Source organism: Dyella ginsengisoli (assembly GCF_044904665.1).
GTDB classification, from domain to species: domain Bacteria; phylum Pseudomonadota; class Gammaproteobacteria; order Xanthomonadales; family Rhodanobacteraceae; genus Dyella_A; species Dyella_A ginsengisoli.
Genome location: NZ_JADIKM010000003.1, coordinates 225,931 through 336,415, shown reverse-complemented (window position 1 = coordinate 336,415; position 110,485 = coordinate 225,931). Strand labels below are relative to the sequence as shown.

The window sequence follows — 110,485 nt, the reverse complement described above, 5'->3', positions numbered from 1 at the left end:
CATTCCTGCTCGGGCGCGATCGGCAGGCCTCCAAACCGCTGCTGCTGAAGTTCGAGCCCTCCGCGCGCATCGCCGCCCCGGTCAGCTTCCGCCTGCAGGGCTGGGCCAGCTACCTGGGCGAGGACGCACGCTGGCTGGTGTTCGCCACGGCCACCCTCGCCGTGATGCTGGCAATGGCGCTGATGGCACTGTGCTTCGCGATCATCCTGCGTGACGTCACTTTCGGCTGGTACGCCGGCTACATCCTCTGCTATGCGTTGATCCAGGGCATCCAGACGGGCTTTGTCTATCACCCGCTGGAGCTGTACTGGCTTGGCGGGCTGTCGATCACCGTGGGATCGGCCGCGGTGGCGCTGTCGGTGGCCTTTGCCTCGCTGTTCATGATCCGCTTCTGCGAGCTGCAGCGCTTCGCCCCGCTGCTGCGCATTCCCGTGCTGGCGCTGGCGGTCGGCATGGTGGCGGTGGTGCTGATGCGCTGCAGCCAGGTGGATGCGCTGGAGAACATCGGGCAGCTGCTGGTCAATCCGCTGCTCACCCTGGGCGCCGCGCTGCTGTTGCTGGCCTCGATCGTCGCCGCGCTGCGCGGCTCGCGCCACGCCTGGTTCTTCCTCGCCGGCTGGACCCCGCTGCTGGCGCTCACCGCGATGACCAGCGCGCAGGTCAACGGCGCTCTGCCGGGCCTGGCCTGGCTCAACGATGCGGGCCTGGCCGCCGGCGCTTTCGAGGCGGCAGTGCTGTCGTTCGGCCTGGCCGACCGCGCCCTGATGATCCGCCGCGACCGCGACGAAGTGCGCGTACTCGCCGACAAGGATTCGCTGACCCAGGCGCTCAACCGGCGCGCCTGGAACGAGGCGGCGATCCTGGCGATGAGCGATCCTTCGCCGCGCCCGCAATCGCTGCTGTTCCTGGACCTGGATCACTTCAAGATCCTCAACGACCGCCGCGGCCACGCGGCCGGCGACGAGGCGCTGGTGGCGGTCTCACACGCCCTGCGCGAGGAACTGCGACCGGCGGATCTGTTCGGCCGCTACGGTGGCGAGGAATTCGTCGTCCTGCTCGACGGCGCCGGCGAGGAGGAAGCCATGCAGGTCGCCACGCGGCTGTGCCGGCGTATCCATCGACTGGAGATTGCGGTGGACGAAGCCCATCCGCAGCTCACCGTGAGCATCGGCGTGGCCGTGCGTCGAGCGAACGATTCCATCGACAGCCTGGTCGCCCGCGCCGACCAGGCGATGTACGACGCCAAGCTCGCCGGCCGCAACCGGGCCAGCCTGCAGCGGTGGCACGAGGAATCGGCCGCGCAGCGCCGCGTATCGCGCACCGGGCGCGTGCCGCAGCACACGCCCTGAGCGCGCCATCCCCGATCAGCCCAGCTCGCGCGCCGCGGCCACCACGTCGGCCTCGCCCGGAAGCACCAGGAACGCCGCGCCGGCCAGCGGGGTGAAGGTATCTGCGCCCACCACGCGCTTGAGCGGCGTGGCGCCCAATCCGGCCTCGACGATCGCGGTGATCACGCCCTCGCCCACGCCCGCGCTCTTGCGGCCCTCGTCCAGCACCACGATGCGCTTGGCGTTCCTGGCCTGCGCCGCGATGAAGGCGTCGTTGAGCGGCGCCAGCCAGCGCAGATCGACCACGCGCACCTTCCACTTCAGCTCGGCCTCGATGGTGCGCGCGGCACGCAGCGCCATCGGTACGCCGTTGCCGAAGGTGAACACCACCAGGTCGTCGGCGTCCTCGTGGTACACGCGCCCCTCGCCCAGCGTCATCGCCTCGCCGGGCGCGGGATAGGCGAACTGCCACGCGCCGTCGCCGGCCTCGTACAGATCCTTGGTCATGTACAGCGCGATCGGTTCGAGGAAGGCGCAGACGCGCCCGTCGACCTTCGCCAGCGCCATCATCGTGCGCAGCATGGTGGCCGCGTCGTCGCCACGACTGGCGCAGCCGACCACGAGGCCCGGGATGTCGCGCAGCGCGGTGATCGAGTTGTCGTTGTGGAAATGCCCGCCGAAGCCGCGCTGGTAACCCAGCGAAGCGATGCGCATCACCATCGGGTTGCGGAACTGGTCGTTGGAGAAGAACTGCAGGCTCGACGCTTCGCCGCGGATCTGGTCGCCGGCGTTGTGGAAGTAGGCCAGATACTGGATTTCCGGGATCGGCAGCATGCCCATGTTGGCGTAGCCCTGGGCCAGGCCGAGGATGATCGTCTCGTCCAGCAGGGTGTTGAACACGCGGGTGTTCTTGAATGCCTTGTGCAGGCCCTTGGTGACGGTATACACGCCACCCTTCTGCGCCACGTCCTCGCCGAACAGCAGCGACTCGGGGTACTTGGCCATGAGGTCGTGCAGGGCCTGGCCGATCTGGATCGCCAGGTGCCGCGGCGGCTGGCTTTCCGGCAACTTCGCCTCGCTGCCGAACGCGGCAAGACGCTTGTCGCCGTAGTCCGCGCGCTCGGCCTCGGCCTTCACCTTGGCCGGCGAGTACGGCGCCAGCGGGGCCATCACGTCGTCGAGGCGCTCCAGCTTGGGCCGGCGGTCGGCTTCGTCGGCCGCAGCGAAGCAGCGCTTGCGGGTCGCTTCGTACAGGTTGAGCAGGTCGTCCTTCGAGTAAAGGCCCGACTCCAGCGCGATCGCCGCCGAGCGCAGCAGCGGATCGGTGGATTCCACTGCCACCAGCTCCTCGATCGAGCGCCACTCGATCTCGAAGTCGGTGCCGGCGTGGCCCATCACGCGGGTGGTCTTCAGGTGCAGGAAGGTCGGCCGACGCGTGCGGCGGCAGTGCTCCACCGCGCGCTGCACCTGGGCGTAGCCTTCGGCCAGGTCCAGGCCGTCGGCGAAGAAATAGTCGAGGTTGGAGCGCGACTGATAGTTGCTGGCCACCCAGCCGGTGGGCGTCTTCACCGAGATGCCGATGCCGTTGTCCTCGCACACGAACAGCACCGGCGCGGGCAGCTTCTGGTAGGCGGTCCAGCCGGCCGCGTTGAACGCGGTCTGCGCGGTGGCGTGGTTGCTGGACGCATCGCCGAACGAGCAGATCGCGATGGAGTCGTCGGGAATCGGCAAGGCATGACCGATGCGGCGCGCGTGATCGATGGCGACCGCGGTACCCAGCGCCTTGGGCAGGTGCGAGGCGATGGTCGAGGTCTGCGGCAGCACCCAGAGCGGCTTGCTGCCCCATACCTTGTGGCGACCGCCGGAGGCCGGATCGTCCTTGCTGGCGGCGAACGACAGCGCCGAATCCATCACCGGGTCCATGCCCGGCAGCTTGCGGAAGCGCTCGGCCATGAAGCCGCCGGAGCGGTAATGCAGGAACGCCGGATCGGTATGCCGGGTCAGCCGCGCCACCATCGCGTTGCCCTCATGGCCGGACGAACCGATCGTGTAGAACACCTTGTTCTGTACGCGCAGCACGCGCGCCATCAGGTCGAGGTGGCGGCTGATCAGCTGCGACTCGAACAGCTCGCGGAAGCCGCGCGCGTCGAGCGCGCTGCCCGGCAGCACCGCTTCGGCGTCGCCGGGGGCACGCCGCACCTCGCCGTGCCAAAGCTGCACGAACTCGGTGAAGTTCTGGTCGACGATCTCGGCGCGGTTGAAGCCCTTGTGGCGGGCGGTGATGGCGAACGGAATGGCGGTCATGGCGGGGTTCGTCCAGGAAGCGGAAGACGGTGGCGGAGCGCCGTCAGGAAGAGGAAACGATCGGCAGCACGGACCGCGGCTGGTGGAGCTTGCGCAACGCTGCGGCACGGGCCCGGTCCTTGTCGCGACCGAAGGATTCGAAGATGCGGATCTGGTCGTCCAGCGACGGCACCGGCACCGCCAGCCCCTGCAGGCCGACCAGCACCAGCTTGCCCGGCGACACCGGCTGCCAGCCGTCGCCGGCATCCAGTTCCAGGCCGCCCATCACCTCCACCGGCAGGCCGGGAAAACGGAAACGGGCGTAGTGCGAGCGGAAGCGGTCGCCGTCGGTGGGAACATGGGCGGTGTCGCGGCGCTCAGTCCAAAGTGCCGTCAGCGCCTCGGCGTCGCTGCGCGAAACCAGCACGTCGACATCGCCCACGCCCACGTCGGCACCGAGCAGCAGCGCCCCGGCGCTGCCGATCAGGCACCATGGATCGGCGCAGTGCACGTGCAGCTCGGGCACCAGCTCGGTGAGCGCGACGAACAGCGCGGGCGGGACGTGGCTCATGCGCGGCGGGAACGCCAGGCCTCGCGGCTCTGGCCCCAGACCTCGACGGGAAGATCCTGGAACGGCTCGGGCAAACGCCCTGGCCCCTGCAGGCTGGAGCCCAGCCGCCGGGCGACCTCCTGCGAGGCGAGATTGTCCGGCGCAATGGTGTGGATCACCTCGGTCCAGCCCAGCTGGTCGAATGCCCAGTCGATCGCGGCGGCCGAGCCTTCGGTGGCGTAGCCCTTCCCCCATGCCTCACGCAGCAGGCCCCAGCCCACTTCAGTGCCGGGCCAGCCTTCGGGCTGCCAAGGACCCAGCCGGCCGATCCACTGGCCGCTGGCTTTCTCGATCACCGAAAACATGCCGAAGCCCTGGATCGCCCACGCGCCGGCCATGGAGAGGAAGCCGCGCCAGGCCACGGCACGCGGCTGCGGGCCGCCGATGTGATGCGAGTTCTCACCGTCACCCATCAGCTGCGCCCAGCCTTCGAAATCCTCCGCCCGGGTCGGGCGCAGGATCAGGCGGTCGGTTTCGATGCGGATGTCTTGCCAGCTCATGCCGGGACACTCTGGCCCAGGTTTCTGTTCGCCCTCTGTGTCATTCCGGCGCAAGCCGGAGGCGCTTCATTAACAGCCGCAGAGCTGGTCATCCAGCGCCTGCAAACCCTGATGGGGAGGCACTGGATGACCGGCTGGCGCCGTTGAACATCGCTTCCGGCTTGCGCCGGGATGACGGTCATGAGGACGCTCGTCGCGCCATTACTTCAGAACGCGTTGATGCCGGTCAGCTCGCGACCCACCACCAGCTCGTGCACCGTCTCGGTGCCCTCGTAGGTGATCACCGATTCCAGGTTCAACGCGTGACGGATCGCGCCATGTTCGGTGGTGATGCCGGCGCCGCCGAGGATGTCGCGGCACTGGCGGGCGATGTCGATCGCCATGCGGCAGTTGTTCCACTTGGCCAGCGAGACCTGGGTCGGCTGCATTTTGCCGGCGTCCTTGAGGCGACCGAGCTGCAACGACAGCAGCTGCGCCGTGGTGATGCGGCGGGCCATGTCGGCCATCTTCAGCTGCACCGCCTGATTGGAGGCCAGCGGGCGACCGAACAGGATGCGCTCGGCGGTGTAGTCGAGCACTTCCTTCAGGCAGGCCTGCGCGGCGCCGATCGGCCCCCAGGTGATGCCGTAGCGGGCCTGGGTAAGGCAGCCCAGCGGACCCTTCAGGCCCTTCACGTTGGGCAGGCGGTTGGCGTCGGGCACGCGCACGCCGTCGAAGAACAGCGCGCTGGTGACCGAGGCGCGCAGGCTCATCTTCTTGTGGATTTCCTGCGCCTTGAAGCCGGCGGTATCGGTGGGGACGATGAAGCCCTGGATGCCGTCCTCGGTCATCGCCCACACGATGGCGATGTGCGCGAGGTTGCCGTTGGTGATCCACATCTTGGCGCCGTTGATCACCCAGTCGCCGCCGTCCTTGCGGGCGTGGGTCTTCATGTTCGCCGGATCGGAGCCGCCGTGCGGCTCGGTGAGGCCGAAGCAGCCGATGATCTCGCCAGCGGCCATGCCGGGCAGGTACTGGCGCTTCTGCTCCTCGCTGCCGTACGCGTAGATCGGATACATGCACAGCGAGCTCTGCACCGAGGCGAAGCTGCGCAGGCCCGAATCGCCGCGCTCCAGTTCCTGGCAGATCAGGCCGTAGCTGACGCCGTTCATGCCGGCACCGCCGTATTCCTCGGGGATGGTCGCGCCGAGCAGACCGAGGCCGGCGATCTCGGGAATCAGCTCTTTCGGGAAGCGGCCCTGATCGAAGCAGTCGCCGATGATCGGCAGCACCTTTTCGTCGACAAAGCGGCCGACGGAGTCCTGCACCATGCGCTCCTCGTCGGAGAGCAGCGAACGGACATCGTAAAGGTCGAGCGGATCAAGACGGACAGCCATGCAGCCTCCCACGGGTCGAATAATCCGCCCATTCTAGCGTGGGGTTCGGGCCGTCGGCGATGACGCGCCGCCGCAATGACCGCGGCGGAACGCCGCCCGCGCGACCGTGAAAGGTTCGCCTGCAGGGCCGGCTCAGGCGATCTCGTCCGAGCCCTCGTTGACGCCCTCGAACAGGTAGGTCGACAGGTAGCGCTCGCCGGTATCGGGCAGCATCGCCAGCAGCACGGTGCCGGCAGGCGCATCCTTGGCCACTTCCAGCGCGGCGGCCAGCGTGCCGCCGCAGGACAGCCCCACGAAGATGCCCTCCTGCGCGGCCAGCGCGCGGGCCACCTCGCGCGAGCGCTCGTCGGGGATCAGCTTGATCTCGTCGACCACCTCGCGGTTGAGCACCTTGGGGATGAAGTCCGGGTTCCAGCCCTGGATCTTGTGCGGCTGCCACTCGTTGCCGGCGAGCAGCGCGGCGCCGGCCGGTTCGGCACCGATCACCTTCACTTCCGGACGCGCCAGCTTGAGCATCTCGCCCACGCCGGTGAGCGTGCCGCCGGTACCCCAGCCGCTGACGAAGTAGTCCAGCCGCTTGCCGGCGAAATCCTTGAGGATCTCCGGGCCTGTGGTGCTGCGGTGGTAGGCCGGGTTGGCCGGGTTCTCGAACTGGCTGGCCCAGAACCAGCCGTGCTTTTCGGCCAGCTCCTTCGCCTTCTTCACCATGCCGGTGCCGCGCTCGGCCGCCGGGGTGAGCAGCACCCTGGCGCCGTAGGCGCGCATCAGCTTGCGCCGCTCGACCGAGAACGAGTCGCTCATCACCGCCACGAACGGATAGCCGCGCGCCGCGCAGACCATCGCCAGGCCCACGCCGGTGTTGCCGGAGGTGGCTTCCACCACGGTCTGGCCGGGCTTGAGCACGCCGCGTTTCTCCGCGTCGAGGATGATCGCCAGCGCCAGGCGATCCTTCACCGAACCGCCCGGGTTGAATGCCTCCACCTTGACGTAGATATCTACGCCCTTGGGCGCGAGGCGGTGCAGTTTCACGATCGGGGTGCCGCCGATGGTGTCGAGGATGCTGTCGTAGATCATGGGGAAGCTCCAGGGACCGGAAAGAAAAGGCGCCGCGCATGATGCGCCGACGCTGGGGAAAACGTGTTCAGGCGTGGTGAATGGCCGCCAGCGTGTCAACCGATGCGCCGAACGATACGGACGCGCGACGCGGCGGGATGCCCTGCCCCCGCTCGCCCACCGGCGGTGCACCGAACCAGGCCAGCGACTCGGCCAGCGCAGCCACCTCGCCCAGTATCAACAACGCCGGCGACTGCACCGCCTGCTCCACCGCGCGCCGCGCCAGCTGGCCCAGCGTGCCGGTGACCACCCGCTGCTCCGGCCGCGAGCCGTTCTCCACCAGGGCGAACGGCGTCGATGCGGCGCGACCGTGGGCCAGCAGGCGCTGCTGGAATGCCTCCAGTTGCGACACGCCCATGTACACCGCCAGCGTCTGCCGTTCGCGCGCCAGCGCGGGCCAGTCCAGCGTGTCGTGCGAGGCCTTGCAGTGCGCGGTGAGCAGCCGCACCGACTGCGCGCGATCGCGGTGGGTGAGCGGGATGCCGGCGTACGCAGCGCAGGCCACCGCCGCGGTGATCCCGGGCACCACTTCGTAGGGAATGTCGTGCGCGCGCAGGAACTCCAGCTCCTCGCCGCCGCGGCCGAACACGAACGGGTCGCCGCCCTTGAGCCGCACCACGCGCCGCCCGGCCCGCGCGTGTTCCAGCATCAGCGCGTGGATGCCGTCCTGCGTGGTGTGGTGATGGCCGGCCTCCTTGGCCACCTCGATGCGCTCGGCGTCGCGGCGCGCCAGCGCAAGCACCTCGTCGCTCACGAGGCGGTCGTGCAGGATCACGTCCGCCTCGTTCATGGCGCGCAGCGCGCGCAGGGTGAGCAGGCCCGGATCGCCGGGACCGGCGCCGACCAGCACCACGCTGCCGCGCGACGACGCATCGACCGAGGCCAGCAATCGCTCGGCCTCGGCCTGCGCCGCTTCGGGCCGGCCGCGACGCACCAGGTCGGCCACCGGGCCGGCGAACAGCTGCTCGTAAAACCGCCGCCGCGCCGCGGGCTCGGGATGGCGCAGGCGAATGCGCTTGCGTAGCCTCGCGGCCAGCGTCGCCAGCGCGCCGAGCGAGTGATCCAGCAGCGTCTCCAGCCGCTCGCGGAGCAAGCGCGCGAACATCGGCGCATCGCCACCGCTGGAGATGGCGATGGTGAGCGGCGCGCGGTCGATCACCGCCGGCACGTGGAAGCTGCAGCGCGCCGCGTCGTCCACCACATTGCAGAACAGCCGACGCGCGGCGGCCAGCTCGACGATACGTTGGTGCAGTGCTTCATCGTCGGTGGCGGCGATCACCAGCCACGCGTGGTCCAGCCAGTGCGCTTGGAAACTGCCGGCGATGTGCACGATCCGGCCGGCCTGCGCCCACTGCGCGAGCAGCGGCGACAAGGTCGGCGAACCCACGGTGACGCGCGCGCCCGCCTCCACCAGCGCGGCCGTCTTGCGCTCGGCCACCGCACCGCCGCCGACCACCAGCACGGCGCGGTCGGCGAGATCGGCGAACAGCGGATAGAGCTTCATTGGAGGCAGCACTCAAAGCGGCGCGCCGGCTGGCGCATCCGGCCAAGCTAGGCACGCAAGCCCGCGTCTGCAAATGATTTATGGGAAGGGCGATATGCCGTGCGGTTATGGAGCACCGCCCGCAACGCCGCGCTTGACGCACCGCACAAATCGGATGTATAGACGTCCAAATGAAAATGCATTCCTCCGCCGGCCTGTCGCCTGCGCCCGCCTTCCGCGCAGGCCACCACGGAGCGCCCGCATGACGCTGACCCAGCTGCGCTACCTCATCGCAATCGCCGACTCCGGGCTCAACATCACCCTGGCCGCCGAACGCGTGCACGCCACCCAGCCCGGCCTGAGCAAGCAGCTCAAGCAGCTGGAGGAAGAGCTGGGCTTCCAGCTGTTCAACCGCAGGGGCAAGAGCCTGGACGCGATCACCCACGCCGGCACCCACGTGCTGGAGCGCGCACGGGCGATCCTGGCCGAGGTGGGCAACATCCAGTCGGTGGCGGCCAACCTGCGCAACGAGGCGCGCGGCACGCTGCGCATCGCCACCACCCATACCCAGGCACGCTTCGCCCTGCCCGGCGCCATCGCCGCGCTCAGCCGCAGCTACCCGGAAGTGAGCGTGCACCTGCAGCCGGCTGCCGACGCCGAACTGCTGGGGCTGCTCGAAAGCGGCGGCGTCGACCTGGCGGTGGTCAGCACCGCCGGGGCGCCGCCGGCCGGCGTGATCGCGCTGCCCGCCTATCGCTGGCAGCGCCGGGTGGTGGTGCCCAAGGAGCATCCGCTGGCCGCGCTCGACCGCGCGCCGACGCTGGACGAACTGGCCGCACAGCCGCTGGTGAGCTACGACTCCTCACTCAAACCCGAATCCTCGCTGCGCCGCGCCTTCGAGTCCGCCGGCCTGCAGCCGCAGATCGCCATGACCGCCAGCGACGCCGACCTGATCAAGACCTACGTGCGCGCCGGCCTCGGCGTGGGCGTGCTGGCCGAGATGGCGCTGCTGCCCGCCGACAGCGCCGACCTGCGCATCCTCGCCGCCGACCAGCTGTTCGCGCCCTGCACCACCTGGATCGTGCTGCGCAAGGACAGCGTGCTGCGCGAATTCGCACTGGCCTTCATCACCGGCTTCGCCCCGCAGCTGGAGCGCAAGGCGGTGGCGCGGCACGTGTCCACCGGCGAGGCGGTGGAATGGCCGACCGCGCCGACGTGGCGGGAGCGGGCGGTGAAGGTGGCGATGAAACCGGTAGCGGTGCGGGCCTGAGGTAGCGGCGCGGTGGACGGCCGAGCTCTTGGCGATGGCTGGTCACATCCGCGGCCAACGCCGCGAATGATGGTCTTGGCCGGGCATCCGGAAAGACGCTGGATGACCGGCATTCGCCGTTGAAAAGCTTTTCCAGCGTCTCTTGCGCCTCGCCAAACCCGGAAACCGGGCCCAACCGCCCTACACCGCCTCGTGCAAGCCGCACTCCCGGTGCAGTCCGAAGAACCGCGTGTCCTCCGCGTCCATCCCCGGCTGCCACGGCCGAGTGGTGTGCACGTCACCGATCGACACGTAGCCCCGGTCCCACAGCGGGTGGTACGGCAGGCCGTGCTGGGCCAGGTACTGGCCCACATCGCGGTCGCGCCAGTCGGCGGCGGGATGGAATTTCCAGCGGCCGTTGCGACGTTGCACGAACGGAATCTGCTCGCGGCTGCGCGACTGCACGCGGCGCAGGCCGGAGAACCAGCCGGTGGCACCGAGCTCGGCCAGCGCGCGCTGCATCGGCTCCACCTTGCGCAGCTCGTTGTAGCGCTTGATGCCCGCCTCGCCCTGCTCCCACAGCCGGCCGTGACGGGCCTCCATCCACGCGGGGCTCATCGCGGGGCGGTAGACCTTGAGGTTGAGCTTGAGGCGGTCGACCAGCTGATCCACGAAGCGGTAGGTCTCGGGAAACAGGTAGCCCGTGTCGATCAGCACCACCGGGATGTCCGGCTGTTCGCGCGTCAGCAGGTGCAGCATCAGCGCCGACTGCGCGCCGAAGCTGGACGACAGCACCAGCGGGCCCGATACGTTGCGCAGCACCCAGCGCACGCGCTCCGGCGGGTCGAGCCGGCCCAGCCAGGCGTCGAGCCTGCCGAGCACGGCCGGATCGCGGGCCGCGGCGTCGAGGTAGGCCGGGTTCACGCGGTCACCTGCGCGGGAATCTTCTGCGGCATGCTCACCTCGCCGATGCGCACGAGGAAGTCGCCGAAGCCCTCGCCCGTGTCGCGCTCGGCGGCATAGCGGGCGAACAATGGATCGAGCGCGGCGAGGATCGCCGCTTCGTCGATGTTCTCGCGGTAGACGCGGTTCAGCCGCTGGCCGCGGAAGTCGGCGCCCAGGCGCAGGTCGTAGCGACCCGGTGCGCGACCAACCAGCGCGATCTCGCCGAGATAGGGCCGCGAGCAGCCATTGGGGCAGCCGGACAGGCGCAGCAGGATCGGCGCGTCGGCCAGGCCGTGGCGGTCGAGCTGCGCTTCCAGCTTCGGCAGCAGCTCCGGCAGGTAGCGCTCGCTCTCGGCCATCGCCAGGCCACAGGTGGGCAGCGCCACACAGGCCACCGCATGACGGCGGATCGGGGCGGCGCGGCGGTAGCCGTCCAGGCCGTATTCGGCCACCAGCGCGTCGACGCGCGCGCGGTCGGCCGCATCCACGTCGGCCACGATCACGTTCTGGTTGCAGGTCATGCGGAAACTGCCGGTGTGGACCTTCGCCAGTTCGCGCAAGCCGCTCAGCGAACGCACGGTGCCCGCATCGGCCAGCCGCCCGGCCTCGATGTGCAGGGTGAGGTGCCAGCGGCCGCCCTCGCCTTCCACCCAGCCGTAGCGATCGCCGTTGTGCTCGAACGCGTACGGCCGCGCCGACGCCAGCGCGAAGCCGAGGCGCGATTCCAGCTCGGCGACGAAGGCGTCCAGACCGCGATGGTCCAGCGTGTACTTCAGCCGGGCGTGCTTGCGCTCGCTACGGTTGCCCCAGTCACGCTGCACGCCAACCACGCCTTCGGCCACCGCGATCAACTGCTCTGGCGCGACGAAGCCGATCACGCTGGCCAGCCGCGGATACGTCGTCGGATCGCCTTGGGTGGCACCCATGCCGCCGCCGACGGCGACATTGAAGCCGAGCAGTTGGCCGTTCTCGATGATGGCGATCAGGCCCAGGTCCTGGGTGAACACGTCCACATCGTTGAGCGGCGGGATGGCCAGGCCGATCTTGAACTTGCGCGGCAGGTAGGTCGGGCCGTAAAGCGGCTCATGCTCGTCGCCGGCGACCTTTTCGCCGTCCAGCCAGATCTCGTGGTACGCCCGGGTCTGCGGCTCCAGGTGCTCGGAGAGCTTGGCAGCCCAGGCGTAAGCCAGCGCGTGCGTCTCGGGCACTTCCGGATTCGCGCTGCTGACCACGGTACGCACCACGTCGCCGCAGGCGGCGATGGTGGTCGCCAGCGCGTCGTGGATGGCGCGCAGGGTGGGCTTCAACCGGCGCTTGATCACGCCGTGCCACTGGAAGGTCTGCCGCGTGGTGATGCGCAGCGTGCCGTTGGCGTGTTCGGTGGCGATGCAGTCGAACGCCAGCCACTGCGCCGGCGTCACCACGCCGCCAGGCAGGCGAGCGCGGATCATGAAGGAATACGCCGGCTCCAGTTTCTGCCGGCGGCGCTCGTCGCGCAGGTCGCGGTCGTCCTGCTGGTAGCTGCCGTGGAATTTCAGCAGCTTGTTGTCGTCGTCACTTATCGCGCCGGTGATCGGGTCGGCCAGGCCTTCGGCGATGGTTCCGCGCAGCAGCCGGCTGGCCGCCTTGATGCGTTCCATCTCGGACACGGGCAAGGAAGCGGTTTCGCTCATCTTCAGTACACGTCGCGGGCATAGCGCCCGTCCTGCAGGAGTTCGGAAAGCCAGGCCTGGGCGGCCTCGGGGGTCTTGCCGCCGTGGGTGGCGACGATGTCGGCGAGCGCGGAGTGCACGTCCTTCGCCATCTGCGCGGCGTCGCCGCATACATAGATATGCGCGCCTCCGGCGAGCCAGTCGTAGAGCTCGGCGCCGCGTTCGCGCAGCACGTGCTGCACATAGCGTTTCTGGGCCTGGTCGCGTGAGAACGCCACGTCAAGGCGATGCAGTGCGCCGTCCTTGAGCGCCTGCTGCCACTCGACCTGGTAGAGGAAGTCGTCGGCGACGTGCCGGTTGCCGAACAACAGCCAGTTGCGGCCGGTCGCACCGGCCTGCTGGCGCTCCTGCACGAAGGCGCGGAACGGCGCCACGCCCGTGCCTGGACCGATCATGATTACGTCGCGTGCGCCGTCGGCGGGCAGGCGGAAGCGCTCGTTCGGCTCGATGAAGACATCCAGCGTGGCGTCCTCGTCGGCCGCGGCGATCCAGTGCGAGGCAGCGCCGAGGTGGGGTTCGCCGTACGCGTGGTAGCCGACCACGGCGACGGTGAGGTGCACTTCGTCGTCACCCACCGCACGCGGGCTGGAGGCGATCGAGTACAGGCGCGGTGTCAGCGGCCGCAGCGCGGCGACCAGTGCCGCGGCATCCCAGTCGGCGGGATGGGCACGCAGCAGGTCGATCGGCTGATGGCTGTCGAACAGCTCCCTCAGCGCATCGGGACTCTGCAGCGCGGCGCGCAGCCCGGCGCTGTCCGCGCGCCCGGCCACCGCCTGCACCAGCGGGCGGCTGAGCCGGGTCAACTCGCGTTCGCGCGTCAGCCATTCGCGCAGCGGCTGCGTCCTGCCGTCATGGGTCACCGCCGCGTCGCCATCCAGCGACAGCGCGGCAAGGAACGCCGTCACCAGCGATGCGGGATTGCGGTGCCACACTCCGAGCGCGTCGCCCGGCGCGTAGCGCAGGCCGGACCCTTCCAACGACAGCTCGACGTGGCGCACGTCGCGATCGCTGGCGCGCGACACGATGCGCTGGTTCGCCAGCACCGGCGCCGGGAACGGGCGGTCGCGATGGAACTGGGGGCGCGTCGCGGCCACCCGCAGCGGGGTCACCGAGGCGATCGGTGCGTCGTGTGCGAGCCGCTCGCGCAGCAGTGCCAGCGCGCCCTCGCTCCACGGTGCGGCCACCGGCTCGATATCGATGTCGGCCTCGGCCAGCGGTGCCAGCCGCTGCGCGCCCAGCTCGGCCAGGCGGGCGTCGAGCGCGCGGCCCATCGCGTTGAACTGCGGGTAGCTAGAGTCGCCCAGACCCAGCACCGTGTACTGCAGCTTCGGCAGCTTCGGCGCGCGGCGCGAGGCGAGGAATTCGACGAAGCCGCGCGCGTCGTCCGGCGGCTCGCCCTCGCCCTGGGTGCTGACCACCACGGCGAGGTAGCGCTCGTCGGCCAGCTCGCGGGTGGCGTAGGCGCCGGCGCGCACCAGTCGCACCGGCAGGCCGGACGCTTCCGCCTCCGCGGCAAAGCGTTCGGCGACGCGACGCGCGTTGCCGGTCTGGCTGCCGTACAGCACGGTGAGCCGGGTCGCGTTCGCCGGGGCGACCGCACCCTGGCGTGCTGTCGGATGCGCCGCCTGGTTGGCCACCCAGGCGGCGATCCAGTACAACTGCGCCGGATCGAGTCCGTCGACCAGCTGGCGCAGCAGCGCCTGACGGTCGTCGGCCAGGCCGGGCGAACTGGCGAGGTGGGCCTGCAGTGCGTTCACGTCGACAACCTTTGGACGTCCAAACGGGATCGCTGCAGCTTGCCCCCGCGCGGGCGCATCGCCCAAAGGATGATTGGCGATGTGCTTATGCACGCGCGTCATGCCCGGGCGCCGTGGCTACAATGCGCGCATGGCCATCTCCTCCCCCTCCCGCAAGCCGCTGCCGATCGAGGTGCGCGGCTCCGCGCGCCAGCCGCTCGGCATGTCCACCGCCCAGTTCCTGCGCGATTACTGGCAGAAGCATCCGCTGCTGGTGCGCAACGCCTTCCCCGATTTCGTGCCGCCGATCGCGCCGGAGGATCTCGCCGGCCTGGCCTGCGAGGAAGGCGCGCTGTCGCGGCTGATCCGCCACGACGAAAAGCGCGACCGCTGGCAGGTGAAGACCGGCCCGCTGGCCGAGGCCGACTTCGCCACCACCGGCGACGCCAACTGGACCTTGCTGGTGCAGGACGTGGACAAGTGGGACGCCGACGTCGCCGCGCTGCTGGAGCCGTTTTCGTTCCTGCCGAGCTGGCGCGTGGACGACATCATGGTTTCCTACGCCGAGCCAGGCGGCGGCGTGGGCGCGCACGTCGACCAGTACGACGTGTTCCTGCTGCAGGGCCTCGGCCAGCGTCACTGGGCGATCAGCACCGACCCGGACGCGCCGAAGGATTTCCGCCTGGACGTGGAGCTCAAGCAGCTCGCGCATTTCGAGCCCACCCACGAGTGGCTGCTCGAACCGGGCGACATGCTCTATCTGCCGCCCGGCGTGCCGCACGACGGCGTGGCCTTCGGCGCAGCGTGCATGACGTTCTCCATCGGCATGCGCGCGCCGTCGCAGGCCGAGCTGATCGGCGACCTCGCCGACTACCTCGCCGAACGCCTGCCGGAGGAAGCGCGCTACACCGACCCGGATCTCGCTGCCGCCCGCAACGCCGGCGAGATCGACCGCAGTGCGCTCGAACGCCTGCGCAGCGCCCTGCCGTTTGCCACCGCCTACAACGACGCGACCCTGCTCGACTGGTTCGGCCAGTTCATCACCCGCTACCGGCTGGCGCAGAATCCCGCGCCGGCGGACCGGCCGACCACGCCGGCCGCGCTGGACAAGTTGCTGGCGTCGGGCAGTGTGTTCCTGCGCCACCCGTGGTCGCGCATGGCCTGGGCGCGCACCCGCGCCGGCTGCACGCTGTTCGCCAACGGCCACGCGTATCCGGCCAGTGCGGGGCTGGCACAACTGCTGTGCGCCGAGCGCGAGTTCGTGCTGGAGGGCGCACTGGATGCCACCGAGCGCAGCCTGCTCATCGCCCTGCTCGACGACGGCCACCTGGTTCCACGCAAGCCGCGACGCCGATGAAGCTCGAACCCTTCCACATCGTCAGCGCTGACTGGGCGCGCGCCAGCGACCGCGAGACCATCCGGCCGCTGCGCCGCGCGGTGTTCGTGGAAGAGTTCGGCCTGCCGGGGACGTGCGAGGCGGACGAGCTCGATCCCGGTGCGCTGCACCTGATCGCCCGCGACGACGCCGACCGTGCGATCGGCGTCGCCCGGCTCACCGCCGACCACCACATCAGCCGCGTCGCGGTGCTGCCGGCCGCGCGATGCCAGGGTGTCGGCACCGCCCTGCTGCGCCAGCTGGTCGACCGCGCGCGCAGCTTCGGCTGGCCGCACGTGCAGTTGGATGCACAGGTGGATGCGGTCGACTTCTACACGCGCGAGGGCTTCGCGGCCGTCGGCGAGCTGTTCGAGCACGCCGGCCTGCTGCATCAGGCGATGCGCAAGGCGCTGTCGCTGGAGGAACCGGCTGCGCCCGCGCCGCGCGACGTGGGTGTGCTGCCCGCCGAGGATCGTCCGGGGGTGGAGGCCGCGCGTCTGCAGTTGCTGGTCGACGCGCGCCACGTGCTGGCGATCCACCTTCCAGCGCTCGACAGCGAGCACTTCGCCAACCCGGCGGAGCTGGAGCAGATCCGCCGCATCGCCACTTCCGGCCGCGGCGCGCGCATCCGCCTGCTGCTGCACGATCCGGGCGCCGCGCTGCGCGACGGCCATCGGCTGCTCGCCCTGGTGCAGCGACTGTCCAGCGTGATCCAGGTGCGCCGCCCGGTGGACGAGATCGACCTGGCCCAGCGCGCCGGCTGGCTGTTGAATGATGCCGGTGGCTACCTGTTCCTGCCCGAGTACGACCGCCCGCAGGGGCGCGCCGCCCGTCACGACCGCGCCGGCCAGGCACCGCTGGCCCAGCAGTTCGACGAGATCTGGGAGCGCTCGGTGCCGGCCACCGAACTGCAGACGCTGGGTCTGTAGCCGGCAGCTGAACGGGCGACGGCGTACCGCGTCGTCGCACCGATCGTCCGCAAACCGCATCCGCCTTCGCTTGATCCGGCGCTGCGCCCCTTGATTTGGCCAAACGCGGGCACATTCGATGCCCGGTACGGGTTGTCGCGTCGCAGCAGCCCGGGGCTATAATTAACAAGATTTTTGCCAGCCTTCTGCTGCGCCAAGGGCAGCGCGGGCGGCCTCCCTTCCCCGACCGGTGGTGACGTGAGTACAAACCTGATTCGCGAGTTCTTCGAATCCTCCCAACTCGCAGGCGGAAACGCCGACTATGTCGAAGCGCTGTACGACGCCTGGCTGAGCGACCCCGGCTCCGTCCCCGCCGAATGGAACAGCTATTTCCAGAACTTCAATGGCCGCGCGTCGGGAGATGTCTCCCACACCGCGGCCATTGCGCGTATTGAAGCAGCGCAGAAGCAGCGCCGCGGCGTCGTTGCCGCCGCCGGCCCGGTCGACGATGCGCACGCGCGCAAGCAGGCCGGCGTGCTGCGCCTGCTCACCGCCTATCGCTCGCGCGGCCACCTTGCCGCCGACCTCGACCCGCTCGGCCTCGCGCAGAAGATGGACGCGCCGGACCTGGGCCTGCCCTTCCACGGCCTGGCCGAGTCCGACCTGGACACCGAATTCGACTGCGGCACCTACGCCGGCGGCGGCCAGCGCATGAAGCTGCGCGAGCTGCTGGCGCGACTGAAGAAGATCTACACCGGCACCGTCGGTGCCGAGTTCATGTACATCTCCGACCACGCCCAGCGGAACTGGATCTACAGCCGGCTGGAGCAGGCCAACGGCAATGCGGGACTGGGCGGCGACGAGAAGCGCCATCTGCTCGACGTGCTCACCGCCACCGAGGGTCTGGAGCGCTACCTGCACACCAAGTATGTGGGCCAGAAGCGCTTCTCGCTGGAAGGCGGCGACAGCCTGATCCCGCTGGTCGACGACGTGGTGCGCATGGCCGGCGACAACGGCATCAAGGAGCTGGTGATCGGCATGGCCCACCGCGGCCGCCTCAACGTGCTGGTCAACATCCTGGGCAAACCGCCGAAGACCCTGTTCGACGAGTTCGAGGGCAAGTTCGAGCACATCGACGACCCGTCCTATTCCGGCGACGTGAAGTACCACATGGGCTTCTCGTCCGACCTGAAGACGCCCAAGGGCGGCGTGCACGTGGCACTGGCGTTCAACCCATCGCACCTGGAGATCGTCAACCCGGTGGTCGCCGGCTCCGTGCATGCGCGCCAGCTGCGCCGCCGCGACACCGAGCACCAGCAGTCGATGGCCGTGCTGATCCACGGCGACGCGGCGCTGGCCGGCCAGGGCGTGAACATGGAACTGTTCAACATGTCGCAGGCCCGCGGCTTCAAGATCGGCGGCACCCTGCACGTGGTGGTGAACAACCAGGTGGGCTTCACCACCTCCAACCCGCAGGACGCCCGCTCCACGATGTACTGCACCGATCTGGCCAAGATGGTCAACGCGCCGGTGTTCCACGTGAATGGCGACGACCCGGAAGCGGTGATCGAGGTCACCCGCCTGGCCTACGAGTTCCGCAAGACCTTCCGCAAGGACGTGGTGATCGACCTGGTCTGCTATCGCCGACACGGCCACAACGAAGCCGACGAGCCGGCGGCCACGCAGCCGCTGATGTACCAGATCATCCGCAAGCGCCCGACCACCCGCGACCTGTACGCCCAACGGCTGCAGAAGGACGGCGTGGTCGCCGACGGTGACGGCCAGAAGCGACTGGACGCCTATCGCGAGCGGCTGGAAGCCGGCGCACCGCTGGCCGAGTTCAACCCGACCCCGGTGCGCGACCTGGAGATCGACTGGAGCCGCTTTTACAACAACGCCCTGTCGATGGCCGTGGACACCACGGTGCCGAAGCAGAAGCTGGTGGAACTGGCCAATCGCATCCTCGAGCTGCCGGGCGATCTCACGCTGCAGTCGCGCGTGGGCAAGATCTACGACGACCGTCGCAAGATGGCCGCCGGCGAACAGCTGGCCGACTGGGGCTTTGCCGAGAACCTGGCCTACGCCACCCTGGTCGACGGCGGCAGCAACCTGCGTCTGGTCGGCCAGGATTCGGGCCGCGGCACCTTCTTCCACCGCCACGCGGTGCTGCACGACCAGAAGGACGGCCACACCTATCTGCCGCTGGGCACGATCCGCGACGACGCCAACGTCGAGGTGATCGACTCGCTGCTCAGCGAGGAGGCGGTGATGGCGTTCGAGTACGGCCACTCGACCACCGATCCGGACACGCTGCACATCTGGGAAGGCCAGTTCGGCGATTTCGCCAACGGCGCGCAGGTGGTGATCGACCAGTTCATCAGCTCCGGCGAGTCGAAGTGGAACCGCCTGTGCGGACTGGCGCTGTACCTGCCGCACGGCTATGAGGGCCAGGGCCCGGAGCACTCCTCAGCCCGCCTTGAGCGCTTCCTGCAGCTGTGCGCGATGAACAACATGCAGGTCTGTGTGCCGACCACCCCGGCGCAGGATTTCCACATGATCCGCCGGCAGATGCTGCGCCCGGTGCGCAAGCCGCTGATCGTGATGACGCCCAAGTCGCTGCTGCGCCACAAGCTGGCCGTGTCGAGCCTGGACGAGCTGGCCAACGGCAGCTTCCAGCTGGTGATCGGCGAGCACCGCGAGCTGCCGGCGAAGAAAGTCAAGCGCGTGGTGCTGTGCGCGGGCAAGGTCTACTACGACCTGCTGGAGGAAGCGGACAAGCGCGGACTGACCGACGTCGCGATCGTGCGTGTCGAGCAGCTCTATCCGTTCCCGCGCCCGGAAGTCACCGCCGAACTGGACAAGTACCCTTCCGCCAAGGAAGTGATCTGGTGCCAGGAAGAGCCGATGAACCAGGGCGCCTGGTTCCAGATCCGCCACCATCTGCAGGCCTGCATCGGCGCCAGGCACACGCTGTCGTACGCCGGTCGCGCCCGCTCCGCGGCGCCGGCTGCCGGTCACCTCAACGAGCACAACGCCGAACAGGCGGCGCTGGTCGAGCAGGCGCTGGTCGCCCCGATCGGCACCGACCATTCGGCCGAGTAAGATTTTCGAATAGCGCGGCCGGGACGGCCGCTTTGCTCCCGCGCCCACGGATGGGCGCCCACCCAAGCAAGGACCCTGTATGTCCATCGAAGTCAAAGTCCCCGTCCTCCCCGAGTCCGTCTCCGACGCCACCATCGCCACCTGGCACAAGAAGGTCGGTGATGCGGTCAAGCGCGACGAGAACCTGGTCGATCTCGAGACCGACAAGGTCGTGCTCGAAGTGCCCTCCACGGTCGACGGCGTGCTGAAGGAAATCCGTCACCAGGAAGGCGACACGGTGAACAGCGAGCAGGTCATCGCGATCATCGAGGAAGGCGCCGCTGCCGCCGCGCCGGCCCCGGCGAAGGACGAGGCCAAGGCCGCCGCTGCCCCTGCGCCTGCCAAGGCCGAGGCGCCCAAGGCCGCCGGCAAGGCCACCGAGGAGCTGTCCCCGGCCGGCCGCCGCGTCGCCGCGGAAGAGCACATCGACCCGTCCAAGGTCGCCGGCACCGGCCGCGACGGCCGCGTGACCAAGGAAGACCTGGTCAACTACGGCAAGGGTGGCAGCGCCCCGGCCGCCTCGCCCGCCGCCAAGCCGACGCCGGGCGCCCGTCCGGAAGAGCGCGTGCCGATGACCCGTATCCGCGCCCGCATCGCCGAGCGCCTGATGCAGTCGAAGAACTCGATCGCCATGCTGACCTCGTTCAACGAGGTGAACCTGGCCGAGGTGGTGAAGATGCGCAAGACGCTGGGCGAGTCGTTCGAGAAGGCGAACGGCATCAAGCTCGGCTTCATGAGCTTCTTCGTCAAGGCCGCGGCCGAGGCGCTCAAGCGCCATCCGGTGATCAACGCCTCGGTGGACGGCAACGACATCATCTACCACGGCTACCAGGACATCTCGATCGCCGTGTCCACCGACAAGGGCCTGGTCACGCCGGTGCTGCGCGACGTGCAGGACATGAGCTTCGCCGACGTCGAGCAGGGCATCGCCGGCTACGCCAAGAAGGCGCGTGACGGCAAGCTCGGCCTGGACGACCTGCAGGGCGGCACCTTCACCATCACCAACGGCGGCACCTTCGGCTCGCTGCTGTCCACGCCGATCGTCAACCCGCCGCAAAGCGCGATCCTGGGCATGCACACCATCAAGGAGCGTGCCATCGTCGAGAACGGCCAGGTGATCGCCGCGCCGATGATGTACCTGGCGCTGTCCTACGACCACCGCATCATCGACGGCAAGGACGCGGTGCTGTTCCTGGTCGACATCAAGAACCAGCTCGAGAACCCGCAGCGCATGCTTCTTGGTCTCTGACCAAGAAGCAAAGTCAGGCATGAAGCTCTGATGGCGAGTCGTGGTGTAACAACCACACTCGCCCTGTCTTCACCGCTCTCTTTCTCGATGCAGCTCGAAGCGCATCGCCAAGCTTTCAAGGAACAATCATGAGCGATCAACAATTCGACGTCATCGTCATCGGTGCCGGCCCCGCCGGCTACGTGGCGGCGATCCGCGCCGCGCAGCTGGGCCTGAAGGTGGCCTGCGTCGACGCCTTCGTGGGCAAGGACGGCAAGCAAGCCCTCGGCGGCACCTGCCTCAACGTCGGCTGCATCCCGTCCAAGGCTTTGCTCGATTCGTCCAAGCAGTTCTACAACTTGGCGCACAACCTGCCCACGCACGGCATCAGCGTGGAGAACGCCAAGGTGGACATGGCCACCTTCATCGGCCGCAAGGACAAGATCGTCAAGCAGTTCACCGGCGGCATTGGCCAGCTGTTCAAGGCCAACAAGGTCACGGCGTTCTTCGGCAAGGGCAAGCTGCTCAAGGGCAACCAGGTCCAGATCACCGGCAACGACGGCGCCGTGCAGACGCTCAGCGCCACCAACGTGATCCTCGCCTCCGGCTCGGTACCGATCGAGCTGCCGTTCGCCAAGTTCGACGGCAAGCACATCATCGACAACACCGGCGCGCTGGACATCAGCGAAGTGCCCAAGCGCCTGGGCGTGATCGGCGCCGGCGTGATCGGCCTGGAGCTGGGCAGCGTGTGGCGCCGGCTGGGTGCGGAAGTGACCGTGCTCGAAGCCTTGCCCGACTTCCTCGGCGCGGCCGATCCGGATATCGCCAAGATCGCCTTCAAGGAATTCACCAAGCTGGGCCTCAACATCAAGATGGGCGCCAAGCTGGGCAAGGCCGAAGTCAAGAAGGACGGCGTGCACTTGGTCTACACCGACAAGGACGGCGAGCAGACGCTGGTGGTGGACAAGCTACTGGTGGCCGTGGGTCGCCGCGCCTACACCGAAGGCCTGCTGGCCGAGGATTGCGGCGTGAAGCTGGACGAACGCGGCCGCATCGTGGTCGACGAGCACAACCACACCGGCGTGGACGGCGTGTGGGCGATCGGTGACGCCGTGCGCGGCCCGATGCTGGCGCACAAGGGTTCCGAGGAAGGTGTGGCGGTGGCCGAATGGATCGCCGGCAAGGCCGGTCACGTCAACTTCGACACCATTCCGTGGGTGATCTACACCGAGCCGGAAATCGCCTGGGCCGGCAAGACCGAGAAGGAGCTGAAGGAAGCGGGCATCCCGTACAAGGTCGGCACCTTCCCGTTCGCCGCCATCGGCCGCGCCGTGGCGATGAACGAGGCGATCGGCCAGGTGAAGATGCTTGCCCACGCCGAAACCGATCGCATCCTCGGCGTGCACATGGTCGGCCCCGGCGTGTCCGAGCTGATCGCCGAGTGCGTGGTGGCGATGGAGTTCAAGGGCTCGTCGGAAGACCTGGCCCGCATCGTCCACGCGCACCCGACGTTGTCCGAAGCTGTGCACGAAGCCGCCCTGTCGGTCGACAAGCGCGCCATTCACAAGGGCAATTGAGGCCAGGATGGCCTCATCCCGGACAGCCCATGGACGGGCGATGATCCGGGATCCAGCGCATTCGGCCCGCTCGTGGCGACATGGGCGGGCCGCTTGCTTTCAGGAGTGAGTAAAGAGGAGTGAGAAGTGAGCGAAGAGCCACGGCTGTCTCACTCCAAGGTCTCCTCAACATCTCACACTGATCGCGGCAATCCACCCGACCCGGCTTGCCCCACTCATCTCACTTCTCACTCCTCTCCACTCACTCATCGCCCTTATGCCCCAACCCACCTCCCTCTGCGTCTACTGCGGCTCCGCCAATGGCAACGATCCGGCCTACCTTGCGCTGGCGCGCGACTTCGGCAGCGAGCTGGCGCGTCGCGGCATCGCGCTGGTGTACGGCGGCGGCAAGGTGGGGTTGATGGGAACGGTGGCCGACGCGGTGCTCGCCGGCGGCGGCAAGGTGATCGGTGTGATTCCCCGCCAGCTGGTGGAGCTTGAGGTGGCGCACCCCGGGCTCACCGAACTGGTGGTGGTGGAAACCATGCATCAACGCAAGACCCGCATGTACGAGTTGTCCGACGCCTTCGTGGCCCTGCCCGGCGGCTTCGGCACCATGGACGAGATGTTCGAGATGCTGACCTGGGCCCAGCTCGGGCTGCACCGCTACCCGTGCGCCTTCCTCGACGTGCGCGGCTACTACGCCGGCCTGCGCGGCCTGATGGACCACATGGTAGACGAAGGTTTTGTACAGGCCGGTCAGCGCGACAGTGTATGGTTTGGCGCTTCCATGACCGCCCTGTTCGACTGGATGGCCGGCTATGACGGCGGCAATGCTGCCCGCGTGATCGGACCGGCCAGCATCAAGGCCTGACGCCAGGAGATTCCCGCATGACCACGTTCCGCGCCTTCCGCATTCACCAGGACGAGGCTGGCTACCGCGCCGGCACGGAAACGATGGACACGGACGCGCTCTCGCCGGGCGAAGTGCTGGTCAAGGCCGCGTACTCCTCGGTGAACTTCAAGGACGCACTGGCCGGCACCGGCAAGGGCAAGATCCTGCGACAGTTCCCGCTCAATGGCGGCATCGACGTTGCCGGTCATGTGGTGGCCTCCACCAGTCCGGCGTTCAAGGAAGGCGATGCGGTGCTGTGCACCGGCGCTGGCCTGTCCGAGACACGCGACGGTGGCTACGGCGAGTACGCGCGCCTCGACGCGCGCTGGACCATTCCCCTGCCCGCCGGCCTGAGCCTGCGCGAGAGCATGATCCTGGGTACCGCCGGCTTCACCGCCGCGCTGGGCCTGCTGCAGATGCAGGACAACCGCCAGACGCCGTCGCTGGGACCGATCGCCGTCACCGGCGCCAGCGGTGGCGTGGGCATGCTGGCCATCGACATGTATGCGCGCGCGGGCTATGAGGTGCATGCGATCAGCGGCAAGGCGGATCATTTCGACTTCCTCGCCGGGCTGGGCGCCGCGCAGTGCATCGATCGCCACCAGCTCGCCTTCAGCGGCAAGCCGATGGATTCGGCGCGTTTCGGCGGTGCGCTGGACAACGTCGGCGGCACGATGCTGGCCGGCCTGCTGCCGCTGATCGCGCCGTACGGCAACGTGGCCATCTGCGGCAACGCCGGCGGCATCGCCTTCGACAGCACGGTGATGCCCTTCATCATCCGCGGCGTGAACCTGCTGGGCGTGGCCAGCGCCGGCACCGCACGCGACCTGCGCGACCGGGTATGGCAGCATCTGGCGAGCGACTGGAAGCCGCGGCACCTCGATCGCATCGCCACCCGCGAAGTCACGCTCGACGAACTGCCCGACGTGTTTCCCGCCATGCTGGCCGGCCAGTCGTTCGGTCGCACCGTGGTGCGCCACGCCGGCGCCTGATCGCGTCGACTTGGAAGCCGGTCGGGCGCAGCTTAGAATTCATTCACTTTCGCACAAGGGATCCCCACCTTATGGCCCGTATCCTCATCGTCGACGATTCCCCGTCGCAGCTGCTCGGTCTCAAACGTGTCGTGGAGAAGCTCGGCCACGAGGCGCTGACCGCCGAGGATGGCGCGGCCGGCGTCGAGGCGGCCAAGCGCGAGCTGCCGGATCTGATCCTTATGGACGTGGTGATGCCCAACCTCAACGGTTTCCAGGCCACCCGCACGATCAGCAAGGACCCCACCACCGCGCACATCCCCGTGGTGCTGGTCACCACCAAGGACCAGGAGACCGACAAGGTCTGGGGCATGCGCCAGGGCGCCAAGGCCTACGTCACCAAGCCGATCAAGGAAGAGGAGCTGGTCGCCACGCTGGCCGAACTGCTGCCCACCTGATCGAAGCAAGTCGATCGACGGACACGAAAACGGCGCCCGAGGGCGCCGTTTTCATTGGATGCATCCGGACCCGGCAATGACTCAACCGCGCGGGTTGTAGTCCGCAAAGTGCTTGTGCAGCGACTCGTAGGCCTTGCGCTGCTTGTCGTCGTCGGCCGGTGGCGTGCGGATGGACAGTTCCACCAGCTGGTCGCCGGGCTGCGCGCCGGGCATGCCGCGCCCCTTCAGGCGCAGCTTCTTGCCCGACTGCGAACCGGCCGGAATGCGCAGGTCCACCGTGCCAGCCAGCGTCGGCACCGGCACCGTGGCGCCCAGCGCCGCTTCCCATGGCGCGATCGGCAGCACGTGCAGCACGTTGAGTCCGTCCAGCTTGAAGCGGGCGTCGTCGCGGATCGCCACTTCCAGCAGCAGGTCGCCGCTCGGGCCACCCGCCGCACCGGCATGGCCCTGGCCGGACAGCCGAATCACCTGCCCCGGCTGGATGCCGGCCGGGATCTTCACTTCCAGCACGCGCTCGTTGCCGTGGCTGTCGTGCAGCGCCACGCGGGTGCGGCCACCGTCGAACGCGGTCTGCAGATCGATCTGCACCTGCGCCTGCACGTCGCGACCGCGCCGCGCGCGCGGCTGGCCGCGATGGCCGCCCGCACCGCGACCGAACAGGCTTTCGAAGAAGTCGCTGAAGTCGCCCTCACCGGCGCCGCCGTCACCAAAGTCGTAGCCCTGGCCGAAGCCCGGCGGCGGACGGAACTGCTCGCCGCCGCGGTAGCCGCCGGCGCGCACCTGATCGTAGGCGCGGCGCTTTTCCTTGTCGCGCAGCACTTCGTTGGCCTCGTTGATGGCCTTGAACTTGTCCTCGGCGCCGGCTTCCTTGTTCTTGTCCGGATGGTATTGCCGCGCCAGCTTGCGGTAGGCGGCCTTGATCTCCGCCTCGCTGGCATCGGGCTTCACGCCCAGGATGTCGTAATAATCTTTGAACTCCACTCACCTCTCCCCGGCGACGGATCATGCAGGTTCCGCGGCGGGCATGTGCCCGCCGCGGACTCAATCATCCCAGCTTACTCGGCCGCGTTGATGGTGATGCGACGCGGCGTGGCCAGCGGCTTCTTCGGAATCACGATCTCCAGCACGCCGAACTTGCCGGTGGCGGTGATGCCTTCGGCGTCGGCGCTGTCCGGCAGCGTGAAGCGGCGATGGAAGACGCCGTGGGCCCGCTCCACCCGGGTGTACTTGCCGTTGTCGCCGTTGGGCGCCTGGCGTTCGCCCTTGATGGTCAGTATGCCCTTCTCCATGCTCACCTCGATCTGTGCCGGATCCACCCCCGGAACATCGGCAAGGATCACGAACCGCTGCTCGTCCTCGCGGATGTCCACCCGTGGCGCCCACTGGCTGGTGACCACGTTGGAGGCATCGCTTTCCTCGGCCTGGAAGAAGCGGTCGAAGGCCTGGCGGACCTCCTCCGGGAACATGCGGGTGGCATTCCACTGCATCGGGTTGCGGTTGCTCATGGCTGACTCCTCGAAAAGGTTACGGCGTGCGCGCCGCTTGCCTGTCAAGTAGGTGCGGCCGGCCGCGATTCAAGGCGACAGCAGCGGCCGGCGCGGTTTAGGATCCCGCGGTTGCCCCACTTTCAGCCCACCATTCAGCATGGAAACGCCATGACCATCCAAACCGGCCAGCCCCTGCCCGACCTGCCGCTTGCCGTGATCGACAGCGGCGAAAAGCAGAACACCACCACTGGCGCACTGTTTGCCGGCCGCAAGGTGGTGCTGTTCGCCGTGCCCGGTGCCTTCACGCCCACCTGCTCCGAGCGCCACCTGCCCGGCTATGTGGCGATGTACGACGCGTTCCGCGAGCGCGGGATCGAGGTCTACTGCCTGTCGGTGAACGACGCCTTCGTGATGCAGGCGTGGGCCCAGGCCCAGTTCGTGCCGCCCGGCCTGAAGATGCTCGCCGACGGCAACGCGGACTTCACCCGCGCGCTGGGGCTGGAACTGGACGGCAGCGCCTACGGACTGGGCCTGCGCGCCCGCCGCTTTGCGCTCTACGCCGAGGACGGCGTGGTGAAGTCGCTGGCCATCGAAGCTCCAGGCGAATTCCGCGTCAGCAGCGCCGAAGCCATGCTGGCCGTGATCGGCGGCTGAAACACCTCTCCCTCTCGCCATAAGGAGCGCAGGATGCGCCTTGCCGATGGTCTGCTCGAACCGCTGCTCGGCCCCCTCGTACCGTGGCTCTATCGCGACTCAATGATCTGGACCGGGCTGGGACTGGCCGGCGCGGCGCTTTTCAGCTCGCGCTTCCTGATCCAGTGGCTGCATTCGGAAAAGGCCAGGCAGCTGGTGGTGCCGCCGATCTTCTGGCATCTGAGTTTCTGGGGCAGCGTGCTGCAACTGCTGTACGCGCTGCATATCGACAAGCTGCCCGTGATGCTCAGCTACGCCTTCCTGCCGTTTCTCTATGCACGCAATCTCTGGCTGCTCAAGCGCACCGCGTTGCGTTGAGGCCGTTCCGGCGTTGAAACGAAAAACCCCGGCCTGCGCCGGGGTTTTTCGTGGTGCCATCAATGGCTCGGGTCAGGTCTCGTCGCCCGCCTGCGCGGTGTCGGCATCGCCCTGCGGCGGCTGACCGTCAAGTACGGCCGCCTCGGCCTCCTCGCCGTTGTCTTCCTCGGCCTCCAGCCGTACCACGCTGACCAGGGCCTCGTCGGCCGGCAGCTTGATCAGGGTGACGCCCTGGGTATTGCGGCTGAGCTGCGAGACCTCGGCGACGCGGGTGCGTACCAGGGTGCCTTGGTTGGAGATCAGCATCAGCTCGTGCGCCTCGGTGACCTGCACCGCGGCGACCAGCGGCCCGTTGCGCTCGGAACACTGGATGCCGATCACGCCCTGTGTGCCGCGCCCCTTCTTCGGGAACTCGTCGAGCGCGGTACGCTTGCCGTAGCCGCGGGCGGTGGCGGTGAGGATGTCGCCCTCGGCCGCCACGATCATCGAAACCACCTCGACGTCGTCCGCCAGGCGCATGCCGCGCACGCCGGTGGCGGTGCGGCCCATCGAGCGCACGGTGTTTTCGTCGAAGCGGTTGACCTTGCCGTTGGAGGCGAACAGCAGCACGTCGCTGTTGCCGTCGGTGAGCGCCACGTTCACCAGCGCATCGCCGTCGGCCAGGTTGATCGCCTGCTTGCCCTTCTGCAGCTGGAAGGCGAACTCCGGCAGCGGGGTCTTCTTCACCGTGCCGTTGCGGGTGGCGAAGAACACGAAGCGGTCTTGCGCGTACTCGCGCACCGGCAGCACCGCCTGCACCTTCTCGCCCTCGGCCAGCGGCAGCAGGTTGACGATCGGCTTGCCGCGCGCGTTCGGGCCGGCCTCCGGCATCTGATAGACCTTCAGCCAGTAGACGCGACCGATGCTGGAGAACGCCAGCAGCGTGTCGTGCGTGTTGACCACCCACAGCTGCTCGACGACATCCTCGTCCTTCAGCGCGGATGCCGAACGGCCCTTGCCGCCGCGACGCTGCGCACGATACGTGCTGGCCGGCTGACGCTTGATGTAGCCGGTGTGCGACAGCGTGACCACCACGTCTTCCGGAGCAATCAGGTCGAGCACGTTGAGATCTTCCTGCGAGGCCTGGATCTCGGTGCGGCGCGCGTCGCCGAACTCGGTCTTGATCGCCTCCAGCTCCTCGCGGATCACGTTGAGCAGCACCTCGGGGTTTTCCAGGATCTCGATCAGGCCGCGGATGGTCTCGAGGATCTGGCGGTACTCGTCGGACAGCTTCTCCTGCTCCAGCCCGGTCAGGCGGTGCAGGCGCATGGCGAGGATTTCCTGTGCCTGCACGTCGGAGAGCTGGTAGCCCTCGGCCTTGAGGCCGTCGCGCGGATCCATGTCCTCCGGACGCGACGCATCGGCGCCGGCGGCGGAGAGCAGCGCCCCCACCATGCCCGGCTGCCACTTGCGCGCCAGCATGCGCTCGCGAGCCTCGGCCGGCGAGGCAGACGTCTTGATCAGCTCGATCATCTCGTCGATGTTGGCCAGCGCGACGGTGAGGCCCTCGAGGATGTGCGCGCGGGCGCGGGCCTTGCGCAGATCGAAGATGGTGCGGCGAGTGACGACCTCGCGGCGATGGCGGATGAAGGCCTCGAGGATGTCCTTCAGGTTCAGCAGCTTCGGCTGGCCATCGAGCAGCGCCACCATGTTGATGCCGAAGGTCACCTGCAGCTGGGTCTGCTGGAACAGGTTGTTGAGCACCACGTCGGCCATCGCGTCGCGACGGATCTCGATGACCACGCGCATGCCGTCCTTGTCGGACTCGTCGCGCAGCTCGCTGATGCCTTCGAGCTTCTTTTCCTTCACCAGCTCGGCGATCTTCTCGATCAACCGCGCCTTGTTCACCTGGTACGGCAGCTCGTGGATGAGGATCGTCTCGCGGCCGTTCGGCTCGGTCTCGATCTCGGCGCGTGCGCGCACCAGGATGCGGCCGCGGCCGGTGCGATACGCCTCGACGATGCCGGCTGAGCCGTTGATGATGCCGTGGGTCGGGAAGTCCGGGCCCGGGATGTAGGTCATCAGCTCGTCGATGCCCAGCGACGGGTCATCGATCAGCGCGATGGTCGCGCCGATCACCTCGGTGAGGTTGTGCGGCGGGATGTTGGTCGCCATGCCCACGGCGATACCGGCCGAGCCATTGATCAGCAGTGCCGGAACCTTGGTGGGCAATACCAGCGGCTCGTGCTCGCTCTCGTCGTAGTTGGGCCCGAAGTCGACGGTTTCCTTGTCGATGTCCGCCAGCAACTCGTGGGTGAGGCGCGACATGCGCACTTCGGTGTAACGCATAGCCGCCGCGTTGTCGCCGTCGACCGAACCGAAGTTGCCCTGGCCGTCGACCAGCATGTAGCGCAGCGAGAACGGCTGCGCCATGCGCACGATGGCGTCGTAGACCGACGCGTCGCCGTGCGGATGGTATTTACCGATGACGTCACCGACCACGCGGGCCGACTTCTTGTAGGGCTTGTTCCAGGCGTTGCCCAGCTCGCTCATCGCAAAAAGCACGCGGCGATGGACCGGCTTGAGGCCGTCGCGCACGTCCGGGAGGGCGCGTCCCACGATCACGCTCATGGCGTAGTCGAGGTAGCTCTGGCGCATCTCGTCTTCGATGTTGACGCGGATGACTTCTTTGGCGAGTTCTGCCATCAATCGGCTTCCCAGTGAACGAAAAAAGGCCGCATTGCCAGCGCCTCAGGCGCGTGCGTGAGCGACCCGAAATTCAACCCGCGGAGTGTACCACGAAAGCACTTTGCATGACAGTATTTAGTGCTTTCTTATCAATTACTTAGCGCGGTGTTTTGGGGTGACGGAAAAGCACCACGCGTGCTGCTGAAAAATTGACCAGCGCAGCGACCGCCGAACCCGCTGCCGCGGCCACCGCCGGCCACCGGTGCAGGGCCGGAAACAGCTGCAGGCACAGCGCGTACACACCGTAATTCACCACGGCACCGGCGCTCATCAGCGCAAGCCAGTGCAGCCATTCGGCATGCGCGCGACGTCCGCTGGAACGGCCCGCGAAAGTGTGCCGCCGGTTCCACCACCAGGTGAACGTGGCGGCGAGCAGGAACGACACCACGCGGGCGATATAGGCGTTCCAGTGCTGCAGGCCCACCAGCGCCTGCACCACCGTCGCATCGATGACCAGCCCGAGCACGCCGCCGATCGCGAACAGCGAGATGTCGCGCGGCAACCTCACCCGCCGAAGACCGCCTGCATCACGGCCGCGTTGGGCCGCTCGATCACGCCGCGCTCGGTGACGATGGCGTCGATCAGCTCGGCCGGGGTGACGTCGAACACCGGGTTCCACGCCTCGGCACCCTCGACCACGGTGCGCTGCCCGCCGGTGGAGAGGAGCTCGGTGGCGTCGCGCAGCTCGATCTCGATCGCCTCGCCGTCGGGCGTGGCCATGTCCACCGTCGAGGACGGCGCCACCACCATGAACTTCACACCGTGATGGCGCGCGGCGATGGCGAGTTGGTAGGTGCCGATCTTGTTGGCTGTGTCGCCGTTGGCCGCAATGCGATCGGCGCCGACGATCACCCACTGCACGGCGCCGGATTTCATGAGATGGGCCGCGGCCGAGTCGGCGATCAGTCTGGCCGAGATACCGTCGCGCACCAGCTCGTACATGGTCAGCCGCGCGCCCTGCTGCCACGGGCGCGTCTCGCCGGCGTAGACTTGGCCGATGCGTCCGCTGGCAACGCCAGCGCGGATCACGCCGAGCGCCGTACCGAACCCGGCGGTGGCCAGCGAGCCGGTGTTGCAGTGGGTCAGCACGCCCGAGCCCGGCGCGATCAGCGCCGCACCCAGCTCGCCCATGTGCCGATTGGCGGCGAGATCCTCGTCCTGGATCGCCTGGGCTTCGCCGGCCAGCATGGCGGCATCGGCGCCGGCGGCGATGCGCTTCTTCATGCGGTCCAGTGCCCACATCAGATTCACCGCCGTCGGCCGCGCCGCGCGCAGCATGACCAACGCCGCGTCGAGCGGCTCGCCCTGCTGCGCTGCGAGCACCACGCCCCAGGCGGCGGCAATGCCGATCGCCGGCGCACCGCGCACAACGAGGTCGCGAATGGCCTGGGTCACTTCGGCGGCGGTTCGGCAATCCATCCAGCGCTCTTCGCGCGGAAGCAGGCGCTGGTCGAGCAGTCGCAGGTGATCGCTCTGCCATTGCACGGCACGGACGCGGTCGTAACGGTCGTAATCCATCGGGAGTCTTCGTACGTCGGAAAAAGTCGGCCGCGGCGGCGCGCGCGGCATGGTGTTGCGCGGAAGGGCTGGCCCGGCTCAGTCGGCCTTGGGCATCACCAGCCACATCACCAGATAGAGCAGTATGCCGGAGCCGCCCAGCAGGGTCAGCACGATCCACCCCACGCGCACCAGGGTGGGATCCCAGCCGTAGTAGTCGGCGATGCCGCCACACACGCCGGCAATGCTGCGGTTGGTGCTGGAGCGCTGGAGCCGCTTGCCTTCGGTCATGGTTCGATGTCCTCCGGAATCAGCCGCGTGCGCGCAGCCACTGGTGGATCGCCGGCGGCACCTCGCGTTGGGCGCGGCCGGAGACGTAGATGCCGATGTGCCCACCCTTGAACGCCACCTCGGTGTAGTCGCGCGTGCCGATGTGCTGGCGCAGCGCGCGCGAAGCGTCGGGCGGCACCAGATGGTCCTGTTCGGCGTAGATGTTCAGCACCGGCTGCTGGATCAGCCCCAGGTCGACCGGACGCCCGCCGATCTCCAGCGAGTGCTTGACCAGCTTGTTGCCCTGGTAGAAGTCCTTGATGAACTGGCGGAACGCTTCGCCGGCCTGGTCGGGCGAATCGAAGATCCACTTCTCCATGCGCAGGAAGTTCTCCAGCTCGGCCGGGTTGTCGAGGATGTCGACCAGGCCCACGTATTTCTGCTGGTTCAGCCGCAGCGGCTTGAGCGTGAGGTAGACCCAGTTCATCAGCCCTGCGGGGATGTTGCCCATCACGTCGACGAAGCGGTCGACGTCGAGGTTCTGCACCCAGTGCGAGAGCATGTTGTCCGGCGTGTGGAAATCCACCGGGGTGACCATGGTGATCAGGTTCTTCACCTTGTCCGGGTGCATCGCCGTGTAGCACAGCGAGAACGCGCCTCCCTGGCAGATGCCAAGCAGGTTGATCGCATCGAGCCCGTGGCGATGGCGCACTGCGTCGACGCAGCGGTCGAGGTAGCCGTTGAGGTAGTCGTCCAGCGTGAGCCAGCGATCGGCGCCGTCGGGGTAGCCCCAGTCGATCAGGTAGACGTCCTCGCCCTGTTCGAGAAGGTTGCGGACCAACGAGCGGTCGGGCTGCAGGTCAGTCATCCATACCGTGTTGACCAGGGCATAGACGATCAGCACCGGCGTCTTCGCGGTGGGGCGGCTGCCGGTGAAGTGCCACACCTTGAGCTTGTCTTCGCTGTAGACCAGTTCGCGCGGCGTGTTGGCGTACTGAGGTTCGCCGAGCTTGGGCAGGTTCTGCATGCCGGCCGCCAGCTTGTGCTGGAAGCGGTTGATCTCTGCCAGCGCCTGGGCCGGGTCGATGCGCAGCGGTGTGTACATGGCCATTCCTTACTTGCGCTTGGCGCGACGCGGCGCCGGGATGCCGGGGCGAATGGAGGTGCCGGCCTTGCTCGCCGACGCGGTGGCCGCGGCCGCCTTCATCTTGACCCTCGATCCGGCCTTGCCGGACGATTTCGCCACCAGCCGGGAAGCTTTCGCTGGCGCCCGCTTGCGCGCGGCGGGGACCGCAGCGGGCGTCGCTTTCTTCGCAGCGGCTTTCTTTGCAGCGACTTTTTTTGCAGCGACTTTCTTTGCAGTGGTTTTCTTCGCCGCAAGCTTGGGCCCCGCCGATTTCGCGACGGCAGTGACCGAACGTGGCGCCGTATCGGGTACCGCCGGTCGGGCGGAAATGCCGGCCCCGGCCAGCTGCTTCTTCAGCGCCGCCAGTTCGGCACGCAGCGCAGCGAATTCCTCGTCCGCGCCCGCTCGGCCGGCCGCGCGTTGCTCGCGCCGCACTTCCTGCAGGCGTCTGCCCAGGCTGTCGACCTCGCTGCGCGTGGGCAAGCCGAGCTGGCGGCACAGCTCCTCCAGCTGCTGCTGCATGAGCTGGCGCTCAAGCATCTGCGCATTGACCATGGCGCCGTAGACCTCGCGGAACTCGTCGCTCAGCGCGATCTCCGCGTAGGCTTCCTCGGCCGAGTCGATCCACAGGTCGTACAGCGCTTTCAGCGATTCGATCTGCCGGCCGGGCTCGGAGTGCTCGGCCAGCTTGTTCTGCAGGCGCTCGAGCCCCTGCGCGTTCGCTCGCAGGATCAGCGCCTGGTAGCGCCGCTGCTGTTCGGCGCTGTCGAGCATCGCGGCCATCAGCGCCTGCTGCTTTTCCTGCTGCTCGCGCTGCAGGCCGAAGGCCGGCGTGTGCGTCGGCTTGTGCCAGTCGGCGCCACCAAAACCGCCCTGCCCGGCCGCCGCCAGCCACGCCTGCCACTGCTGCACGAAACCCTGCGCGGCGGTGCTGTCGATGCCGCCGAATGCCTGCGCAAAGGGTTGGCTGGCGTTGCCGAACATCTGCTGCATCTGCGCCTGCCAGTCGCTGCCCAGCGGATCGGCCTGGCTGCTGGCGGCACGCTGCATCCAGTCGAGGTAACCCTTGATGCCGGTGAGGCTGCGCTCGAGCACATCGCTCATCGGCGCGGCGGCAGGAGCACTCATACCAAACATCGGGGCGGCCGGGGTGAAACCCGCGCCCATGCCGGCAAACGGCGATGCCGGCTGCTGGGGCGAGGCCTGCTGCAGATAGCGCATCCACTGCTCCCAGGACTGTTGGGCCACGGCCTGGGACTGCCTGATGAAATCGCTCGCCTGATCGGCCATGCCTGCCTCCGGATGCGGGTATCCCAAGCATCGTAGCAAATGGATGTGGCGTTAAAACGAAGAAGGCCCGGCGTCGCCGCCGGGCCTTCGATACATTCAACGCGAGTCGTCGACTCAGGCGCCGGCGGCTTCGTCTTCGGTCACGGCCTTCATGGACAGGCGGATGCGGCCCTGCTTGTCCACCTCGAGCACCTTCACCTTGACGATATCGCCTTCCTTGAGCTTGTCGGACACCTTCTCCACGCGCTCGGAGGAGATCTGCGACACGTGCACCAGACCATCCTTGCCCGGCATGATCGTGACGAACGCGCCGAAGTCCATCAGCTTGGCGACCTTGCCTTCGTAGATGCGGCCCGGCTCGACGTCGGAGACGATCTGCTCGATGCGCTTCTTCGCCTCGTCGGCCGCCAGGCGGTTGACCGAGGCGATGATGACAGTGCCGTCGTCGCTGATGTCGATGGTGGTGCCGGTCTCCTCGGTGATCGAGCGGATGGTCGCGCCGCCCTTGCCGATCACTTCGCGGATCTTGTCCGGATGGATCTTGATGGTCAGCAGGCGCGGCGCATACTCGCTCATCTCCGAGCGGGCGGTGCTGATGACCTTGGCCATCTCGCCCAGGATGTGCAGGCGACCACGCTTGGCCTGCTCCAGCGCCACCTTCATGATCTCTTCGGTGATGCCGTCGATCTTGATGTCCATCTGCAGCGCGGAGATGCCATCGGCGCTACCGGCCACCTTGAAGTCCATGTCGCCGAGATGATCCTCGTCGCCCAGGATGTCCGACAGCACGACGAAGTCGCCGCCTTCCTTCACCAGGCCCATGGCGATGCCGGCCACCGGTGCCTTCAGCGGCACGCCTGCGTCCATCATGGCCAGCGAGGAACCGCACACCGACGCCATCGACGAGGAACCGTTGGACTCGGTGATTTCCGAGACCACGCGTACCACGTACGGGAACTCCTCGATGCTCGGCTTCACTGCCTGCACGCCGCGCTTGGCGAGGCGACCGTGGCCGATCTCGCGACGCTTCGGCGCGCCGAAGCGACCGGCCTCGCCCACCGAGAACGGCGGGAAGTTGTAGTGGAACAGGAACGGATCCTTCGACTCGCCTTCCGGCGCGTCGATGATCTGCGCATCACGGGTGGTGCCGAGCGTGGCCACCACCAGCGCCTGCGTCTCGCCGCGAGTGAACAGCGCCGAGCCGTGGGTGCGCGGCAGCACGCCCACGCGCACCGAGATCGGACGCACGTCGTCGAGCTGACGGCCGTCGATGCGCACCTTGGTCTTGAGCACGCTGTCGCGCATGGTGCGGTATTCGAGCTCGGCGAATTCCTTGCCCAGCTCGGCGGAGGCCCAGCCGTGCTGCTCGGCCTGCGGCTTGAGCGACTCCATCACGTCGGCCTTGATCGCCGAGATGGCGTCGCGACGCTGCAGCTTGTCGCGCACCTGGAAGGCCTGCTCCAGCTTGTCGCCCACGGCGCCCTTCAGCGCAGCGATCAGCGACTCGTTGCGGGCCGGCGCCTGCCAGTTCCACGAGGGCTTGGCGGCTTCGGAGGCCAGCTCGGCGATGGCGTTGATCGCGACCTGCATCTGCTGGTGGCCGAACATCACGGCGCCGAGCATCACGTCCTCGGACAGCAGCTTGGCCTCGGACTCCACCATCAGCACGGCGCCGGAGGTACCGGCGACGACGAGGTCGAGGTCGGAGGTCTTCAGCTCGGTGTGCGTCGGGTTCAGTACGTACTTGCCGTTGGCGTAACCCACGCGGGCGGCGCCGATCGGACCCTGGAACGGGATGCCGGCCAGCGACAGCGCGGCGGAGGCGCCGAGCATGGCCGGGATGTCGCCGTCGATCTCGGGATTGAGCGAGACGACCTGGGCGATCACCTGGACTTCGTTCTTGAAGTCTTCCGGAAACAGCGGGCGCACCGGACGATCGATCAGGCGCGAGGTCAGCGTCTCCTTCTCGGTCGGACGGCCTTCGCGCTTGAAGAAGCCGCCGGGGATGCGGCCGGCGGAGTAGAACTTTTCCACGTAGTCGACGGTGAGCGGGAAGAAGTCCTGCCCCTCGCGCGGCTTGGCTGCGGCCACCGCGGTGACCAGCACCACCGTGCCGCCCATGCTGACCATGACTGCACCGGATGCCTGCCGGGCGATTTCGCCCGTCTCCAGCGTGACTTCGTGATTACCGTACTGGAATGACTTGGTTACTTTCGCCACGTGATATGTGTCCTTGTCGAATTAGCGGCGCAGGCCGAGGCGCTCGATCAGGCTCTGATAACGGGCCAGGTCGCGATCCTTCAGGTAGGCGAGCAGGCTCTTGCGGCGGTTGACCAGCTGCAGCAGGCCACGACGCGAGTGGTGATCCTGCTTGTGGGTCTTGAAGTGGCCGGTGAGGTGATCGATGCGGGCGGAAAGCAGGGCAACCTGCACTTCCGGCGAACCGGTGTCGTTCGGCACGCGGCCGAAATCAGCAATGATCTTGCCGGTCTGTTCTGCGGTGAGGGACATGGGTATCTCTTCCTTAAAAGCGAATGCGAAGCTTGCGCAACGTCACCGCACGATGACGTTGCGCAAGCTTCGACTGGTTGAATGAATCGGGTAAATCAAGCTCCTTATTGTAGCGACGGGAGCTGCGCCACAACAAGACCGTCATCCGGACGTCGCCCGGATGCCTTGCGCGGTATTTCTGCGGTCACCCCGGCGGCGGCAGGTTGAAGCCCCGCACCACCCGCAGCTGACCCTGTTCGTCCAGCTCGGCCAGGGCCAGCAGGCCACCATCGGCGGCAAATGCCGCACACGGCCCCGCAGGCATGCCGGATTCCACGGCAACACGCCGTCCCTGCGCCATGGCCTGGCTCTGCGTCGCGTCCAGATGCACGGCGGGCAGGTGTGCCAGTCCCTCAGCCACTGGCCGCATGAGCGCCAGCAGCGCTTCGTCGCCCTGCGCGGCGGCCGCCTCGACCTGCGCCAGCGTCACCATGGCCGGCTGCCGGAATGGCTCCACCCACAGGCGTCGCAGCGACACGAGATGCGCGCCACAGCCCAGCGTCTCGCCCAGATCCACGGCCAGGCTGCGGATGTAGGTGCCCGAACCGCACTCGATCTGCAGTTGCAACCGGTCGTCGCTGCGGCCGGTGAGTTCGAGCCGGTAAACGTCCACCTCGCGCGCCGGCACCTCGACCGTCTCGCCGCGCCGGGCCTTCAGATAAAGCGGTTCACCACCCTGCTTGATCGCCGAATACGCCGGCGGCACTTGCCGGATGCGCCCGCGCAGCGGCGCCAGCGCGGCCTCGATGCGCCCTGGATCCAGTGGCGGCACCGGGCGTTGCTGCAGCACCTCGCCCTCGCGGTCGGCGGTGGTCGTGGTGACGCCCAGCTGGCATTCGGCGGCGTATGCCTTGCGCGATCCCAGCAGGTGGCCGGCCAGCTTGGTGGCTTCACCGAAGCACAGCGGCAGCAGGCCGGTCGCCAGCGGATCCAGCGCACCGGTGTGCCCGCCCTTGGCGGCGCGGAACAGCCGGCGCACCGCCTGCAGTGCCTGGTTGGAACTCAAGCCCAGCGGCTTGTCGAGCAGGACCAGCCCGTGCAGGTCCCGGAAAACGATGCGCCCCATCAGTCGTCGACAGGCTCGTCTTGTTCGGTGGCATCGACCGCGGCGGCCGGCGGCGCGTCCTGGCGCAGCAGGGTCTCGATGCGCTCGCCCTTGTCCACCGAATCGTCGTACTTGAAGCGCAGCTCCGGCACCCGGCGCAGCCGCATGCCGCGGGCGAGCGCGCGCCGGAATTCGCCGGTGAGCTCCTTCAGCGCCTTCAGCGCCTCGGGTGCCTGCTCCGCCTGCAGCGCGGTGATCCATACCGTCGCCCAGTCCATGTCGCGGGTGATCTCCACATCGGACACGCTCACCGAAGGCAGCGCGTGATCGCGCACCGCAGCGTGCACCAGCAGTCCGAGCTCGCGGCGCAGCTCGGCGCCAACACGGTCGGTACGTTTGAAATCGCGTGAGGGCATGAGGCCTCCTTGGAATCGCCTGGCGGGCGAATGACGCGGGCGCATCGGCCAACACGTCGGAACAGACCAGAAACAAGGAGCCCGGACAGACAGCTGCCCGGGCTCCGGATCACGGACAACGGGGATTCACCGGAAGGTGAACCGCACCGGCGTGCCGTTACAACGTGCGGGCCACCTCGATGCGCTCGAAGCACTCGATCTGGTCGCCGACCTTGACGTCGTTGTACTGCTTCACGGCGATACCGCATTCCATGCCGTTGCGTACTTCGTCGACCAGGTCCTTGAAGCGGCGCAGCGACTCCAGCTCGCCCTCGAACACCACCGTGTTGTCGCGCAGCACGCGGATCGGCTTGGACCGCTTGACCGTGCCCTCGGTGACCATGCAGCCGGCCACCGCGCCGAACTTGGAACTACGGAACACATCGCGCACCTGCGCCAGACCGATGATCTCCTCGCGCACTTCCATGCCCAGCAGACCGGTGGCCGCCTGAGTCACCTGATCGATCACGTCATAGATGATCGAGAAGTAGCGCACGTCCAGGCCCGACGTATCGATCACCTTGCGCGCCGAAGCATCGGCACGCACGTTGAAGCCGATGATCAACGCCTTGGACGCAGCGGCGAGCGTTGCGTCGGACTCGTTGATGCCGCCCACGCCCGAGGCGATCACGTTGACCTTGACGCTTTCGTTGCCGATCTTGCTGAGCGACTCGCGCAGCGCCTGCACCGAGCCCTGCACGTCGGCCTTGACCAGGATGTTGAGCGTCTGCACGTCGCCCTGGCCCATCTGCGCCATGATGTCCTCGAGGCGGTTGGCCTTGGAAACCATTCGGGTGTCGCGACGCTTCTGCGCACGCTCCGCCGCCACTTCGCGCGCCAGGCGCTCGTCGGCCACCACCACGAAGTCGTCGCCCGACTCCGGCACGCCGGACAGTCCCAGCACCTGCACCGGAATCGACGGGCCGGCTTCCTGCACGGTCTTGCCGGTCTCGTCGACCAGCGCACGCATGCGACCGAACTCCACGCCGCAGACCACGAAGTCGCCGCGCTTGAGCGTGCCCTGCTGCACCAGCACCGTGGCCACCGGGCCGCGGCCGCGATCCAGGCTGGACTCGATCACCACGCCGGAGGCGGGGCCATCCTTCACAGCCTTCAGCTCCATCACCTCGGCCTGCACCGAAATCGCGTCGAGCAGGGCATCGATACCCATGCCGGTCTTGGCCGACACCGGCACGAACGGCGTGTCGCCGCCCCACTCCTCGGGGATCACCTCGAGGTTGCCCAGGCCCTGCTTGACGTTGTCCGGGTTGGCGTCGGACTTATCCATCTTGTTGACCGCGACGATCAGCGGCACCTTGGCGGCGCGCGCGTGCTCCACGGCCTCCTTGGTCTGCGGCATGACGCCGTCGTCGGCCGCGACCACCAGCACCACGATATCGGTCGACTGCGCACCGCGGGCACGCATCGAGGTAAACGCGGCGTGGCCCGGGGTATCAAGGAAGGTGATCACGCCCTTGGGCGTTTCCACGTGGTACGCACCGATATGCTGGGTGATGCCACCGGCCTCGCCCGAGGCGACCTTGGTGCGGCGGATGTAGTCCAGCAGCGAGGTCTTGCCGTGGTCGACGTGACCCATGATGGTGACCACTGGCGGACGCGTGCTCTTCTCGCCCTCCAGCTCGGCGTTCTGGGTGTGCGCAGCGAGCGCGGCCTCGGCGTTGTTCTGGTTCTCGGCGACCGGGGTGTGGCCCAGTTCCTCGACCACCAGCACCGCGGTGTCGTGATCGATGGTCTGGTTGATCGTGGCCATCACGCCCATCTTGAAGAGCGCCTTGACCACTTCCGAACCCTTGACCGCCATTTTCTGCGCCAGATCGGCGACGACGTTGGCGTCGCCCACCACCACCTCGCGCACCACCGCAGCAGTCGGACGGGTGAAGCCGTGCGGGCCGCCGGACGAGGCCGATGCGGAACTGCTGCGCCCCATGTCGCGACCGCCGCGCCCGGGCTTGCCGCGCTTGCTCGAACGACGGGCGCGATCGGCGTCGGACAGGTGCAGCTCGCCGCCGGCAAAACGCTTGCCGCCGGGCGCGTCGTCGCGATCGCGGCCGTGCTTGGCCTTGGCATTGCGGCTGCCCGCATCGCCGCTGGCCGGGGCCGCAGCGGGAGCTGCGGCTGCCGGTGCGGCGGCAGCTGCCGGGGCCGGCGCAGGCGCAGGCGCGGCGACCACGACCTTCTTTTCGCGACGACGCGGCTCGTGGATACGCGGCACGATCATGCCGAAGCTGCTGTGGTCGGTCGTGCCACTGGTGGAAGCACCCGCCGGAGCGGCGTCCACGCTGGCGGCACGCTCCTCGGAGATCTCGGCGACGGGCGCCTCGGCAGCCGGTTCGTCGGCCTGGGCGGGCCGGGCCTGAGCCGCTTCCGCCTGGCGACGGGCCTCGTCGGCCACGCGCTGTTCCTCGGCGGCACGCTGGTGCGCCTCTTCCTCGCGGCGGCGCTCGGCCTCGAGGCGCTCGCGCTCCTCGTGCTCGCGCTGCTGCTGCGATTCGGCGAGCTTGCGCATGGCCTCCTCGCGCTCGCTGTCGACACCGGCCTCTTCGGCGATGACGCTGCGCTTGACGTAGGTGCGCTTGGCGCGCACCTCGACGTTCACCGTCTTGGCGCTGGCCGGCGCACCGCGCCCGCCGGGCGTGGCGACCTTGAGCTCGCTGACCTTGCGGCGCTTGAGCGTGATCTGGCGCGGCGCGGAGTCATCGACTTCCGGCGCAGCCTCGTTCTTGCCATGGGTGCGACGCAGAAAGCCCAGCAGCTTCACCTTTTCGGTGCTGCTGATGACCTGCTCCGGATCGGAGAATTTCATGCCCGCCTCGCCAAGCTGACCGAGCAGCTTGTCCACCGGCATGCCAAGTACCTTGGCGAGTTGTTTGATCGTGACATCCGACATCGTGTTCTTTCTCCGCCGTTCCCGCGCCTATCGTCCGTGCGGCCTCGCCTGCACGTCCACCTCCATCCCTGGTGGAAAGCCCCTTGAGGCTCTCCCCGGCGCGCCCTTCCAGGGCGCGTCCGCTCGCGGTTAGCCGCCCTTCTCCAGTCGCTCGATCATCGGCGCACGTGCGGCCATGATCAGCGCGGCAGCGCGCTCTTCGTCCATGCCTTCGATATCGATCAGGTCGTCGACCGCGAGGTCGGCCAGATCGTCCACCGTGCTGATCTCGCGAGCCGCCAGCGCATACGCGGTGGCCTCGTCCATGCCCTCGATCGCCAGCAGCTCCTCGGAAGGCTGGTGCTCTTCGATGCCCTCCTCCAGCGCCAGCGCCTCGGTGAGCAACGCATCGCGGGCACGCGCGCGCAGTTCCTCGACGATGTCCTCGTCGAAGCCCTCCACCGCCAGCAGCTCGGCGCTGGGCACGTAGGCGATTTCCTCGACGCTGGAGAAGCCTTCCTGCACGAGGATGTTGGCGATCTCTTCGTCCACTTCGAGCTTGTCCATGAACAGCGCCAGTGCGGCCTTCTGCTCGGCCTCGCTCTTGGCGGTGACCTGATCCTGCGTCATCACGTTGAGCTGCCAGCCGGTGAGCTTGCTGGCGAGGCGCACGTTCTGGCCACCGCGACCGATCGCCTGGGACAGCTTGTCCTCGGCCACCGCGATATCCATCGAATGCTTTTCCTCGTCCATGATGATGGACTGCACTTCGGCCGGCGCCATCGCGTTGATGACGAACTGCGCCTGGTTCTCGTGCCACAGGATGATGTCCACGCGCTCGCCGTTGAGCTCGTTGGACACCGCCTGCACACGCGAGCCGCGCATGCCGATGCACGCGCCGATCGGATCGGTGCGGGTGTCGTGGGCGAGCACGGCGATCTTGGCGCGATCGCCCGGATCGCGGGCGCAGCCCTTGATCTCGACCAGGCCCTGGCCCACTTCCGGCACTTCGAGCTTGAACAGCTCGATCATGAATTCCGGCGCGGCGCGCGAGACGAACAGCTGCGGCCCGCGCACTTCGGACTTCACTTCATACAAGTAGCCGCGCACGCGATCGCCCACGCGGTGCGACTCGCGCGGGATCGTCTTGTCACGCGGGATGAAGGCCTCGGCATTGCTGCCCAGGTCCAGGTAGATGTTGCCGCGCTCGACGCGCTTGACGATGCCGATCACCAGCTCGCCCACGCGGTCACGGAACGCATCGACCACCTGCTGGCGCTCGGCCTCGCGCACACGCTGCACGATCACCTGCTTGGCGGCCTGCGCGGCGATGCGCCCGAACTCGGCGTTCTCGATCTGCTGCTCGATGAATTCGCCGACCTGCGCGTCTTCGCGTTCGTCCACGGCGTCCATCAGGCGCACCTGGAAATACGGCGACTCCATCTCGCCATCGTCGGCGATGACTTCCCAGCGGCGGAAGGTCTCGTACTCGCCGGAGTGGCGGTCGATCTCCACGCGGATATCCGGATCCTCGTCGGGGTAGCGCTTCTTGGCGGCCGAGGCCAGCGCTGCTTCCATGGCCTCGAAGATCACTTCGCGCGGCACGCCCTTCTCGTTGGCAACCGCGTCGACCACCAGCAACAGTTCTTTGCTCATTGCAACCACTCCGTAGGTCGCCGGACAACCGGCGCCTGCTCGCTAGGGATATGTCTCAGTTGGCCTTGGGGGCCGGTTTCTTGCCACCCTTCTTGGGCTGCGGCACGTAACCGAGCGCCACCCAGTCCGGCACCACGCGTGCACTGTCCACGTCCGCATGGTCGAATTCGAATGTCTTGCCTTCCGCTTCCAGCGTGACTCGTTCGTCCTGCACCTGCACCAGCTTGCCGCGCAGACGGCGGCGGCCCTCGATCGGCGCCTTGAGCAGGATCTTCACTTCCTGCCCGAGCACGCGAGCGAACTGCTCGGCGGTGAACAGCGGACGGTCGATGCCCGGCGAGGACACTTCCAGCACGTAGTGGCCCGGAACCGGATCTTCCACGTCCAGCAATGCCGACAGCTCGCGGCTGGCCGCCTCGCAATCGTCGATGCCCACCTCGCGCCCTTCCGACCGGTCGAGCACGTCGAGATAAACGCGAAGCGTACTCTGCCCCTGCGACGGGGAGAACTCCACGCCCAGGCATTCCAGCTGAAGATCAGCCAGAACCTCGCTGAAGCGTTGTGCCAGTGCCAGGGTATCCATGTCGGTACCGATCGTTTTTCCAGTCGCCAGAAACAAAAAAAGGGCTCGAAACGGCCCATTCCCTTACCACGCCGATGTGCCGGCTCATCCAGCCTTTCCGGGCCTGCGGCCGGGGCGATGCGCCCCTGGCCGGTCGGCGACGCTTCCTTGCGCCCAACAAAAAAGCCTCACGAGGAGGCTTTCTTGTTCTAAGAAAGATCTGGTAGCGGGGGCGCGCTTCGAACTCTATCTGACAGAGCCCTTGCGCGTCCTCATTCCCCGCTCAGAGTCCGAGGATGTTACGCGGAAGGCCGCTCCAGCGCAAGAACGGGGCGACTGACCTACCGGATCACGCCCTTGTCGCGCAGCTGCTGCAGGCAGTGGTGCTCGAGCTGGCGGAGGGTGACCTCGGACTGATACAGGCCGGCGGTGTCGGAGATCCAGGTGTCGGTGGCGACCAGGTCAGCGGGGCCGCGCAGCGGCGGCAGAGGCGGCAGCGGCCGGGCTGCCTGCGTCTGGTCGCAGGTGACCAGCGGCGGCGGCGTTGGCCGAGGCAACGGCCGCGTTGAGCTGCTGCTGCACGCCGTCAGGGCGAGCGCACTGAGGGTTACCACCAGCAGCAACAGCCGGCGCGGCAAGGTAGATGGTGCGGATGCGTTGGGCGGTGTCATGGCTGGCGACCTCGATCGCTGGCAGCTGGGTCTGGATCTGCAGGGTGAGCGCGTTGCCGGCCTGTGCCGACGCGGTGATGGCCTGTTGCGCCTGGTCGGCGGATTGCCGGTCAGCCTTCGCCTGTTCGGCCACCTGTGCGGCCCGGCCGTCGGCGACGCCCTGCGTATAGCGGTGGTGCCCGTAGGCGATGGCAGCGAGCAGGCTGGCCAGCACCAGCACAGCGAGGGCGAGAACGCGCTGCGCGAGCGTCACAGCATGCGCCTGCGTTCATAGAACCCAGCCGCCCTGCCTTGAAACACGTAGCGGAACCATGGGCATGGGCTCTGCATGGCCATGTAGGCGGCGAGAAAGGCGCGCAGCAGTACCTCGTACACGGTGCCGGTGCGCATGCTCGGCATGGCGCACACCACGCAGGCGCTGGCGGTGATGCAGATGAGGCAGGCGAGGCGCAGTGTGTGGCGCAGCCAGCCGCGCGGTGAGGTATCGGCCGGCCGGAAGCTGGAGTCATGCAGCATGGCCATGCCAGTGACGGCGGCCACGCAGGCGGCCAGCCAGGCGAGAACATCGATCATGGGGAGTCTCCGCTGCGGTTGTCGGGCGCACCGCGCCGTGCCACCTCCATCCCCAGGCGCCGCCGGACCGCAGGCACCAGCGACTGCGCGAAAAACGACGTGATGCCGGCGACAGCCGGCGCGATGTCCCGAACGAACCCGAAGTGGGGAATGCCGCCGATGGCCACGGCAATGCACGCGCCGAAGAACGTGAAGCTCAGCATGAGCAGCAGCATCGCCCAGCGGCTGAGCTTGGGCGGCTGCACCACCAGGCCCGCGGCGGCACCCGCGAAGGCCATGAAGGCCACCGGCGCCGGCACCCCGGCGATCACCACCTGCGTGCCGGCGGTGATCAGTGCAGCGCCCGTGGAATAGAGCGCAGCCACCAGGCTGACAGCGATGGCGCTTTCGTCACGCAGCACGGGCAAGCGCCCCGCAGGCAGTGGCGTAGTGGCGGCCCCACTTGGCCCGCAGCTCTTCCCTTTCGGCCTGGGTGCCGCGCGCGTAGGCGCCGGGACGCCAGATACGCAGGTAGCACTCCCACGCGCCGTCGACGTCACCGAGCTTGGGCAGCGGCGCCGGGTCGGTGTAGAGGTACAGCCTGGCAAAGCCGGCGGCGAGCACGTCATCGCCTGGAAGCGCCGTGTAGACGCTGTAGCTGGTGGCCGGCACGCCGCGAGCGGCGCACAGCGCGTTGGCCAGCTTCGCAGTGGCGGGGTGCTGCAGCACGCCACGTACACCCCCATTGCGCTCGAACTGCGCCAGGCCGTGAGCCGGGCCATCGCCGCCCTGCACGCGCGCGTTCAGCTCGGACTCTTGTAGCATGATCGTCAGCACCTGCGCGCGCGCCGGGTCGCTGGTGAGCGCCGGCGGCAGCAGCCGAAGCGCGGGGGCGATCACTTGGTACAGCGCGTCGACCGGGGCGATGGGAAGCGGCAGCTGGCTCATGGGCCCATGCTGCCGCAGAGTAGGGAAACGACTAAGGCAAAGCGTTTCCTACGTCTATCCGTAATGCCACCTCACAGGCGGAAGGTTGGCCGATCAAAGCGAAGGGAGCTGGCGGGCCCGCGCTAGCCGAAAGCACCCGCTTAGCTTCCGTCCCAAGCACCAAACCCAGCGATGGGGTACGCGATCGTCGAAGACCCCGGGCGCAAGCTGAAACTGCCGCCGTTGCTGGCAAAAATGTTCAACGCGGGGAACAGCGTCCCCGTGACCCCGGAAAAGGCCGCGCCCGTTCCCGCGGCGGGGTCCCCCCCGGCCTGCACGGCGCCGTTCTTCGCGTACCAAAGAAGGCCGGCGTCCGCGTCCCAATACGCAGTGATCACGTCGCCTATGCCGTAACTTGCGCCGTACGCCGCCGAGGTGCCGTTGTGGTACTTGCTGCCGTCCAGTTCGTAGTAGCCCCAGCCGTTAGCGTCGCTACCCGGGAAAGCCATGGACGATGGGCCGAGGGCCATAGACGAATTAGCCAAGCCCACAACCGTGTAGTTCGAGGCGCCCGTGGCCGTGCATTCAAACTCAATGCACCATTTCCCGGTTGAGCGTGAGAGCGTGGCGCGTACGGCCTCGTGCGTGGTGTAGCTACCGCTTGGCGCCGCGGCCAAGTTGCCGCTCGACAGGACAATGTCAGGCCCTTTGTCCGACGGGTTCCAAGTCACCGCGGTCGGCCCGGCGGCACGGTGTTTCGTAAACCCAGGGATCACGTCATGTCTCCACCGAGCACCCACGCATTCGCGGCGACCTGCGTGAGAACCAGCGTCGAATACTGCGCACGCGCCGTCAGGCTGCTCGGGTTGTTTACCGTCACGCCGACCCCGGCTGCGATGGCCGTCTGCCCCGCGCCGAGCTGCGCCACCTGGATCTGCGTGCCGACGGGGAACGCGACGCTGCTGTTCGGTGGCACGGTCAGCGTATTCGCCGCCGCGTTGTTCATGGTCACAATGCCTTGGTAGACCGGTGAAGGCGCATCGGTCAGGGCGAGCGTGTACGCGGTGCCGGTTTGGGCATTGACGGGCAGAACGGACCCGCTGCCGCCCGACGACGCCAAGGCATCCAACTGACTCACGTTGAGGCTGGATGCGCCCGTCTTGGTAAACGACGAGCTGACACCCGACCCGGCGAGCACGGCATGCCATTTCACATTTCCATGCAAGTAGTTGCTGCTATCGAGAATATCGTCGACCGGCACCTGCCACCCGGAAGCAGCGTGCTCGGCGTTGAACTGCGTCACTTGCAGGTAGCTCGCTCCGCCCGTCGCCACAATGCCGTGTTGGCAGTGCAGCGACTGCAACCGGTCGATTAGCATGGCGTGATAGCCTGCTGGCGATTCTGCGGTGCGCACGCACCCCCAGCAGTTGATTTGGTTGGCCGTCAAATGCTCGCCAAGCAGCGCTCCGGTGTAGAAGCCCACCACGTCCACCACGCCCACGGTCGTGTGAGCGCCGTTGTTGATCGCGGGGAACTTGATGCCGTAGCTGGTCGCAGTCGTTGGCTGCGCCAGCGCGCCAACGTCGAAGCTACCCGTGTCGACCAGCACCCCGTCGAAATCGATGCAGGCGACTTTGGACGCATCGATGCCGGTGATCGTAGGGTTCGCGATCGTGCGGATGATGGCGTTCCGCAACACGAGATTTACGTTGGTGAAGTTTGAGCCGTTCGCACCGCCAAGCACGGCACCCGTACCCGCCGCCAAGGTGGACTTGATCACCAGTCCGCCAGTTGGTATCGGCTCGGTGCCCGTGACGCTCACGACGGCCGGAGGGGGACGATAGCCGAGGATCGACACGGTGATGGGGGCGTCGGCGCCGTAGTTCTTCACCGGCAACGTGAGCTGCGCGTTGGCGCCGGTCGGGTCTTGCAGCGCCCCGCCGATCAAAAACGTAGCATCGACCTGCTTAGACATGATCACGCCGCCGGACGTGGCGCAGGCAGCGATGGCTGCCTGAAAACCCGTGGTCGAGTCCACCACGCCGGTTGGGTCGCAGCCGTGATCTTCCAGATAGACCACCGGAAGCGATCCGAAGCCACGCATGAAGTTGGCGATATCCGAAATGATCGCTGCGGCGGAAGAGCCGCCTTGCGTCAGCTCAAGGATTTCCGAACCATCGAGCGCCGCGGCCGGATTGGATGCACGCAGCGCGGAGAGAGATACGTCGGTCATGGGGTCTCCAATGTGCGGACGGCGCCCGCCTCGGTGATGCGTCGATTGCCGGCCTCGGTGACGCGGACGCCCGCGGAGGCGGTGTAGCTGAAGGTATGCGAGGCCGACTGCCAACTGGCGTAACCATCGCGATTGGCCTCGACGCTGATCTGCGCCACGCCATCAGCCGCGAATGTGTAGGCGGTGGCCGCCGTGCCGGTGAGCGCGCTCTCGGTGTGCACCAGCGTGCCGGGCGGCTGGTAGTAGCGAACGGTGTAGGTGGTGCCCGCTTCCGGTCCGGTGGAGGCGGCGGATTCATCGAGTAGCTGATCGGCTTGCGTGAGGCGATCGCGGTGAGCCCAGTGCGTGGTGATGGCGCCCACCATGGCGGCCGGATAGGCCTGCCCTGTGGTGGAGGCATCGTCGAACCGAAGCAGGCCAGGCGCGTAGGGCCTCACCTGCCGATCGTTCATCGTGACCGAAAGCTCTGTGGCTGAGCTGATGTCCAGCACATCGCTCGCCGACCGGGTGAGCAGCTTGGCGCGTACCACGTCGCCGCCCACGTATTCGCGCTGGTCGCCCGTCACCCACTCTCCGGCAAACACCAGCGAGGATGCTGCAGCATGCGAGGTGGGCACGGTATCGGCACAGCCGCGGCCCAGGGATAGCGTGCCGGCCGTGGTGTCGACAGCGTCGATGCGCACGATCTCGTCGCCCCAGATCGCCCAGCCGCCCACTACCAGGCGATCAATGTCCGTCGCGCTGGTGAAGGTGAAGCTGGTATCGATGGGACCGGCCGCCTCGTTGATCACCGCGCTGGCCGTCCAGTCGCCGATGCCGTAGGCCTGGTAGGCCTCAGCCGCGGCGGCCGTGTCCACTTCGTAGTTGAGGCCGATGGTGGGGCGTGTGGCAAGCAGGCCAAGATAACCGGCATCGGCATGGAGTGCGGCGAGGTCGGCGTTGGATAGGGCAGCGACCAACTCGATATAGGGCGCTTCGAAAGCAAGCTGGCTTGGTGGTGCCGTGACTGGCTGCGCCGGATCCACCCAGCCACCGAGCTGCTGCTGGATGAATACCGTGTCAGGGAACGAGAACACGTTCTGCACTGCACTGGCGGCGATGCTGCCATCCTTGAGCGTGCCCTGTGCGACCTCGCCCAGCACCAGCACTATGTCGGCGATGCCCTCACTGGGAAGCTGCAGTCGCACGTTGGTGCCAGCGCGCAGCGTGCGCCACTTCGGCAGCAGCGTGAGATCGATCTTGCTGAGCGGCGACGAGGCGGCGGCCAGCTCACGCGCTGCCAGGCGTGTGGCTAGCGAGCCTACTGGCACCTCGTGATAGGTGCGCACGTCAGAGTTGGGGGAGCCAACGTCCTGAATGCCTGCGGCAGAATAGACCGGCTGCGTGGTGCGTACCTGCTTGGCCTGCGGATCGAACCATTCCACCTGAATCAGGTTCACCGCCTCAGAGCCTACCCACGGGGTTTGCTTGAACGTCTTGACGTCGTCCTCGGTGATGATCGGCAGCGCGGAGGGATCGCTCACCGCCCGGATCAGGTCGAGGTAATACAGGCCGTCGGTGCGGCTCTGCGTGAGGTTGCCGGCGATCAGGTTGCAGATGCGCTGCTGGAACTGTTCGGGCGTCTCCGACTCCGAATCATAGGTGGTGCAGATGCCGAAGCCTTCGCTGTAGAGCTGGTCGGCGGCAGCGCGAAAGCTGGTGTCGTTGATCAGGCCCGCCGGCTCGCCCTGCATCTCGTCGCGGGTGATGCTCTCGTAGAGCACGTGGGCGGGGTTCATGGCCCGCAGCCCAGGCTTGCGGCTAAGATAGAACGACACACCGCCGCGGTTCTCTAAAATGTCGTCGTGCAGCCAGATGGTATAGCTGGTGCTACCAGAGAGCGTGATCGGCGAGGATGCCTTTGCAGCTGCAAATGCTTCAGCGGAAGTTGCATAGCTTGTTGACAGATAATCGGTAGTGGCTCCCGTGTCATCTGTTACTTCAAATCTGCAAAACCATGGCAAGCCGCCAGTGCCGGGGGAGTCATCTGCCGGCCAGCGTGACCATGCGGTGTAGGGGAGCCCATCTGCAAACTCAATCTCGATCACATCATCTGCGGCGAACGGGCCATAGGTGTGACCATTCACGTCCGTGGCTGCGGCATCGTTGGCGTTGATCGAAAGCACGCCGAGAGATTGTGTGGCGCCCGAAGCACCCAGCGCGATCACCGCCTTTTCCGGATACCACACCGTGTCGTCCTGCCAGTCGGTGAGGATGCGCTCCACCTTGGCGCTCACGGTCTTGGGGCTGGGCGTGAACGCGCCGAAGCGGCCGCCGCGGGCGACGGTGGTGAACTTGCCGCGGTGGCCGCTCTGCTGGGCGCCGAGCACGCTGGTGAGGTAATCGTTGGGGGCCTGCGTGGGCTCGCCGAACAGGATGTCCCAGTCGCCGGTGATGCCACCCTCGCCTTTCTCGCCGCCCCACAGATCGGGCTTGTTGATGGTGATGCGCTGGCTGCTGGTGAGGCGCCCCTGGAAGAACGGCGCGTCGCCGCCGCGCAGCTCAAGCAGAGCGTCGATCACGCCACGGCACCAGCCGAAATGCAGCAGCCACTTGTAGTGGTAGCCGATGGTCTGCTTTTTACTGCCGCCCATCGGTGGCCTCCAGCTGTTTCACGTGGGCGAGCGTGGCGCGCGCGAACGGGTCGTCGATGCGCTCGATCTCAGCGCTGTCGATGCCGTGGTGGCGAAAGGCGTTCCAGTCCAGCTGGTGGCGTGCAAACCATGCCCGCGCTCCGCGCCGGCAGAAGCCACCCCGCACGCTGAAGCCGGGCACGCCGGCGAGGTGCTCCAGGCGCACGATCACTTCTTTCCTCCCTTGGTGCGGATCGGGTCGGTACCGGTTTGCTGCATAGCCAGCTGCATGGGGTCGTCGATCCACACGGTTCCGAACACGCGGATGATCTTTTTGCCATCCTTCACGCTCGGCACGGTGCCTTTTTCAGGTTGTGGCGTCTGCACCTTGGGCTTGGAACTCAGCGCGAGGTAGGCGCTGACGATGGCGACGATGATGAAGGCGACAAACATAGGTCAGCGCACCGGGTTGCCGTCGTAATAGTCGCGGCCGGGGATGTACAGCTCCCCGCCGAAGTTGTCGGTGTTGGCGAAGTACGTGCAGTCGGCGAAGGTGCCGGCGCATCCCGGGTAGGCGGTGACGGCCAGACCCGTGGCGATGTCCGCCGCGCCATACAGCACCGTGATGCTGGTGCCGCTGTGCGCGTTGATGCTGCGGCGCTCCAGCAGGCCGTCGGTGCGCGTCCACTCGATCCAGCCGCCGTTGAGGCGGCCGCTGGGCAGCGTGCCGAACTCGGCGGCCGTAAGCACCAGGCCGGCCACGCCGGTGAGCGTAGCGGGCAGCGCGTGCGCGGCCTTGCTCACCCCGCAGAAGAAAAGCACCAGCGGGCAGCCGCGCTGCCAGCAGCCACTGCGGCCGCCGCGCTTGTTGCGCGTCTGGCTGGGCTCGCTGGTGAGGGTGAGCTTGGTGTCGTCGAACACCGGCGCCAGCAGGCGGCCGATCCAGTCGACCAGGTAGTCGGTTTCGCCGTAGTGCTGGGTCCAGATGGTGATGGCGATGGGGTCGCTCGGCGGGTACGGCCGCCAGTTGTCGGCCACGGCCAGCGTCTTGGGCAGCGTGATGTTGATGGTGCGCTTTTGCTGCTCGCCGCCGTCGGTGATCTTGTCGTGCGCGATCGCGGCCGGCAGGTAGGTGTCGCCGCCGTACACAATGGTGCGGTCGGCGTTGGTGTAGAACCAGCTGAGCACGCCGCGGGTGATGCGGAACAGCTTGATCGGCTGGCCACCCAGCAGCGCGGCGTCGCGGGTGCTAGACGTCATGCTTCACCCCCTGCCACACGGTGCTGAAGGTGCATACGCCATCGGGGCCGCTCACGTGGGTGATCTGCACGGTGTCGCTGGCCAGCTGGCACATCTGCAGGAAGCTGATCAGCAGCACGCTGGCCGGGGTGATGTCCACGCCCAGCGGCGCGTCCAGCGTGAGCGTCTCGGTGTCGCTGCCCTCGCTGCTGCTGAGGATGCGCCGCAGCAGCACGGTGCCGTCGGTGAGCACGATGCGCACATCCTTGCGGTTCACCTGCTCGCGGCCGAACACGGTGTAGCCGGCCCACTCCACGCTTATGCTGCTGTCGCTGGCCGCCGATGGCGAGGCAAGGCGGAAGTCCGCGCGCCAGGTGGGTACCCACCACTGCCCTGCCCGGCCGGCCAGCCCGTACAGCAGGCTGCGGGCGGCGGCGTGGTCGGCGCGGCCCACGGTGAGCCAGGTATGCGGCTGGCCGGCGAAGGCCTGCCCGGGGTAGTCGAAGTAGGTGACTGGGCCCGCGTCTTCATCCACCGTCTGCACGGTGCGCGCGTAGCTCACGGCGGCAGCGTCGGCTTCGTTGGGGCGGCGGTCCATCACCGGCACGCCGCGGTATAGCGTGGTGGGCGCCACGGCCGGCCAGTCGCACGGCTCGTCCACCAGCAGCGACACGCTGGCCTCGGCCACGTCGTCGCTGCGCACGGTGAACTTCACCGGCTCGGCGAGGCGGGCAAGGCGCACCGGGTACAGGCGCGTGTCGGCCGGCCAGGCGCTGGCGGTGGCCGTGGTGAGGGTGAGCGCGTCGGCGGCCACGGTGGCCACGCTCAGCAGCTCCCACTGGCGCGCGCTGGCCCACAGCACGGCCAGGCCGCCGGCGGTGAAGTCATAGCCGGTGGTGGTGCACGGCACGCTGGTGGCGCCGGCGGCGAGCGGCGCGGCGAGCAGCTGCATGTCCGGGTAGATGGGCAGGTGCACCTGCCGCGTGCCCTGATCGTTGCTGATGGCGTCTACCAGCCGGCGCTCGTCCGCATCCGCGGCGATGGCGAAGCCAAACAGCCGGCGCGGCGCCAGGCGCAGCTGGCGCTTCTGCTGGGTGCCGTTGCGCGACACCTGCAGGTCAGTGAGCCACGCCAGCGCCTCGGTGGGCGGCGTGGCCCAGTTGGGCGGCAGCGGCCACAGCACGGGTTGTCCGATGGCGTAGGACATCAGCGCCACTTGCCCTGGATCACCGTGGGGTTGTTGCCCACCACGTGCAGCACGGCCTCTTCAAAGTGCGGTGTGCTGGCGATTTCCTGCGCGGCCTGGTCGCGGTCCCACACGTGCACGTGCTTCTGCGCAGCGGCGCCGGCCGAGCTCGGCAGGTGGGCGGTGGAGAGGTTGGCGGGCAGCGCCAGCTCCGGCCGGGCGGCGTCAAAGCCGGCGGTGCTGCTGAGCGAGTCCAGCATGCGACGATCAGAGGCATTCCGCGGGTATTCAAGGTTATTGACGGCGTCCATGAAATCCTCGCCGTAGTACGCCACCGCTGCTGCCCGCTGCATGTATTCGCCATCGCTGGCGCGGATGGTGACGCTGTCGCTGGTGCCCGTGCCGGGGCCGCGGATGCGGCCGCCGGTGGCGAACCCGGTTGGCTGCGAACGGATCGCCGCCACGTTGGCCAGGCCGGCGGCAATGGCAGCCGCGGCGGCGGCCGCACCCAGCGCCGGGCCGATGTAGGGGATGGACGCCATCGCCGCGTAAGACGACGTGGCCGACTGGTAGGTATCGATGATCGCCTTCGCGATCGCCGCCGCCTTGCCCACCATGGCGATCTTGCGGTTGTTGCTCTGCTGCAGACCGGCGAGCTGACCGAAGAACTGCGACGACGCGGTCAGTGCCAGCTGGTTGCGCGACTGGTCAATGACGGCCGATTTCTTGGCGTAGTCCTGGTCGAGCTTCGCGCGGGCGGCGTTGTACGCAGCCTGCTGCGCGAGGTCATCGGCGCGGAACTTGGCGCGCAGGTCAGCCGCCTGCTGTGCATAGGCGGCGTCGAGATCCTGCTGGGCCTTCAGATTCTTGGCGACTTCGCTGCTGACGCCACCCACGGACGCATCTACACCCTGGTAGCTCGGCAGCGCGGTGACGCTGTTCTGCCCGATGGTTTGCAGGGCGCCGTGATACTCGTCCGACGAGATCACGCCCTTGGCCAGCAGCGCATTGAGCTGGGCGATCTGCTCGAGCGCCTTGTCGAGCTTCACCTCGACCGGCGTGCGCAGGGAGTCGCGCAGCTTTTCCCAGGCCTGCCGATCCTTGTCGGTGAGCTGGTCCAGCGCCTTGTCGCGTGCCGTGGCGTATAGCTGCACCAGGGCGTTGCGCTGGGCATCGATCGCCTGCACGTCGGCGCCCTTTTTGGTCTTGGCGGTATCGGCGAGCTGGTTGGCCTTGGTCACCTCATCGTTGTAGGTGGCCCAGATCTTGGCGACTGGATCCAGCGCACCCTGCTCATCGCCCAGCGCCTTGATCAGCTGCTGCTGGGCGGCCGCCGCCGCAGCCTGCCCGCCCTTGCCGGCAGCCGGGCCGCGCGCGACGCGACCGGTGTCATTGATGCCGGCGAGCAGCTGGTCATACAGGCCGCCGGCGAAGGATGCGGTGCCATCGGCGGCAACGATGCGCTGCACGCCCTTGAGCTTGGCGTTGCCCGGATCGGCGCCCGCCCAGAGATCCTCGAAATACTTGTTGAGTTCCTTGATCTTCTCTTTCTTGGCGTAGGTCTTGTCGATGCTGGCAGCGAGGCGGTCGAGGCCCGCATCGGCGTTCACCGCGTTCTCGTCGAGCTTCTGCTTGAGGCCCTGCAGCGAGGCGGCGTCCTCGGCCTCTTTGACCTTGGCCTTGAGCGCCTGCAGGTTGGCTTCGTCCTGCGACGACCACGGCGAAATGTAGGCGCCCGCCTCGGTACCGGCGACTGCGCTGTAGTTCTGCGCATCGGCCTTGCGCTGCTCCATGGCCTTGATCTTCATCACGTCGCTGGCGGTACCGGTGGCCAGCGCTACCTGATTCTTGAGCGCCTCCCATGCGCCGCTGATGGCGGTCTTGACGCTGTCCCACATGCCGGCCAGGCCGCGCACCTGCTCTTGCTCGGTCTGCAGGCGCTGCACGGCCGCTTCGTGGAAGGCGCGCGCCTCCACGTCCATGGCGCCCTGCGCGTCGCCCTCGTCCTGCAGGGCCTTGATCTGGTCATAGATGGCCGTGGTGAGGAAGTGGTACTGCTCGTTGGCCTTCACCGCGCCGGCGGCGGTGCCGTCGAACAGCTTGAGCACTTCGGCTGCGGCCTTGTCGGCGCTCTGGCCGGTGAGCTGGGCCATGTCGGCCGCGGCCTGCCCCATGGATTCCAACGCCTGCCCGCTCACGCGGCCGCTGGCCGCGAGCTGCTGGAGGATGAGGCGGCTGTCGGACAGGCTGCCATTCACTGGCGTGATGCGCTGGGCCATCTGCTCCAGCTGGCTCGCCGTGACGCCGGCGAAGTTGCCGGTTTGCCCGATCGCCTCATTGAACTTGTTCTCGTTCTCCGCGGCATCGTTGGCCACCAGCGCGAAGGCGGCGATGGAGCCGGTGACCGCGATGATGGCAAGCCCCAGCGGGCTGAAGGCCGCCGACATGAGTCCGCTGTAGTTGGCCAGCGTCATGGAGGTCTGCTCGAACCGCCCCCAGTTGCCGTTGGCGATGTCGCTGGCCAGCCGACCCAGCTCGCGCCGTGCCATGGAGCTGTTGAGGCTAAAGGCATGCATCGCCGCGCCGCCCTTGGTGAGCGCGATGCGGTTGTTGTCGATGACGGCGGAGAACTTGGCGAAATCCTCCGCGCCGACGGCGCCGGCCTGGTAGAGCTTTTTGAGCGTGGCCTCTTGCTTGTCGAGCTTCTCGAAAGCGGCGACGGTGGGGTCGATCGCCGCGGCAAGCTTGGCCATCTCGGCCGTCTGCGCGCGCGTGGCGGCCGCGGCGGCGGTGGCCTCGGTGCGCTTGCCCAGGCTGGCGCGGTAGGCCTCCACGGCGGCGCGCGTGCGATCCACCGTGGCGCCCTGGTTGTCATACGCGCTGAGGGTGCCGCGGATGGCCTGGGCGGCGCGCTCCTGCGTGGAGCGCACCGACTCCTGCACCTGCGCCTGCTTGGCGGTGGCGGCCACCATGGCGTTGATGCGGGCGGTAGCGGCGTCCGCGCTCTCGCCGGCGGAGCGGGCGGACTTGTCCACCTGCCCCAGGCTGTCGCTGAGGCCGTTCATGCCCTGCAGGGCCTGCTGCAGATCGGCCCGGACGCGCAGCAGCAGTTCGTAATCTTGCACGGCCATGGGTCAGTCCCGCAGGGTTTGCAGCAGCTTCTTGACGAAATCTCCGCCGTGGTGCGCGGCGCCGATGTCGGCGATGCGCTGGCGGCGCTGGCGACGCTCGCGGCGCAGGGCCGCGGTGAAATGCAGCATCAGTTGGCGCTTCGTGTACCGCCGGACGTCCCCGGGAGGGTGTCCAACTGCGACGAGTGTTCCGATGACATCGCCCCATCGAACTCCCGCTGTTTTCGCAGCTGGACGCTCAGCAGCACACGACGCAGAAAAAAATGCGCGTTCACTCCCCACCACAGCATCATCAGCGCCTCGCCGTCATCGGCGCCGAGACCCCGCACCCATGCGACAGGCTGGTCGCATGCCAGCGCGATCAGCTCGATCACCTGGTCGCGGCACTGGCCGAACGCCGAGCGCAGGGAGTCCAGGTCGGCGAAGTCGCCGGCCAGCGCGATGCCGGTGATGGCGTCGGAGAACGCGGCGATGGAGGCGTGATGCTCCAGGCTCTCCAGGAAGCTGTACTCGCGCATGGTCACCGGCACGCCGGCGATGGTGCTGTGCCGGTCCGGAAAGAGGATGGCCAGATCCTGCTGGCCATCCTTGTCTTGCGTGGCGCCCTGCTCGGCCATTGCTTACACGCCCACGTGGGTGATGCGGCCGAACTGGCCGAGCGGGCCGTTGGCGGCGCGCAGCGAGTCCAGCAGCACGGCGCCCGCTACCTGGCGGCCGGCGGTGTCGGTGCCGGTGGTGATGAGCATGATTTCCTGCGCCACGGCCGGGGCGACCTTGTACAGCTCGCAGATCACCGGGGCGTTGTTCTCGGCCAGGTTGACGCCTTCGTACAGCAGCGCGATGTCCGGCTGGGCCGAGGTGAGGATGCCGGTGTCGGTGCGCTTGCCGTAGCTGTACGCGGCCTTGAACGGCTGCACGTAGGTGCCGACGTTGAGGATGGTCACCTTACCGAAGTTGGCATCGACGGTGTAGTCGGTGCCTTCCACCAGCGTGGCCGGCGTGCCGGTGCTGTCGGTGATCACCACCGCGCTCACGGCCGGGTTGGCCAGGCGCACTTCATCACCGGCCACCAGCGCATCGGGCAGGGTTTCGGCGGTAACGGTACCGGCCACCACGCTCACGTTGTTGCCGTAGAGGTCGCGCGCCATGCCGCTGGGGCGGAACTCGGCGAAGGTGATGTCGATGTTGAGGTCGCGCGTGTGGGCGATGTTGCGCACCAGCGAGTTCTGGCCGCTGTTGCTCTCGCGGTGCTTGATCATCTCCACCGTGGGCTTGAGCGTGAGCGTGCTCACGTCGCCGGCGTACTGGTAGAGGCCGATGGTGCCGGCCAGCGAGTTGCGGATGGCGACCGAGAGCTTGCCCTGGCCGTAGTAGAAGTATTCGGACTCACTCATGGTCGTCTCCGGGGTTCATGGGTTCGGGGTCGGTGGGGGCCGGCTCGGGCTCGGCGCCCGCCGCCGGCTCTCCGGCGTCGGGTTGGCCTTCGCTGCTGGGCGCGGGGTTGTTCGTGGTGGTATCGGCCGGGGCGTGGCTGGTGAACATGGCGATGCCGCGCTCCACCAGCCACTCGGCGTCGTGGGCGAGCACATGCAACTCGGCGCCGATGGCATGCACCACGCCGGCGTGCGTGTGCGACTTGAGCAGGGTGATGGCACGGTCGAGGATCACGGCGTACTCCCGAGCAGGCGCTGCTGCTCGCTTTGAAGGGTGCGGATGGCGAACTCGGCCAGGCGCTCGGGCCGGCGGCCGTGCTTGAGCATCTGGCCGACGCTGGGGCCGTAGACGCTCTGGATCGGCAGGCGCTTTTTGCCCTGCCGCTCGAACACCAGCAGCGCGCCGTTCTTGCCGCGCGCGATGAAGCTGCCCGCGTGCACGCTCGGCGCCTCGCCGCGGCGCACCGCCCAGCGCGCGCCCAGGCCGGACTCGCCGCGCAGGCGGCCGCCGAACTTGATGGCGGTGAAGCGCGCGCGGCTGCTGGTGGCCACCACGCCGCTTGGCTGCACGCGCGTCCAACGCGCGTCGAACTCGATGGCGTTGATGCCGCGGCTCTTGCCGATGAGGCGCACGCCATCGGCGTCGTTGCGCACCTGCAGGCCTTCCGCGATGCGCGCCGCGCGCAGGTTGTACTCCGCGCCGATGTCGCGCTTGGCCTCGGTGGCCAGCCGGCGGCGCAGCGTGCCCAGGGCGCGCTGCTGCGCGCGAAGGATCTGCGCAGGCACGTCGCTGAGCGCCTTGGCGGCGTCCAGCGTGCCGGTAAGCTCCACGGCGAAGGATGCGTAGCGGGTCACCGGAAGTACCTCGCCAACACGGTGATGACGGCCACGATCACCGACGCGCCCTCGGGCCGGTCGAGGATCTTGATGGAGCCCACGCGCAGCGGCGTGGTGGGCACGCTGGGCTGCGCAAACTGCGCTTTGGCGTAGGTGGTAACGCAGCGCTCCACGTCCTCGATCACCGAGTGGATTTGCTGGTGTGCGTCGTCCTGATCGGTGGCGATGGCCACCTCGGCGTAGATCTCGATTTCGCGCTCGGCCTTGGCCGGGCGCTCGGCGGGCGAGCTGGTGATGTCGCCGCTGTACAGCATGATGCCCAGCGCGTTTTCGTCGGTGCGCTGGTTGTCGGTGGTCCAGATGTTCTGGCCCACGTCGGTGAGGTAGCCGTTGGCCAGGCTGATGCCCTGGAGCACCGCGGCAAGGTTGGTGATCTGCTGCCAGCTGCGGCTGGTGGTGGTGACGATGGGGTTACCCATGGAGCACCGCCTGCACCACATAGCCGTCGTCGACCAGGATGGCGTCGACCTTGCGCAGGACGCCGCGCACGGTGATCTCATCGCCGCGCTGCGGTGCGTATTCGGATTTGATGCTGGTGATGACGCGCTTGTTGCTCTGGATCTCGCCGCGGTTGCCGACGGTTTGCGAACCGTCGTCGACGATAACGCGCGTGGTGACGGCGGCGGCGGTGCCGCGCACGTACGTGGCCGCTTCGGCGAACTCGCCGAAAAGCTCGTGGTGCATGGCCGCCAGTTCAGTGAAACCGGTGCTCATGCCGCGCCCTCGCACGCGCACACCACCGCCCGGCGCTTGGCCGGGCGGTGGGTGCATTCACGCGGGCTGCGCGAGCGGCTCATGCTTATGCGGTGAGCGCGTCCTGCATCGCCGCGAACGACTCGGCATGGCGCACGGCCACATCGAAGTCCTGGAACGCGCGGACGATGACGCTGCCGGTGTCGCCGGAGCTGTACGGATCAACCTGCAGCTCCAGGCCGCCCCACATGCCGTATATCAGGTCGGCGAAGTTGCCGAAGATAATCGCCGAGCAGTCGCCGGCCGAGGTGCCCTTAGTGAGGTTGCTGGGCACTGCGTTGGTGACGCCGGCCATGTAGCCGTTGAGCGGGGTGTTGCCGTCGCCCCAGATCGGATCCGCGTTGGCGCCCGAGAACTTCTGGGTCTGCTTGAGCTTGCCGCGCACCTTGGCGTTGGTGAGGTAGCCCATGGCGCCCACGTCGGCGTTGGCCTGGGCGATCGCGGTTTCCAGATCGATGATGTTGCCCCAGGTGGGGGCTGCACCGTTGGTACCACCGACAACGGAACCGATGCCGCTGGTGGCCAGGATGCCCACCGGTTCGTTGGAGCCGCCGCCCTTGATGCCGATGGCCTGCATGCCCAGCGCCATCACCGTGGCGAGGTCGCGCTGCACGAAGCTCTCGATGGAGATGGACGACTGCAGCAACAGCTTGCGGCTGATCTGCGTGCGGCCCGCACCGGTCTTGGGCGACATGGGCACCTGGTCAAAGCTCTGCAGCGATGCCGTGGGCGCGTTGCCCTCGGTGACGATGTAGAACGTGGCGCCACCGGTCTGACGCGGGATGGCGACGTTGCCCACCAGGCCGCTGAGGAACTGCGTGCCCATCTTGTTGAGCACCATGCGGTTGCGCAGCAGGTCGATGAAATTGCCGCTGAGCAGGTCGGTGGCCACCAGGTCGCCGCCGTTGGCCGGCGTGCCCACGGTGAGCTCGCGCTTGGCGTTGAGCACGTCGAACGGCACCAGCAAGCCCTTGACCGAACGGCCCTGCTTGTCGGCCGCGGCGCGGCTGGCCTCGAACTCGAACGCAGCCTCTTCGCGGGCACGTGCGTCGCCCGGGTTGGCCAGCGCGTTGAGGGCACGCACGAAGCTGAAGCGTTTGGCCTCCCCCTCGGTCATGCCGATGTTGGCGGTGGGCAGCGGCTGGGTGGCGATGGCATCCATCACCTTGGCGCGGAACTGCTCCAGCGGCCAGCCGCCGGTGACAGCCGCGGTGGCCAGATCGCGCACGCCCTTGTAATTCTTGAGGGCGTCGGCGGCGGCAGTGATTTCGGCGACGCGCTTGCGCTCGCCCTCAGTGCCCGCGGCGCGGGCGGCTTCGATCGCGGCGGTGTTGTCCGGCGCGGTGGTGGTCTCGCTCATGGTGATCTCCGGGATGCGGGGCTTGGGGGGTTCGGCCTGGCGGCCGATGCCGGCCTTGATGTCGGCGGGCACGCTGACCATCGAGATTTCGTAGGGCTCCCAGTCGTCGACGCGGTAGGTACCGACCCCCTCGTTTTCCGACTCGAGCATGGCGTTGTGGATGAGGTAGCCGACGGAGACGTTCTGCCGGATGCCATCCACCACGTCCTGGAACACCTCGTTGGCACGGGCGCTTTTCCCAAAGCGCACAACCGCACGGGCCACCCGGTCCGTGCCGATCTGTACCGACTCGATGACTCCCACCTGGTCGCACATGTCGTGGTCCATCAGCAGCGGGCCGCCTGCGTTGAGGCGGTCGAGCCGGATGCTCCGCGACTGCACGTCGAGGATTTCATTGCCCCAGAAGCGCTGCACCGGCGTCTCGCTGGCGAAGGCCAAAGTGACGGTGCGCGCGGCCTCGTCCACCACGGCGCGCTCGGTGCCGATGCGCAAGATGCGCTCGCCGGTACTGCCGGGGTTAAGTGCTTCGGGAAGCGACATGGGACGGGCTCCAACGCACGACATGGGACGTTGCGAGGAAGCATCGCGAGCGCGAGGGAAACGGTTAAGGCAAACCGTTTCCGCTCACGCGGCGGCGGGTTCGTCCTGCAGCAAGGCAACGAGATCGGCCACGGTGGTGGATGCGGCCTGCAGTACACGCGCCTTTTTGCCGGCCTTGCCGGTGCTGCTGCTGCCGCCGTCGTTGCCGGATTCGGCGACGGCGCTGGCGATGGTGCCGGTGGGCGCGGTGGTGCCGGCCAGCACCACGCCCTTGGCCTTGAGCATGGCCTGGAAGCGGGCGATGTCGTTGATGACGTCCTCGATGTCGATGCCCTGCTGATCGGCGATGCGCTCGGGGCTGGACAGCCCGTTCTCGATCGCCAGCACGGCGGCAGCCATGTCCTTGAGCGGATCCACCCACTGCCAGCGGCGACCGCGCCAGATGTGATCCTGAAACTTGGCCTTTTTCGCCAGCGGAAGCGGGCTGCCGTTGGCCAGCGTGATGGCGCCGGCGAGCAGCGCCATCTCCAGCCAGTCCTCATAGACCGGCACCAGCACTTGGGTGATTACCCACTTCTGGATCTTCATCCAGTCTTCGCGCTCTTCCAGCGTGCCGCTGCGGATGCTGGAGAAGCTGACGCCTTCCAGATCGTTGTTGAGCGAGTGGTAGCTCATGCCCGGCAGGCCACTGGCTACTCCGCGCAGCGCGGCCTTGTTGAAGCTCTCGAACTGCTGATGCGGGTAGTCCGGGTTGAAGGCCTCAAACCCATAGCCCTCGGGCAGCACATCGAACGAGCCGGGCGTGGCCTCGGTGATGAACTCGCCCTTGGTGTCCGGGGTGACGCCATCCACGCCGTTGGATACCGGTGCGGGGTCGCCATCGGGCGAGGTGAAGAAGCCCATCTTGGACGCGCCGATGCGCGCGGCGATCACGGCCGCTTCGCGGTAGCCGTTGAGATCGTTGAGGCGGCGCATGACGGCGTGCATCCACGGCACGCCGCGGGTCTGCTCGTCTTCCAGCGGAATGAAGCCGTGGATGATCTCCGAGGCCGGCACGCGCTCGCGGTATCGGGTGACGGTGGGCGACTCGGTGTAGTGGCGGTTCCACAGGTGGTAGGCCACCGGCTTGCGCCACTGATCGATCTCCACGCCCATGATGACGGCGTTGCGGCCATCGGCGGGCCACAGGTTGTAGAACGTGTCGAGGCGGTCCATATCCAGCAGCTGCAGCTGGTAGCCGAACGTGCCGGCACCAGCGCCGCGGCGCTTGCGCAACATGAACTCGCCATCGCGCCCGAGCGCGAGGCCGATGGCATCGCACAGGTCGATGAAGCTGCGCTTGCCGGCTACATCGCACTGCTCGGGCCGGCACCAGGTGGCGAAGGCCTTTTCGATGGCCTTGTTGGCGCCTTCGTCGGCCTTGCCGCTGGGGTCTTTGACATCCGCACGGAAGCGGAAGCCCTCGGGGCCGACGACGTTGCTGCGGATGGCGCGGCCGAACTTGACCGCGTATTCGTTGTTCTTGAACAGGTCGCGGCTGCGGGCGCGTAGGCGGTCGAGATCGGTGCGCAACTCGGCATCGATGGCAACGTTGACCGATTGCCAGGTGGCCGTGAGCCGATTGACCACGGCACCATCGAAGCGCCGCATGCCGCCTTGCGGGCGGCGAACCGCTGGCGCGATGCGCTCGGCCTTGTGCTGATCGATCGCCGCAGCCAGCTGCTGGCCACGCTCGGTGAGGGTGCTGCTAGCCGGCGACCGGCGGCGCTGGCCGAACATCACAGCACCGCCAGGATGCGGTTGCCGCCGCGCTGGCCGGAGGCCACGCGCTGCTCAGTGAGCACCTCACGGCGGAAGCGATCACGCAGCTGCAGCAGCTCAGGCACCGGGTAGTAGCTGATCTTGCGGGCGTTGATCTCCATGGCGCCATAGACGGGCGCCTTGGTTTCCAAGTATCCGTTGATGGCGTCGAGCACCTTCTGCGCGTGGCTGCGGGTATCGAGTCCGCCGGACGGTACCGCGGTGAGATCCGGCAGCACCTGCACGCGCGTGGTGCTGAGCGTGTGGCGCTCGGTACCGTTGGTGACGTATTCCTGCACGGAGTAGGCGCCAGGCGCCCACGTGGCCGTGGCGCTCGCGGCGATGGTGACCAGGAAGTCGTCGCCGTTCGCCGCTGCGGTGGCCGAGTACACCGACGCCGTGCCGACGAAGGCGTAGGCGAGGGTCCAGCCGTCGCTGGCGCGGTAGTTGCCACCCGGGCGCTGCCAGATGGCGGTGTCGCCGGCCGTGATCTGTGCCGGGATGGAGCAGGATAGATTGTCGGCCATGGTGCGCAGGCTGGCGCCGACAAGGGAAATGGTTAAGGCAAAGCGTTTCCTGCGGCGACGTCAGGGCGACACGATCTGACGCACGCGCTTGATGCTGATGCCATAGCGCCGCGCGAGCAGCTCGGCGCGCTCGCCGCGGTGGTAGTCGGCGCGGATGGCGCGGTTGCGCTGCTCCATCTGCATGCGCCCGGTTTCTCCGCGCCGCGGGATGTAGACCCTTTCGCCGCCCCAGTCGTCGCGCACCTCCTGCTCCACCTCTTCGATGACCTGGTTGGGTACTTTGCGCATGCGCGCCTGGAGTCGCTGGAAGATATCCGAGAGCAGATCGAGATGAGGCATAGCGGTCACCAGTTGGTTGCGAATCCGCCGCGGCGGCGGGCGGCGGGCTGCGGCTTCGGAGGCGTGGGCTGGGCAGCGGCAAGGCTGGCGGCCGAAGAGCGTGCGATATCTGTGGCGCTTGGATCGGATGGCGCGGCGGCCGAGGGCCGGGATGCCGCAAAGAGGTCATCGTTCACCGGTTCGAGTTTTGCCTCGAGCGATGCCCAGTCGGCCTCGCGCATCACGTGGATTCGCACCATGGGCGAGCACGCGATTGCGTAGGCATAGACCAGTTTGTCGAGCTCTTCGTTGCGCACGCCCTTGGCGAGGATCCAGCGCTTGGCGATGAGATCGAAGCGCTCGGCGGTGAGCTGCTTGTAGAAGTCGAGCTCGAGATCGGCGGGGAAATGAAACCGTGGGTACTGCCCTGGTTGCAGCTCGCCATCCTTCATCAGGCGCTGCATGAGGGTGGTCTTGGCGGTGCTTACACCGACGTTCCAACGCTTGATGCCGCGCTTGTCGACCTTACCCCGCTTGGTGCTGTCGTCCTTTTTTGGGCGCGCGATCAGCGGGTGATCCTGCATGCGCATACCTTTGACGGCGATGTATCCCTGAGGCTGGCGCGGCCGCACGAAATCGTAGACTTCCTTCGTCCAGTTGCCGCTGTCGACGGCCACTCGCTCAGCGCGCATGGCGATGCCGCAGGCGTTGATGATGGGCTGGGTAAAGTAGTCCTCCACTTGGCGCCAGTCTTCCTTGCGGGTGGGGTCGCCGGGCAGCTCCACGGTGTCGATCATCCAGGCACTCTCGCCGCGGCCGAAACCCCACACCGCGAGCGAGAAGCGGTTTGCCTGCACGTCGACGCTGCCGATGAGCACCAGGCAACCGCGCGGGATCGTTCGGCGCAGCCATTTGCCGGCGCGCTGCTGCACTTCGGCGGCTTCTACGCGCTGGGAGGCGCCTTCATACGCTTCACCGAGGATGGTGTTGTGGAAGGTGACCTGCTTTTCTGGGTTGTCGCGTGCCTCTTTGCGCAGCTCGGCGATCTCGCGCCAGGTGTAGCCGAGCCCGACGCCGGCATAGGCGGCCCACACGTGGTAGGTGCGCTTCTTGCGCTCGGGGTGCTGGTGCACCCACTCCGCGAGGCCGTCCTCGCTATGCCCGCGCTCGCGCAGCATCCACGCCTTGTGCTTTTCGTCGATCAGCTTGCCGCAGCTCGTGCAGACGAACTGGCCGTCGTCGGTGAGCTGGTCGATCTCCAGCACCTGGCGCTGCAGGCAATGCGGGCATGGCACGTGGTAGGTGCCCATGCTGCCGGATTCGTAGTCGTCGCTGATCGCGCAGGCGTCTTTGATGGTCGGCGAGCTGACGCGGAAAATCTTCTTGCGGGTGGTGAACGACGACGTTCGGCGAACAGCCTGGGTGCCGGCATCACCCTGATCGTCAACATCGCTTGGATACTTAGCCAGTTCATCGAGAACGAGCCATTTGATGGGCATAGACGCCAGCGAGTTGGCACTATTGGCGCCGGCCAGCGTCCAGAAACCGGCCGGGAATTTCTTCATCAGCGTGGTGTTGCCGCTGTCGCGGCTGCGCTTGGCGCCGATCTTGGACGCCAGCACCGGCATCAGGTCGATCATCGGCTGCACGCGCTGCTCGCTGAAGTTGCGCGCGACGGGCAGCGTCGGCAGAACGTACATGCCGGGGCCCGGTGCATGGTCGATCACGTAGCACAGGAAGTTGAGCGCCACCTCCGTGCCGCCTACCTGCGTGGATTTCTTCAGGCCTACCTCGGTGACCGGCGAGTGCACGGAGAGGTCATCCATGATGGCCCGGAGGAACGGCATGCGGCTGGTACGCCACTGGCCCGGCTCGCTGGCCGCCTCGCGCGGCAGCATGCGGTGCTCATCCGCCCACTGGCTCACGGTGAGCACCGGCGGGGGCGTCCAGCCGCTGCGCCATGCGTCCAGCGCGATCAGGCCGCCATCGGCCAGCAGCACATCGTTGATGGCGCCGCCGAGCGTCATGCGGCTTCCTGGTCGGGCGCCAGCTTCGCGCCGGGCATCTCGGCCGCGCGCATGGCTTCGGCGATCTGCCGCGCCTCGCCATCGATGAGCAGCGCGCAGCGGAACGGATCGCTCTCGGCGGCCACGGCACCGGCCAGCCGATCGGACATGCTCAGCAGGCTGTCCATCGCCTGGCGGGCGAGGTCGAAGATCACCCGCTCCACCTGGTCACGGCGCACCAGCTGGCCAGCCAGCTCGGCGAGCTCCAGCTCGGCGATGCGTGCGCGCGCGATCTTCTCGCGCGCCGCGGCGGAGCTGTACGCGCCGTCGGGTGTGGAGGCTGGCGTCTGCCCTGCCCGCGCAGCGCCGCCCGCGTCAGCGCCGGCGCCAGCTGGCTTCTCGGCGCCCGGTCGGCGATCGCCGCCGCGCGCCGGATCGCGCGTCACGTGCAGCAGCGCATCCGTGGCCTCCACGTTGACCAGGCCGGCGGCATCGAACGCGAGCTTTCCCTGGCGCTTGAGCTTCGACACGTACGGTTTTGACCAGCCGCGGGCCCGCGCGTATTCGGCCTGCGTCATCGCCGTCATGCGCCACCCCGTGAACCGGCACCGTTACCCACAAGCGGGGGCAGTGAACCAAAGGAAACACTCGGAATCTCGCGGAAATTTGCGGCCGTGCTACCCGCAATGACGGCGGCCAGGGAGGACCCGCGGCGCCCCGGCCCGTTCAGGTTCACCCGGGGCCGGCGACCCGACCTCACTGCCCTGTCCCGACCCGAACCGATGAAGGTCGGGACGCGGGAAACGTTGCGGCACATGCTCTGCCCCGACTGTCCCGACTGTCCCAACCTGTATGCGCACACATGGAAGATGGAAGCCCCCTGTTGAAAGCTATCTGTGTATGCGCGAGGCGCGAAAAGGTCGGGCAGGTTGGGACAACCCAAAGGCCAAGCGGCTCGGGATGTCGGGCCAAGGTCGGGACAAGGTTGGGACGGTTGGGACAAGCCAGCCGCAGTTCGCCCACGCAGGCGCCTAGAAGGGCACATCGATCCTCCCTTCGTCGTCCAGGTGATACCAGCGCCGCTCGCGCTCGCCATCCACCCGCACGCGAACGTGCTTCCATCGGAGCCGGCGCATGATGGCCGACACGCGCATCTGCGATTGCTTGTCGTGCCGCCCAACGTCGATCTGCAGCGCATAGAACAGCAGCTCGGTGGTGGTAGTCCACTCGAGCCGCGCGCCGTTACCGGCGGTCTTGCTCAGCCGAGAGGGATAGCAGCCATCGCCCATCTTGCCGCCGAGCCACCGTTGCACGGGCCCCTGCCAGCTGTCCTCGGCGAACCGTTCTTCCTGCTGCTCGGCGGCATCGGCCGGCAGATCCCACCACTGGAAGCCCTCGCGGAACATGGCCACGGCCTCGGCCCACAGCTGGTCGCGATCGGCCTCCAGGTCAGGGATGCACACGCCGAACACCTTCACCGGCAGAAAGCGCCGCCCGCCGCTGGGATCCTTCAGGTATTCGCTCTCGTTCGTGGTGCCCACGAACACGCACTCGCGGCGGAACGATCGGCTCACGCGCCCATAGCTCGGCCGGTAGGTATCGAACCGCGCAGTGATGGCCTGTTTCACCTTCGTCACGTCGGCCTTGCTGAAGCTGTCCATCTCGCCGATCTCGACACACCAGCGCCCGCGCAAGGCCTGGTAGAAGTCTTTGCTGGTGGGCGACTCCTGCGCCTCCATGTACCACTGCGGGCCGAACAGCGAGCGCACGGCCGACGTCTTGCGCAGGCCCTGCTCGCCCTCCAGCACCAGCATGAAATCCACCTGCGCACCGTTGTGCCGCACCTTGCTGTCCACCCACAGGATGCGTGCCACCGCGCTCACCATGAAGCACTGCGCCGACTGGCGCGTGTACGCCGTATCCTCCGCCTTGAAATAGCGCGGGAACAGCTGCGCGAGGCGCGGGGTGCCATCCCACTTCAACCCGTTGAGGTACGTGCGCACCGGATGTTCCTTGCGCCGGCGGGCCATCGCTTCCACACAGCCCATCACCATCTCCGGCTTGATGTTCAACCGGTACCGGTCGGGCGCGCCCAGCCAGGCAGAGAGCTCGGTGCCGTCCTGGTCGGTGAACTCGTCCATCTCGCCGCCCAGCCACGGCGCCTTGCGCGTGAGCCGCACCACGTTGCTGAACTCGTCCAGCACAAACAGGCGCTGCAGCGACGGGTCGTGCTCCATCACCAGCAGCGTGTTGTGCGTGGTGGACTCGGGCTTGCCGCTGGTGGTGCGCGTGATGTCGTTGCGCCAGTCGTTGGGGTCCGACGATCCGCCCCCAGCGCCACCACCGCGCCGACCACCGCCACCACCGCGCTGCCCCGTTATCACCACCACCTTGCCGGCATCAGACATGCGGCACCCGAAAATCGTGCTGGTCGCAGAAGTCATCGGCATCCACCGACCCATGAGCAATCGAGGAACGCTGCTCATCGATCAGCATGCATTGCAGTCCAGCGAGATCCTCGTGCGCGTGCTGGCACGTTCCACAGCACCGGTGCATGCCACCCGGACCGTTACCATCAGTGCCAGTCATACCGCCATGCCCTCGCTCTCGCGCACTTCCACCGTCCTCACCCGCGCCTTCGCCCACCCGGCCAGCTGCCGCGGGGTCCAGCCATCCTCGATTGCGTCGGCGATATCCCAGCCCTTCGACTGCACGGACACATCCACCACGCGCAGGCTGCGTGCGCCGGCGCGGTGCGCGAACTGGGCCACGCCCTCATGCAGCAGGCCGGATCCATCCACGTAGCCGAGCATCGCGCCGAAGCCGCCTTCGTCCGCGTCGGGCCACAGCACCACGTCGCGCCCGGCCAGCGGCGAGAAATCCACGTACTTCACGCCCTTCGTGCCGCCCGGCCAGGCCACGCACACGTACGCAGGCAGCGCGCCAGCGCTGACGGCGCGGCATTTTTCGCCCTCCACCACCAGCACCGGCGCATCCGGCCGCTCGGCCAACGCGTCGAGGCCGCACAGCGGGCGCGGCTCGGGAAAGTGCTGCAGGCACCAGCGGGCCTCGCCACGCGGGCCGATGCACCACGTCACCGTGGGCGTCATCTTCTTGCCCTCGATCATCACCCGCAGCACGTAGCCCATCAGCGCGCCATCGGCCGCGCGGTAGGCGTCGGCGCGGTCCGGCGCCAGCTCCCACCACCCGCCAGGCGTGCCGCCTGGCACGCGCGGCTCGCGCTTGGGGTTCCACACGCTGCCGCGCTCGCCGGCCACCCAGCGCGGCGCGCTGTCGGGCACGGGGTAGATCGGCACCCACAGCTCCACCGGCTTATCATTCGCCCGCTGCGGCACGGCGCGCACCGCCTTGCGCACGGCATCGCCCATCTCCTGCCCACCCAGCTTGCGGCAGGCCTCGGCAAAGTCGTAGTGATACATCGCCATCGTGTAACCGATGGCGTCGTGGTGGGCGCCACAGCCGAAGCAATGCACAAAGCCCTTGGCCGGCACCACATGAAAGCTCGGCGTGCGCTCATCGTGGAACGGGCAGCAGCCCACCCATTCCGCGCCCTGCTTTTTCAGGGTGACCTCGCGGCCTACCAGGTCCACCAGGTCTACTCTCGCCAGTAGCGCTGCCGTGTTGATCATGCCGAGGCTACCCAGCGCAGCTGGTCCAGCACATCAAACTGCTTCGGCCCCTCGCCCACCACGCTTCCACTGAGCGCGCCCACGCGGCAGAACGTGCCCACCAGCGCATCCAGTGAATGGCGCAGCAACAGCTGATCGCCGCGCGAGTCCGTGCCCACCAGGATCACCATGCCATCCGGCCAGCGGTATACCCGCACGCCGAGGCCGCGCCACGCGCGATCGCAGATCACCGAGGCAATCCGGCGCAGATCCGCGCCACCGTCAAACCACAGCGCACCCGGCACGGCCTTTCGGCGATCGGGCGCGCTGGTGTACATCACAGCGGCAGACTCCCCTGCCTCGGCACCGCGGGCTGCTGCACGGCCGCCATCGCAGCCGCCACCTGCTCCGGTGTCGCGCCCTCGCTCAGGATGCGCTGGATCTGTTCGATAGCCACACGCGCCGGCATCGCCGGCGCCTCGGTCACATAGCATTCGATCAGCCCCTTTTTGACCATTGGCGAGCCTGCTGCTCGCTGCGCTGCTGGCAGTCGATGCACAGCACCGCACCAAGCTCTTGACGCAGCGCGCTGATCGCTGCGCCGCATTCATCGCACACCGCCTTGCCGGCCTTGCCTAGACCGCGTGCGGCGAGCGCATGGTCGATCTCGTCCATCAGCCCACTGCCTGCATGCCGTTGCGCGCCATCTTTTGCTGGATGGCCTGCAGCGCCTTCACGCTCGCGATGAAATCACGCTGCAGCTGGGCAGCCTCATCCTGCGGGGCCAGAGGCTGCGGCGGCGCATAACCAGCGTCCGCTGCTTCCCAAGCTGCCAGGATGTGGCAACCCTGAAGGCGCGCCGTTCGCCTTATCCACGCTACCTGCTCCGGGTCCAGGCGCTCACGCTTGGAGGGGTTCAGGCAGTCTGCTAGCCACTTGCCGGCCACGGTGGGGTCCACCGATTCACCACGCAGAAGCGCACCGACAACCTTCTTGCCACCCAACGCATTGATGGTCGCGCTGAGCGCCTCGTTCAGATCATCAACGAACATAGGAATCTGCTGCTCTTGATTCATCGATGGCCCCTGTTTGGCTATCGTTTCCGCCGCGATCCACATACGGCGGACAGCGGCGGACACACGTATTCGGTTACAAAAAAAGGCCCACCCCGAAAGGCAGACCCGTGGCTCTTGATCTGTTACCCCGCCTCGCGCATTGGTGCATCCGCGGCTCGCTCGGCCATAACGCGGTCGTGCAGAGCCTTGAGCGCCACCGCGGCTTCGTAGCCGGGGGTCTTGTACCGCCCGTTGGCCAGGTCACCGACCGTGGAGGGCGCTAGATGGATCTCCGAAGCGATCTGGGCATAGGTCATGCCGCAGGCACTCAGGTCTTTGACGCGCTGGGTCCAGATGCTCATGCAAGCAAATTACGACATTTCGTAGCGCAATGTCAACGACCTTTCGTAACGACATATCGGTGCAATGGGATCATGGAAACGATCGGCGACCGTGTGCGCAGAATCCGGCAGGCCAAAGGCATTGCCCGGAAAGACCTCGCGCGCGACGCCGGCATGTCCTACAGCGGGCTTTCGGATCTTGAATTAGGGAAAGCGAAGTCGACGACCCGCCTGCACCGCCTGGCGACTCTGCTGGAAGTCGACGCAGGATTTCTCGAAACCGGGCGCGAGCATCAGGGCATCGGCGACACCCCAGGCACATACCACGCATCACGTTCGATCGACCCCGAAATCGTCCTCGACGTGGCACGTGCTTTGCACGAGGCGCATGAAGAACTGGGGCTCACCTACAACTTCACCGCGAACCCCCAGCTCTTCATCGATGCCTACCAGCGGGCAGCCACCTTCGGCAATTTCAGCGGAGGACGCGGCAGCGCTTGGCTCGGCTCGAACATCATGAAAGCTGTGCCAAAGGGGGAGCACAAGGATGAGAGAGCAACGGGTACGCATGCTCAAGGCGTACATAAAAGAGCAACTGGGAGCCGCAGCAGAAAGGCCTAAGCTCTCAATCGTCGGTGGCACACATGCCAAAAAAACGACGGTGGAATGCACGACAGAGAAGAAACTGACGCCCAGAGACTGGATGCGCAGAGCATCGACCGGCTAAGTTGTCCCAGAACCACATCCTAGGAAGGGGAACATCATGCGGAAGCCCTACGTGCTGGTAGCCATGCTCGCCGCGGCTGCCGCGGTAAGTTCTTGCGCGACGATGACCGACACGATGTCCGCAGCGGCGGGCATGGGCGTCGTCAGCCAGCAGCACTCAACCTTTGACGACTCCACGATCATCACCGTGTCGCCCATGCCGCTTTGGGCGAAAGGATCATGGGGGAATGCAGTCCAACTCGGTGCGAGTTGGAGCAGCGCATCACCAGATCGCGTAGCCCTGGTGATGTCCTACGACGCAAACGCCACCCAGGGCAGCGCCGCCTTCACCAGCCTTTCCGGCATGGACATCAACATCGGCGGCGAGGTTACCCAATGGCGATCGGGATCGAGCACCCAGCTGAGCAACGGGGCTTACAACACCGTCTCGCAGACCGTCTATACCGCCAGCAGCAACAGCATCGTGATCCCCTACTCCATGTTGCAGCGGATGGTGACAGCACCCGACTGCCGGCTGCGCATCCACACCGGCGAAGGCTATGAGGATGCTCAGTTCAACATCGAGCGCATCCCCGGCGGCCAGGCAACCGCTCTCGTGTCCATCAAGAAGTTCGTGGCGCAAGTAGATGCGATGCGCTCAAGCACGCACAGATGAGTTAGTCGGCAGCAACTGACGACAGCGCGGCCGAGCGCTAGATCCCAGATTTCGCCTTCCGTGAGCCCAATCAGGCCGCGCCACAGCTGCCTCGCGCTCTAATTACGAAATATCGTTGACAACGTATTACGATGTTTCGTATTCTCCATTCCACTGAGCCAAAGTGGCCTGGAGAAAGTCATGAATCCTGCGATCTGGACGTCCCCAGCTTTTCAACTCAACGATGACACGTGCGTCGATGTGAAGGCGGACGAGCATGGTGTTGTGCTGGGCCAGCTGGGCGAGTCGTGGCTCCACAACCTGCACCTGACCCCCACCCATTCTTCCGCCATCGGCCACGCGCTCATTGAGGGCTCGGCCAAGGCGATCGAGGCGGGGGCAACGCCATGATCGAGTCGATCTGCCAGCACCCCGCGGGACGCTTCCAGCGCTGCCGCAACTGCAACACCGAGCCGCGCCATGTGCGCACCAGCGGTCGCCTGAGCAAAGAACCGGTGACGTTCCAGCCGGTGGGTATCCGCCACCGCATCGAGTGCAACTGCGGCGCGCGCACCGCGTTGCACGCCAATCTCGGCGGCGCCGAGGCCGAATGGGGCACCGACTACGCCCAGCTCGCCCTCACCCTGCGCACGCCGCGTCGCAAGAGGGCTGCTTGATGGCCGCCCCGCGCAAAACCGACTGGCCGCTGATCACTCTGCTCGGCGGCATCACCATCGGCGCGCTGCTGCTGATCGCCGCCGGCATCGCCCACAAGCTGGGGGTGTTTTGATGCACGCCCAGCACCTGCCCGAAGTGGCTTTCGTACCCGAGCGCGTCGGCACCATGTGGCGCGGCGAAGTGATCGACGTGCACAGCCAGGATCGCCTCGCCCGCACCGTCACCACCTACGCCCGCCAGGCCGACGCCATCACCGCCGCCACCTCGCTGTGGCGCGCCAAGCAGATGGCCCTGCTGCGCCTTGCCAGCAGCCAGCCGCAGCAGGTGGTGGCGTGAGCGCGCCGAAGGTGGATGTGCTCGGCATCATGCGGCGCACGTCGGCGGGCCTGCATAGCGTCGCCGGCGCCTGCAAGACCGACCTCACCAGCCCCATGCGGCAGGCTGCAGAAGATGTGGATGAAGTCATCGCGGCCGTAGACGAGCTGCTTGCCGCCGACCGCGAATACGACTCCGCTCTGGAGCACCACAAAGAGCTAGTCCGGAGGGTTGCGGACGGGTGGCTGGAGATCGAGTTCGATGCGCTCCGCAAGGCCTGCGAAAACACTGTAGCCGCGCAGCTTCGCCGCCAGCGCGCTCTTGAGCGCATCGGCGGTGCCGCATGAGCGCCCTCCCCCACATCGGCCGCACCCTCCGCCAGCGCCACCGCGCTCCCGCTCAGCAGGCCGCTCCGACCGCCGCCGAGCGCGATCTGCAAAGCGCCATCGACCGCGCCCGGCATGCCTGCATGTTCGCCGCGCCGGATGACGCCGCGCGCATGGCCCGCGATCGCCTCGCGCCGGCGCGGCTCGCACGCGCCGCACGCCTCGCCGCCATCGTCACGTTGCTGCTCTGGAGCGCCACCTGATGACACGCACCCATCGCCCCGATCGCAAAACCGCCATCGTCAACGCCGGCAAGTCCTGCGAGGCATGCCTGCGCCATGCCCACGTGCTGCGCCAGCGCGGCGACGACCTCGGCGCCGATCACGCGCTGCAGCAGGCCGCCACCTGGTCGCGCATCGCCTTCACCCGGGCCATGCAGCCGTGAGCGCGCCGAAGGATGATCCAGTGAGCTACTGGAATGGGCATGCGCCCAACTACTCGCGGCGCGCCGCCGTAGCGGCCCATGGCGTGAAGGAAGCCGAAGCGGCGTTGCTAAAGGTGCTGCGCGAGGAATACCCGCTTGGTAGTCGTGTGCGAGTCGTTCACTACCACGGCGCATTCACAGCCACTGTAACTGGCTGGGATACCAGTGGCGTCCGCGTGGCTGTCCGCAATGCACGCACCGGCAAGGATTCGAAGTGGTGGGCAGCGCAGGTTGAGCGCATTGGCGGCGCCGCATGAGCGCGCCGCTGCTCGACCACCGCGAGGCCACACGCACCGCGCGCAGCCGCCAGCACCCCAGCGTCACCGAGCGCGAATGGCTCGGCCCCACCTCGCCCATGTTCCGCGTGGTGCGCCGACCGCCGCCCAGCCGCATGCAGCGCTTCGCCGCCGCGTACTGGCGCATGCACGACGGCGCCGTGTGGTTGTGGGCCATCGCCGGCGTGCTGGTGCTGCTGGCATCGCTGGCCGCCGTGGCCGGCCTCATCAATCCGCACTGGCTCGCGTGGCTCGCATGAGCTGGACCACGCCCCAGCCCGAGTTCGAGCCCAGCGTCGATGCCCTCATCGACCAGCTGCAACGCATGCTGCAGCAGCGCCACCGGCGCCCGGGCCGTGCCCTGCACCAACCGCCGCGCGAACGCGCGGTGCGCAACTTGCCGCTGCCCGTCGTCCATCACGGGTGGGATCAGCCGGACGTGCCTGGAGAGTCAACGCCGCCAGGCCAGTGCCCGCGCCACACACGCGAAAACCCCGGCAACCGAGAAGGCCTTGGCAGTGGCGTCGCCACGGGCTCATGCACTTCGGCCCCTTCCTCCCTGGCCACGACTCGGTGGCGCCGCGGCGTCGTCAGCAACACACGCCGCACAGCTCAGCGCCCTGCACATGCCACCCCCTGGGCATGCAAGCGCGATCTCCCGACTCCCGCGCCCTGCAGGGCGCTGAGCTGTCCCCTCATCACCGGCGCGCGGCGCCAAGGAGCACCCCTGTGAGCAAAACCACCGATGTAGCCCAGCTCTTCCACGACTTGGACGCCGGCATCTTCACCCAACGCCTGGACGCCGCCATGCGCGACGTCGCGCTCGGCGTGGTGACCACCGGCAAGAAGGGCAAGGTCACCATCACGCTGGATCTGCTGCGCACCGGCGACGCCAGCCAGGTGCTGTGCACCCACGCCATCAAGTACGCCAAGCCCACCATCAAGGGCAAGGTGGTGGAAGAAGCCACCACCAGCACGCCGCTGCACGTCGGCACCGGTGGCGTGCTCAGCCTGTTCCCCGAGTCGCAGAGCGACATGTTCGGCAAGCGCGACGAAGCCGCGCAGGCCGGCGCCTGACCCCTTCCATGGCAGTGCAGCGGGGACGAACCCGCGTGCCGATGGGATCGACCCAGCGGGGATTGCGGAGGCAGAGCGCAGTACGGCCGTAAGCCCTCAAGCCCTTGTTCGCAGCGCGGACCACTGGAACCGCCCATCGCCTTCCTCACGGATGCCGGTAGCCAACCCGGCCACTGCCCACCACCTCACCCAACACGAGATCACCATGGACAAATCCGCAGTCGACACCATCGCGCAGCTCGGCGTTGAAGCCGCCGGCGCCAACCACCTTGCCGACCTCAGCGCCGTCATCATCCACGGCACTCAGAAAATCGAGTCGCTGGAGCACCTGCAGCCGCGCCGCAACCGCTACCGCGGCGCCTTCAACACGCGCAACCTGGTGGCCTTCCTCGATCATATCGAGCACACACGCGACGCGGTGCTGGACAAGACGCCGGCCGGGCAGCTGCAGGGCTTTGTGGACACCGACACCATGACCGCCCGCGTGTTCTTCAACCTCGGCACCGCCACCGAGCCGGGCCACGGCGATCACCACGCCACGCTCAACCTCAAGCCCACCGCCGCCTACGCCGCCGTGCTCGCCGCCACCTCGCGCCCGCACGACCAGCGCACCCTGCACGACTTCCTCGAGGATTTCCGCGAGCACATCGAGCCGGTGTACGGCGAAACCGCCGACGGCACCCGCATGGCCAATGCCCTCGCCGCCATCCGCGACATCACCGTGGAGAAGGCCCGCACCGTGCAGAACGAAGTGCGCGACATGGGCAACTCCGCCAGCGCCATGGAGCGCGTGGACGCCAGCAGCCGCCTCACCCTGCCCAACGGATTCCAGTTCACCTGCGTGCCGTACGAAGGCCTGGGCCTGCGCAAGTTGAGCCTGCGCCTGGGCGTCAACACCGGTGGCGATCGCCTCGCACTCGTCCTGCGCCTGCAGCAGGCCGAGAAGGTCACCGAAGCCATCGCCAACGAGGTCGTCGCCCTGCTCGGCGACAAGCTCGGCACCACCGTCGCCCTGGCCGTGGGCACCTTCAAACCCTGATACGCCCCGCAGAGCAATCAGCGACACCCGGCGCCGGGCGGGCAAACCCGGCCAAGGAGATATCCATGAAGGCCACCGCAACCATCATCACCGGCCCGCAGGGAGCGGGAAAAAGCCGACGCGCTCGCGAGCTGGCAGCTGCCCACGGCCCGTTCCTTGAGATGACTTGGGAGCAATTGCAGGAGCGCCGCTTCGCCTTCCCGCCAGGTGTCGTCTATGCCCGCACGGTCATCGTCGATGAGGTGCCGTCCAACAGCATGGCTATCGACAAGATCAAATCTCTGATCACGCGACCCGCTGTCCGCATCGCTGGCAATGGCGAGCAGCGAAGCACGACGCCCACGCCCAACTTCATTTTCTTGTCGAGCTTTAGCGACTCCGATGCAGTCGGCCGGCCTGTCTCCGATCGGCGGTGGACAGTGATTCACACATGACCCAGCCCGAAGACGCCCGCCGCATGCGCCAGGCCGCCGAACGCATCACCGGCACCTACTTCTGCCAGAGCGGCAAGCACATCGTCGCCAACAGCGTGCCCAGCAGCCTTCGGCGCGGGCGTCGCATCTGCGCCAACTGCCTGGCCAGCATCCGCAAGAACAGGAAGCCCACCCTATGACATCGCTTCAAGCCAACCTGCTGCGTGGCGTCGACCCCGCGCAAATCGTGTGCATCTACCACGGTAACTGCGCCGACGGTTTCGGCGCCGCCTGCGTCGTCCGCCATGCCCTGGGCGAGCGCGTCACGTTCCACGCCGGCAGCTATGGCGCCACCCCGCCGGACGTCACCGGCAAGCACGTCGTCATCGTGGATTTCAGCTACCCGCGCGATGTGCTGCTGGCCATGGCCGAGGACGCTGCCAGCGTGCTGGTGCTGGACCACCACAAGACGGCCGCCGAAGCACTGCATGCGCTTCCGGCCAGCGCCAACATCACCGCCGTATTCGACATGAACCGCAGCGGCGTCCGCCTCGCGTGGGATACGTTCTTTCGCGGCACGAGGTGCCCCATGCTGATCCGCTACATCGAGGATCGCGACCTCTGGCGCTTCACGCTTTCAGGCACGCGCGAGGTGCAGGCGGCACTGTTCAGCTACCCCTACGAGTTCGATACGTGGATGGGCATGCTGTTTCCTGCAACTCCCCACGCTGAAGAGCGCATCTGCTGCGACCTTCGCCTCGCAGGCGTCGCCATCGAGCGCAAGCACCACAAGGATGTCGCCGAGCTGGTCGCGGTATGCCAGCGCCGCCTGACCATTGCCGGGCACGACGTGCCGGCCGCCAGCCTGCCCTACACGCTCACCAGCGATGCCGGCCATCTCATGGCCCAGGGCGAACCGTTCGCCGCCTGCTACTGGGATACCGCCGACAGCCGCCAGTTCAGCCTGCGCAGCACCGATGAAGGCATGGACGTCGCCGCTATCGCACAGCAGTACGGCGGCGGCGGCCACCGCAACGCCGCAGGCTTCCGCGTGCCACGCGATCACGAGCTGGCACGCGCATGATCACCGCTCTGCTCGCCAAACTCACCGAACGCACCATGCGGCGTGAGCCGGACTTCATCGTCGGCGATTCCGCCCACCCCTACCTGCGCCGCTGGTACTTGCTTGGCAGCACCACCAATGCCGAGGGCCGCCGCGTGTCGCGCTCGCTGCTCGGCATCTGCCGCATCTACGTGCACGAGTTCCTGCGTAGCGACGACGACCGTGCGCATCACGATCACCCCGCAGCCAGCCTCAGCGTTGCGACCAATGGCGAAGGCATCGAGCACACTATTGCCGCCGGCGGCACCCACCACCGCCGCACCATCCAGGTCGGCACCGTCCGTTGGCGCCGCGCCACATTTGCCCATCGCATCGAGATCCCGGCCGATGGGCGCCTGGTTACCGTGTTCGTGTTCTTCCGCAACGTGCGCGAGTGGGGCTTCCACTGCCCCCGGGGCTGGGTGCCCTGGCAGCAGTTCGTCGCCAGCGACAACCCCGGCGCTATCGGCGCCGGCTGCGGGGAGGACTGAGCCATGGTGCAGCTTCCACACACCGTGCCATCGCGCATCGACCCTCGCCTGCGCGATCCCCGCAGCGACCCGCAGCCAGGTGACGTGCTGCGCTCCACGATCACGCCTTACAGCGTGCTGTACGTGCTGGACCGCTGCGGCGAAACGGTGGTCTACCAGGAAGTGATCGGTGAAATGCTCACCTGCACCATCGAGGACTGGACAGCCAACAGCGCGCGCGACCAGATCATCAAGCGAGGTCCGTCCCATGATTGACCTCAAACAGCAAGCCGCCCTCACCGCACTCAACGAAATGATGCGCGGCAAGCACTTCAGCATCTGCACCCTCGATAAGGTCGCCGATCTGCTGAACGTGCACCCCGATCCCGAGGCGTACCGCACCCTTCGCGCCCTGCACTGCATCGACTACGCCGCCATGCCGCGCGACCTCTACGCCAGCCTGCCCAGCCTGATCCAGCAGGCACTGAGCGGCCGTGAGGTGTTCCAGTTCGACGTGCGACCCCCCGCGCCGCTGCAGCTCGCCGCCGCCAACGGCGCGCGCCCGGGGGAAGTGGTGATGATCGATGAACCCAAGCGCCCTAGCCTACTGCGCCGGATGCTCGGCCATGGCTGATTGCCCGCAGCACATGAGCCCCCAACCCACCAATCCAGGCCGCTTCCGCCCCGGTGAACCGCGCGCCACCATCGCCGGCCGCAAAGGCCGCTGGGCGTCGCCATGGAACGATCGCAACCCCGCCGAGCACCGCCGCCACAAGCGGCTCGAATTGATCAAGCGCCTGGCGCGCCGAGGGACTCGCCCGTGAACACCTCACTGCACCCTGCTCTCGCGCCGCTGATCGAAGCACTCGCACGCCAGGCCGCACAGGATTATCTGACGGCGCAGGCCGCAGCCAGCAACGATCCCGCCGGGGAGCGTTCGGAGCCCGTGGCTTTGCATCCTGTGGACCGCGCGGCCTAAGCTCGCCCGCCATGCAGCCTGTCAAAGAACACGCCATAGTGCTAGTTGCTTGTTAAGTGTCATTAAAGGGGTTTTCATGAAGGCAACTGAGCTGATAGAGGTTTTGCAGAAAATGGTTGCGGAGCATGGCGACCGCGATGTGTATACCTGGGCGCCAGATGAATGCTGGATACGACTAACCGAGGTCGAAGTGTTCGGCGAAGACGATCAGCCGAATCGCCGGGATGACCACTACAAGATCGGCGATTTCCACGTTTAGACATGCGCACCGCTGCATACGCCCGATACAGTTCCGATGCCCAGCGCGAGGCCAGCCTCGAGGATCAGCTGCGCAACTGCCGGGCCTACTGCGCGCGCCAGGGCTGGCCAGAGCCAGCCGTCTACACCGATGCCGCCGTGAGCGGCGCGCGTGGCGATCGCCTGGGCTACCAGCGCCTGCTCGCCGATGCGGACCAGTTCGACGTGCTGCTGGTGGACGATCTCTCGCGCCTCTCGCGCGATCAGTCCGAGTGCAGCCGCACCATCAAGCGCCTCAACTTCGCCGGCGTGCGCCTGGTCGGTGTGAGCGACGGCGTGGACACCGCCCGCAAAAACCACAAGGCCGACGTGGGCCTGCGCGGCCTCATGTCCGAGCTCTACCTGGACGACCTCGCCGAGAAAACCCACCGCGGCCTCACCGGTCGCGCGCTCGCTGGCGCCAGCGCCGGCGGCCTGCCCTACGGCTACCAAGTCACCGAGGTGGGCGGCCGCGCCATCCACCCCGAGCAGGCCGAGGTGGTGCGGCGCATCTTCGCCGAGTACGTGCAAGGCAAGAGCCCGCGGCAGATCGTGGCCGGCCTCAACGCCGATCGCGTGCCCTCCGCGCGCCGCGGCACATGGGCCATGACCGCCGTCTATCCCGATCAGAAGCGCGGCATCGGCATCCTCGCCAACCCCATCTACGTGGGTCGGCAGATCTGGAACCGCAGCCACTGGGTCAAGCATCCGGAAACCGGCCGGCGCGTGCGGCAGGATCGCCCCGAGAGCGAGTGGATCATCACCGAGCAGCCCGAGCTGGCCATCATCGATGCCGCCACGTGGCAGGCCGCACAGGAGCGCATGCGCGCTGCTGCGCCCGTGCGCACTGGCAGCGGCAAGCAGGGTGGCCCGGGCCGGCCGGCGCGCTACCTGCTCAGCGGCATCCTGCGCTGCGGGCAATGCGGGGGCCCGCTGGTGGTGGTCGACCGCTACTACGGCTGCGCCACCCACAAGGATCGCGGCGACGCCGTGTGCTCATGGCGCGTGCGCCTGCCGCGTGCGCGCACCGATACCGCCCTGCTCGCCACCATCCAGCACCAGCTGCTCAGCGAGGCAGCGTTCCAGCACTTCCAGCGCGCCGCCAGCCAGGCACTCAAGCAAGCCGCACCGGATGAAGCCGGCGCCAAGCGGCGCCTCGCCCAGGCCGAGCTCGAACATGCCAACATCATGACGGCGATCAAGGCGGGCATCATCACCGCCAGCACCAAGCGCGAGCTGCTCGCCGCCGAGAGCGCCATCGAGGTCGCCCGCGCCGAGCTCACCCAACTGCGCAACTACCAGCCCACCCAGTTCCTGCCGCGCGCTCGCGAACTGTGGCGCGGCATCGTCGACCGCCTCGCCGACCACACCCGCAACCTGCCCGCCGCGCGCACCGCCCTGCGCGAACTGCTCGGCGACCGCATCACCGTCAGCCAAAACGAAAACGGCGACCTCTATGCAGAGATCGCCGGCTCGGGACAGCAGATAAACGTGGTAGCGGGGGCAGGATTCGAACCTGCGACCTTCGGGTTATGAGCCCGACGAGCTGCCAGACTGCTCCACCCCGCATCAGAGTCCGCAGACTATAGCGACATGGCCGGTTTCTTGCAAGCCTTGTCGCGATTTTTTTGCCCCTGATCGGCCCTTCAGCCCGCGAACGCGCTGCGGCACCAGGCGATCAGCGGCCCCCAGTACAGGCCGATGACGAGCAGGCCCAACGCATTCAGCGACAGCACTACGCGCACCGAGCCATCGGCTTGCAGGCGCAGCTCGGAACCTTCGACCGGCTTGTCGAAGTACATCACCTTCACCACGTGCAGGTAGTAGTACAGGCCGATGATGGCGAACACCGCGCCGACGATCGCCAGCCACATCATGCCGGCGTGGATCGCCGCCTGCAGCACCAGCAGCTTGGCGAAGAAGCCGAACATCGGCGGCACGCCGGCCAGCGAGACCATCACCAGCAGCATCAGGAATGCAAGCCACGGCGAGCGCTGGTTGAGGCCGCGCAGGTCGTCGATCTCCTCGCACTCGAACCCCGCCCGGGCCAGCGCGAGGATCACGCCGAACGAGGCCGTGCTCATCAGCGCGTAGCTGATGGCATAGAACATCGCTGCCGAGTAACCCTCCGGACCGGCCGCTGCCAGACCCAGCAGCAGGTAGCCCATGTGCGAGATGGTCGAGTACGCCAGCATGCGCTTGAGGTTGGTCTGCACGATCGCGACCAGGTTGCCGATCGCCAGCGACAGCACCGCCAGCACGCTGAGCATCAGCTGCCACTGGTGCGCCACGTCCGCCATGCCGCCGGCCAGCAGCCGATAGGCCATGCCGAACGCGGCCAGCTTCGAAGCCGATGCGATGAAGGTGGTGATCGGCGTCGGCGCGCCCTGGTAGACGTCCGGAATCCACATGTGGAACGGCGCCACGCCCAGCTTGAAGCTGATGCCCACCACCATGAACACCAGGCCGAACAGCAGCAGCGTCGGCGCCGTGGTGTAGCCCATCACGTGCTGCAGCTGGGCCAGGTCCAGCGTAGCCTGGCCGCCCATGCCCGAGGCGCCGTACACCATCGACATACCGTACAGCAGCATGCCGGAGGCCAGCGCGCCGAGCACGAAGTACTTCATCGCCGCCTCGGACGGCAGCGGCGCGTCGCGATTCAGCGCCACCAGCGCGTAGGACGACAGCGACAGCAGCTCCAGGCCGAGGTAAACCGTCACCAGGCTGCCGGCCGAGACCAGCAGCATCACGCCGATCACGGCGAAGATCATCAGCGTGTAGAACTCGCCGATGAACAGCTTGCGATCGCGCAGGTAGGGTCGCGAATACACGAACACCAGGATCGTCGTCAGCAGCGCGAAGACCTTGAGGATGGTCGCCACGCCGTCGCGCAGGAACATGCCGTGGAAGGCGCTGAGCGGCACCGCCGGCGCCGCGCCCACCACCATGTAGATGGCGACCGCGAGCACGGCGATCGACAGCCAGTGCAGCAGCGGCCGCTGCTCGGGCTTCATGAACGCGTCGAGCAAAAGCAGAAGGCACGCGGCCGCCACCAGGTAGAACTCCGGCAGCAGGATCAGGATGTCATTCATTGTGGGCATGGTCGGTCCCGATCAGATCTTGTGTACGGCCAGCTGCTGGACCAGCTGCGCCACCGAGCTGTCCATCAGGTGGATCAGCGGCTGCGGCCAGATGCCCAGCGCCAGCACCGCGGCGGCAAAGGCGACCAGCACGAAAGTCTCGCGTCCGTTGATCTCCTTCATTTCCGCCACGTGCGGGTTGGTGATGTCGCCCCACAGCACGCGCTTGACCATCCACAGCGTGTAGGCGGCGCCGATGATCAGGGTGAACGCCGCGAACAGAGCGATCCACGGATTGGCCGAGAAGCTGGCCAGCACCACCATGAATTCGCCGACGAAGCCGCTGGTACCCGGCAGGCCGGAGTTGGCCATGGCGAACAGCACGTAGAAGAAGCCGAACCAGGGCATGACGTTGATCACGCCGCCGTAGTCCTTGATCTGTCGCGTGTGCAGGCGGTCATACAGCACGCCGATGCACGAGAACATCGCGCCCGAGACGAAACCGTGCGAGATCATCTGCACCATCGCACCCTGCATGCCCAGCTTGGCCGCATCCAGGTTGTTGGCGTCGCGGACCAGCATGAAGGCGATGAAGATGCCCAGCGTCACGAAGCCCATGTGGGCCACCGACGAGTAGGCCACCAGCTTCTTCATGTCGTCCTGCACCAGCGCGACGTAGCCGATGTAGACCACCGCAACCAGGCTCAGCACGATCACCAGCGGCGCGAAGTGCGCTGCGGCGTCCGGCGTGATCGGCAGCGAGAAGCGCAGGAAGCCGTATCCGCCGATCTTCAGCATCACCGCCGCCAGCACCACCGAGCCGCCGGTCGGCGCCTCCACGTGGGCGTCCGGCAGCCAGGTGTGCACCGGCACCATCGGCACCTTCACCGCGAACGCCAGCAAAAAGGCGAAGAACAGCCAGCTCTGCTCCTTCATGGTCAGCGGCAGTGCCGCCAGCGTGTGCAGGTCGAACGTACCGGCCTTGAGGTACAGGTAGATCAGGCCGACCAGCATGAAGATCGAACCGAGGAAGGTGTAGATGAAGAACTTGATCGTGGCGTAGACGCGCCGCGGACCACCCCAGACACCGATGAGGATGAACATCGGGATCAGCATGGCCTCGAAGAACACGTAGAACAGCAGCGCATCGGTGGCGCAGAACACGCCGATCATCAGGCCTTCGAGCACCAGCATCGCGGCCATGTACTGGTGCGGCTTGTCCTGGATCACCTCCCACGCACCCACGATCACCAGGATGCTGACGAAGGTGGTGAGCAGGATCAGCGCCACCGAGATGCCGTCCACCGCCAGGCCGTAGTGCACCCCGAGCGAGGCGATCCACAGATGGTTTTCGCCCAGCTGCATGGCCGCATCGGCAGCGTTGTACTGCGGCAGCAGGAACAGGCTGACCACGAAGGTGAGGATGGCGACCAGCAGGGCGAGCCAGCGGGCCAGGCCCGGTCGACCGGAACCGGCCAGCAGCACCGGCACGGCGCCAACGACGGGAAGCCAGATCAACAGGCTGAGCAGGTGATTGAACATTGAGCTGGATTCCCTTTAGTGCCCGACCAGCCAGAACCCGCCGAGCAGCAGGATCAGGCCGAGAATCATCGCGAAGGCGTAGTGGTAGAGGTAGCCCGACTGCAGGCGGCGCATCGCAGCGGCGATCTTCTGCACCAGGCCGGCCGAGCCGTTGACCAGGGCGCCGTCGATCACCGCAGCGTCACCCGCCTTCCAGAACAGGCGGCCGAGCTTCACGCCACCGCGGGCGAAGACCGCGAAGTACACGTCGTCCACCCAGTACTTGCGGTCCAGCACGGTCCACAGCGGCTTCAGCGCGCCCTTGATGCGGCCGGCCAGCGCCGGGTTGAACAGGTAGATGTAGGTCTGGATGAGGAACGCTGCCAGCACCAGGAAGAACGGCCATTGGGTGAACCCGTGCAGCGCCATCGCCGCCGCGCCGTGGAACTCGCCGGCCAGCTCGCCCAGCACGTTGTTCGCCTCTTCCACGTGGATCGCCTGGCCGAACCAGTCACCGAAAAGCATCGGCCCCACTGTGAAGAAGCCCACCAGCAGCGACGGAATCGCCAGCAGCACCAGCGGCAGCGTCACCACCCACGGCGACTCGTGCGGCGCATGCTCCAGCACGCCCGGCTCGTGCTGACCGTGGTCGTCGTGATGGTCGTCGTCATGGTGCGCATCGTGATGGCCATGCCCGTGATGGGCGACGACCGTGAAGCGCTCCTTGCCGTGGAAGGTGAGATACATCTGGCGGAAGGTGTACAGCGCGGTGACGAAGGCACCGGCCATCACGCAGAAGTAGGCGTAGCTGGCGCCCCAGCGATGCGACTCGCCGACCGCCTCGATGATCGCGTCCTTCGAGTAGAAGCCGGCGAAGAACGGCACGCCGCACAGCGCCAGCGAGCCGATCCACATGGTGATCCAGGTGATCGGCATGTACTTGCGCAGGCCACCCATGTAGCGCATGTCCTGCTCATGGTGCATGGCGATGATCACCGAGCCGGCACCGAGGAACAGCAGCGCCTTGAAGAAGGCGTGGGTCATCAGGTGGAACACCGCGCCCGAGTAGGCCGACACGCCCAGCGCCACGGTCATGTAGCCGAGCTGCGACAGCGTCGAGTAGGCCACCACCCGCTTGATGTCGTTCTGCACGATGCCGATCAGCCCGGTGAACAGGGCCCCGGTAGCGCCGATCACCATCACGAAACTCAGCGCCGAACTGGACAGCTCGAAGATGGGCGACATGCGCGCCACCATGAAGATGCCCGCCGTTACCATGGTCGCGGCGTGAATCAGCGCGGAAATCGGCGTCGGACCTTCCATCGAGTCGGGCAGCCACACGTGCAGCGGCACCTGGGCCGACTTGCCCATCGCGCCGATGAACAGCAGCACGCAGATCACCGTGGCCGCGTCCCAGGCGTGGTTCTGGGTAATCTGCAACGTGCGACCGATCAAAGACGGCGCACTGGCGAACGCGGCGGCGTAGTCCATGGTGCCGAGGAAATACAGCACCGCGGCGATGCCCAGCAGGAAACCGAAGTCGCCCACGCGGTTGACCAGGAAGGCCTTGAGGTTGGCGAAGATCGCGGTCGGCCGCTTGTACCAGAAGCCGATCAGCAGGTACGACACCAGGCCCACCGCCTCCCAGCCGAAGAAAAGCTGCATGAAGTTGTTGCTCATCACGAGCATCAACATCGAGAAGGTGAACAGCGAGATGTAGCTGAAGAAGCGCTGGTAACCCGGATCACCCTCCATGTAGCCGATGGTGTACACGTGCACCAGCAGCGACACGAAGGTCACCACTACCATCATCATCGCGGTCAGGCGATCGACCAGGAAGCCGACGCTGGCGCTGAACTTGCCGATCTCGAACCAGGTGTAGAGATTGTGGTTGTAGACAGGGGCGCCACCCGCGGTGATCTGGTACAGCACGTAGAACGAGAGTCCGCAGGCCACCAGCAGGCCCAGGATGGTCACGCTGTGCGCGCCGGCCCGACCGATGAACTTGCCGAAGAAACCGGCCAGCAGGCAGCCGACCAGCGGCGCCAGCGGGATAGTGAGAAGGATTGCCGTCGAGAGTTCCATCCAATCAACCCTTCATGCTGTCGATTTCGGCGACGTTGATCGTGCTGCGGTTGCGGAACAGCAGCACCAGGATCGCCAGGCCGATCGCGGATTCCGCCGCGGCCACGGTGAGAATGAAGAACACGAACACCTGACCGGAGACATCGCCCAGGAAGCGCGAGAACGCCACGAAGTTCATGTTCACCGCCAGCAGCATCAGCTCGATCGCCATCAGCAGCACGATGACGTTCTTGCGGTTGATGAACAGGCCGGCCACGGAAATGCAGAACAGCACCGCGCCGAGCACGATGTAGTGCGAAAGCGTGAGCATCACTTGGACTCCTCGGCGGGCGGCTGGTCGTAGGACGTGTCGGCCGCCATCTTGACCAGACGAACGCGCTCGCTCGCCTTCACGGCCACCTGCTGGCTCGCGGTCTGGTAGCGCACGCCACCACGATGACGCAGCGTCAATGCAACTGCCGCCACCACACCCACGGTGAGGATCAGCGCGGCGATCTCGAACGGCAGCAGGTAATCGGTGTACAGCGCGTGGCCCAGCCACGCCGTGTTGGAGAGGCCTGCCGCGGTGGCGGGATTCTCGCCCAGCACCGTGGCGTGCATCGCCCTCACGCCGATCAGGGCCAGCATCTCGCCCAGCATCACCAGCGCCACGATCAGGCCCACCGGCAGGAACTTGACGAAGCCCTCGCGCATCTTCTCCTGGTCGATGTCGAGCATCATCACCACGAACAGGAACAGCACCATGACCGCGCCGACGTAGACAACAATCAGCGCAATGGCCAGGAACTCGGCCTCGGCCAGCAGCCAGATGCAGGCCGAGCTGAAGAAGGTGAGCACCAGCGCGAGCACGGCATGCACCGAGTTGCGCAGGGTGATCACGGCCAGCGCCGAGGCCACCGTCACGGTCGCGAAGGCGTAGAAGCAGATGAGCTGGAACAACTGTGGATTGATCATGAGTGTCCCCTGCCCTCAGCGGTAAGCCGCGTCTTGCGCGCGGGCGGCAGCGATGTCGGCCTCGAAGCGGTCGCCGATGGCCAGCAGCTGCGGCTTGGTCACCACGTTCTCGCCACGCTGCTCGAAGTGGTACTCGTGGATGGAGGTCTCCACGATCGAATCGACCGGGCAGCTCTCCTCGCAGAAGCCGCAGAAGATGCACTTGAACAGGTCGATGTCGTAGCGCGTGGTGCGGCGCTGACCGTCGCTGGCGCGCGGTGCCGAGTCGATGGTGATCGCCAGCGCCGGGCACACCGCTTCGCACAGCTTGCAAGCGATGCAGCGCTCCTCGCCGTTCGGATAGCGGCGCAGCGCGTGCAGGCCGCGGAAGCGGTTCGACTTGGGGATGTGCTCCATCGGGTAGCGCATCGTGTACTTGGGCTTGAACATGTAACGCATGGTCAGGCCCATGCCCTTGATGAGCTCGATGAGCAGCAGGCTCTTGAAATAGTGGGTAATGCGGGACATGGCTTTCTTCAGACCCCCGTGCCGATGGTGACCCAGCCGAAATACTTCATGCAGCCGGCAACTAGGACCCACACGATGGTGATGGGAATGAACACCTTCCAGCCCAGCCGCATGATCTGGTCATAGCGGTAGCGCGGGAAGCTGGCGCGAAACCAGAGGAAGAAGAACGCGAAGATGAAGGCTTTGATGAACAGCCAGATGAAGCCGCCGTTCCAGATCCAGTTGACCCACGGCGACACGTCCGCGGTGATCACGCCCTGCAGCGGGCTCAGCCAGCCGCCCATGAACAGGATCGAGGCGAGGAAGCTCACCAGGATCATGTTCGCGTACTCGGCCAGGAAGAAGATCGCGAAGGCCGAGCCGGAATACTCCACGTGGAAGCCGGCCACGATCTCCGACTCGCCCTCGGCCACATCGAACGGCGCGCGGTTGGTCTCGGCCACACCGGAGATGAAGTAGATGACGAACACCGGCAGCAGCGGCCACATGAACCACTCGCCCATGCCCTTCGGACCGGACTGCGCATGCACGATGTCGGTCAGGTTGAGCGAACCGGCCAGCACCAGCACGCACACCAGGCACAGGCCCATCGCCAGTTCGTAGGAGATCACCTGCGCGGCCGAGCGCATCGCACCGAGCAGGGCGTAGCGCGAGTTGGAGGCCCAACCGGCCAGGATGATGCCGTACACGCCCAGCGAGGTCATCGCCAGCAGGTACAGCAAACCGGCGTTGACGTTGGCCAGCACCATCTTCTCGCCGAACGGGATCACCGACCACGCGGCCATCGCCGGCACCAGCGCCAGCATCGGCGCCAGGTAGTACAGGAACTTGTTCGCGTTGGTCGGCAGGATCACTTCCTTGATCAGCAGCTTGACCACGTCGGCGAAGGCCTGCAGCAGGCCCAGCGGACCGATTTTGTTCGGCCCCATGCGCACATGCATCCAGCCAATGACCTTGCGCTCCCAGTACACGAACATGGCCACCGCCAGGATCAACGGCACCGCGATGCACAGGATGTAGATGACCGGCCAGACGAGCTGGTTGAGGATCTGTTCGCCCATGGGCTTAAGCCTTGCTCAGGGTGAGGGACGCGCCGTAGGCCGGTAGCGTCGCGGTGAGATCGTGTGCCGCCTCGATCCACGCAGCGCCATCCGGCACCGCGCTATCGACCACCACCGGCAGCACGGCGTTGCCCAGACGCACCGAAGCGCCATCGACGACGCCTTGGCGGGCGGCCTCGTCCGCGTTCATGCGCACGGCCGGCGCACGGTTGAGCGGATGGGCGTTCAGCGCGGCGGCGCGGCGCAGCACCGCATCGACGCGATAGATCGGCCAGTCGGCCAAGCGGCTCAGCCCGACCGCCGCGGCGCGCGGCGCCAGGCCGTTCGCCGCAGCGGACGGACGCTCGACCATCCCCGCCCGCAGCCCGGCAAGGTCGTCGAACTCGAAGCCGGCAAACTGCATCAGTCCGCCGAGCGCCCGCAGCACGCGCCAGCCGGCGCGGGACTGGCCCGGCGCCTTGGCACCCGCCAGCTGCTGCTGGGCGACGCCATCCACATTCACCAGCGTGCCCTCCGATTCCGGCAGCAGGGCGATCGGCAGGATCACGTCGGCCACGTCACGCAGTGCCGGGCTCGCATAGGCGGCGAACGCCACCACGCTGTCGGCGGCCAGCAGCGCCTTGAGCGCAGCGTCGCCATCGGCGAAGTCGTGCGGCGGCTCCACGCCGTACAGCACGTAAGCCTTGCGAGGTTTGGCCAGCATCGCCTGCGCGTCGAGGCCGCCGTTGCCCGGCAGCACGCCGGCACGGCCGAGGCCGATCGCGTTGGCGCCCACCGGCAGTTCGTTGAGCGCAGCGCCGGTCGCTTCGGCAATGAAGCGTGCAATGGCGCGCAGCCAGGAGGCCTGCGGGTGGGTCACCGCCAGCTCGCCCAGCACGATCACTGCGCTGCCGCTCTTGAGCGCAGCCACCGCATCGGCATCGCCCTGGTCCGACGAAGCGCCGCCCACGGCGTCGGCGAGCGCCGCCGGCGCCGAGGCACCCGCCGCCACGGCCGCATGGGCCAGCGACAACAAGGCATCGACCATTGCGTGGGGAGCGACTACGGCTTCACCAGCCAGCCGGTAGTTGAAGTCGAATGCAGCCGGGTTGACCGTGTAGACCTTCGCGCCCTTCTTCACCGCCTGATGCAGGCGATGGTTGAGCAGCGGCATCTCGTGACGCAGGTTGGAACCGACCAGCAGCGCCGCGCGCACCTTGGTCACGTCGGCCACCGGCATGGCGAACGCCGTCGCCACCGCCGCGTCGGCGAAATCGAGCTGACGCAGGCGGTGGTCGACGTGGGCGCTGCCCAGGCCGCGCGCCAGGCGCACCAGCAAGTCACCCTCTTCATTGGTGGTGGACGGATGGGCCAGCACGCCCAGCTCGCCGCCCGGCACCTTGCGCAGTGCCTCGGCAGCGAACGACAGTGCGTCGTCCCAGGTGGTCGCCTGCCACTGGCCGTTGCGCTTCACTTCCGGCGCGCTGATGCGGTCGGCGGCATACAGACCCTGGTAACTGTAGCGATCGCGGTCGGACAGCCAGCACTCGTTGATCGATTCGTTGTCGCGCGGCACCGTGCGCAGCACTTCGCCGCGGCGCGTGTGCAGCCACAGGTTGGAACCGAGCGCGTCGTGGTAGCCGATCGACGGCTTGGCCACCAGCTCCCAGGCGCGCGCCTTGAACTGGAACGGCTTGTTGGTCAGCGCACCGACCGGGCAGACGTCGATGATGTTGCCCGACAGCTCGGTCTCCACCGTCTTGCCGATGTAGGTGCCGATCTGCAGGTTCTCGCCGCGGTTCATGCCGCCGAGCTCGTAGGTGCCGGCGATCTCGCTGGTGAAGCGCACGCAGCGGGTGCACTGGATGCAGCGCGTCATCTCGGTGGCGACCAGCGGACCGATGTTCTCGTCGGCCACGGTGCGCTTGCGCTCGGTGTAGCGCGACACGCTGCGGCCGTAACCCATCGCCACGTCCTGCAACTCGCACTCGCCACCCTGGTCGCAGATCGGGCAATCCAGCGGGTGGTTGATCAGAAGGAATTCCATCACGTCCTTCTGGAACTTCAGCGCCTTGTCCGAGCGCGTCATCACCTTCATGCCCTCGGCCACCGGAGTGGCGCAGGCCGGCTGCGGCTTGGGCATCAGCTTGCCGCCCATCTCCACGTCGACCAGGCACATGCGGCAATTGGCGGCGATGGGAAGCTTGCGGTGGTAGCAGAAGCGCGGGATCGCCACACCGATGGCGTCGGCCGCCTCGATGATCATCGCGCCCTTGCGGATCTGGGTGGGCTTGCCGTCGATCTCGATATTGAGCAGATCGAGGGCGGGGGGCACTGGCTGCGCGCTCATCAGGCGGCGACTCCCTGGTTTGCTGCGGCAAGCTGGTCATCCACGATGGAGCGACCGTTGCGCACGAAGTATTCGAACTCGTCCCAGAAGTGGTGCAGGAAGCCCTGCACCGGCCAGGCGGCCGCTTCGCCGAAGGCGCAGATGGTGTGGCCTTCGATCTGCCCGGCGACCGCCTTCAGGCGATGCAGGTCGTCCTCGGTGCCCTTGCCTTCCACGATGCGGCTGAGCACGCGGTACATCCAGCCGGTGCCCTCGCGGCACGGCGTGCACTGGCCGCAGGACTCGGCGTAGTAGAAGCGTGCGATGCGATGGCAGGCCTTGACCATGCAGGTGGTCTCGTCCATCACGATCACCGCGCCGGAGCCCAGGCCCGAACCGGCCTTCTGCAGGCTGTCGTAGTCCATGGTGCACTCGGTGATCATCGCCGCCGGCAGCACCTTCATCGAGGAGCCGCCCGGAATGACCGCCTTGAGCTTGTTGCCGTTTCGCACGCCGCCAGCCATCGCCAGCAGGTCGTTGAACGAGGTGCCCAGGCGAATCTCGAAATTGCCGGGCTTGTTGACGTGGCCGGACACCGAGAACACCTTCGGGCCACCGTTGTTCGGCTTGCCAAGATTGAGGAACCACTCCGCGCCGTTGCGCAGGATTGCCGGCACCGACGCGTAGCTCTCGGTGTTGTTGATGGTGGTGGGCTTGCCGTACAGGCCGAAGTTGGCCGGGAACGGCGGCTTGAAGCGCGGCTGGCCCTTCTTGCCTTCCAACGACTCCATCAACGCGGTCTCTTCGCCGCAGATGTAGGCACCGGCGCCGAGCGCGGCATGGATGTCCACGTCGATGCCGGTGCCCTGGATGTTCTTGCCCAGCAGGCCGGCCGCGTACGCTTCCTTCAGCGCTTCCTCGAAGTGCTCGAACGGCTCGTGGTGGAACTCGCCGCGCAGGTAGTTGTAGGCCACCGTGCTGCCGGTCGCGTAGCAGGCGATCGCCATGCCCTCGATCACCGCATGCGGGTTGAAGCGCAGGATGTCGCGGTCTTTGGCGGTGCCCGGCTCGGACTCGTCCGAGTTGCACAGGATGTACTTCTGCATGTCGCCCTTGGGCATGAAGGACCACTTCAGGCCGGTCGGGAAGCCTGCGCCGCCGCGGCCGCGCAGGTTGGACTTCTTCACTTCCTCGACGATCGAGGCCGGGTCCGGCTTCTCGGCGAGGATCTTCCTCCACGCCTTGTAGCCGTCCATCTGGACATAGCTGTCCATCGACCACGGCGTGTCGAAATGCAGCGTGGTGTAGACAACCTGGTGTTCCTGCGGAGCGGGTCCGACTGCCATTACCGATGCCTCACTTGAGCCCGTCGAGGATCTGGTCGATCGATTCGATCGTCAGAAACTCGTGATAGTGGCCGTTGACGGTCATCGCCGGCGCGCGCACGCACGCAGCGATGCATTCCTCTTCCTTCTTCAGGTAGACGCGTCCGTCCGGCGTGCTTTCGCCCAGCTTGATGCCGAGCTTCTCCTCGCAATGCCGCACCAGGTCCTCGGCGCCGTTGAGCCAGCACGAGATGTTGGTGCAGATCGCCACGTTGTTGCGGCCCACCGGCTTGGTCTCGAGCATCGAGTAGAAGCTCGCCACCTCGTAGGCCCACACGGCAGGCAGGTCGAGGTACTTCGCCACCGCGGTGATCAACTCATCGGTGAGGAACCCGTGGTTCTGCTCCTGCGCCGCGAACAGCGCCTGGATCAGCGCCGAGCGCTTGCGATCCGGCGGGAACTTGGCCACCCACGCATCGATGTGATGGCGGGTGTGGTCGTTGAGTACGACGAGCGGGTCGACGTTCCTGACCTGGTCGTAATGTCCGGTGGCTTTCATGGGAATCTTTTCCTCCGGCTCAGCGATCGACTTCGCCGAACACGAGGTCGTAGGTACCGATCATCGCCACCACGTCGGCCAGCATGTGGCCGCTCACGATGGGATCGATCGACGAAAGGTGCGCAAAGCCCGGCGCACGCAGATGCACGCGGAACGGCTTGTTGGCGCCGTCGGAGACCAGGTAGCAGCCGAACTCGCCCTTGGGCGCCTCGACCGCGCAGTAGGTCTCGCCGGCCGGTACGCCGTAGCCTTCGGTGAACAGCTTGAAGTGATGGATGAGGGCTTCCATGTCCTCCTTCATCTCTTCGCGCGAGGGCGGCGCGACCTTGAAGTTCTTCAGCATCACCGGGCCGGGATTGGCGCGCAGCCACTTCACGCACTGCTGGATGATGCGGTTGGACTGGCGCATCTCTTCCACGCGCACCAGGTAGCGGTCGTAGCAGTCGCCGTTGACGCCGACCGGGATGTCGAAATCCATCTGTGCGTACTTGGCGTAGGGCTGTTTCTTGCGCAGGTCCCAGGCCACGCCGGAGCCGCGCAGCATCGCACCGGTCATGCCCCACTGCTGGGCCAGCTCCGGGCTGATCACGCCGATGCCGACGGTGCGCTGCTTCCAGATGCGGTTGTTGGTGAGCAGCTCCTCGTACTCGTCGACCTTGGACGGGAAGTCCGCGGTGAACGCGTCGAGGAAGTCGAGCATCGAGCCTTCGCGCCAGCTGTTCAGGCGCTTGAGGTCGGCGCCCTTGTGCCAGGGCGACTCGCGGTACTGCGGCATCTGCGCCGGCAGGTCGCGGTAGACGCCGCCGGGACGGTAGTAGGTGGCGTGCATGCGCGCGCCGGAGACCGCCTCGTAGCAGTCCATCAGCTCTTCGCGCTCGCGGAAGGCGTACAGGAACACCGCCATGGCGCCGAGGTCGAGCGCGTTCGAGCCGATCCACATCAGGTGGTTCAGGATGCGGGTGATCTCGTCGAACATGGTGCGGATGTACTGCGCGCGCTCCGGCGCCTCGATCCCCAGCAGCGTCTCGATGGCACGCACGTAGGCGTGCTCGTTGCACATCATCGACACGTAGTCCAGGCGGTCCATGTAACCGATCGACTGGTTGAACGGCTTGGACTCGGCCAGCTTCTCGGTGCCACGGTGCAGCAGACCCACGTGCGGGTCGGCGCGCACGATGGTCTCGCCGTCCATCTCCAGCACCAGGCGCAGCACGCCGTGCGCGGCCGGATGCTGCGGGCCGAAGTTCATCGTGTAGTTGCGGATTTCCTGGGCCATTCTCAGTTCTCCCGCCAGTGGTCGGCGGCTTCGGCCTTGGCCTGCAGCAGGTCGGCGTCATCGCGGATGGTGCGCGGCACCAGCACGCGCGGCTCGATCGATACCGGTTCGTAGATCACGCGCTTCTGGTCGGGGTCGTAGCGCACCTCGACGTTGCCGATCAGCGGGAAATCCTTGCGGAACGGATGGCCGACGAAGCCGTAGTCGGTGAGGATGCGGCGCAGGTCCGGATGCCCGTCGAACAGAATGCCGTACATGTCGAACGCCTCGCGTTCGAACCAGTTCACACCCGGCCATACGCCAGTCAGCGAGGGCACCATTGGCAAGGTGTCGTCTTCGGCAAACACGCGCAGGCGCAGGCGCTGGTTGTGCTCGATCGACAGCAGGTGGATCACCGCCGCAAACCGGCGCGGATCGCGCCCGGGATGCGGGCGGCCGGCCCAGCTGAAGCGGCCCATCGCCTCGCCTTCCACGCCGCGCGAGAAACCGTCGCCGGCGGCGGTGTTGGTTTCCCACTCGGTCTGGCCGTAGCCGAGGTAGTCGATGCCGCACAGATCGATCAGCTCGCTGAAGCGGAACGACGGCTCGTCGCGCAAAGCGGTGGCCACGGCCAGCAGGTCGGCCGCGCGGACTTCGGCGGTCACTTCGCGACGTGCGACGCTGATCGAGAGCATGTCGCCGAAGCGGGCCGTGAGGCGTCCGGCGAGCGAGGTGTCTTGCGTATCAGTCATGGGGCAAGCGCCTTCAGGAACGCGCGATGGTGCTGGTGCGGCGGATCTTCTTCTGCAGCTGCAGGATGCCGTGGATCAGCGCCTCGGCCGTCGGCGGGCAGCCGGGCACGTAGATATCCACCGGCACGATGCGATCGCAGCCGCGCACCACCGAGTACGAGTAGTGGTAGTAGCCGCCGCCGTTGGCGCAGCTGCCCATCGAGATCACCCACTTCGGATCGGGCATCTGGTCGTAGACCTTGCGCAGCGCCGGGGCCATCTTGTTGACCAGGGTGCCGGCGACGATCATCACGTCGCTCTGGCGCGGGCTGGGGCGGAAGATCACGCCGTAGCGGTCCAGGTCCAGACGCGCGGCACCGGCGTGCATCATTTCCACCGCGCAGCAGGCCAGGCCGAAAGTCATCGGCCACATCGAGCCGGTTCGCGCCCAGTTCATCAGCGCGTCGACCGAGGTGGTGGCGAAGCCGCGCTGCACGATCGGGTTGTCGCCGGCCGGACGCAGGATGTCGTCCACCAGGTTCAGCGGCTGCGGGTTGTGCATCACCCGGTCGAGGGAAGACATCACTCCCATTCCAGTGCTCCCTTCTTCCAGACGTAGGCGAAGCCGATCACCAGCAGCAGCAGGAACAGCGCCATCTCGATCAGCGCGGTGAGGCCGATCGACTGGAACACCACCGCCCACGGAAACAGGAAGGCGATTTCCAGGTCGAAGATGATGAACAGGATCGCCAGCAGGTAGTAGCGCACGTCAAAGCGCATGCGGGCGTCCTCGAACGCTTCGAAGCCGCACTCGTAGGGCGCAAGCTTTTCCGCTTCGGGCCGGCGCGGGCCGGCGAGCAGACCGATGGCGAGCAGCACCAGGCCGAGGCCGGTGGCGACGCCGATGAACAGCAGGATGGGCCAGTATTCGGCGAGCACGATGCAACGTACCTCCGCGCCCGCGGGCGCATCAGTGACCGTGAGGAAGACGGTCCGGGAAGTGGCTTCAGCGAAAAGCGATGGCCGCGAGAGGCTCCATCACGATCACCCACGATCCATCGCAGGCGTCCGACCGGCCACGATCTGGTTCGGGGATCACACTATTGTATCAGTGCGGGCAGGTGACACGACAAGTATTCGGGTGCGGCAAATGACCGTGCATCAGCACAGCGCCGCGCCCCGCGGCGATCACATGGTGCTGGTTGCGCGATCGGAGGCGGTCATGCCGGCGAGCAGGTTTTCGATGCGCTGGCGCGCCACCTCGCCGTCACTGGACTCGTTGAAGTGCACGCCGATACCGGCGGGCCGGTTGCCTTGGGCACCGACCGGGCTGATCCACACCACCTTGCCCGCCACCGACATGCGCTCGCTTTCGTCGATCAGGCTGATCAGCAGCACAACTTCGTCACCCAGCGCGTAACGCTGGGTGGTCGCCGCAAACAGGCCGCCATTCTTGAGAAACGGCATGTACGCGCTGTAGAGCGACGGAATGTCCTTGATCTTCAGCGAGATGATGCCCTGGCGGGCGACGACCGGATTCATGCCTGCTCCTGGCGAACCATCCGCATGCGGGATGGATAGTGCATCGTAACGATGCCCGTCGACATGCGCAAAGCGCGCATGCCCGCTCAGTGCGGCAGTTCGCACCAGCCCCAGTGATCGAAGATCCACGGCGACGGCAGCCGCCCCTGCAGTTTGGCGAATCGCGGTTCGCCCGACTGCGCTGGCGAGGGCGGCAGCCAGTAGTCGCCATCGCCCGAGCGCACCCACGGCGCGCGCGACCATGGCCACACCCCGCCGCCCACGGCATCCGCGATGGTGAGTGTCAGGTACGGCCACGCTGGGCGTGACGGGTGCCAGGGCAGCGGCAGCCTGCCGCACGCCGCGGCCAGCGGTCGGTAGCGCTCGGCGCGCGCGGCGAGGCGCGCCATCCGCCCGGCGCTCAACGCAAGCTGGCTGGCGTGGCAGGCCAGCGCCTCGCACTTGCGTGCCTGCATCTCGGCGTCGACCGGCACGGCGAAGGCATCGTCCTCGACCAGCGGCGCACCGTGGACCCGATACAGCCACGTGGTCGCAGCCACGTGCCGGCCCAGCATGGCCAGCCGCATCAGGACGTGTGCCGCCGAATGGTCGGGATGACGATCCTGCAGCTCGGGCATCGCCACCAACGTCGGACTGAAGGTATCGAGCACCGCGCGCAGGGTCGTCAGCGACGCGGGAAGCTCCTGCTGCACGCGCCGCGTAAGCCCTTGATCGGGCCACCCCAGTGCGGTCGCCGTGTCCTCCTCCAGGCCGAGAACTCGCATTGCCGCACCGAGCTCGCGACGCCGTCGCGCGGCCCAGCGCGTGCGATCGACGGCGCCAATACGCACGCGCCGCTCCAGCCAGCGCTGCGGCCACGGATTGTTGTCGCCATCGCTCAGCAGCAACACGTGCACCGCGCCACCCGCGGCGAGCACGTGCTGGATCAGCAGGCCGGTGGCCAGCGTCTCGTCGTCGGGATGCGGTGCCACCACCAGCAGACGCGTCTGCGCGGAAAGGGACTGCAGCATGGGCGAGGCCAACCGGCTGGCGGTGCGGGCGCTCAGCGCCAGCGGGCCAGCAGCTCCAGCAGTGTCAGGTCGCCGCGCAACGGGCCGCGCAACGACTCGCGCGCACGGTTGGCGCTGGCGTACCAGTCCGCCAGCGCCGCCGGCTCGAGGGCACTGGCCAGCGGACCGGCCGCGCCGGAAAGTTTCGCTTTCGCTTCCTCGGCCACCGCCTGCGCGGCGAACCAGACCCGCTGCGCGGGTTCGCTGTCCAGCCAGCGGCGCACCACATCCATCGCCTCGCCGCGACCGGCGGCCAGTGCGGCGAGATCCTTGCGCACCTCGCGACGTCGATCGAGCGAGCCCTCCTGCGCCCAGCGCTGCGCCAGCCCGGGGTTGCCGCCCGCCGCCTGCAGCGCTGCGGCCGCGTCGGTCACGCCCTGCGATTCCAGCCAGGCCAGCGCCTGCTCGGCCGCCGGCAGGTGGAACTCGACACGCTGGCAGCGGCTGCGGATCGTCTGCGGCAGCCGCCACGGCGCGTCGGCGACCAGCACCAGCATGGTCTGCGCCGCCGGCTCCTCCAGCGTCTTCAGCAGCGCATTGGCGGCGGCCCCGTTGAGTGCATCGGCCGGATCGATGCTGGCGATCTGCCAGCCACCGAACTGGCTGGACATGGCCAACCGCGCCGACAGCTCGCGGATCTGGTCGATCACGATCTCGCTGCGCTGCACGCCGTCCTTGCGCAGGCCGTAGGTGAGCGTGACGCGATCTGGGTGGGTACCCGCGGCCTGCAACGCACAGCTGCGGCAGTGGCCGCAGGCCTCGCCATCGACCGGCTGCAGGCACAGCAGTCCACGCACGAAGCGCTCGGCAAAGGCGCGCTTGCCCAGGCCTTCCGGGCCACAGATCAGCAGCGCGTGCGGCATCGCCCCACGCGCGCGGCGCGCCTGCAGGCGCGCCCAGTGTTCATCCTGCCAGGGCATGCCGCTCATGCGGCGCGCTCCAGCAGCGGCGCCAGTGCGGCGATCGCCGCCGCCAGCACCTGCGCCGGCGTGCCGCCGGCATCGATCACGCGGAAACGCTGCGGCTCGGCATGCGCCCGCGCCCGGTACACGGTGCGCACGCGCTCGAAAAATGCATCCGCCTCCGCCTCGATACGATCGGCATCGCCGCGCCCGGCCGCGCGCGCGCGGCCATCGGCGACGGGGAGATCCAGCAGCAAGGTGAGATCGGGGATGACGCCCGCACACGCCCAGGCTTCCAGCGCCGCGATGCGCTCCATCGGCTGGCCGCGGCCACCGCCCTGGTAGGCATAGCTGGCGTCGGCGAAGCGGTCGCAAAGCACCCACTGCCCGGCATCCAGCGCCGGCGCGATGCGTTCGCGCACCAGTTGCGCACGCGAGGCGAACATCAGCAGCAGCTCGCTCTCCGCGCTCATGCCACGCATGGCCGGATCGAGCAGGATCTGCCGCAACGACTCGCCCAGCGGCGTGCCGCCGGGCTCGCGTGTCTGCAGCAGGTCGATGCCCTGCCCCACCAGGTGATCGCGCAGGCCGGCCAACAGGGTGCTCTTGCCTGCGCCTTCGCCGCCTTCGAGGCTGATGAACATGCCTCGCCTCATCGCTGGCACCGCTTGAGCTGGTAGCAGGCGACGTTGTGGTTGTGCTCGGCCAGCGTGCTGGCGAACACGTGCGTGCCGTCGCCGCGCGCCACGAAGTAGAGCTCGCTGCCCTGTGCAGGGTGCAGCGCCGCCTCGATCGCTGGCTTGCCCGGCAGGGCGATCGGCGTGGGCGGCAGGCCGGCGCGGGTGTAGGTGTTGTAGGGGGTGTCGGTGGTGAGGTCGCTGCGCCGGATGTTGCCCGCGTAGCTCGCCCCCATGCCGTAGATCACGCTCGGATCGGTCTGCAGCAGCATGTGGTTCTCCAGCCGGCGCACGAACACGCCGGCGATGCGCTTGCGCTCGTCGGCGCGACCGGTCTCCTTCTCCACGATGGAGGCCAGGATCAACGCATCGTACGGCGTCGCCAGCGGCAGGTCGCCGTCGCGGCCGGGCCACAGCGCATCGAGCGTCCTGCGCATGGCGGCGTGGGCGCGCCTGAGCAGGTCCAGATCGCTGTCGCCCTTCACGTAGGCATAGGTTTCGGGCAGGAAGCGCCCTTCCGGCGCCTCGCCCGGCGCGCCGATCCTCTGCATCAGTGCGGCGTTGTCCATGCCGGTGGTGAGGTGCTGCAGCTTGCCGGCCTTGTCGAGGGCGGCGCGCAGCTCGGCGAAGGTCCAGCCGTCGACGATGGTGAAGTCGTGCTGCAGCACGCGGCCGCTGGCCATGTCCTGGAGCAGCGCGCGCGGCGTGATGCCGGGCGGCAGCGCGTACTCGCCGGCATGCAGCTTGCCGGCCACCTGCATCCGCTCGGCCAGCGCGCGCCAGTACAGCGGCGGCGCATCGCTCAGCCCCTGCCCGCGCAGCTGCGCCACGATCTGCTTGAAGCCGCTGCCCTTGGCAATGTCGATCGAGCTGCCGGCCGCCTGCACCTGCAGTGGCGTGCGACTGAAGCGGTCCAGATCGTGCCACAGCCAGCCGGCACCGCCCGCGACAGCCAGCAGAACGATCACCACCAGCATGCGCCAGCGCGCACCGCCCCACATTCCACCACCACTCATGCCCGCACGACTCATGCCTGCTCCAACGGAAAACCCAGGTCGCGCCAATGCTGCTGAAGCGCGCGCGTCACCGGACCTGGGGCGAAGACCTTATCGCCGACGGCCTGAACCGGCAGGATGCCGCGGACGCTCGACGTGAGGAAGACCTCGCTCGCGTCGAGCAGCTCGTCCAGGCGCAGATCGCGCACCTGCGCACGAACCTGCGTCGCCAGCACTTCGGCCCGCGCCACGCCGGCCACGCCGCAGCGCTCCAGCGCCGGTGTCACCAGCGCGCCGTCGATCACCGCGAAGACGTTCGCCATCGTGGCGCAGATCACGCGGCCTGCCCCGTCCAGCAGCAGGCCTTCGGCGATCGCCGGATCGTTCCATTCGGCCCGCGCCAGCACCTGCTCCAGCCGATTGAGATGCTTGAGACCGGCCAGGCGCGGCTGTTCCGCCAGTCGCAGGGCGCAGACCCGGACGCGGATGCCTTCCGACGCGGCGCGTGCGTCCAGCGGCGGCATGGGAAAGGCCGCCACGATGCGCGTCGGCTGCTGGATTGCGGGCGGCGCGTAACCGCGCGCGCCCTCACCGCGCGTTACCGTGATGCGCACGACCGCCGCCTCCATGCCGCTGGCGACGGCCTGCAATTCGGTAGCGAGAAGGCGTGGATCAGGCGCCGGCAAGCCGAGGCGCGCGCAGCCCTCGGCCAGTCGCGCCATGTGGTGCGGCCACAGCGGAGCCACGCCGCCGACCACGCGCACCGTCTCGAACAGCCCGTCGCCGTAGAGCAGCCCACGATCGCGCGACGACAGCGTGGCGCCGGCTTGCCCGTTGATCAGCTCGCGCACGGCCATCAGCCGGCCACGCCCAGCGCCCGCAACAGGCCGCGTGCCTTCGCGCGCGTCTCGTCGAGCTCGTTCATCGCCACCGAGTCGGCCACGATACCGGCGCCCGCGCGCAGGCTGACGCTGGTGCCAATCTGGGTCAGCGTGCGGATGAGAATGTTGAGGTCCATGTCGCCATTGCGGTCGAGATAACCGAGCGCACCGGTGTAGGCACCGCGCGGGGCATCTTCGAGCGCGGCGATGATCTCCATGCAGCGCACCTTGGGGCAGCCGGTGATGGTGCCGCCGGGAAAGGTGGCGGCGATCAGCTGGCCCGGCGTCACCTCGGGCCGCAGCCGACCGCGCACGTTCGACACGATGTGGTGCACGTGGGTATAGCTCTCCACCACCATCAGCTCGTCGACCTCCACCGTACCGGGTACGCAGACGCGGCCGAGGTCGTTGCGCTCCAGGTCGATCAGCATGACGTGTTCGGCGCGCTCCTTCGGGTGCGCACTCAGCTCGCGGATGCGCGCCAGCTCGTCATCGCCGGCCACGCGCGGACGGGTGCCGGCGATCGGACGCGTCTGCGCCATGCCGCCACGCGATTCCACCAGCCGCTCCGGCGAGGAGCTGGCGACGGCCCAGCCCGACTGCTGCAGCAATCCGGCGAACGGCGCCGGATTGGCGCAGCGCAGCGCGTCATACAGCGCGACCGGCGGCGGAGCCTCGGCAAACTCGGCGCGCCACGCGCGCGACAGGTTGACCTGGAAAATGTCGCCCGCGCGCAGGTGCTCATGGATGCGTTCCACGCCGTCCAGAAAGCGCTCGGGCGGGTCTTCCAGCAGCGCGGTAGGGACAGCGAGCGGCGGCAGCGTGTCGACCCGGGCCAGATCCGCCTCCAGCTGATCGAGCAGATGTTCGCAGCCCGGTTCGGCCACCAGCACGGTATGGCCGGCAGCATGGTCGACGATGGCCGCCGCTGGACAGCGCAGCGCGCATGCCAGCGGCAGCGGATCGGGCGCTCGCAGCCGCAGGCGCGGCTCGATCTGGCCGACCAGCTCGTAGCTCAGGAACAGCAGCCAGCCGCCGTGGAATGGCAGCGTACCGGTCTCGTCACGCGCGGTGCGCACGGCGAGCCACTGCGCGTCCAGCACGTCGAGGAAGCGACCCTCGTGCACACGCCCGTCCTGGTCGCGCACCACGCCGTCGCCATGCACGGCCAGCGACTCGTGGCCGGCCATGAAAAGGATGTCGTAGCGCGACTGCGGCGTGCCGTGCACCACGCTCTGCAGCAAGCCTGGATAGCGCTGCGCAAATGCAGCGGCCGGCGCGAGCAGGTCGCGCCGGCCGCCAAGGATGCGGCGATGGCCGTCCATCCGCCGCTCAGAGGCGACGGAAGGCGAGCGTGCCGTTGGTGCCACCGAAACCGAACGAGTTGGAGATGGCCACGTCGAGCCTGGCCTGCTCGGCCCGGTTAGCGACCAGATCCATCCCGAGAGCGGCGACTTCCGGATCGACCTCATTCAGGTTCATGGTCGGCGGCATCACGCCATCGCGCAGCGCCATGATCGAGAAGATCGCCTCCACGCCGCCGGCGGCACCGAGCAGGTGACCGGTGACCGACTTGGTGGAGCTGACTGCGAATTGACCCTTCTTCGTGGCGTGCTCGCCGAACACATTGCGGATGGCCCTGGCCTCGCCGAGGTCACCCACCGGCGTGGAGGTGCCGTGCGCGTTGACGTACTGAACCTCTTCCGGCTTCAGGCCGGCATCGCGCAGCGCGTTGCGCATGGCCAGTTCCGCGCCGTCGCCGCTCGGCGCCGTGATGTGGTACGCGTCGCCACTCATGCCGAAGCCGATGATCTCGGCAAGAATGTTGGCGCCACGCGCCTTGGCGAACTCGTACTCTTCCAGCATCAGCATTCCGGCGCCGTTGGAGAGCAGGAAGCCGTCGCGGCCGACATCCCACGGACGGCTGGCATGCTTCGGATCGTCATTGCGTGTGGACATCGCCTTGGCCGAGCAGAAACCCGCCATTGCCGTGGGCGTGGTGGCGAACTCGGCGCCGCCCGCCAGCATGGCATCGGCATCGCCGTACTGGATCAGGCGCATCGCCATGCCGATGTTGTGCGCAGCCGTGGTGCAGGCGGAGACCAGCGCGATGTTCGGCCCCTTCAGGCCGTGGTAGATCGAAAGATTGCCCGCGACCATGTTGATGATCGAGCTGGGCACGTAGAACGGCGAGACCTTGCGCGGGCCCTTCTCGGCCAGCTCGAGCGTGGTCGACTCGATCGTGTGCAGGCCGCCGATGCCGGCGCCGGCAGCAATGCCGATGCGACCGGCGTTCTCATCCGTCACCACGATGCCGGACTGGCGGAATGCATGCGTGCCGGCAACGATGCCGTAGTGGATGAACGGATCCATCCGCTTGAAGTCCTTGCCGATCGAACGCTGCTCATCCGCAGGCACATCGGTGCCCTGGAAATAGGCGGCGACGGGATCGAAATCGCCGACCTCGCCGGCAATGCGGGTCGCGTAGGCGCTGGCATCGAACGCCGTGACCGGGCCGATGCCGCTGTTGCCCTCCAGGACGTTTTTCCAGGCGCTGGCAATGTCGTTGCCCACCGGCGAGATGATGCCCATGCCAGTGACTACCACGCGTCGCTTGCTCATGCTCTTGAGTTCCTTGGTGATGCGATTTGTTGCCCGTCGCTGCGGAAGATCCGGACGAAGGACGCGCCGCGAAACCCACGTGCGCCGGGCGCACACCATACGGGATCGGACGTTGCAGATTGCAGAAACGAAAACTGCGCCAAGATGGCGCAGCTCTCGCTATCGGTTCGCGGCGGAACAGGCACCCGAGGGCACCTGCATGCCGCGACGCGATCACTCCTTGGAGTGGGCCTTGATGTAATCGACGGCCTGCTGCACGGTGGTGATCTTCTCGGCTTCCTCGTCCGGGATCTCGGTCTCGAACTCTTCTTCCAGAGCCATCACCAGCTCGACCGTGTCCAGCGAATCTGCGCCCAGATCGTCCACGAACGAAGCGTTCGCCGTGACTTCATCTTCCTTCACGCCCAGCTGCTCGATGACGATTTTCTTGACGCGTTCTTCGATGGTGCTCATGTTGCCAAACCTCCCAAGGAGAAAATTTTCATGCTGCGCCGGCGGGTTCCGGCATAAGCCTGCGGGTCGCGTGCCCGGAGGGCGTGCCACGTACCGCTGACGGTGGAGCCACGCAGGCCTCGGGGCCGGCGCGAAGGGGGCATTGTCGCCTAAAACGGGTCTGGTGGCGACAAGGGACCCAATACGGGGCGGCGCCATGCGCCGCCGTGATCACGGCATGTACATGCCGCCATTGACGTGCAGCGTCTCGCCGGTGATGTAGGCCGCCGCCGGCGACGCCAGGAAGCCCACCGCCTTGGCGATGTCGCTCGCCTCACCCAGGTGGCCCAGCGCGATCTGGCCGAGCAGGCCGCTGCGCTGTTCCTCGCTGAGCGCGCGCGTCATGTCGGTATCGATGAAGCCCGGCGCCACCACGTTCACCGTGATGCCGCGGCTGCCGATCTCGCGCGCCAGAGACTTGGAGAACGCGATGATGCCGGCCTTGGCCGCAGCGTAGTTGGACTGGCCCGGGTTGCCGGTGACGCCGACCACCGAGGCGATCGAGATGATGCGGCCCTTGCGCGCCTTCATCATGCCGCGCATCACCGCCTTGGAGGTGCGATAGACCGAGGTGAGATTGGTGTCGAGGATGGCCTGCCAGTCCTCGTCCTTCATGCGCATCAGCAGCTGGTCGCGGGTGATGCCGGCATTGTTGACGAGGATGGAGACGGCACCGAATTCCTTGGTGATGCCGTCGATCAATCCGTCGACGGCGGCGCCGTCGGTGACATCGAGCTTGCGTCCATGGCCGCCGCGCGGCGCCAGCCGCTCGCCGATCGCGGTCGCGCCGCTGTCGCTGGTCGCGGTGCCGATCACGGTGGCGCCCATCGCGGCCAGTTCGTCGGCAATCGCCGCGCCGATGCCGCGGCTCGCACCGGTGACCAGCGCGACCTCACCCTTGAGTACGTCGTTCATGCACAAATCCCTGCAGTTCGAAATCGGTAAATTCTCAGACCCACTCGGTGCGGGCGGCCTCGAAGTCGCCCGGCGTACCGAGCGAGCGCGCCTCGATGGACTTGTCGATGCGCTTGACCAGTCCGGCCAGCACTTTGCCCGGACCGCACTCGGCGATGCGGGTGGCGCCACCGGCGACCAGCGCCTGCACGCAACCGGTCCAGCGCACCGGCAGGTAGAGCTGGCTGACCAGCGCCTCGCGGATCGACTCGACGCCGTCGTGGACGCGAGCGTCCACGTTCTGCACCACGGGAATCTTCGGCACGTGCCAGGCATACGCGGTCATCGCCTCGGCCAGCCGGTTGGCGGCCTCGCGCATCAGCGGCGTGTGCGAGGGCACGCTCACCGGCAGCTTCACCGCCTTGCGCACGCCGCGCTCGGCCAGCAGCGCCAGCGCCTTGTCCACCGCATCGGCATGGCCGCCGATCACCACCTGGCCCGGTGAATTGAAGTTGGCCGCGACCACCACGTGCACGCCGGAAGCGTCGCGACAGGCCTCCTCGACCACCGCATCCTCCGCGCCAAGCACGGCGGCCATCGCGCCCGAACCTTCCGGCGCCGCCTCCTGCATCGCCTGGCCACGGATGCGCACCAGGTGCGCAGCGTCACGCAGCGCGATCGCCTCGGCGGCGACCAGCGCGCTGTACTCGCCCAGGCTGTGGCCCGCCAACTGGGCCGGCACCGCGCCGCCCTGCGCGCGCCACAGGCGCCACACCGCCACGCTGGCGGCCAGCAGTGCCGGCTGGGTGTATTCGGTGCGGTTGAGCTGCTGCTCCGGACCCTGCTGGCTGAGCGCCCACAGGTCGACGCCCGCACCGTCCGACGCTTCATCGAACGCGGCCTTCACCTCCGGGTGCAACTCGGCCAGCTCGGCCAGCATGCCGACGGACTGGGAGCCCTGACCGGGAAAGACGAAGGCCAGCGAGGAAACAGGTGCAGTCATGAAGGCAAAACCCGGCGTGGTAAAACCGGCATGGTGCCAGCAATCGATGACGTACGCAGCCGTATCGCGAAGTTTCGTGCCATAGAACGCAGATGCCGCCCCGAGGGGCGGCATCCGGCGTGGTGCACAACAAGATCGATCAGTAGCGCAGCAGCGCCGACGCCCAGGTGAATCCGCCGCCGAAGGCTTCCAGCAGCAGGGTCTGTCCGCGCTGCACCTTGCCCGAGCGCACCGCGTAGTCCAGCGCCAGCGGCACCGAGCCCGAAGAGGTGTTGGCGTGCTTGTCGACCGTGACCACCACCCGTTCCATCGACATCTTCAGCCGCTTGGCCGTGGCCTCGATGATGCGCAGGTTGGCCTGGTGCGGAATCAGCCAGTCGATATCCGACTCCTGCATGCCGGCGGCCTGCAGCGTCTCGTCGACCAGCGAGTCCAGCGTTTTCACCGCCACCTTGAACACTTCGCGACCGGACATGCGGATGCGCACGCCATGATTCGGCTCATCGGTGAAGCCGGCGGACACGCCGACCGGGTTGTACAGCAGATCCTTGTGGCCACCGTCCGCGTGCAGGCAGGTGGCATAGATGCCCGGCTCGCTCGACGCTTCCAGCACCACCGCACCAGCGCCATCGCCGAACAGCACGCAGGTCTCGCGCTCGGTCCAGTCGACCATGCGCGTGAGCGTTTCGGCGCCGATCACCAGCACTTTCTTCGACTGCCCGCACTTGATGAACTTGTCGGCAATGCCCAGCGCGTACATGAAGCCCGAGCAGGCCGCGTTCACATCGAATGCGGCGCAGCCGTTGGCGCCGATGCGGTGCTGCACCAGGCAGGCGGTGGACGGAAAGATGATGTCCGGCGTGGTCGTGCCCAGCACGATCAGGTCCAGCTCGGACGCCTTGACGCCGGCCGCCTCCAGCGCACGCTGCGCTGCGGTCACGGCGAGATCGGCGGTGGTTTCGCCCTCGGCGACCACGTGCCGCTCGCGGATGCCGGTGCGCGACTGGATCCACTCGTCGCTGGTGTCGACGATCTTCTCGAGGTCGGCATTGGTGAGGACGCGATCCGGCAATGCGCTGCCGGTGCCGGTGATGCGGGAAAAGATCGGGGTCATTCAACTATCCATTCGCACGGTCGCTCGGGGCGTCCGCCGCTTCCACGCCAGAGGTGGAGAAGGCCGCACCGGAACCGACAAAGTACGTTCGCCTGTGCACAAAAGCAAAGCGGCGCGTTACCGCGCCGCTTTGCCAACGGAATCCCGCAAGGGACCGATCAATCCTCTTCGACGGCCGCCACGGCGGTCTCGATGACCTTCTTGCCGCGGTAGTAACCGTCGGCGGTCACGTGGTGGCGCAGGTGCACCTCACCGCTGGTCGGGTCGGTCGACAGCTGCACGGTCTTCAGCTTGTCGTGCGAACGACGCATGCCGCGGGTGGACGGGGTCTTGCGGCTCTTGGCAACGGCCATGGCGGATCTCCAACGTAATCGCTTGTTTCGAGCGGGTTATTTCTTGAGTTCGCGCAACACCGCGAACGGGTTATCGGTACGTCCCTCGTCGGCACTCTCGTCCGCCGGCGGGCTTGTCACTTCTTCGGGCAGCTGGCTGTCCGGATTGACCGGGACCAGCGGCAGCGCCAACAACAGTTCGTCCTCGATGACATCGGCCAGCACCAGCTTGCCGTCGTCCTCCACCAGCAGCGGCTCGCAGTCGGGCGACAGCCCCGACTCCTCGCGCTCCGACCGGATCAGGCCGAGCCGATTGCGCACCGATACCGGCAGCACGAACGGCTCCAGCGAACGCTGGCAGGTCACGCTCAGCGGCGCATCGGCACGTACATCGAGATACGCCATGCCCAGCTCGTCGCGACCGAACTCCAGCTCGAACCCGATCTCCCCGTCGCTGCCTGCCAGCATCCCGCACAGGCGGGGCATCGAGGCCACAGGAAGCGTTCCGACGAAGGAACGCCGCGCCGAGACCATGCGCCAAGCGTCCACGGACTCTGGCAGTGTCACGGACATAATCGCGAAATTATGGGTTTGCTCACGCCTCAAGTCAACCACGGAGCGGCGACGCGCACTCCTGAGCATCCCACAGGCGCACTTTGCCTGCGCCGCCCCGCTTGCGGCAGACTGGCTGTCCGACGATTTCCGGCGAATCCAGCCCTGTGACTCCCCAGATGATGATAGCCGGCGGCGCGGCCCTGTTCGGGCTGCTGGTCGTGCTGGTCGCCGTGATCCTCAACCAGCGCAAGCGCGAATGGCGACGCAACGCCAGCCTGCAGACCCTACTGGATCTGGCCGACCGGCTGGAGGGGGATCTGAAGACCTGCCGCACCGGCCTGCAGCAGGCGCACGCGGTGATGTCAGTCAATCCGGACACGCCACAGGCCAGCGAGAAGGATGCGCGCCAGGCGATCGACGCCGGCCTGCGCGCCCTGCTGCAGCAGCGCCTGTGGATTCGCGACTGCTCCGCCTGGGCCAGCCAGCAGGAACTCGATGCCACGGCGCAGTCGATGCGCGACACGCGTGACCGCCTGAAGCCGCTGCTGACGGCACTCAACCAGGCCCAGCACGATCTGGACAACGCCATGCGCGACCACATCCATCGCGGTCCCGGCGCATGACGGTGCCGATCGTGCTCGGCTCGACCTCGCGCTATCGCGCAGAGCTGCTGCGCCGTCTGCTGGCGGACTTCACCCAGGCCGCGCCGGGCGTCGACGAGGCGGCACTGCCCGACGAGGCACCGGCCGGACGAGCGCTGCGGCTGGCGATCGCCAAGGCCGAGGCGGTGGCGCAGACCCACCCGCAGGCGCTGGTGATCGGCTCGGACCAGGTGGCCGAACTCGGCGGCCACGTGCTGGACAAGCCCGGCACAGCGGAGCGCGCGCGTCAGCAACTGCGCGCCAGCAGCGGCCACGCGGTGCATTTCCACACGGCACTGTGCCTGCTGGATGCGCGCACCGGCGCCAGGCGCACCCACGTCGACCTTACCCGGGCCGTCTTCCGTGCCCTCGATGACGGCGAGATTGCCCGTTATGTCGAACGCGAACAGCCGCTGGACTGTGCCGGCAGCTTCAAGTGCGAGGCACTCGGCATCAGTCTGTTCGAGCGCATCGAGACGGACGACCCCAGCGCACTGATCGGCCTGCCGTTGATCGCCCTGGCGCGACTGCTGCGCGCCGCCGGACACGCGATTCCCTGAGCAGGTTCGATCAGCGCGCCATATCGGCCGCATGCGCTGCGCGCCAGAGCGGACAGGCCTCGCGCTCAACCGGCGAGGCCGGCAGCACGGAAGGTGCCACCAACGGCACCCGCCCGCGATAGAAAGCGAAGCGCTTGCGACCGCCGTAGAGATCCAGCCGTCCCGCCGGTTGCGGCGCATCGATGCGTCGGCACAGCGTGCCCTGCCAGACCAGCCGCTCGCGCTCGCTCTGCGCGGTTTCCTCCACCACCAGCAGCATGGGCTGGCCCGCGTGCGCGGCGCGCAGTGCCGCCTCGTCGCGCTGCCAGATCGCCAGCTGCGGTGCGCGGCCGTGCTTGATGTTCAGGGGGCTGTCCAAGCTGTAAACCGGCCGACGGTCATCCGGACGATCGCCACCGAGCGCGAAATCCAGTTCGGCCGCGAGCACAAAATTATCGGCGACCAGCACCGCATCGTCGGCACGCGCAGCGGTGACTTGCAGCGCCGCCTCGCGCCATCCGACGAAGGCATATGGAAAAGCCTTCAGCCCGGCCAGGCGGGTCGCCCCACCCGGCGAGGCCGCCAGTGCGAGGTACGCCAGCCCCAGCATCTGCCCCGCGACAGCCAGGCCCAGCGCCGCCATCAACCAGCGGCGGCCGGCTCGGGCACTCTGCCCGGCCCATAACAACGCAGGCAATACGGCGAGCAGCGGCAGATATCCCGGCAACGGCCAGTGCGCGCGAAAGCGCAGGTCGTCCGCAAACAAGCCCAGCACGAAATACAGCCCGAGGAACCCGACCGCCACGAACGCGATCACGTCCCACGGCGCTCCCTCGCGGCGGCGGCGCCACGCCTGCCACGCCGCCCACAGCAGCAGCGCATAAAGCAGCGGCGTGCAGGCCAGGGCCTGCTCCAGCGGCTGCACCAGCGCACTGGCGTGGAACTGCCAGGGATTGCGGTCGACCAGCTGGAAGGCGACCCCGGCACCACGTTGCTGCCAGTTGGACACCAGCAGCGGGATCAAGCCGAGCGACGCCACCGCCAGCGCCAGCCACAGACCGCGACGTCGCCACAGCGCGCGACCTCGCGGTGCAAAGGCAAGAAACAGCAGCCCCACCAGCATCGGCATGGCCGCGCGATAATGCGTCATCCACGCCAGCGCGAGCGCTCCGCCGAGCAGCAGCCAATCGCGCCATCGATCCGCGGCGGCCACGCGCTGCAGCGCGAGCACGGCCAGCATGATCGCCACCGTCAGCGGCACGTCCGGCACGGCAAGCACACCGAGCGTGCCGGCCAGCGGCAGCGCCAGAGACAGCAGGCCGGCCTGCCAGCCCGTGCGTGCATCGAACGCCTCGCGGGCGAAACACGCCACGATCCACGGCAGCGCCGCGCCCAGCAGCAGGAACGGCCAGCGCATGCCGAGCAGG

At 67.4% G+C, this 110,485-nt stretch carries 122 protein-coding genes, 1 tRNA gene and 1 pseudogene (2 of these 124 running past the window's edge); 37 read left to right on the top strand and 87 right to left on the bottom strand.

The features are described 5' to 3' along the window. Positions 1-1,349, top strand: the 3' portion of a protein-coding gene (locus ISP17_RS11700) for a sensor domain-containing diguanylate cyclase (RefSeq protein WP_404633325.1). The gene continues 403 nt to the left of window position 1, outside the view; only the last 1,349 of its 1,752 coding nucleotides appear in the window; the start codon falls outside the window, past its left edge; its stop codon occupies positions 1,347-1,349. A gap of 15 nt (positions 1,350-1,364) precedes the next feature. Here the strand turns inward: ISP17_RS11700 and ISP17_RS11695 are convergent, their stop codons facing one another. The 6 genes from ISP17_RS11695 to cysG form a co-directional block, all read right to left on the bottom strand. After that, positions 1,365-3,632 carry a thiamine pyrophosphate-dependent enzyme gene (locus ISP17_RS11695; protein ID WP_404633323.1) on the bottom strand — a complete coding sequence of 756 codons (2,268 nt, stop codon included), beginning with the start codon at positions 3,630-3,632 and terminating at the stop codon, positions 1,365-1,367. A gap of 43 nt (positions 3,633-3,675) precedes the next feature. Then, positions 3,676-4,182 (bottom strand): hypothetical protein, encoded by a 507-nt coding sequence (locus tag ISP17_RS11690; RefSeq protein ID WP_404633321.1) that lies wholly within the window; start codon positions 4,180-4,182, stop codon positions 3,676-3,678. Beyond that, the gene (locus ISP17_RS11685) at positions 4,179-4,721 is read right to left on the bottom strand and encodes a GNAT family N-acetyltransferase (protein WP_404633319.1); all 543 of its coding nucleotides are present in this window, start codon (positions 4,719-4,721) and stop codon (positions 4,179-4,181) included. Before ISP17_RS11685 ends, ISP17_RS11690 begins: the two co-directional genes overlap by 4 nt. Before the next feature lie 206 nt (positions 4,722-4,927). Then, positions 4,928-6,097, bottom strand: coding sequence for an acyl-CoA dehydrogenase family protein (locus tag ISP17_RS11680; protein WP_404633317.1), 1,170 nt, complete (start codon positions 6,095-6,097; stop codon positions 4,928-4,930). Positions 6,098-6,229: 132 nt separating this feature from the next. Continuing rightward, positions 6,230-7,171 (bottom strand): cysteine synthase A, encoded by a 942-nt coding sequence (cysK, locus tag ISP17_RS11675; protein ID WP_404633315.1) that lies wholly within the window; start codon positions 7,169-7,171, stop codon positions 6,230-6,232. Between the two features lie 67 nt (positions 7,172-7,238). Continuing rightward, positions 7,239-8,714: a siroheme synthase CysG gene (gene cysG / locus ISP17_RS11670; protein ID WP_404633313.1), complete on the bottom strand. Its 1,476-nt coding sequence runs from the start codon at positions 8,712-8,714 to the stop codon at positions 7,239-7,241. Positions 8,715-8,955: 241 nt separating this feature from the next. Between cysG and ISP17_RS11665 the strand changes: the two genes are divergently transcribed. Next, positions 8,956-9,963 carry a LysR substrate-binding domain-containing protein gene (locus tag ISP17_RS11665; protein WP_404633311.1) on the top strand — a complete coding sequence of 336 codons (1,008 nt, stop codon included), beginning with the start codon at positions 8,956-8,958 and terminating at the stop codon, positions 9,961-9,963. Positions 9,964-10,143: 180 nt separating this feature from the next. Here ISP17_RS11665 and ISP17_RS11660 read toward each other — a convergent pair whose 3' ends face one another. The 3 genes from ISP17_RS11660 to ISP17_RS11650 are packed head-to-tail and all read right to left on the bottom strand — an operon-like array spanning position 10,144 to position 14,356. After that, positions 10,144-10,866 carry a phosphoadenylyl-sulfate reductase gene (locus tag ISP17_RS11660; RefSeq protein ID WP_404633309.1) on the bottom strand — a complete coding sequence of 241 codons (723 nt, stop codon included), beginning with the start codon at positions 10,864-10,866 and terminating at the stop codon, positions 10,144-10,146. Next, entirely contained in the window at positions 10,863-12,560 is a 1,698-nt protein-coding gene (gene cysI / locus ISP17_RS11655; RefSeq protein ID WP_404633307.1) for an assimilatory sulfite reductase (NADPH) hemoprotein subunit, read from the bottom strand. Before cysI ends, ISP17_RS11660 begins: the two co-directional genes overlap by 4 nt. 2 nt (positions 12,561-12,562) lie before the next feature. Continuing rightward, positions 12,563-14,356 (bottom strand): assimilatory sulfite reductase (NADPH) flavoprotein subunit, encoded by a 1,794-nt coding sequence (locus tag ISP17_RS11650; RefSeq protein WP_404633305.1) that lies wholly within the window; start codon positions 14,354-14,356, stop codon positions 12,563-12,565. Positions 14,357-14,486: 130 nt separating this feature from the next. Here ISP17_RS11650 and ISP17_RS11645 point away from each other — a divergent pair, with 130 nt between their 5' ends. The 8 genes from ISP17_RS11645 (at position 14,487) to ISP17_RS11610 (ending at position 24,867) form a co-directional block, all read left to right on the top strand. Next, positions 14,487-15,692, top strand: coding sequence for a JmjC domain-containing protein (locus tag ISP17_RS11645; RefSeq protein WP_404633303.1), 1,206 nt, complete (start codon positions 14,487-14,489; stop codon positions 15,690-15,692). After that, positions 15,689-16,639, top strand: a complete 951-nt coding sequence (locus tag ISP17_RS11640; protein ID WP_404633301.1) for a GNAT family N-acetyltransferase — start codon at positions 15,689-15,691, stop codon at positions 16,637-16,639. Before ISP17_RS11645 ends, ISP17_RS11640 begins: the two co-directional genes overlap by 4 nt. Positions 16,640-16,876: 237 nt before the next feature. Then, positions 16,877-19,720 (top strand): 2-oxoglutarate dehydrogenase E1 component, encoded by a 2,844-nt coding sequence (locus tag ISP17_RS11635; protein WP_404633299.1) that lies wholly within the window; start codon positions 16,877-16,879, stop codon positions 19,718-19,720. A gap of 79 nt (positions 19,721-19,799) precedes the next feature. After that, a complete protein-coding gene (odhB, locus tag ISP17_RS11630) occupies positions 19,800-21,008 on the top strand; it encodes a 2-oxoglutarate dehydrogenase complex dihydrolipoyllysine-residue succinyltransferase (RefSeq protein ID WP_404633297.1) in 1,209 nt (402 codons plus the stop codon). A gap of 128 nt (positions 21,009-21,136) precedes the next feature. Then, positions 21,137-22,564: a dihydrolipoyl dehydrogenase gene (gene lpdA / locus ISP17_RS11625; RefSeq protein WP_404633295.1), complete on the top strand. Its 1,428-nt coding sequence runs from the start codon at positions 21,137-21,139 to the stop codon at positions 22,562-22,564. A 256-nt stretch (positions 22,565-22,820) separates the two neighbouring features. Further along, a complete protein-coding gene (locus ISP17_RS11620; protein WP_404633293.1) occupies positions 22,821-23,417 on the top strand; it encodes an LOG family protein in 597 nt (198 codons plus the stop codon). Between the two features lie 17 nt (positions 23,418-23,434). Further along, positions 23,435-24,430 (top strand): YhdH/YhfP family quinone oxidoreductase, encoded by a 996-nt coding sequence (locus tag ISP17_RS11615; RefSeq protein ID WP_404633291.1) that lies wholly within the window; start codon positions 23,435-23,437, stop codon positions 24,428-24,430. Positions 24,431-24,501: 71 nt separating this feature from the next. Then, complete coding sequence (locus ISP17_RS11610) at positions 24,502-24,867, top strand: response regulator (RefSeq protein ID WP_404633289.1); 366 nt, start codon at positions 24,502-24,504, stop codon at positions 24,865-24,867. A gap of 81 nt (positions 24,868-24,948) precedes the next feature. Here the strand turns inward: ISP17_RS11610 and ISP17_RS11605 are convergent, their stop codons facing one another. Together ISP17_RS11605 and ISP17_RS11600 are read right to left on the bottom strand one after the other, a co-directional pair. Continuing rightward, positions 24,949-25,848 (bottom strand): DnaJ C-terminal domain-containing protein, encoded by a 900-nt coding sequence (locus tag ISP17_RS11605; RefSeq protein WP_404633287.1) that lies wholly within the window; start codon positions 25,846-25,848, stop codon positions 24,949-24,951. Positions 25,849-25,922: 74 nt separating this feature from the next. Next, entirely contained in the window at positions 25,923-26,372 is a 450-nt protein-coding gene (locus tag ISP17_RS11600; RefSeq protein WP_404633285.1) for an Hsp20/alpha crystallin family protein, read from the bottom strand. A gap of 150 nt (positions 26,373-26,522) precedes the next feature. Between ISP17_RS11600 and ISP17_RS11595 the strand changes: the two genes are divergently transcribed. Together ISP17_RS11595 and ISP17_RS11590 are read left to right on the top strand one after the other, a co-directional pair. Next, positions 26,523-27,008, top strand: a complete 486-nt coding sequence (locus ISP17_RS11595) for a peroxiredoxin (protein ID WP_404633283.1) — start codon at positions 26,523-26,525, stop codon at positions 27,006-27,008. Between the two features lie 33 nt (positions 27,009-27,041). Continuing rightward, positions 27,042-27,365 (top strand): lipid-A-disaccharide synthase N-terminal domain-containing protein, encoded by a 324-nt coding sequence (locus tag ISP17_RS11590; protein ID WP_404633281.1) that lies wholly within the window; start codon positions 27,042-27,044, stop codon positions 27,363-27,365. Between the two features lie 72 nt (positions 27,366-27,437). Here ISP17_RS11590 and gyrA read toward each other — a convergent pair whose 3' ends face one another. The 14 genes from gyrA to ISP17_RS11520 all read right to left on the bottom strand — a co-directional run bounded on the left by gyrA (position 27,438) and on the right by ISP17_RS11520 (position 44,101). After that, on the bottom strand, positions 27,438-30,050 hold the full coding sequence (gyrA, locus tag ISP17_RS11585; protein WP_404633279.1) for a DNA gyrase subunit A: 2,613 nt from the start codon (positions 30,048-30,050) through the stop codon (positions 27,438-27,440). Between the two features lie 139 nt (positions 30,051-30,189). Continuing rightward, positions 30,190-30,600 carry a GtrA family protein gene (locus ISP17_RS11580; protein ID WP_404633277.1) on the bottom strand — a complete coding sequence of 137 codons (411 nt, stop codon included), beginning with the start codon at positions 30,598-30,600 and terminating at the stop codon, positions 30,190-30,192. Continuing rightward, positions 30,597-31,610, bottom strand: a complete 1,014-nt coding sequence (gene mtnA / locus ISP17_RS11575; protein WP_404633275.1) for an S-methyl-5-thioribose-1-phosphate isomerase — start codon at positions 31,608-31,610, stop codon at positions 30,597-30,599. The genes ISP17_RS11580 and mtnA overlap by 4 nt, the downstream gene beginning before the upstream one ends. A 78-nt stretch (positions 31,611-31,688) precedes the next feature. Continuing rightward, positions 31,689-31,880, bottom strand: coding sequence for a PspC domain-containing protein (locus ISP17_RS11570; RefSeq protein ID WP_404633273.1), 192 nt, complete (start codon positions 31,878-31,880; stop codon positions 31,689-31,691). A 19-nt stretch (positions 31,881-31,899) separates the two neighbouring features. Further along, positions 31,900-32,964: a class III poly(R)-hydroxyalkanoic acid synthase subunit PhaC gene (locus ISP17_RS11565; protein ID WP_404633271.1), complete on the bottom strand. Its 1,065-nt coding sequence runs from the start codon at positions 32,962-32,964 to the stop codon at positions 31,900-31,902. Between the two features lie 9 nt (positions 32,965-32,973). Next, positions 32,974-34,275, bottom strand: coding sequence for a poly(R)-hydroxyalkanoic acid synthase subunit PhaE (locus ISP17_RS11560; protein ID WP_404633269.1), 1,302 nt, complete (start codon positions 34,273-34,275; stop codon positions 32,974-32,976). Positions 34,276-34,389: 114 nt separating this feature from the next. Further along, positions 34,390-36,495 (bottom strand): polyribonucleotide nucleotidyltransferase, encoded by a 2,106-nt coding sequence (pnp, locus tag ISP17_RS11555; RefSeq protein ID WP_404633267.1) that lies wholly within the window; start codon positions 36,493-36,495, stop codon positions 34,390-34,392. Between the two features lie 21 nt (positions 36,496-36,516). Then, entirely contained in the window at positions 36,517-36,786 is a 270-nt protein-coding gene (gene rpsO / locus ISP17_RS11550) for a 30S ribosomal protein S15 (protein ID WP_404633265.1), read from the bottom strand. A 184-nt stretch (positions 36,787-36,970) separates the two neighbouring features. Then, entirely contained in the window at positions 36,971-37,891 is a 921-nt protein-coding gene (truB, locus tag ISP17_RS11545; RefSeq protein WP_404633263.1) for a tRNA pseudouridine(55) synthase TruB, read from the bottom strand. Next, complete coding sequence (gene rbfA / locus ISP17_RS11540; protein WP_404633261.1) at positions 37,891-38,286, bottom strand: 30S ribosome-binding factor RbfA; 396 nt, start codon at positions 38,284-38,286, stop codon at positions 37,891-37,893. Before rbfA ends, truB begins: the two co-directional genes overlap by 1 nt. Positions 38,287-38,443: 157 nt before the next feature. Next, positions 38,444-41,233 (bottom strand): translation initiation factor IF-2, encoded by a 2,790-nt coding sequence (gene infB, locus ISP17_RS11535; RefSeq protein ID WP_404633259.1) that lies wholly within the window; start codon positions 41,231-41,233, stop codon positions 38,444-38,446. Between the two features lie 129 nt (positions 41,234-41,362). Further along, the gene (nusA, locus tag ISP17_RS11530; RefSeq protein WP_404633257.1) at positions 41,363-42,868 is read right to left on the bottom strand and encodes a transcription termination factor NusA; all 1,506 of its coding nucleotides are present in this window, start codon (positions 42,866-42,868) and stop codon (positions 41,363-41,365) included. A 55-nt stretch (positions 42,869-42,923) separates the two neighbouring features. Further along, positions 42,924-43,451 (bottom strand): ribosome maturation factor RimP, encoded by a 528-nt coding sequence (locus tag ISP17_RS11525; RefSeq protein ID WP_404633255.1) that lies wholly within the window; start codon positions 43,449-43,451, stop codon positions 42,924-42,926. Positions 43,452-43,771: 320 nt separating this feature from the next. Continuing rightward, complete coding sequence (locus ISP17_RS11520) at positions 43,772-44,101, bottom strand: hypothetical protein (RefSeq protein ID WP_404633253.1); 330 nt, start codon at positions 44,099-44,101, stop codon at positions 43,772-43,774. On the opposite strand from ISP17_RS11520, the gene ISP17_RS11515 reads away from it, so the two are divergent. Beyond that, positions 44,100-44,375, top strand: a complete 276-nt coding sequence (locus ISP17_RS11515) for a hypothetical protein (protein WP_404633251.1) — start codon at positions 44,100-44,102, stop codon at positions 44,373-44,375. The genes ISP17_RS11520 and ISP17_RS11515 overlap by 2 nt on opposite strands. Here the strand turns inward: ISP17_RS11515 and ISP17_RS11510 are convergent. The 31 genes from ISP17_RS11510 to ISP17_RS11360 form a co-directional block, all read right to left on the bottom strand. Continuing rightward, positions 44,351-44,674: a hypothetical protein gene (locus ISP17_RS11510; protein ID WP_404633249.1), complete on the bottom strand. Its 324-nt coding sequence runs from the start codon at positions 44,672-44,674 to the stop codon at positions 44,351-44,353. The two genes, ISP17_RS11515 and ISP17_RS11510, sit on opposite strands and share 25 nt — an antisense overlap. Continuing rightward, positions 44,671-45,075 (bottom strand): hypothetical protein, encoded by a 405-nt coding sequence (locus tag ISP17_RS11505; RefSeq protein WP_404633247.1) that lies wholly within the window; start codon positions 45,073-45,075, stop codon positions 44,671-44,673. The genes ISP17_RS11510 and ISP17_RS11505 overlap by 4 nt, the downstream gene beginning before the upstream one ends. Continuing rightward, on the bottom strand, positions 45,065-45,601 hold the full coding sequence (locus ISP17_RS11500; protein WP_404633245.1) for a hypothetical protein: 537 nt from the start codon (positions 45,599-45,601) through the stop codon (positions 45,065-45,067). The genes ISP17_RS11505 and ISP17_RS11500 overlap by 11 nt, the downstream gene beginning before the upstream one ends. A 140-nt stretch (positions 45,602-45,741) precedes the next feature. Then, the gene (locus ISP17_RS11495; protein WP_404633243.1) at positions 45,742-46,356 is read right to left on the bottom strand and encodes an SPRY domain-containing protein; all 615 of its coding nucleotides are present in this window, start codon (positions 46,354-46,356) and stop codon (positions 45,742-45,744) included. Further along, on the bottom strand, positions 46,353-47,813 hold the full coding sequence (locus ISP17_RS11490; RefSeq protein WP_404633241.1) for a hypothetical protein: 1,461 nt from the start codon (positions 47,811-47,813) through the stop codon (positions 46,353-46,355). Before ISP17_RS11490 ends, ISP17_RS11495 begins: the two co-directional genes overlap by 4 nt. Then, positions 47,810-50,446: a hypothetical protein gene (locus ISP17_RS11485; protein WP_404633239.1), complete on the bottom strand. Its 2,637-nt coding sequence runs from the start codon at positions 50,444-50,446 to the stop codon at positions 47,810-47,812. Before ISP17_RS11485 ends, ISP17_RS11490 begins: the two co-directional genes overlap by 4 nt. Further along, a complete protein-coding gene (locus tag ISP17_RS11480) occupies positions 50,433-50,657 on the bottom strand; it encodes a hypothetical protein (RefSeq protein ID WP_404633237.1) in 225 nt (74 codons plus the stop codon). The genes ISP17_RS11485 and ISP17_RS11480 overlap by 14 nt, the downstream gene beginning before the upstream one ends. Next, positions 50,654-50,878, bottom strand: coding sequence for a hypothetical protein (locus tag ISP17_RS11475; RefSeq protein ID WP_404633235.1), 225 nt, complete (start codon positions 50,876-50,878; stop codon positions 50,654-50,656). Before ISP17_RS11475 ends, ISP17_RS11480 begins: the two co-directional genes overlap by 4 nt. A gap of 3 nt (positions 50,879-50,881) precedes the next feature. Then, positions 50,882-51,685, bottom strand: coding sequence for a phage BR0599 family protein (locus ISP17_RS11470; protein ID WP_404633233.1), 804 nt, complete (start codon positions 51,683-51,685; stop codon positions 50,882-50,884). Next, complete coding sequence (locus ISP17_RS11465; RefSeq protein WP_404633231.1) at positions 51,675-52,871, bottom strand: hypothetical protein; 1,197 nt, start codon at positions 52,869-52,871, stop codon at positions 51,675-51,677. The genes ISP17_RS11470 and ISP17_RS11465 overlap by 11 nt, the downstream gene beginning before the upstream one ends. Next, positions 52,871-55,981, bottom strand: a complete 3,111-nt coding sequence (locus tag ISP17_RS11460; protein WP_404633229.1) for a phage tail length tape measure family protein — start codon at positions 55,979-55,981, stop codon at positions 52,871-52,873. The genes ISP17_RS11465 and ISP17_RS11460 overlap by 1 nt, the downstream gene beginning before the upstream one ends. Positions 55,982-55,984: 3 nt before the next feature. Further along, positions 55,985-56,110, bottom strand: coding sequence for a hypothetical protein (locus tag ISP17_RS11455; protein ID WP_404633227.1), 126 nt, complete (start codon positions 56,108-56,110; stop codon positions 55,985-55,987). Then, positions 56,110-56,598: a DUF6631 family protein gene (locus ISP17_RS11450; RefSeq protein WP_404633225.1), complete on the bottom strand. Its 489-nt coding sequence runs from the start codon at positions 56,596-56,598 to the stop codon at positions 56,110-56,112. Before ISP17_RS11450 ends, ISP17_RS11455 begins: the two co-directional genes overlap by 1 nt. Positions 56,599-56,601: 3 nt before the next feature. Further along, entirely contained in the window at positions 56,602-57,375 is a 774-nt protein-coding gene (locus ISP17_RS11445; protein WP_404633223.1) for a phage tail tube protein, read from the bottom strand. Next, entirely contained in the window at positions 57,368-57,649 is a 282-nt protein-coding gene (locus ISP17_RS11440) for a DUF7210 family protein (protein WP_404633221.1), read from the bottom strand. Before ISP17_RS11440 ends, ISP17_RS11445 begins: the two co-directional genes overlap by 8 nt. Beyond that, positions 57,646-58,269 (bottom strand): phage tail protein, encoded by a 624-nt coding sequence (locus ISP17_RS11435; protein ID WP_404633219.1) that lies wholly within the window; start codon positions 58,267-58,269, stop codon positions 57,646-57,648. Before ISP17_RS11435 ends, ISP17_RS11440 begins: the two co-directional genes overlap by 4 nt. Next, the gene (locus ISP17_RS11430) at positions 58,266-58,730 is read right to left on the bottom strand and encodes a hypothetical protein (RefSeq protein ID WP_404633217.1); all 465 of its coding nucleotides are present in this window, start codon (positions 58,728-58,730) and stop codon (positions 58,266-58,268) included. Before ISP17_RS11430 ends, ISP17_RS11435 begins: the two co-directional genes overlap by 4 nt. Further along, positions 58,723-59,025 (bottom strand): head-tail joining protein, encoded by a 303-nt coding sequence (locus ISP17_RS11425; protein ID WP_404633215.1) that lies wholly within the window; start codon positions 59,023-59,025, stop codon positions 58,723-58,725. The genes ISP17_RS11430 and ISP17_RS11425 overlap by 8 nt, the downstream gene beginning before the upstream one ends. 85 nt (positions 59,026-59,110) lie before the next feature. After that, complete coding sequence (locus ISP17_RS11420; protein ID WP_404633213.1) at positions 59,111-60,964, bottom strand: phage major capsid protein; 1,854 nt, start codon at positions 60,962-60,964, stop codon at positions 59,111-59,113. A gap of 84 nt (positions 60,965-61,048) precedes the next feature. Then, positions 61,049-62,743, bottom strand: coding sequence for a phage portal protein (locus tag ISP17_RS11415; RefSeq protein WP_404633211.1), 1,695 nt, complete (start codon positions 62,741-62,743; stop codon positions 61,049-61,051). Next, on the bottom strand, positions 62,743-63,291 hold the full coding sequence (locus ISP17_RS11410) for a hypothetical protein (protein ID WP_404633209.1): 549 nt from the start codon (positions 63,289-63,291) through the stop codon (positions 62,743-62,745). The genes ISP17_RS11415 and ISP17_RS11410 overlap by 1 nt, the downstream gene beginning before the upstream one ends. 60 nt (positions 63,292-63,351) lie before the next feature. Beyond that, on the bottom strand, positions 63,352-63,630 hold the full coding sequence (locus tag ISP17_RS11405) for a Mor transcription activator family protein (RefSeq protein WP_404633207.1): 279 nt from the start codon (positions 63,628-63,630) through the stop codon (positions 63,352-63,354). A gap of 5 nt (positions 63,631-63,635) precedes the next feature. Continuing rightward, positions 63,636-65,534, bottom strand: a complete 1,899-nt coding sequence (locus ISP17_RS11400; protein ID WP_404633205.1) for a phage terminase large subunit family protein — start codon at positions 65,532-65,534, stop codon at positions 63,636-63,638. Between the two features lie 98 nt (positions 65,535-65,632). Next, positions 65,633-66,202, bottom strand: a complete 570-nt coding sequence (locus tag ISP17_RS11395) for a hypothetical protein (RefSeq protein WP_404633203.1) — start codon at positions 66,200-66,202, stop codon at positions 65,633-65,635. A 444-nt stretch (positions 66,203-66,646) separates the two neighbouring features. Next, entirely contained in the window at positions 66,647-68,023 is a 1,377-nt protein-coding gene (locus ISP17_RS11390; RefSeq protein WP_404633201.1) for a VapE domain-containing protein, read from the bottom strand. A gap of 177 nt (positions 68,024-68,200) precedes the next feature. Next, positions 68,201-69,265 carry a CHC2 zinc finger domain-containing protein gene (locus ISP17_RS11385; RefSeq protein ID WP_404633199.1) on the bottom strand — a complete coding sequence of 355 codons (1,065 nt, stop codon included), beginning with the start codon at positions 69,263-69,265 and terminating at the stop codon, positions 68,201-68,203. Then, positions 69,262-69,582, bottom strand: a complete 321-nt coding sequence (locus ISP17_RS11380) for a hypothetical protein (protein WP_404633197.1) — start codon at positions 69,580-69,582, stop codon at positions 69,262-69,264. Before ISP17_RS11380 ends, ISP17_RS11385 begins: the two co-directional genes overlap by 4 nt. Further along, positions 69,582-69,761: a hypothetical protein gene (locus ISP17_RS11375; RefSeq protein WP_404633195.1), complete on the bottom strand. Its 180-nt coding sequence runs from the start codon at positions 69,759-69,761 to the stop codon at positions 69,582-69,584. Before ISP17_RS11375 ends, ISP17_RS11380 begins: the two co-directional genes overlap by 1 nt. Continuing rightward, positions 69,743-69,919: a TraR/DksA C4-type zinc finger protein gene (locus ISP17_RS11370; RefSeq protein WP_404633193.1), complete on the bottom strand. Its 177-nt coding sequence runs from the start codon at positions 69,917-69,919 to the stop codon at positions 69,743-69,745. The genes ISP17_RS11375 and ISP17_RS11370 overlap by 19 nt, the downstream gene beginning before the upstream one ends. Further along, positions 69,919-70,320, bottom strand: coding sequence for a hypothetical protein (locus tag ISP17_RS11365; RefSeq protein WP_404633191.1), 402 nt, complete (start codon positions 70,318-70,320; stop codon positions 69,919-69,921). The genes ISP17_RS11370 and ISP17_RS11365 overlap by 1 nt, the downstream gene beginning before the upstream one ends. A 122-nt stretch (positions 70,321-70,442) precedes the next feature. Further along, positions 70,443-70,661: a helix-turn-helix domain-containing protein gene (locus ISP17_RS11360; protein ID WP_404633189.1), complete on the bottom strand. Its 219-nt coding sequence runs from the start codon at positions 70,659-70,661 to the stop codon at positions 70,443-70,445. Positions 70,662-70,733: 72 nt separating this feature from the next. Between ISP17_RS11360 and ISP17_RS11355 the strand changes: the two genes are divergently transcribed. From ISP17_RS11355 to ISP17_RS11250, 22 genes and pseudogenes are all read left to right on the top strand, one after another. Continuing rightward, complete coding sequence (locus ISP17_RS11355) at positions 70,734-71,261, top strand: helix-turn-helix domain-containing protein (RefSeq protein WP_404633187.1); 528 nt, start codon at positions 70,734-70,736, stop codon at positions 71,259-71,261. 142 nt (positions 71,262-71,403) lie between these two features. Beyond that, positions 71,404-72,021 (top strand): hypothetical protein, encoded by a 618-nt coding sequence (locus ISP17_RS11350; protein WP_404633185.1) that lies wholly within the window; start codon positions 71,404-71,406, stop codon positions 72,019-72,021. 180 nt (positions 72,022-72,201) lie between these two features. After that, positions 72,202-72,411 carry a hypothetical protein gene (locus ISP17_RS11345; RefSeq protein ID WP_404633183.1) on the top strand — a complete coding sequence of 70 codons (210 nt, stop codon included), beginning with the start codon at positions 72,202-72,204 and terminating at the stop codon, positions 72,409-72,411. Beyond that, a complete protein-coding gene (locus ISP17_RS11340; protein WP_404633181.1) occupies positions 72,408-72,677 on the top strand; it encodes a hypothetical protein in 270 nt (89 codons plus the stop codon). Before ISP17_RS11345 ends, ISP17_RS11340 begins: the two co-directional genes overlap by 4 nt. Before the next feature lie 112 nt (positions 72,678-72,789). After that, complete coding sequence (locus ISP17_RS11335) at positions 72,790-73,014, top strand: hypothetical protein (RefSeq protein WP_404633179.1); 225 nt, start codon at positions 72,790-72,792, stop codon at positions 73,012-73,014. Then, the gene (locus ISP17_RS11330) at positions 73,011-73,340 is read left to right on the top strand and encodes a hypothetical protein (RefSeq protein ID WP_404633177.1); all 330 of its coding nucleotides are present in this window, start codon (positions 73,011-73,013) and stop codon (positions 73,338-73,340) included. Before ISP17_RS11335 ends, ISP17_RS11330 begins: the two co-directional genes overlap by 4 nt. Next, positions 73,337-73,582 carry a hypothetical protein gene (locus tag ISP17_RS11325; protein ID WP_404633175.1) on the top strand — a complete coding sequence of 82 codons (246 nt, stop codon included), beginning with the start codon at positions 73,337-73,339 and terminating at the stop codon, positions 73,580-73,582. The genes ISP17_RS11330 and ISP17_RS11325 overlap by 4 nt, the downstream gene beginning before the upstream one ends. Then, complete coding sequence (locus ISP17_RS11320) at positions 73,582-73,764, top strand: hypothetical protein (RefSeq protein ID WP_404633173.1); 183 nt, start codon at positions 73,582-73,584, stop codon at positions 73,762-73,764. Before ISP17_RS11325 ends, ISP17_RS11320 begins: the two co-directional genes overlap by 1 nt. Before the next feature lie 20 nt (positions 73,765-73,784). After that, entirely contained in the window at positions 73,785-74,060 is a 276-nt protein-coding gene (locus tag ISP17_RS11315; protein ID WP_404633171.1) for a hypothetical protein, read from the top strand. After that, a complete protein-coding gene (locus ISP17_RS11310; protein ID WP_404633169.1) occupies positions 74,057-74,338 on the top strand; it encodes a hypothetical protein in 282 nt (93 codons plus the stop codon). Before ISP17_RS11315 ends, ISP17_RS11310 begins: the two co-directional genes overlap by 4 nt. 469 nt (positions 74,339-74,807) lie before the next feature. After that, complete coding sequence (locus ISP17_RS11305) at positions 74,808-75,155, top strand: hypothetical protein (protein ID WP_404633167.1); 348 nt, start codon at positions 74,808-74,810, stop codon at positions 75,153-75,155. A 205-nt stretch (positions 75,156-75,360) separates the two neighbouring features. After that, on the top strand, positions 75,361-76,194 hold the full coding sequence (locus ISP17_RS11300) for a DUF2303 family protein (protein ID WP_404633165.1): 834 nt from the start codon (positions 75,361-75,363) through the stop codon (positions 76,192-76,194). Between the two features lie 65 nt (positions 76,195-76,259). Continuing rightward, on the top strand, positions 76,260-76,628 hold the full coding sequence (locus ISP17_RS11295) for a P-loop NTPase family protein (protein WP_404633163.1): 369 nt from the start codon (positions 76,260-76,262) through the stop codon (positions 76,626-76,628). Next, positions 76,625-76,807: a hypothetical protein gene (locus tag ISP17_RS11290; protein ID WP_404633161.1), complete on the top strand. Its 183-nt coding sequence runs from the start codon at positions 76,625-76,627 to the stop codon at positions 76,805-76,807. Before ISP17_RS11295 ends, ISP17_RS11290 begins: the two co-directional genes overlap by 4 nt. Continuing rightward, complete coding sequence (locus tag ISP17_RS11285; protein WP_404633159.1) at positions 76,804-77,691, top strand: hypothetical protein; 888 nt, start codon at positions 76,804-76,806, stop codon at positions 77,689-77,691. The genes ISP17_RS11290 and ISP17_RS11285 overlap by 4 nt, the downstream gene beginning before the upstream one ends. Further along, the gene (locus tag ISP17_RS11280; protein WP_404633157.1) at positions 77,688-78,200 is read left to right on the top strand and encodes a hypothetical protein; all 513 of its coding nucleotides are present in this window, start codon (positions 77,688-77,690) and stop codon (positions 78,198-78,200) included. Before ISP17_RS11285 ends, ISP17_RS11280 begins: the two co-directional genes overlap by 4 nt. A 3-nt stretch (positions 78,201-78,203) precedes the next feature. Then, positions 78,204-78,455: a hypothetical protein gene (locus ISP17_RS11275; protein WP_404633155.1), complete on the top strand. Its 252-nt coding sequence runs from the start codon at positions 78,204-78,206 to the stop codon at positions 78,453-78,455. Continuing rightward, positions 78,448-78,813, top strand: a complete 366-nt coding sequence (locus ISP17_RS11270; protein WP_404633153.1) for a hypothetical protein — start codon at positions 78,448-78,450, stop codon at positions 78,811-78,813. The genes ISP17_RS11275 and ISP17_RS11270 overlap by 8 nt, the downstream gene beginning before the upstream one ends. A 13-nt stretch (positions 78,814-78,826) precedes the next feature. After that, positions 78,827-79,003, top strand: a complete 177-nt coding sequence (locus ISP17_RS11265) for a hypothetical protein (RefSeq protein WP_404633151.1) — start codon at positions 78,827-78,829, stop codon at positions 79,001-79,003. Further along, positions 79,000-79,158 carry a hypothetical protein gene (locus ISP17_RS11260; protein WP_404633149.1) on the top strand — a complete coding sequence of 53 codons (159 nt, stop codon included), beginning with the start codon at positions 79,000-79,002 and terminating at the stop codon, positions 79,156-79,158. The genes ISP17_RS11265 and ISP17_RS11260 overlap by 4 nt, the downstream gene beginning before the upstream one ends. Positions 79,159-79,234: 76 nt before the next feature. Further along, positions 79,235-79,417, top strand: coding sequence for a hypothetical protein (locus ISP17_RS11255; protein WP_404633147.1), 183 nt, complete (start codon positions 79,235-79,237; stop codon positions 79,415-79,417). A gap of 2 nt (positions 79,418-79,419) precedes the next feature. Then, positions 79,420-80,427: pseudogene (locus ISP17_RS11250) on the top strand (recombinase family protein); the annotation flags it as partial. A 3-nt stretch (positions 80,428-80,430) separates the two neighbouring features. Here the strand turns inward: ISP17_RS11250 and ISP17_RS11245 are convergent. The 30 genes from ISP17_RS11245 to ISP17_RS11100 all read right to left on the bottom strand — a co-directional run bounded on the left by ISP17_RS11245 (position 80,431) and on the right by ISP17_RS11100 (position 107,896). Next, the gene (locus ISP17_RS11245; RefSeq protein WP_404633145.1) at positions 80,431-80,871 is read right to left on the bottom strand and encodes a hypothetical protein; all 441 of its coding nucleotides are present in this window, start codon (positions 80,869-80,871) and stop codon (positions 80,431-80,433) included. 55 nt (positions 80,872-80,926) lie between these two features. After that, positions 80,927-81,003 (bottom strand) — tRNA-Met (locus ISP17_RS11240). Positions 81,004-81,080: 77 nt separating this feature from the next. After that, positions 81,081-82,535, bottom strand: coding sequence for an NADH-quinone oxidoreductase subunit NuoN (nuoN, locus tag ISP17_RS11235; RefSeq protein ID WP_404633143.1), 1,455 nt, complete (start codon positions 82,533-82,535; stop codon positions 81,081-81,083). Positions 82,536-82,547: 12 nt separating this feature from the next. After that, positions 82,548-84,056, bottom strand: a complete 1,509-nt coding sequence (locus tag ISP17_RS11230; protein WP_404633141.1) for an NADH-quinone oxidoreductase subunit M — start codon at positions 84,054-84,056, stop codon at positions 82,548-82,550. Between the two features lie 15 nt (positions 84,057-84,071). Further along, entirely contained in the window at positions 84,072-86,120 is a 2,049-nt protein-coding gene (nuoL, locus tag ISP17_RS11225) for an NADH-quinone oxidoreductase subunit L (RefSeq protein WP_404633139.1), read from the bottom strand. A 4-nt stretch (positions 86,121-86,124) separates the two neighbouring features. Next, positions 86,125-86,430: an NADH-quinone oxidoreductase subunit NuoK gene (gene nuoK, locus ISP17_RS11220; RefSeq protein ID WP_017462246.1), complete on the bottom strand. Its 306-nt coding sequence runs from the start codon at positions 86,428-86,430 to the stop codon at positions 86,125-86,127. Next, positions 86,430-87,074: an NADH-quinone oxidoreductase subunit J gene (locus ISP17_RS11215; protein ID WP_404633137.1), complete on the bottom strand. Its 645-nt coding sequence runs from the start codon at positions 87,072-87,074 to the stop codon at positions 86,430-86,432. Before ISP17_RS11215 ends, nuoK begins: the two co-directional genes overlap by 1 nt. Positions 87,075-87,089: 15 nt before the next feature. Next, the gene (gene nuoI / locus ISP17_RS11210) at positions 87,090-87,581 is read right to left on the bottom strand and encodes an NADH-quinone oxidoreductase subunit NuoI (RefSeq protein ID WP_404633135.1); all 492 of its coding nucleotides are present in this window, start codon (positions 87,579-87,581) and stop codon (positions 87,090-87,092) included. A gap of 8 nt (positions 87,582-87,589) precedes the next feature. Next, a complete protein-coding gene (gene nuoH, locus ISP17_RS11205; RefSeq protein ID WP_404633133.1) occupies positions 87,590-88,642 on the bottom strand; it encodes an NADH-quinone oxidoreductase subunit NuoH in 1,053 nt (350 codons plus the stop codon). A 4-nt stretch (positions 88,643-88,646) separates the two neighbouring features. Beyond that, positions 88,647-90,971 (bottom strand): NADH-quinone oxidoreductase subunit NuoG, encoded by a 2,325-nt coding sequence (gene nuoG / locus ISP17_RS11200; protein WP_404633131.1) that lies wholly within the window; start codon positions 90,969-90,971, stop codon positions 88,647-88,649. Further along, complete coding sequence (gene nuoF, locus ISP17_RS11195; RefSeq protein WP_404633129.1) at positions 90,971-92,296, bottom strand: NADH-quinone oxidoreductase subunit NuoF; 1,326 nt, start codon at positions 92,294-92,296, stop codon at positions 90,971-90,973. Before nuoF ends, nuoG begins: the two co-directional genes overlap by 1 nt. A gap of 10 nt (positions 92,297-92,306) precedes the next feature. Continuing rightward, complete coding sequence (gene nuoE / locus ISP17_RS11190) at positions 92,307-92,834, bottom strand: NADH-quinone oxidoreductase subunit NuoE (RefSeq protein WP_404633127.1); 528 nt, start codon at positions 92,832-92,834, stop codon at positions 92,307-92,309. 19 nt (positions 92,835-92,853) lie between these two features. Continuing rightward, positions 92,854-94,110, bottom strand: coding sequence for an NADH-quinone oxidoreductase subunit D (locus ISP17_RS11185; RefSeq protein WP_404633125.1), 1,257 nt, complete (start codon positions 94,108-94,110; stop codon positions 92,854-92,856). 2 nt (positions 94,111-94,112) lie between these two features. After that, positions 94,113-94,841, bottom strand: a complete 729-nt coding sequence (locus ISP17_RS11180; protein WP_404633123.1) for an NADH-quinone oxidoreductase subunit C — start codon at positions 94,839-94,841, stop codon at positions 94,113-94,115. Between the two features lie 13 nt (positions 94,842-94,854). Further along, a complete protein-coding gene (locus ISP17_RS11175) occupies positions 94,855-95,412 on the bottom strand; it encodes a NuoB/complex I 20 kDa subunit family protein (RefSeq protein WP_404633121.1) in 558 nt (185 codons plus the stop codon). Then, positions 95,403-95,759, bottom strand: a complete 357-nt coding sequence (locus ISP17_RS11170; protein ID WP_404633119.1) for an NADH-quinone oxidoreductase subunit A — start codon at positions 95,757-95,759, stop codon at positions 95,403-95,405. Before ISP17_RS11170 ends, ISP17_RS11175 begins: the two co-directional genes overlap by 10 nt. A 249-nt stretch (positions 95,760-96,008) precedes the next feature. Beyond that, a complete protein-coding gene (locus ISP17_RS11165; RefSeq protein WP_404633117.1) occupies positions 96,009-96,362 on the bottom strand; it encodes a PilZ domain-containing protein in 354 nt (117 codons plus the stop codon). Between the two features lie 86 nt (positions 96,363-96,448). Beyond that, positions 96,449-97,372 (bottom strand): PIG-L deacetylase family protein, encoded by a 924-nt coding sequence (locus tag ISP17_RS11160; protein WP_404633115.1) that lies wholly within the window; start codon positions 97,370-97,372, stop codon positions 96,449-96,451. Between the two features lie 32 nt (positions 97,373-97,404). Continuing rightward, positions 97,405-98,340, bottom strand: coding sequence for a DNA polymerase III subunit delta' (holB, locus tag ISP17_RS11155; protein ID WP_404633113.1), 936 nt, complete (start codon positions 98,338-98,340; stop codon positions 97,405-97,407). After that, the gene (tmk, locus tag ISP17_RS11150) at positions 98,337-98,969 is read right to left on the bottom strand and encodes a dTMP kinase (protein ID WP_404633111.1); all 633 of its coding nucleotides are present in this window, start codon (positions 98,967-98,969) and stop codon (positions 98,337-98,339) included. Before tmk ends, holB begins: the two co-directional genes overlap by 4 nt. Further along, on the bottom strand, positions 98,966-100,021 hold the full coding sequence (gene mltG / locus ISP17_RS11145; RefSeq protein WP_404633109.1) for an endolytic transglycosylase MltG: 1,056 nt from the start codon (positions 100,019-100,021) through the stop codon (positions 98,966-98,968). The genes tmk and mltG overlap by 4 nt, the downstream gene beginning before the upstream one ends. Beyond that, entirely contained in the window at positions 100,018-100,842 is an 825-nt protein-coding gene (pabC, locus tag ISP17_RS11140) for an aminodeoxychorismate lyase (RefSeq protein WP_404633107.1), read from the bottom strand. Before pabC ends, mltG begins: the two co-directional genes overlap by 4 nt. After that, on the bottom strand, positions 100,842-102,191 hold the full coding sequence (locus tag ISP17_RS11135; protein ID WP_404633105.1) for an aminodeoxychorismate synthase component I: 1,350 nt from the start codon (positions 102,189-102,191) through the stop codon (positions 100,842-100,844). The genes pabC and ISP17_RS11135 overlap by 1 nt, the downstream gene beginning before the upstream one ends. Positions 102,192-102,198: 7 nt before the next feature. Next, positions 102,199-103,488 (bottom strand): beta-ketoacyl-ACP synthase II, encoded by a 1,290-nt coding sequence (fabF, locus tag ISP17_RS11130; RefSeq protein ID WP_404633103.1) that lies wholly within the window; start codon positions 103,486-103,488, stop codon positions 102,199-102,201. A 213-nt stretch (positions 103,489-103,701) separates the two neighbouring features. Next, complete coding sequence (gene acpP / locus ISP17_RS11125) at positions 103,702-103,941, bottom strand: acyl carrier protein (protein ID WP_017462265.1); 240 nt, start codon at positions 103,939-103,941, stop codon at positions 103,702-103,704. A 210-nt stretch (positions 103,942-104,151) separates the two neighbouring features. Then, positions 104,152-104,895: a 3-oxoacyl-ACP reductase FabG gene (gene fabG / locus ISP17_RS11120; protein ID WP_404633100.1), complete on the bottom strand. Its 744-nt coding sequence runs from the start codon at positions 104,893-104,895 to the stop codon at positions 104,152-104,154. A 34-nt stretch (positions 104,896-104,929) separates the two neighbouring features. Further along, complete coding sequence (gene fabD / locus ISP17_RS11115; protein ID WP_404633098.1) at positions 104,930-105,877, bottom strand: ACP S-malonyltransferase; 948 nt, start codon at positions 105,875-105,877, stop codon at positions 104,930-104,932. Positions 105,878-106,016: 139 nt separating this feature from the next. Further along, complete coding sequence (locus tag ISP17_RS11110; protein ID WP_404633096.1) at positions 106,017-106,991, bottom strand: beta-ketoacyl-ACP synthase III; 975 nt, start codon at positions 106,989-106,991, stop codon at positions 106,017-106,019. Between the two features lie 158 nt (positions 106,992-107,149). Further along, positions 107,150-107,344: a 50S ribosomal protein L32 gene (rpmF, locus tag ISP17_RS11105; RefSeq protein WP_404633094.1), complete on the bottom strand. Its 195-nt coding sequence runs from the start codon at positions 107,342-107,344 to the stop codon at positions 107,150-107,152. 36 nt (positions 107,345-107,380) lie between these two features. After that, positions 107,381-107,896, bottom strand: coding sequence for a YceD family protein (locus ISP17_RS11100; protein WP_404633092.1), 516 nt, complete (start codon positions 107,894-107,896; stop codon positions 107,381-107,383). Between the two features lie 158 nt (positions 107,897-108,054). Here ISP17_RS11100 and ISP17_RS11095 point away from each other — a divergent pair, with 158 nt between their 5' ends. Both ISP17_RS11095 and ISP17_RS11090 read left to right on the top strand, forming a co-directional pair. Beyond that, complete coding sequence (locus ISP17_RS11095) at positions 108,055-108,501, top strand: hypothetical protein (RefSeq protein ID WP_404633090.1); 447 nt, start codon at positions 108,055-108,057, stop codon at positions 108,499-108,501. Then, entirely contained in the window at positions 108,498-109,079 is a 582-nt protein-coding gene (locus ISP17_RS11090) for a Maf family protein (protein ID WP_404633088.1), read from the top strand. The genes ISP17_RS11095 and ISP17_RS11090 overlap by 4 nt, the downstream gene beginning before the upstream one ends. A gap of 10 nt (positions 109,080-109,089) precedes the next feature. On the opposite strand, the gene ISP17_RS11085 is transcribed toward ISP17_RS11090, so the two are convergent. Continuing rightward, positions 109,090-110,485 carry the 3' portion of an ArnT family glycosyltransferase gene (locus ISP17_RS11085; protein WP_404633086.1) on the bottom strand. 230 nt of this gene lie beyond the right edge of the window, so 1,396 of the gene's 1,626 nt are visible here — the last part of the coding sequence; its start codon lies off the right edge, out of view; it ends in the stop codon at positions 109,090-109,092.

Bases quoted from the DNA above. Each gene is read 5' to 3' on its own strand.
- ISP17_RS11390 (WP_404633201.1), bottom strand. From the start codon at position 68,023: ATGTCTGATGCCGGCAAGGTGGTGGTGATAACGGGGCAGCGCGGTGGT.
- ISP17_RS11645 (WP_404633303.1), top strand. From the start codon at position 14,487: ATGGCCATCTCCTCCCCCTCCCGCAAGCCGCTGCCGATCGAGGTGCGC.
- ISP17_RS11485 (WP_404633239.1), bottom strand. From the start codon at position 50,446: ATGGGCGGCAGTAAAAAGCAGACCATCGGCTACCACTACAAGTGGCTG.
- ISP17_RS11445 (WP_404633223.1), bottom strand. From the start codon at position 57,375: ATGAGTGAGTCCGAATACTTCTACTACGGCCAGGGCAAGCTCTCGGTC.
- ISP17_RS11290 (WP_404633161.1), top strand. From the start codon at position 76,625: ATGACCCAGCCCGAAGACGCCCGCCGCATGCGCCAGGCCGCCGAACGC.
- ISP17_RS11185 (WP_404633125.1), bottom strand. From the start codon at position 94,110: ATGGCCCAGGAAATCCGCAACTACACGATGAACTTCGGCCCGCAGCAT.
- ISP17_RS11280 (WP_404633157.1), top strand. From the start codon at position 77,688: ATGATCACCGCTCTGCTCGCCAAACTCACCGAACGCACCATGCGGCGT.
- rpmF (WP_404633094.1), bottom strand. From the start codon at position 107,344: ATGGCCGTTGCCAAGAGCCGCAAGACCCCGTCCACCCGCGGCATGCGT.
- ISP17_RS11095 (WP_404633090.1), top strand. From the start codon at position 108,055: ATGATGATAGCCGGCGGCGCGGCCCTGTTCGGGCTGCTGGTCGTGCTG.
- ISP17_RS11385 (WP_404633199.1), bottom strand. From the start codon at position 69,265: ATGATCAACACGGCAGCGCTACTGGCGAGAGTAGACCTGGTGGACCTG.
- ISP17_RS11285 (WP_404633159.1), top strand. From the start codon at position 76,804: ATGACATCGCTTCAAGCCAACCTGCTGCGTGGCGTCGACCCCGCGCAA.
- nuoL (WP_404633139.1), bottom strand. From the start codon at position 86,120: ATGGAACTCTCGACGGCAATCCTTCTCACTATCCCGCTGGCGCCGCTG.
- mltG (WP_404633109.1), bottom strand. From the start codon at position 100,021: ATGAGTCGTGCGGGCATGAGTGGTGGTGGAATGTGGGGCGGTGCGCGC.
- nuoF (WP_404633129.1), bottom strand. From the start codon at position 92,296: ATGGCAGTCGGACCCGCTCCGCAGGAACACCAGGTTGTCTACACCACG.
- ISP17_RS11100 (WP_404633092.1), bottom strand. From the start codon at position 107,896: ATGTCCGTGACACTGCCAGAGTCCGTGGACGCTTGGCGCATGGTCTCG.
- ISP17_RS11160 (WP_404633115.1), bottom strand. From the start codon at position 97,372: ATGCTGCAGTCCCTTTCCGCGCAGACGCGTCTGCTGGTGGTGGCACCG.
- nusA (WP_404633257.1), bottom strand. From the start codon at position 42,868: ATGAGCAAAGAACTGTTGCTGGTGGTCGACGCGGTTGCCAACGAGAAG.
- ISP17_RS11610 (WP_404633289.1), top strand. From the start codon at position 24,502: ATGGCCCGTATCCTCATCGTCGACGATTCCCCGTCGCAGCTGCTCGGT.
- ISP17_RS11465 (WP_404633231.1), bottom strand. From the start codon at position 52,871: ATGTCCTACGCCATCGGACAACCCGTGCTGTGGCCGCTGCCGCCCAAC.
- lpdA (WP_404633295.1), top strand. From the start codon at position 21,137: ATGAGCGATCAACAATTCGACGTCATCGTCATCGGTGCCGGCCCCGCC.
- ISP17_RS11680 (WP_404633317.1), bottom strand. From the start codon at position 6,097: ATGGCTGTCCGTCTTGATCCGCTCGACCTTTACGATGTCCGTTCGCTG.
- acpP (WP_017462265.1), bottom strand. From the start codon at position 103,941: ATGAGCACCATCGAAGAACGCGTCAAGAAAATCGTCATCGAGCAGCTG.
- ISP17_RS11275 (WP_404633155.1), top strand. From the start codon at position 78,204: ATGGTGCAGCTTCCACACACCGTGCCATCGCGCATCGACCCTCGCCTG.
- ISP17_RS11395 (WP_404633203.1), bottom strand. From the start codon at position 66,202: ATGACGGCGATGACGCAGGCCGAATACGCGCGGGCCCGCGGCTGGTCA.
- rpsO (WP_404633265.1), bottom strand. From the start codon at position 36,786: ATGTCCCTCACCGCAGAACAGACCGGCAAGATCATTGCTGATTTCGGC.
- ISP17_RS11695 (WP_404633323.1), bottom strand. From the start codon at position 3,632: ATGACCGCCATTCCGTTCGCCATCACCGCCCGCCACAAGGGCTTCAAC.
- ISP17_RS11255 (WP_404633147.1), top strand. From the start codon at position 79,235: ATGAAGGCAACTGAGCTGATAGAGGTTTTGCAGAAAATGGTTGCGGAG.
- pabC (WP_404633107.1), bottom strand. From the start codon at position 100,842: ATGGCCGTGCGCGAGCTGATCAACGGGCAAGCCGGCGCCACGCTGTCG.
- nuoK (WP_017462246.1), bottom strand. From the start codon at position 86,430: ATGCTCACGCTTTCGCACTACATCGTGCTCGGCGCGGTGCTGTTCTGC.
- ISP17_RS11380 (WP_404633197.1), bottom strand. From the start codon at position 69,582: ATGTACACCAGCGCGCCCGATCGCCGAAAGGCCGTGCCGGGTGCGCTG.
- cysG (WP_404633313.1), bottom strand. From the start codon at position 8,714: ATGAAGCTCTATCCGCTGTTCGCCGATCTCGCCGACCGCGCCGTGCTG.
- ISP17_RS11345 (WP_404633183.1), top strand. From the start codon at position 72,202: ATGAATCCTGCGATCTGGACGTCCCCAGCTTTTCAACTCAACGATGAC.
- ISP17_RS11325 (WP_404633175.1), top strand. From the start codon at position 73,337: ATGAGCGCCCTCCCCCACATCGGCCGCACCCTCCGCCAGCGCCACCGC.
- ISP17_RS11405 (WP_404633207.1), bottom strand. From the start codon at position 63,630: ATGCCTCATCTCGATCTGCTCTCGGATATCTTCCAGCGACTCCAGGCG.
- ISP17_RS11475 (WP_404633235.1), bottom strand. From the start codon at position 50,878: ATGTTTGTCGCCTTCATCATCGTCGCCATCGTCAGCGCCTACCTCGCG.
- ISP17_RS11455 (WP_404633227.1), bottom strand. From the start codon at position 56,110: ATGCTGCATTTCACCGCGGCCCTGCGCCGCGAGCGTCGCCAGCGCCGC.
- ISP17_RS11300 (WP_404633165.1), top strand. From the start codon at position 75,361: ATGGACAAATCCGCAGTCGACACCATCGCGCAGCTCGGCGTTGAAGCC.
- ISP17_RS11600 (WP_404633285.1), bottom strand. From the start codon at position 26,372: ATGAGCAACCGCAACCCGATGCAGTGGAATGCCACCCGCATGTTCCCG.
- ISP17_RS11410 (WP_404633209.1), bottom strand. From the start codon at position 63,291: ATGGCCGACAATCTATCCTGCTCCATCCCGGCACAGATCACGGCCGGC.
- nuoH (WP_404633133.1), bottom strand. From the start codon at position 88,642: ATGGGCGAACAGATCCTCAACCAGCTCGTCTGGCCGGTCATCTACATC.
- ISP17_RS11350 (WP_404633185.1), top strand. From the start codon at position 71,404: ATGCGGAAGCCCTACGTGCTGGTAGCCATGCTCGCCGCGGCTGCCGCG.
- ISP17_RS11425 (WP_404633215.1), bottom strand. From the start codon at position 59,025: ATGAGCACCGGTTTCACTGAACTGGCGGCCATGCACCACGAGCTTTTC.
- ISP17_RS11595 (WP_404633283.1), top strand. From the start codon at position 26,523: ATGACCATCCAAACCGGCCAGCCCCTGCCCGACCTGCCGCTTGCCGTG.
- ISP17_RS11420 (WP_404633213.1), bottom strand. From the start codon at position 60,964: ATGTCGCTTCCCGAAGCACTTAACCCCGGCAGTACCGGCGAGCGCATC.
- fabG (WP_404633100.1), bottom strand. From the start codon at position 104,895: ATGAACGACGTACTCAAGGGTGAGGTCGCGCTGGTCACCGGTGCGAGC.
- ISP17_RS11570 (WP_404633273.1), bottom strand. From the start codon at position 31,880: ATGACCGAAGGCAAGCGGCTCCAGCGCTCCAGCACCAACCGCAGCATT.
- infB (WP_404633259.1), bottom strand. From the start codon at position 41,233: ATGTCGGATGTCACGATCAAACAACTCGCCAAGGTACTTGGCATGCCG.
- ISP17_RS11685 (WP_404633319.1), bottom strand. From the start codon at position 4,721: ATGAGCTGGCAAGACATCCGCATCGAAACCGACCGCCTGATCCTGCGC.
- ISP17_RS11295 (WP_404633163.1), top strand. From the start codon at position 76,260: ATGAAGGCCACCGCAACCATCATCACCGGCCCGCAGGGAGCGGGAAAA.
- ISP17_RS11310 (WP_404633169.1), top strand. From the start codon at position 74,057: ATGAGCGCGCCGCTGCTCGACCACCGCGAGGCCACACGCACCGCGCGC.
- tmk (WP_404633111.1), bottom strand. From the start codon at position 98,969: ATGAGGCGAGGCATGTTCATCAGCCTCGAAGGCGGCGAAGGCGCAGGC.
- ISP17_RS11415 (WP_404633211.1), bottom strand. From the start codon at position 62,743: ATGTTCGGCCAGCGCCGCCGGTCGCCGGCTAGCAGCACCCTCACCGAG.
- ISP17_RS11340 (WP_404633181.1), top strand. From the start codon at position 72,408: ATGATCGAGTCGATCTGCCAGCACCCCGCGGGACGCTTCCAGCGCTGC.
- ISP17_RS11510 (WP_404633249.1), bottom strand. From the start codon at position 44,674: ATGATCGATGTTCTCGCCTGGCTGGCCGCCTGCGTGGCCGCCGTCACT.
- ISP17_RS11470 (WP_404633233.1), bottom strand. From the start codon at position 51,685: ATGACGTCTAGCACCCGCGACGCCGCGCTGCTGGGTGGCCAGCCGATC.
- mtnA (WP_404633275.1), bottom strand. From the start codon at position 31,610: ATGGATTACGACCGTTACGACCGCGTCCGTGCCGTGCAATGGCAGAGC.
- ISP17_RS11230 (WP_404633141.1), bottom strand. From the start codon at position 84,056: ATGTTCAATCACCTGCTCAGCCTGTTGATCTGGCTTCCCGTCGTTGGC.
- fabF (WP_404633103.1), bottom strand. From the start codon at position 103,488: ATGAGCAAGCGACGCGTGGTAGTCACTGGCATGGGCATCATCTCGCCG.
- ISP17_RS11270 (WP_404633153.1), top strand. From the start codon at position 78,448: ATGATTGACCTCAAACAGCAAGCCGCCCTCACCGCACTCAACGAAATG.
- ISP17_RS11590 (WP_404633281.1), top strand. From the start codon at position 27,042: ATGCGCCTTGCCGATGGTCTGCTCGAACCGCTGCTCGGCCCCCTCGTA.
- ISP17_RS11615 (WP_404633291.1), top strand. From the start codon at position 23,435: ATGACCACGTTCCGCGCCTTCCGCATTCACCAGGACGAGGCTGGCTAC.
- ISP17_RS11560 (WP_404633269.1), bottom strand. From the start codon at position 34,275: ATGGCCGATCAGGCGAGCGATTTCATCAGGCAGTCCCAGGCCGTGGCC.
- ISP17_RS11430 (WP_404633217.1), bottom strand. From the start codon at position 58,730: ATGGGTAACCCCATCGTCACCACCACCAGCCGCAGCTGGCAGCAGATC.
- ISP17_RS11335 (WP_404633179.1), top strand. From the start codon at position 72,790: ATGCACGCCCAGCACCTGCCCGAAGTGGCTTTCGTACCCGAGCGCGTC.
- ISP17_RS11520 (WP_404633253.1), bottom strand. From the start codon at position 44,101: ATGACACCGCCCAACGCATCCGCACCATCTACCTTGCCGCGCCGGCTG.
- nuoE (WP_404633127.1), bottom strand. From the start codon at position 92,834: ATGAAAGCCACCGGACATTACGACCAGGTCAGGAACGTCGACCCGCTC.
- ISP17_RS11690 (WP_404633321.1), bottom strand. From the start codon at position 4,182: ATGAGCCACGTCCCGCCCGCGCTGTTCGTCGCGCTCACCGAGCTGGTG.
- ISP17_RS11135 (WP_404633105.1), bottom strand. From the start codon at position 102,191: ATGGACGGCCATCGCCGCATCCTTGGCGGCCGGCGCGACCTGCTCGCG.
- ISP17_RS11110 (WP_404633096.1), bottom strand. From the start codon at position 106,991: ATGACCCCGATCTTTTCCCGCATCACCGGCACCGGCAGCGCATTGCCG.
- gyrA (WP_404633279.1), bottom strand. From the start codon at position 30,050: ATGGCAGAACTCGCCAAAGAAGTCATCCGCGTCAACATCGAAGACGAG.
- holB (WP_404633113.1), bottom strand. From the start codon at position 98,340: ATGAGCGGCATGCCCTGGCAGGATGAACACTGGGCGCGCCTGCAGGCG.
- ISP17_RS11620 (WP_404633293.1), top strand. From the start codon at position 22,821: ATGCCCCAACCCACCTCCCTCTGCGTCTACTGCGGCTCCGCCAATGGC.
- ISP17_RS11450 (WP_404633225.1), bottom strand. From the start codon at position 56,598: ATGGCCGAGCAGGGCGCCACGCAAGACAAGGATGGCCAGCAGGATCTG.
- ISP17_RS11565 (WP_404633271.1), bottom strand. From the start codon at position 32,964: ATGTACACACCGCTGCGCATCGACCCGGCCCAGGCGCTGGCAGAGATC.
- ISP17_RS11375 (WP_404633195.1), bottom strand. From the start codon at position 69,761: ATGGTCAAAAAGGGGCTGATCGAATGCTATGTGACCGAGGCGCCGGCG.
- ISP17_RS11460 (WP_404633229.1), bottom strand. From the start codon at position 55,981: ATGGCCGTGCAAGATTACGAACTGCTGCTGCGCGTCCGGGCCGATCTG.
- ISP17_RS11515 (WP_404633251.1), top strand. From the start codon at position 44,100: ATGGCTGGCGACCTCGATCGCTGGCAGCTGGGTCTGGATCTGCAGGGT.
- truB (WP_404633263.1), bottom strand. From the start codon at position 37,891: ATGGGGCGCATCGTTTTCCGGGACCTGCACGGGCTGGTCCTGCTCGAC.
- ISP17_RS11525 (WP_404633255.1), bottom strand. From the start codon at position 43,451: ATGGATACCCTGGCACTGGCACAACGCTTCAGCGAGGTTCTGGCTGAT.
- ISP17_RS11665 (WP_404633311.1), top strand. From the start codon at position 8,956: ATGACGCTGACCCAGCTGCGCTACCTCATCGCAATCGCCGACTCCGGG.
- ISP17_RS11490 (WP_404633241.1), bottom strand. From the start codon at position 47,813: ATGACCGACGTATCTCTCTCCGCGCTGCGTGCATCCAATCCGGCCGCG.
- ISP17_RS11640 (WP_404633301.1), top strand. From the start codon at position 15,689: ATGAAGCTCGAACCCTTCCACATCGTCAGCGCTGACTGGGCGCGCGCC.
- nuoG (WP_404633131.1), bottom strand. From the start codon at position 90,971: ATGAGCGCGCAGCCAGTGCCCCCCGCCCTCGATCTGCTCAATATCGAG.
- fabD (WP_404633098.1), bottom strand. From the start codon at position 105,877: ATGACTGCACCTGTTTCCTCGCTGGCCTTCGTCTTTCCCGGTCAGGGC.
- ISP17_RS11165 (WP_404633117.1), bottom strand. From the start codon at position 96,362: ATGAATCCGGTCGTCGCCCGCCAGGGCATCATCTCGCTGAAGATCAAG.
- nuoI (WP_404633135.1), bottom strand. From the start codon at position 87,581: ATGTCCCGCATTACCCACTATTTCAAGAGCCTGCTGCTCATCGAGCTC.
- ISP17_RS11180 (WP_404633123.1), bottom strand. From the start codon at position 94,841: ATGACTGATACGCAAGACACCTCGCTCGCCGGACGCCTCACGGCCCGC.
- ISP17_RS11500 (WP_404633245.1), bottom strand. From the start codon at position 45,601: ATGAGCCAGCTGCCGCTTCCCATCGCCCCGGTCGACGCGCTGTACCAA.
- ISP17_RS11365 (WP_404633191.1), bottom strand. From the start codon at position 70,320: ATGAATCAAGAGCAGCAGATTCCTATGTTCGTTGATGATCTGAACGAG.
- ISP17_RS11090 (WP_404633088.1), top strand. From the start codon at position 108,498: ATGACGGTGCCGATCGTGCTCGGCTCGACCTCGCGCTATCGCGCAGAG.
- ISP17_RS11355 (WP_404633187.1), top strand. From the start codon at position 70,734: ATGGAAACGATCGGCGACCGTGTGCGCAGAATCCGGCAGGCCAAAGGC.
- ISP17_RS11215 (WP_404633137.1), bottom strand. From the start codon at position 87,074: ATGATCAATCCACAGTTGTTCCAGCTCATCTGCTTCTACGCCTTCGCG.
- cysK (WP_404633315.1), bottom strand. From the start codon at position 7,171: ATGATCTACGACAGCATCCTCGACACCATCGGCGGCACCCCGATCGTG.
- ISP17_RS11370 (WP_404633193.1), bottom strand. From the start codon at position 69,919: ATGGACGAGATCGACCATGCGCTCGCCGCACGCGGTCTAGGCAAGGCC.
- rbfA (WP_404633261.1), bottom strand. From the start codon at position 38,286: ATGCCCTCACGCGATTTCAAACGTACCGACCGTGTTGGCGCCGAGCTG.
- odhB (WP_404633297.1), top strand. From the start codon at position 19,800: ATGTCCATCGAAGTCAAAGTCCCCGTCCTCCCCGAGTCCGTCTCCGAC.
- cysI (WP_404633307.1), bottom strand. From the start codon at position 12,560: ATGAGCGAAACCGCTTCCTTGCCCGTGTCCGAGATGGAACGCATCAAG.
- ISP17_RS11265 (WP_404633151.1), top strand. From the start codon at position 78,827: ATGAGCCCCCAACCCACCAATCCAGGCCGCTTCCGCCCCGGTGAACCG.
- ISP17_RS11175 (WP_404633121.1), bottom strand. From the start codon at position 95,412: ATGGGAGTGATGTCTTCCCTCGACCGGGTGATGCACAACCCGCAGCCG.
- ISP17_RS11320 (WP_404633173.1), top strand. From the start codon at position 73,582: ATGACACGCACCCATCGCCCCGATCGCAAAACCGCCATCGTCAACGCC.
- ISP17_RS11360 (WP_404633189.1), bottom strand. From the start codon at position 70,661: ATGAGCATCTGGACCCAGCGCGTCAAAGACCTGAGTGCCTGCGGCATG.
- nuoN (WP_404633143.1), bottom strand. From the start codon at position 82,535: ATGCCCACAATGAATGACATCCTGATCCTGCTGCCGGAGTTCTACCTG.